Annotated in this window: 101 protein-coding genes (2 of these 101 only partly in view); 56 read left to right on the plus strand and 45 right to left on the minus strand. The window is 71.8% G+C overall.

What is annotated here, in order from left to right; genetic code table 11:
* The 9 genes from ASC58_RS05850 to deoC form a co-directional block, all read right to left on the minus strand.
* Positions 1-75, minus strand: partial view of a DUF58 domain-containing protein gene (locus ASC58_RS05850; protein WP_056918651.1) — the 5' end (the start) only. 1,218 nt of this gene lie to the left of the window's left edge; the window shows 75 of its 1,293 coding nt (coding positions 1-75); its start codon is at positions 73-75; its stop codon lies beyond the left edge, outside the window.
* A 10-nt stretch (positions 76-85) separates the two neighbouring features.
* Positions 86-1,138 (minus strand): MoxR family ATPase, encoded by a 1,053-nt coding sequence (locus tag ASC58_RS05855; RefSeq protein WP_056918652.1) that lies wholly within the window; start codon positions 1,136-1,138, stop codon positions 86-88.
* Positions 1,135-2,313, minus strand: a complete 1,179-nt coding sequence (locus ASC58_RS05860; protein ID WP_056918653.1) for a DUF4350 domain-containing protein — start codon at positions 2,311-2,313, stop codon at positions 1,135-1,137. The genes ASC58_RS05855 and ASC58_RS05860 overlap by 4 nt, the downstream gene beginning before the upstream one ends.
* A complete protein-coding gene (locus tag ASC58_RS05865) occupies positions 2,310-3,047 on the minus strand; it encodes a DUF4129 domain-containing protein (protein ID WP_056918654.1) in 738 nt (245 codons plus the stop codon). Before ASC58_RS05865 ends, ASC58_RS05860 begins: the two co-directional genes overlap by 4 nt.
* Entirely contained in the window at positions 3,044-4,276 is a 1,233-nt protein-coding gene (locus ASC58_RS05870) for a glycerophosphoryl diester phosphodiesterase membrane domain-containing protein (RefSeq protein WP_157598379.1), read from the minus strand. Before ASC58_RS05870 ends, ASC58_RS05865 begins: the two co-directional genes overlap by 4 nt.
* A 94-nt stretch (positions 4,277-4,370) precedes the next feature.
* The gene (locus ASC58_RS05875) at positions 4,371-4,997 is read right to left on the minus strand and encodes a uridine kinase (RefSeq protein WP_056918656.1); all 627 of its coding nucleotides are present in this window, start codon (positions 4,995-4,997) and stop codon (positions 4,371-4,373) included.
* Between the two features lie 2 nt (positions 4,998-4,999).
* Positions 5,000-5,914 carry an aldehyde dehydrogenase family protein gene (locus ASC58_RS05880; protein ID WP_056918854.1) on the minus strand — a complete coding sequence of 305 codons (915 nt, stop codon included), beginning with the start codon at positions 5,912-5,914 and terminating at the stop codon, positions 5,000-5,002.
* Positions 5,915-5,922: 8 nt separating this feature from the next.
* Positions 5,923-7,371 (minus strand): aldehyde dehydrogenase family protein, encoded by a 1,449-nt coding sequence (locus ASC58_RS05885; protein ID WP_056918657.1) that lies wholly within the window; start codon positions 7,369-7,371, stop codon positions 5,923-5,925.
* Positions 7,372-7,400: 29 nt separating this feature from the next.
* Positions 7,401-8,402: a deoxyribose-phosphate aldolase gene (deoC, locus tag ASC58_RS05890; protein WP_056918658.1), complete on the minus strand. Its 1,002-nt coding sequence runs from the start codon at positions 8,400-8,402 to the stop codon at positions 7,401-7,403.
* Positions 8,403-8,618: 216 nt separating this feature from the next.
* Here deoC and ASC58_RS05895 point away from each other — a divergent pair, with 216 nt between their 5' ends.
* Positions 8,619-10,019, plus strand: a complete 1,401-nt coding sequence (locus ASC58_RS05895; RefSeq protein ID WP_056918659.1) for an HNH endonuclease signature motif containing protein — start codon at positions 8,619-8,621, stop codon at positions 10,017-10,019.
* 116 nt (positions 10,020-10,135) lie between these two features.
* On the plus strand, positions 10,136-10,435 hold the full coding sequence (locus ASC58_RS05900) for a hypothetical protein (RefSeq protein WP_157598380.1): 300 nt from the start codon (positions 10,136-10,138) through the stop codon (positions 10,433-10,435).
* Positions 10,436-10,630: 195 nt separating this feature from the next.
* Here ASC58_RS05900 and ASC58_RS05905 read toward each other — a convergent pair whose 3' ends face one another.
* The 11 genes from ASC58_RS05905 to ASC58_RS05950 all read right to left on the minus strand — a co-directional run bounded on the left by ASC58_RS05905 (position 10,631) and on the right by ASC58_RS05950 (position 20,722).
* A complete protein-coding gene (locus ASC58_RS05905; protein WP_369796209.1) occupies positions 10,631-11,125 on the minus strand; it encodes an SRPBCC family protein in 495 nt (164 codons plus the stop codon).
* 110 nt (positions 11,126-11,235) lie between these two features.
* Positions 11,236-11,781 (minus strand): sigma-70 family RNA polymerase sigma factor, encoded by a 546-nt coding sequence (locus tag ASC58_RS05910; RefSeq protein WP_056918857.1) that lies wholly within the window; start codon positions 11,779-11,781, stop codon positions 11,236-11,238.
* A 56-nt stretch (positions 11,782-11,837) separates the two neighbouring features.
* Positions 11,838-12,281: a MarR family winged helix-turn-helix transcriptional regulator gene (locus ASC58_RS05915; protein WP_056918660.1), complete on the minus strand. Its 444-nt coding sequence runs from the start codon at positions 12,279-12,281 to the stop codon at positions 11,838-11,840.
* Between the two features lie 432 nt (positions 12,282-12,713).
* Positions 12,714-13,028: a hypothetical protein gene (locus ASC58_RS05920; protein ID WP_056918661.1), complete on the minus strand. Its 315-nt coding sequence runs from the start codon at positions 13,026-13,028 to the stop codon at positions 12,714-12,716.
* Positions 13,029-13,236: 208 nt separating this feature from the next.
* A complete protein-coding gene (locus ASC58_RS20905) occupies positions 13,237-13,533 on the minus strand; it encodes a hypothetical protein (RefSeq protein ID WP_157598381.1) in 297 nt (98 codons plus the stop codon).
* 541 nt (positions 13,534-14,074) lie between these two features.
* Positions 14,075-15,802, minus strand: coding sequence for a phospho-sugar mutase (locus ASC58_RS05925; protein ID WP_056918662.1), 1,728 nt, complete (start codon positions 15,800-15,802; stop codon positions 14,075-14,077).
* A 13-nt stretch (positions 15,803-15,815) separates the two neighbouring features.
* Positions 15,816-16,667 (minus strand): purine-nucleoside phosphorylase, encoded by an 852-nt coding sequence (locus ASC58_RS05930; protein ID WP_056918663.1) that lies wholly within the window; start codon positions 16,665-16,667, stop codon positions 15,816-15,818.
* Between the two features lie 96 nt (positions 16,668-16,763).
* Positions 16,764-17,867, minus strand: coding sequence for an ABC transporter ATP-binding protein (locus tag ASC58_RS05935; RefSeq protein ID WP_056916773.1), 1,104 nt, complete (start codon positions 17,865-17,867; stop codon positions 16,764-16,766).
* On the minus strand, positions 17,864-18,706 hold the full coding sequence (locus tag ASC58_RS05940) for an ABC transporter permease (protein WP_056917459.1): 843 nt from the start codon (positions 18,704-18,706) through the stop codon (positions 17,864-17,866). Before ASC58_RS05940 ends, ASC58_RS05935 begins: the two co-directional genes overlap by 4 nt.
* Before the next feature lie 17 nt (positions 18,707-18,723).
* Positions 18,724-19,593, minus strand: coding sequence for an ABC transporter permease subunit (locus tag ASC58_RS05945; RefSeq protein ID WP_056916774.1), 870 nt, complete (start codon positions 19,591-19,593; stop codon positions 18,724-18,726).
* Positions 19,586-20,722 carry an ABC transporter substrate-binding protein gene (locus tag ASC58_RS05950; protein WP_056918664.1) on the minus strand — a complete coding sequence of 379 codons (1,137 nt, stop codon included), beginning with the start codon at positions 20,720-20,722 and terminating at the stop codon, positions 19,586-19,588. Before ASC58_RS05950 ends, ASC58_RS05945 begins: the two co-directional genes overlap by 8 nt.
* A gap of 114 nt (positions 20,723-20,836) precedes the next feature.
* Between ASC58_RS05950 and ASC58_RS05955 the strand changes: the two genes are divergently transcribed.
* Together ASC58_RS05955 and ASC58_RS05960 are read left to right on the plus strand one after the other, a co-directional pair.
* Positions 20,837-22,297: an NAD(P)H-quinone dehydrogenase gene (locus ASC58_RS05955; RefSeq protein ID WP_082553002.1), complete on the plus strand. Its 1,461-nt coding sequence runs from the start codon at positions 20,837-20,839 to the stop codon at positions 22,295-22,297.
* Positions 22,298-22,440: 143 nt separating this feature from the next.
* Positions 22,441-23,304: an antitoxin gene (locus ASC58_RS05960; protein WP_162246822.1), complete on the plus strand. Its 864-nt coding sequence runs from the start codon at positions 22,441-22,443 to the stop codon at positions 23,302-23,304.
* A gap of 94 nt (positions 23,305-23,398) precedes the next feature.
* On the opposite strand, the gene ASC58_RS05965 is transcribed toward ASC58_RS05960, so the two are convergent.
* Positions 23,399-25,201, minus strand: a complete 1,803-nt coding sequence (locus ASC58_RS05965) for a biotin carboxylase N-terminal domain-containing protein (RefSeq protein ID WP_056918666.1) — start codon at positions 25,199-25,201, stop codon at positions 23,399-23,401.
* 81 nt (positions 25,202-25,282) lie between these two features.
* Between ASC58_RS05965 and ASC58_RS05970 the strand changes: the two genes are divergently transcribed.
* Entirely contained in the window at positions 25,283-26,119 is an 837-nt protein-coding gene (locus ASC58_RS05970; RefSeq protein ID WP_056918667.1) for an aldo/keto reductase, read from the plus strand.
* A gap of 166 nt (positions 26,120-26,285) precedes the next feature.
* Complete coding sequence (locus ASC58_RS05975; protein ID WP_056917461.1) at positions 26,286-27,071, plus strand: tryptophan 2,3-dioxygenase; 786 nt, start codon at positions 26,286-26,288, stop codon at positions 27,069-27,071.
* Here the strand turns inward: ASC58_RS05975 and ASC58_RS05980 are convergent, their stop codons facing one another.
* Positions 27,072-28,445, minus strand: a complete 1,374-nt coding sequence (locus ASC58_RS05980; RefSeq protein WP_056918668.1) for a glucose-6-phosphate dehydrogenase — start codon at positions 28,443-28,445, stop codon at positions 27,072-27,074. It lies immediately after the preceding gene.
* A gap of 101 nt (positions 28,446-28,546) precedes the next feature.
* Here ASC58_RS05980 and ASC58_RS05985 point away from each other — a divergent pair, with 101 nt between their 5' ends.
* A complete protein-coding gene (locus ASC58_RS05985) occupies positions 28,547-29,539 on the plus strand; it encodes a PfkB family carbohydrate kinase (RefSeq protein WP_056917462.1) in 993 nt (330 codons plus the stop codon).
* Here ASC58_RS05985 and ASC58_RS05990 read toward each other — a convergent pair.
* Together ASC58_RS05990 and ASC58_RS05995 are read right to left on the minus strand one after the other, a co-directional pair.
* Positions 29,536-30,546, minus strand: a complete 1,011-nt coding sequence (locus ASC58_RS05990; RefSeq protein WP_056916780.1) for an NAD-dependent epimerase/dehydratase family protein — start codon at positions 30,544-30,546, stop codon at positions 29,536-29,538. The two genes, ASC58_RS05985 and ASC58_RS05990, sit on opposite strands and share 4 nt — an antisense overlap.
* Before the next feature lie 164 nt (positions 30,547-30,710).
* Entirely contained in the window at positions 30,711-31,112 is a 402-nt protein-coding gene (locus tag ASC58_RS05995) for a MerR family DNA-binding transcriptional regulator (RefSeq protein WP_056916781.1), read from the minus strand.
* Positions 31,113-31,216: 104 nt separating this feature from the next.
* Between ASC58_RS05995 and ASC58_RS06000 the strand changes: the two genes are divergently transcribed.
* Both ASC58_RS06000 and ASC58_RS06005 read left to right on the plus strand, forming a co-directional pair.
* Positions 31,217-32,398: an acyl-CoA dehydrogenase family protein gene (locus tag ASC58_RS06000; RefSeq protein ID WP_056918669.1), complete on the plus strand. Its 1,182-nt coding sequence runs from the start codon at positions 31,217-31,219 to the stop codon at positions 32,396-32,398.
* 20 nt (positions 32,399-32,418) lie between these two features.
* A complete protein-coding gene (locus ASC58_RS06005; RefSeq protein ID WP_056918670.1) occupies positions 32,419-34,017 on the plus strand; it encodes an acyl-CoA carboxylase subunit beta in 1,599 nt (532 codons plus the stop codon).
* An 83-nt stretch (positions 34,018-34,100) separates the two neighbouring features.
* On the opposite strand, the gene ASC58_RS06010 is transcribed toward ASC58_RS06005, so the two are convergent.
* The 3 genes from ASC58_RS06010 to ASC58_RS06020 form a co-directional block, all read right to left on the minus strand.
* A complete protein-coding gene (locus ASC58_RS06010) occupies positions 34,101-34,763 on the minus strand; it encodes a nucleoside triphosphate pyrophosphatase (RefSeq protein WP_056916784.1) in 663 nt (220 codons plus the stop codon).
* Between the two features lie 38 nt (positions 34,764-34,801).
* On the minus strand, positions 34,802-36,700 hold the full coding sequence (locus tag ASC58_RS06015) for a Na+/H+ antiporter (protein ID WP_056918671.1): 1,899 nt from the start codon (positions 36,698-36,700) through the stop codon (positions 34,802-34,804).
* Positions 36,701-36,769: 69 nt separating this feature from the next.
* Positions 36,770-38,467, minus strand: coding sequence for a DUF885 domain-containing protein (locus tag ASC58_RS06020; RefSeq protein WP_056918672.1), 1,698 nt, complete (start codon positions 38,465-38,467; stop codon positions 36,770-36,772).
* A gap of 73 nt (positions 38,468-38,540) precedes the next feature.
* Between ASC58_RS06020 and ASC58_RS06025 the strand changes: the two genes are divergently transcribed.
* Positions 38,541-39,206 (plus strand): MOSC domain-containing protein, encoded by a 666-nt coding sequence (locus tag ASC58_RS06025; RefSeq protein WP_056916787.1) that lies wholly within the window; start codon positions 38,541-38,543, stop codon positions 39,204-39,206.
* 150 nt (positions 39,207-39,356) lie between these two features.
* Here the strand turns inward: ASC58_RS06025 and ASC58_RS06030 are convergent, their stop codons facing one another.
* Together ASC58_RS06030 and ASC58_RS06035 are read right to left on the minus strand one after the other, a co-directional pair.
* Positions 39,357-39,587: an acyl-CoA carboxylase subunit epsilon gene (locus ASC58_RS06030; RefSeq protein ID WP_056916788.1), complete on the minus strand. Its 231-nt coding sequence runs from the start codon at positions 39,585-39,587 to the stop codon at positions 39,357-39,359.
* A gap of 164 nt (positions 39,588-39,751) precedes the next feature.
* The gene (locus ASC58_RS06035; protein WP_056918673.1) at positions 39,752-41,404 is read right to left on the minus strand and encodes an acyl-CoA carboxylase subunit beta; all 1,653 of its coding nucleotides are present in this window, start codon (positions 41,402-41,404) and stop codon (positions 39,752-39,754) included.
* A 24-nt stretch (positions 41,405-41,428) separates the two neighbouring features.
* Here ASC58_RS06035 and ASC58_RS06040 point away from each other — a divergent pair, with 24 nt between their 5' ends.
* The 5 genes from ASC58_RS06040 to ASC58_RS06060 all read left to right on the plus strand — a co-directional run bounded on the left by ASC58_RS06040 (position 41,429) and on the right by ASC58_RS06060 (position 46,015).
* The gene (locus ASC58_RS06040) at positions 41,429-42,208 is read left to right on the plus strand and encodes a biotin--[acetyl-CoA-carboxylase] ligase (RefSeq protein ID WP_082553006.1); all 780 of its coding nucleotides are present in this window, start codon (positions 41,429-41,431) and stop codon (positions 42,206-42,208) included.
* A gap of 161 nt (positions 42,209-42,369) precedes the next feature.
* A complete protein-coding gene (locus ASC58_RS06045) occupies positions 42,370-43,485 on the plus strand; it encodes an adenylate/guanylate cyclase domain-containing protein (protein ID WP_235529117.1) in 1,116 nt (371 codons plus the stop codon).
* Positions 43,482-44,273 (plus strand): enoyl-CoA hydratase/isomerase family protein, encoded by a 792-nt coding sequence (locus ASC58_RS06050; RefSeq protein WP_056916792.1) that lies wholly within the window; start codon positions 43,482-43,484, stop codon positions 44,271-44,273. The genes ASC58_RS06045 and ASC58_RS06050 overlap by 4 nt, the downstream gene beginning before the upstream one ends.
* A gap of 29 nt (positions 44,274-44,302) precedes the next feature.
* The gene (locus ASC58_RS06055) at positions 44,303-44,980 is read left to right on the plus strand and encodes a response regulator transcription factor (RefSeq protein WP_056917463.1); all 678 of its coding nucleotides are present in this window, start codon (positions 44,303-44,305) and stop codon (positions 44,978-44,980) included.
* Between the two features lie 9 nt (positions 44,981-44,989).
* Positions 44,990-46,015, plus strand: coding sequence for a sensor histidine kinase KdpD (locus tag ASC58_RS06060; protein WP_056916793.1), 1,026 nt, complete (start codon positions 44,990-44,992; stop codon positions 46,013-46,015).
* Between the two features lie 24 nt (positions 46,016-46,039).
* Here ASC58_RS06060 and ASC58_RS06065 read toward each other — a convergent pair whose 3' ends face one another.
* The gene (locus ASC58_RS06065; protein WP_235529118.1) at positions 46,040-46,540 is read right to left on the minus strand and encodes a GtrA family protein; all 501 of its coding nucleotides are present in this window, start codon (positions 46,538-46,540) and stop codon (positions 46,040-46,042) included.
* Positions 46,541-46,626: 86 nt separating this feature from the next.
* Between ASC58_RS06065 and ASC58_RS06070 the strand changes: the two genes are divergently transcribed.
* From ASC58_RS06070 to ASC58_RS06080, 3 genes are all read left to right on the plus strand, one after another.
* Positions 46,627-47,823 (plus strand): 5-(carboxyamino)imidazole ribonucleotide synthase, encoded by a 1,197-nt coding sequence (locus ASC58_RS06070; protein ID WP_056916795.1) that lies wholly within the window; start codon positions 46,627-46,629, stop codon positions 47,821-47,823.
* Positions 47,820-48,362, plus strand: coding sequence for a 5-(carboxyamino)imidazole ribonucleotide mutase (purE, locus tag ASC58_RS06075; RefSeq protein WP_056918675.1), 543 nt, complete (start codon positions 47,820-47,822; stop codon positions 48,360-48,362). The genes ASC58_RS06070 and purE overlap by 4 nt, the downstream gene beginning before the upstream one ends.
* Positions 48,363-48,471: 109 nt before the next feature.
* Positions 48,472-49,527 carry a cell wall-binding repeat-containing protein gene (locus ASC58_RS06080; protein WP_056918676.1) on the plus strand — a complete coding sequence of 352 codons (1,056 nt, stop codon included), beginning with the start codon at positions 48,472-48,474 and terminating at the stop codon, positions 49,525-49,527.
* 27 nt (positions 49,528-49,554) lie between these two features.
* Here ASC58_RS06080 and ASC58_RS06085 read toward each other — a convergent pair whose 3' ends face one another.
* Positions 49,555-50,010 carry a CoA-binding protein gene (locus tag ASC58_RS06085; protein ID WP_056918859.1) on the minus strand — a complete coding sequence of 152 codons (456 nt, stop codon included), beginning with the start codon at positions 50,008-50,010 and terminating at the stop codon, positions 49,555-49,557.
* Between the two features lie 176 nt (positions 50,011-50,186).
* On the opposite strand from ASC58_RS06085, the gene ASC58_RS06090 reads away from it, so the two are divergent.
* From ASC58_RS06090 to ASC58_RS06115, 6 genes are read left to right on the plus strand one after another with little or no spacing between them, the layout of a single operon-like run.
* Positions 50,187-51,491: a nucleotide sugar dehydrogenase gene (locus ASC58_RS06090; protein WP_056916798.1), complete on the plus strand. Its 1,305-nt coding sequence runs from the start codon at positions 50,187-50,189 to the stop codon at positions 51,489-51,491.
* A 2-nt stretch (positions 51,492-51,493) separates the two neighbouring features.
* Positions 51,494-52,093, plus strand: a complete 600-nt coding sequence (locus ASC58_RS06095) for an acyltransferase (RefSeq protein ID WP_056918677.1) — start codon at positions 51,494-51,496, stop codon at positions 52,091-52,093.
* A complete protein-coding gene (locus ASC58_RS06100; protein ID WP_056918678.1) occupies positions 52,090-53,184 on the plus strand; it encodes a DegT/DnrJ/EryC1/StrS aminotransferase family protein in 1,095 nt (364 codons plus the stop codon). The genes ASC58_RS06095 and ASC58_RS06100 overlap by 4 nt, the downstream gene beginning before the upstream one ends.
* A complete protein-coding gene (locus tag ASC58_RS06105; RefSeq protein ID WP_056918679.1) occupies positions 53,184-54,191 on the plus strand; it encodes a Gfo/Idh/MocA family protein in 1,008 nt (335 codons plus the stop codon). Before ASC58_RS06100 ends, ASC58_RS06105 begins: the two co-directional genes overlap by 1 nt.
* A 6-nt stretch (positions 54,192-54,197) precedes the next feature.
* Positions 54,198-54,878, plus strand: a complete 681-nt coding sequence (locus ASC58_RS06110) for a class I SAM-dependent methyltransferase (protein ID WP_056918680.1) — start codon at positions 54,198-54,200, stop codon at positions 54,876-54,878.
* Between the two features lie 43 nt (positions 54,879-54,921).
* Complete coding sequence (locus ASC58_RS06115; protein WP_056918681.1) at positions 54,922-56,100, plus strand: glycosyltransferase family 4 protein; 1,179 nt, start codon at positions 54,922-54,924, stop codon at positions 56,098-56,100.
* 37 nt (positions 56,101-56,137) lie between these two features.
* Here ASC58_RS06115 and wecB read toward each other — a convergent pair whose 3' ends face one another.
* Together wecB and ASC58_RS06125 are read right to left on the minus strand one after the other, a co-directional pair.
* Positions 56,138-57,205: a non-hydrolyzing UDP-N-acetylglucosamine 2-epimerase gene (wecB, locus tag ASC58_RS06120; protein WP_056918682.1), complete on the minus strand. Its 1,068-nt coding sequence runs from the start codon at positions 57,203-57,205 to the stop codon at positions 56,138-56,140.
* A gap of 105 nt (positions 57,206-57,310) precedes the next feature.
* A complete protein-coding gene (locus ASC58_RS06125) occupies positions 57,311-58,813 on the minus strand; it encodes a lipopolysaccharide biosynthesis protein (protein ID WP_056916805.1) in 1,503 nt (500 codons plus the stop codon).
* 38 nt (positions 58,814-58,851) lie between these two features.
* Here ASC58_RS06125 and ASC58_RS06130 point away from each other — a divergent pair, with 38 nt between their 5' ends.
* Positions 58,852-60,048, plus strand: a complete 1,197-nt coding sequence (locus ASC58_RS06130) for a glycosyltransferase (protein ID WP_056918683.1) — start codon at positions 58,852-58,854, stop codon at positions 60,046-60,048.
* A 16-nt stretch (positions 60,049-60,064) separates the two neighbouring features.
* Here the strand turns inward: ASC58_RS06130 and ASC58_RS06135 are convergent, their stop codons facing one another.
* Positions 60,065-61,225, minus strand: coding sequence for a glycosyltransferase (locus ASC58_RS06135; RefSeq protein ID WP_056916807.1), 1,161 nt, complete (start codon positions 61,223-61,225; stop codon positions 60,065-60,067).
* 83 nt (positions 61,226-61,308) lie between these two features.
* On the opposite strand from ASC58_RS06135, the gene ASC58_RS06140 reads away from it, so the two are divergent.
* The 3 genes from ASC58_RS06140 to ASC58_RS06150 all read left to right on the plus strand — a co-directional run bounded on the left by ASC58_RS06140 (position 61,309) and on the right by ASC58_RS06150 (position 65,688).
* A complete protein-coding gene (locus ASC58_RS06140) occupies positions 61,309-62,367 on the plus strand; it encodes an LLM class F420-dependent oxidoreductase (protein ID WP_056916808.1) in 1,059 nt (352 codons plus the stop codon).
* A 98-nt stretch (positions 62,368-62,465) separates the two neighbouring features.
* On the plus strand, positions 62,466-63,632 hold the full coding sequence (locus tag ASC58_RS06145) for an acyl-CoA dehydrogenase family protein (RefSeq protein WP_056918684.1): 1,167 nt from the start codon (positions 62,466-62,468) through the stop codon (positions 63,630-63,632).
* Positions 63,633-63,720: 88 nt separating this feature from the next.
* Positions 63,721-65,688: a cell wall-binding repeat-containing protein gene (locus ASC58_RS06150; RefSeq protein WP_157598382.1), complete on the plus strand. Its 1,968-nt coding sequence runs from the start codon at positions 63,721-63,723 to the stop codon at positions 65,686-65,688.
* Between the two features lie 47 nt (positions 65,689-65,735).
* Here the strand turns inward: ASC58_RS06150 and ASC58_RS06155 are convergent, their stop codons facing one another.
* Both ASC58_RS06155 and ASC58_RS06160 read right to left on the minus strand, forming a co-directional pair.
* Complete coding sequence (locus ASC58_RS06155; protein ID WP_056918686.1) at positions 65,736-67,190, minus strand: NAD-dependent succinate-semialdehyde dehydrogenase; 1,455 nt, start codon at positions 67,188-67,190, stop codon at positions 65,736-65,738.
* Positions 67,191-67,227: 37 nt separating this feature from the next.
* The gene (locus ASC58_RS06160; protein ID WP_056918687.1) at positions 67,228-68,295 is read right to left on the minus strand and encodes an SDR family oxidoreductase; all 1,068 of its coding nucleotides are present in this window, start codon (positions 68,293-68,295) and stop codon (positions 67,228-67,230) included.
* A 275-nt stretch (positions 68,296-68,570) separates the two neighbouring features.
* Here ASC58_RS06160 and ASC58_RS06165 point away from each other — a divergent pair, with 275 nt between their 5' ends.
* The 14 genes from ASC58_RS06165 to eboE all read left to right on the plus strand — a co-directional run bounded on the left by ASC58_RS06165 (position 68,571) and on the right by eboE (position 84,868).
* On the plus strand, positions 68,571-69,284 hold the full coding sequence (locus ASC58_RS06165; RefSeq protein ID WP_235529120.1) for a helix-turn-helix domain-containing protein: 714 nt from the start codon (positions 68,571-68,573) through the stop codon (positions 69,282-69,284).
* A gap of 111 nt (positions 69,285-69,395) precedes the next feature.
* Positions 69,396-70,376: a zinc-binding dehydrogenase gene (locus tag ASC58_RS06170; protein ID WP_056918688.1), complete on the plus strand. Its 981-nt coding sequence runs from the start codon at positions 69,396-69,398 to the stop codon at positions 70,374-70,376.
* Positions 70,377-70,408: 32 nt separating this feature from the next.
* On the plus strand, positions 70,409-71,461 hold the full coding sequence (locus tag ASC58_RS06175; protein ID WP_056918689.1) for a zinc-binding dehydrogenase: 1,053 nt from the start codon (positions 70,409-70,411) through the stop codon (positions 71,459-71,461).
* Positions 71,454-72,311 carry an NAD(P)-dependent oxidoreductase gene (locus ASC58_RS06180; protein WP_162246823.1) on the plus strand — a complete coding sequence of 286 codons (858 nt, stop codon included), beginning with the start codon at positions 71,454-71,456 and terminating at the stop codon, positions 72,309-72,311. Before ASC58_RS06175 ends, ASC58_RS06180 begins: the two co-directional genes overlap by 8 nt.
* Before the next feature lie 136 nt (positions 72,312-72,447).
* Positions 72,448-73,467 (plus strand): ABC transporter permease, encoded by a 1,020-nt coding sequence (locus tag ASC58_RS06185; protein ID WP_056918691.1) that lies wholly within the window; start codon positions 72,448-72,450, stop codon positions 73,465-73,467.
* Positions 73,468-73,571: 104 nt separating this feature from the next.
* Positions 73,572-74,690 carry a substrate-binding domain-containing protein gene (locus ASC58_RS06190; protein ID WP_056916824.1) on the plus strand — a complete coding sequence of 373 codons (1,119 nt, stop codon included), beginning with the start codon at positions 73,572-73,574 and terminating at the stop codon, positions 74,688-74,690.
* Between the two features lie 56 nt (positions 74,691-74,746).
* On the plus strand, positions 74,747-77,275 hold the full coding sequence (locus ASC58_RS06195) for an ATP-binding cassette domain-containing protein (RefSeq protein ID WP_056918692.1): 2,529 nt from the start codon (positions 74,747-74,749) through the stop codon (positions 77,273-77,275).
* Positions 77,276-77,292: 17 nt separating this feature from the next.
* A complete protein-coding gene (locus ASC58_RS06200; protein WP_056916826.1) occupies positions 77,293-78,363 on the plus strand; it encodes a 2,3-butanediol dehydrogenase in 1,071 nt (356 codons plus the stop codon).
* A 10-nt stretch (positions 78,364-78,373) separates the two neighbouring features.
* Positions 78,374-78,916 (plus strand): VOC family protein, encoded by a 543-nt coding sequence (locus tag ASC58_RS06205; protein ID WP_200947746.1) that lies wholly within the window; start codon positions 78,374-78,376, stop codon positions 78,914-78,916.
* Between the two features lie 93 nt (positions 78,917-79,009).
* Positions 79,010-80,374 carry a Xaa-Pro peptidase family protein gene (locus ASC58_RS06210; RefSeq protein WP_056916827.1) on the plus strand — a complete coding sequence of 455 codons (1,365 nt, stop codon included), beginning with the start codon at positions 79,010-79,012 and terminating at the stop codon, positions 80,372-80,374.
* Positions 80,371-81,435 carry a thiamine pyrophosphate-dependent dehydrogenase E1 component subunit alpha gene (locus ASC58_RS06215; protein WP_056918693.1) on the plus strand — a complete coding sequence of 355 codons (1,065 nt, stop codon included), beginning with the start codon at positions 80,371-80,373 and terminating at the stop codon, positions 81,433-81,435. The genes ASC58_RS06210 and ASC58_RS06215 overlap by 4 nt, the downstream gene beginning before the upstream one ends.
* Positions 81,423-82,400, plus strand: coding sequence for an alpha-ketoacid dehydrogenase subunit beta (locus tag ASC58_RS06220; protein ID WP_056916829.1), 978 nt, complete (start codon positions 81,423-81,425; stop codon positions 82,398-82,400). Before ASC58_RS06215 ends, ASC58_RS06220 begins: the two co-directional genes overlap by 13 nt.
* Positions 82,397-83,602, plus strand: a complete 1,206-nt coding sequence (locus ASC58_RS06225; protein ID WP_056918694.1) for a biotin/lipoyl-containing protein — start codon at positions 82,397-82,399, stop codon at positions 83,600-83,602. Before ASC58_RS06220 ends, ASC58_RS06225 begins: the two co-directional genes overlap by 4 nt.
* A 33-nt stretch (positions 83,603-83,635) precedes the next feature.
* Positions 83,636-84,868: a metabolite traffic protein EboE gene (gene eboE / locus ASC58_RS06230; RefSeq protein ID WP_056918695.1), complete on the plus strand. Its 1,233-nt coding sequence runs from the start codon at positions 83,636-83,638 to the stop codon at positions 84,866-84,868.
* 57 nt (positions 84,869-84,925) lie between these two features.
* Here the strand turns inward: eboE and ASC58_RS06235 are convergent, their stop codons facing one another.
* The gene (locus tag ASC58_RS06235) at positions 84,926-86,263 is read right to left on the minus strand and encodes an LCP family protein (RefSeq protein ID WP_082553010.1); all 1,338 of its coding nucleotides are present in this window, start codon (positions 86,261-86,263) and stop codon (positions 84,926-84,928) included.
* Between the two features lie 232 nt (positions 86,264-86,495).
* On the opposite strand from ASC58_RS06235, the gene ASC58_RS06240 reads away from it, so the two are divergent.
* Together ASC58_RS06240 and ASC58_RS06245 are read left to right on the plus strand one after the other, a co-directional pair.
* Positions 86,496-88,037 (plus strand): LCP family protein, encoded by a 1,542-nt coding sequence (locus ASC58_RS06240; protein WP_082553011.1) that lies wholly within the window; start codon positions 86,496-86,498, stop codon positions 88,035-88,037.
* Positions 88,034-89,131, plus strand: a complete 1,098-nt coding sequence (locus ASC58_RS06245) for a glycosyltransferase family 2 protein (RefSeq protein ID WP_162246824.1) — start codon at positions 88,034-88,036, stop codon at positions 89,129-89,131. The genes ASC58_RS06240 and ASC58_RS06245 overlap by 4 nt, the downstream gene beginning before the upstream one ends.
* Positions 89,132-89,147: 16 nt before the next feature.
* Here ASC58_RS06245 and ASC58_RS06250 read toward each other — a convergent pair whose 3' ends face one another.
* The gene (locus ASC58_RS06250; protein ID WP_056918696.1) at positions 89,148-91,172 is read right to left on the minus strand and encodes a DUF6541 family protein; all 2,025 of its coding nucleotides are present in this window, start codon (positions 91,170-91,172) and stop codon (positions 89,148-89,150) included.
* A gap of 271 nt (positions 91,173-91,443) precedes the next feature.
* Here ASC58_RS06250 and ASC58_RS06255 point away from each other — a divergent pair, with 271 nt between their 5' ends.
* Genes ASC58_RS06255 through ASC58_RS06265 form a run of 3 tightly spaced genes read left to right on the plus strand, consistent with a single transcriptional unit; the run spans position 91,444 to position 96,411 of the window.
* Positions 91,444-92,967, plus strand: coding sequence for a CDP-glycerol glycerophosphotransferase (locus ASC58_RS06255; RefSeq protein ID WP_157598383.1), 1,524 nt, complete (start codon positions 91,444-91,446; stop codon positions 92,965-92,967).
* Positions 92,968-92,977: 10 nt separating this feature from the next.
* Complete coding sequence (locus ASC58_RS06260; protein ID WP_082553012.1) at positions 92,978-94,477, plus strand: bifunctional cytidylyltransferase/SDR family oxidoreductase; 1,500 nt, start codon at positions 92,978-92,980, stop codon at positions 94,475-94,477.
* 32 nt (positions 94,478-94,509) lie between these two features.
* Complete coding sequence (locus tag ASC58_RS06265) at positions 94,510-96,411, plus strand: glycosyltransferase family 2 protein (RefSeq protein ID WP_056918698.1); 1,902 nt, start codon at positions 94,510-94,512, stop codon at positions 96,409-96,411.
* Here the strand turns inward: ASC58_RS06265 and ASC58_RS06270 are convergent.
* Together ASC58_RS06270 and ASC58_RS06275 are read right to left on the minus strand one after the other, a co-directional pair.
* Positions 96,401-98,170: a CDP-glycerol glycerophosphotransferase family protein gene (locus ASC58_RS06270; RefSeq protein WP_056918699.1), complete on the minus strand. Its 1,770-nt coding sequence runs from the start codon at positions 98,168-98,170 to the stop codon at positions 96,401-96,403. The two genes, ASC58_RS06265 and ASC58_RS06270, sit on opposite strands and share 11 nt — an antisense overlap.
* Complete coding sequence (locus ASC58_RS06275) at positions 98,167-100,047, minus strand: CDP-glycerol glycerophosphotransferase family protein (protein WP_056918700.1); 1,881 nt, start codon at positions 100,045-100,047, stop codon at positions 98,167-98,169. Before ASC58_RS06275 ends, ASC58_RS06270 begins: the two co-directional genes overlap by 4 nt.
* 152 nt (positions 100,048-100,199) lie before the next feature.
* Between ASC58_RS06275 and ASC58_RS06280 the strand changes: the two genes are divergently transcribed.
* From ASC58_RS06280 to ASC58_RS06305, 6 genes are read left to right on the plus strand one after another with little or no spacing between them, the layout of a single operon-like run.
* Positions 100,200-101,009 carry an ABC transporter permease gene (locus tag ASC58_RS06280; RefSeq protein WP_056916837.1) on the plus strand — a complete coding sequence of 270 codons (810 nt, stop codon included), beginning with the start codon at positions 100,200-100,202 and terminating at the stop codon, positions 101,007-101,009.
* The gene (locus ASC58_RS06285) at positions 101,009-101,800 is read left to right on the plus strand and encodes an ABC transporter ATP-binding protein (protein WP_056916838.1); all 792 of its coding nucleotides are present in this window, start codon (positions 101,009-101,011) and stop codon (positions 101,798-101,800) included. The genes ASC58_RS06280 and ASC58_RS06285 overlap by 1 nt, the downstream gene beginning before the upstream one ends.
* The gene (locus tag ASC58_RS06290) at positions 101,797-103,845 is read left to right on the plus strand and encodes a DUF5941 domain-containing protein (protein ID WP_056918701.1); all 2,049 of its coding nucleotides are present in this window, start codon (positions 101,797-101,799) and stop codon (positions 103,843-103,845) included. The genes ASC58_RS06285 and ASC58_RS06290 overlap by 4 nt, the downstream gene beginning before the upstream one ends.
* Positions 103,842-104,657: a CDP-alcohol phosphatidyltransferase family protein gene (locus ASC58_RS06295; RefSeq protein ID WP_056918702.1), complete on the plus strand. Its 816-nt coding sequence runs from the start codon at positions 103,842-103,844 to the stop codon at positions 104,655-104,657. Before ASC58_RS06290 ends, ASC58_RS06295 begins: the two co-directional genes overlap by 4 nt.
* A gap of 2 nt (positions 104,658-104,659) precedes the next feature.
* Positions 104,660-105,640, plus strand: coding sequence for a glycosyltransferase (locus ASC58_RS06300; protein WP_056918703.1), 981 nt, complete (start codon positions 104,660-104,662; stop codon positions 105,638-105,640).
* A 58-nt stretch (positions 105,641-105,698) separates the two neighbouring features.
* Positions 105,699-106,103 (plus strand): adenylyltransferase/cytidyltransferase family protein, encoded by a 405-nt coding sequence (locus ASC58_RS06305; protein WP_056917470.1) that lies wholly within the window; start codon positions 105,699-105,701, stop codon positions 106,101-106,103.
* 63 nt (positions 106,104-106,166) lie between these two features.
* On the opposite strand, the gene ASC58_RS06310 is transcribed toward ASC58_RS06305, so the two are convergent.
* Positions 106,167-106,571 carry a DUF2304 domain-containing protein gene (locus ASC58_RS06310; RefSeq protein WP_056916842.1) on the minus strand — a complete coding sequence of 135 codons (405 nt, stop codon included), beginning with the start codon at positions 106,569-106,571 and terminating at the stop codon, positions 106,167-106,169.
* The gene (locus tag ASC58_RS06315; protein WP_056916843.1) at positions 106,568-107,236 is read right to left on the minus strand and encodes a glycosyltransferase family 2 protein; all 669 of its coding nucleotides are present in this window, start codon (positions 107,234-107,236) and stop codon (positions 106,568-106,570) included. Before ASC58_RS06315 ends, ASC58_RS06310 begins: the two co-directional genes overlap by 4 nt.
* Before the next feature lie 224 nt (positions 107,237-107,460).
* Between ASC58_RS06315 and ASC58_RS06320 the strand changes: the two genes are divergently transcribed.
* Positions 107,461-109,845: a SpoIID/LytB domain-containing protein gene (locus tag ASC58_RS06320; protein ID WP_056918704.1), complete on the plus strand. Its 2,385-nt coding sequence runs from the start codon at positions 107,461-107,463 to the stop codon at positions 109,843-109,845.
* Between the two features lie 110 nt (positions 109,846-109,955).
* Here the strand turns inward: ASC58_RS06320 and ASC58_RS06325 are convergent, their stop codons facing one another.
* Positions 109,956-110,594 carry a CoA transferase subunit B gene (locus ASC58_RS06325; protein WP_056918705.1) on the minus strand — a complete coding sequence of 213 codons (639 nt, stop codon included), beginning with the start codon at positions 110,592-110,594 and terminating at the stop codon, positions 109,956-109,958.
* Between the two features lies 1 nt (position 110,595).
* On the minus strand, positions 110,596-111,408 hold the full coding sequence (locus ASC58_RS06330; RefSeq protein ID WP_056916846.1) for a CoA transferase subunit A: 813 nt from the start codon (positions 111,406-111,408) through the stop codon (positions 110,596-110,598).
* A gap of 510 nt (positions 111,409-111,918) precedes the next feature.
* On the opposite strand from ASC58_RS06330, the gene ASC58_RS06335 reads away from it, so the two are divergent.
* Positions 111,919-113,508 carry a peptidoglycan-binding protein gene (locus tag ASC58_RS06335; protein ID WP_056916847.1) on the plus strand — a complete coding sequence of 530 codons (1,590 nt, stop codon included), beginning with the start codon at positions 111,919-111,921 and terminating at the stop codon, positions 113,506-113,508.
* A gap of 33 nt (positions 113,509-113,541) precedes the next feature.
* On the opposite strand, the gene ASC58_RS06340 is transcribed toward ASC58_RS06335, so the two are convergent.
* Positions 113,542-114,261, minus strand: a complete 720-nt coding sequence (locus ASC58_RS06340; protein WP_056918706.1) for a TIGR03089 family protein — start codon at positions 114,259-114,261, stop codon at positions 113,542-113,544.
* 46 nt (positions 114,262-114,307) lie between these two features.
* On the opposite strand from ASC58_RS06340, the gene ASC58_RS06345 reads away from it, so the two are divergent.
* A protein-coding gene (locus ASC58_RS06345; protein WP_056918707.1) for an acyltransferase crosses the window boundary here: on the plus strand, positions 114,308-114,900 show its 5' portion. It continues 550 nt past the right edge of the window; only the first 593 of its 1,143 coding nucleotides appear in the window; the start codon lies at positions 114,308-114,310; its stop codon lies beyond the right edge, outside the window.

Raw genomic sequence — 114,900 nt, forward strand, 5'->3', positions numbered from 1 at the left:
GCCCGTCTCGGGGCGCACGAGCACGGGCACGGCTCCGGCGAGCACGAGCCCGAACAGGCGACCACTGACGATCACGGGAGCGACCTCAGCGGGGGACCGGGACGGAACCGATCGCGGCGTCCAGCACCGACGACACGGCGACGCCCTCGAGCTCGGCCTCGGGACGAAGCGACAGGCGGTGGGCGAGCGTCGCCTGCGCGAGCGACTTGACGTCGTCCGGGGTGACGAAGGACCGCCCGTTGAGCCACGCCCAGGCGCGGCTGGTGGCCAGCAGGGCGGTGGCACCACGGGGGCTCACGCCGAGCGCGAGGGACGGTGAGTGACGCGTCGCCCGGGCGATGTCCACGATGTATGCCGTGACCTCGGGCGAGATCTGCACGTGGCGGACCTGCTCGGCCCCGGCCTCGATGTCGGCGGCGCTGGCGACCGGCCGGAGGCCCGCCGCGGCGAGGTCGCGCGGGTCGAAGCCGGAGGCGTGGCGGGTGATCACGGCGATCTCGTCCTCGCGCGGCGGCAGCGGCATCGTCGCCTTGAGGAGGAAGCGGTCGAGCTGGGCCTCGGGCAGGGGGTACGTGCCCTCGTACTCCACGGGGTTCTGCGTCGCGGCGACGAGGAACGGCCTCGGGAGCGGCCGGGGCGTGCCCTCGACGGAGACCTGCCGCTCCTCCATGGCTTCCAGCAACGACGCCTGGGTCTTCGGGGGCGTGCGGTTGATCTCGTCCGCGAGCAGCAGGTTGGTGAAGACGGGTCCTTCGCGGAACGAGAACTCCGACGTCGAGTTGTCGTAGACCAGCGAACCGGTCACGTCGCCGGGCATGAGGTCCGGCGTGAACTGCACGCGCTTGGTCTGCACGTCGAGGACAGCGGCCACGCTGCGCACCAGCAGCGTCTTGGCCACCCCCGGAACCCCCTCGAGGAGGATGTGGCCGCGGCACAGCAGCGCGATGAGGATGCCGGCGACGGCGGCATCCTGGCCCACGACGGCCTTCCCGACCTCCGTCCGGACGGCCATGAGGGATGCGCGGGCCCGGTCGTCCGCCGTGGCGGACGGGCCGGCGACGGAGGCCGGGTCCGCATACGGGGAGTGGCTCGTCGGCTGTGCCGACGGGGGCTCGGTGGGCTGGGGCTGCTCGGTCATGCGCGGCGCACTTCCTTCTCGAGGTCGGTCAGGTCGTTGGCGAGGGCGACCAGGGCCGCCTCGGTGGTGGGTGGTGCAGCGGTGAACAGGTCGGTGACGGACTGCGGGTCGCGTCCGGTCGCCGTGGCGGCGGCCCGCGCGACCGCGTCCGGCGCGGCCCCGGTCGGCAGGCCGAGGTAGGCGGCGAGCCGCTTGGTCGTGCGCGCCCGGAGCACCCCGCCGGCCCGTTGCGTGTCGCGAGCCTTGCGGTACAACCGGCCGCGGCTCTGGGTCGTCTCGATCGCCTTGACCACGGCGGGGAGCGGTTCGGTGACCAGCGGCCCGAACCGGCGCCCGCGCCACAGCATCAACGCCAGCAGGCCGAACACCGAGAGGAAGACCAACGGGCCCAGGGCGCGCGGGATCTCGGAGGTCGCCGTCGTGTCATCGTCGCTGATGTCGAGCGAGGTGGGGAGGTACCACACGACCCGGTCGCCCCGGCCGAGCAGGCGCAGCGCCACCCCGGCGTGGTCCTCCTGCGTGATCTGGCTGTTGGCGAGGAGGTCGGCGTTGCCGAGCAGCACGACCTCGGGCTGATCGCCGTTCGCGGGGATCGCGACGAGCTCGAAGGACCCGTCGTGCGCGAAGCAGCCCACCGTTCCCGAACCCGTCGCGACATAGGTCTGCGGGGCCGGCACGACCCGGTCACCCGGCGACAGGCCGTCGACCGTGCACCCCGCGGTCGTGGTCGACGGGATCCCGGCGTCACCTGCGGCATTGACGGGGAGCTCGAGCGCCGAGAGGAGGAACTGGCCGGGGGCGACGAGCAGCAGGCGGCCGGCGCCGGGCACGTGCTCGACCATGGTCGCGGCCGTCTGGTCGGAGAGCTCTCCGGTGCCGGTCACCAGCACGGTCGTCCCGGCGTCGACGGGGGCGTCGAGGAGCTCCTGCTGGCCGCGAACGACCTGGACGTCGACGCCGCGGTCACGCAGGACCGAGGCCAGCGCCTGGGCGCCTTCGCGACCGGGGTTCTGCGGGTCGAGCGACTCGCCTTTGTGGGCGTTGCGCCGGATGCCCACGACGACCGCCGTCACGACGAGGACGGCGACGACGACGAGCACACCGGCCCACAGCAGGCGGCGACGAGTTGCCGAACCGGCTGCGGTGTCCGCGCGGTCCCAGACGTGGAGGGTCACGACGGTGACCCCACGACGGACTTCGCCGAGGCCACCACCTGGGCGCGGTGCGGCCGGGCCGCCGCGATGACCCGGTCGAGGGACAGCAGGTCCTCGGCGTCGGCGCGCGAGGCCGGCTCGTCACCGTAGGCCACGGCGTCGAACCGGTTCGCAGCTGCGCGCAGGTCCTGGGCCTGCTCGGGGAAGGTGGAGCCCAGGCGTCCCGCGATCTCGTGCGCGGTGAGACTCGGCGCGTCCTCGAGGAGGGTTCGTTCGACGGCACCGCTCGCGAGCGCTCGCAGCGCGTCGAGGACGCAGTCGCCGTACCGCTGCTCGGCCAGCGCCTGTTCGGCGCGCGCACGGTACTGGGCGGCGGTGAGCCGCTCGTCACCGAGCACCGTCCCGGGCCCGTCGGCGGCTCGGCGCTCGGTGCGTCGGACGAAGCGCAGCGAGTAGGCAACCAGGGCGACCAGCGCGAGGGCCACGAGGACGGCGACGATCGTCGGCAGCGGGTTGGACGGGGTGTGGGCCCGGCTGAGGAGGTCGGTCAGCCATTGCTCGAAGGCGTCCACGGCGCGCTGCAGCGGGTCGCGGGTGTCGCGGTAGGCGGGCTTGGCCAGCTCGTCCCGCAGCCAGGTCCGCGCCTCGTCGTTGCCGGGGTCGATCCGCGACGGCACGATCCCGAGGCGGGACGGCAGCGCCCCCAGCTGCGCAGGGAGGGCGACGACGTGGGACGGCACGACGGAACCGGTCACCCGGACACCCTGGCGCCGGTCGCCGCCCGGACCAGGGCCAGGTCGAAGCCTTCCTTGCGGATGCGGGCATCGGTGTAGAGGAGCGTGCCGACCGCGGCCTGGAACGGCTGGGACAGCAGGGTCGCCAGCAGGGAACCGAGGAGGGTGAACGCGAGGACGACCACGGTCCCCGCGATCTCCCCGGCCTGGCCGCTCATCGTCGAACCGAGTCCGAACCCGACGGCGCCACCCACGACCTGGAACCCGACTCCGAGGACCTGCTGCACCACCCCGACGATGAGTCCCGAGACGAGGAGCACCCCGAGCGTCCGCCAGAAGCGTCCTCGGGTCAGGGCCCACGAGCGCCGCAACGAGGCGATGGCGCCCAGGTCCTCGAGCACCAGGGCGGGTGTCGACAGGGCGAGGCGGACGCCGAGGAACGCCATCGCGACGGCGGTGCCGAGGATGGCGAAGATCCCGAGGGTGCCCAGGACGTTGGAGCCCCGGTCGAAGGCGAGGATCACCACCGCGACGAGGCCCGCGATGACGACGAGCACCGGGATGAACAGGACGAGCGTCAGCCCGGCGAGCCGCAGGAGCATCCCGCGGGTGCGGCGCCACGTCTCCCCGATGGACGGCTTGCGCCCCAGGACGGCCTCGGCGACGGGGTAGGACAACATCCCGGTGAGCGCCACGGAGGTCACGCTGCTCGCGACGAACAGGAGGGTGAAGCCGCCGATGGTCCCCACCGCCAGCAGGACGTCGTTGGCCTGCGAGGAGCCGATCTGGGTGACGGCGAGGTACCCCAGCGCTCCGACCGCGGCCAGGATGAGCAGGATCACCAGCGAGGTGAGCAGGGCGAGGCCGAAGAACGTCCGCGGGTTGCGGCGCATCGCCGCGAAGGAGCCCTCGAGGATGTCGCCGAAACCCGACGGGCGCAGTGCCACGATCCCCGGCTTGTGGGCCGTCAGGGCGGTGCTCCAGTGCGGGGCGGGCGCACCGGCCGTCCCGGTCGGCGTCCCTGCAGGGGGCCCGTATGCCGGTTGGCCGGCACCCGCGCCGAAGGCAGGTCCGCCTGCGCCGTACCCGGGGCTCGCGCCATACGTCGGTCCGCCCGGGGGCGGCACGGGAGGGGCTGGCGCCCCGCTGCCTCCAGGGGAAGGGGGCTGGGACGAACCGGGGGCCGACCACGACGGCGGGACGGGCGTCGAGGGGTCCGGCGGGACGGCTCCGCCGTCGGTGTCGCTCATGCTGGCCGTGCCCCTCCCCGCGCTCGACAGGTCCCACCCCTGCGTGCCCCGAAACCTACCAAGTCGGACCCGGCGCCGTGCGGAGTTGGACCGGTCAGCGGGCCAGCGCCGAGAGCAGGGGTTCGAGGTCCTTGGCACGGGCCGGGGTCGCGCCGAGCGACTCCTGGCGCGCCACGACGGCTGGTTCGACCCGCATCAGGGCCAGGCCGCGGCGGACCAGCGTCCACGGCGGCTTCCGGCGCTCGCGCAGGTCGCGCGCCAGCCGCCGGACGAACGTCACGCAGGGCCGGTGGTGCACGCAGTACGCACCCGCGAGCAGGCCTCGCTCGCGCAGGTCACCGATGATCTCTGCAGCGAAGATGCCCTCGGCGAGCACGAGGTCGTGGGCGCCGGCCTCGACGGTCGTCGAGTCGACGGCCCGGCTGGTCGAGATGTCGTAGACGGGGGTGCGGACCGACCCCGTCGTCACCAGGGTGGCCAGGGCGTCGACGGCGGCCGCACGGTTCCACGAGTCGGGGTGGTCCCAGTCGACGATGCCGAGCTCGGCGCTGCGCGGCATGGCCGGGTCGTCCTCGTCGCGGTAGAAGTCGTCGAGGCGGACGATCGGCCACCCGTGCGCGGCGTGCAGGCGCTGGGCGAGGCGGGACTTGCCCGCCCCGCTGGGTCCCGCGAGGACGACCACCCGGGCGGCGGTGTGGTCGCCGGGGTGGTCGGCCGTCAAGGTCAGCGACCCTTGGGGTGCCAGACGGTCTTGGTCTCGAGGAACGCCGTCATCCGCGCCATGTCCGGGGTGCGGGTCCAGTCGGGCTCGACCGCGTCGGTGCCTTCGCCCGCAGGGCGGACCACGCGCTTGAGGTTCTCGGCGGCGGCGAGCTCCAGGTCGCCCCAGACGACACCCTCGGCCTTGGCCGCGCCGGCCAGGTCGATGGCGTTGACGTCGCGGTGCGAGGCGATCCACGGTGCGACCTCGGCGGTCCGCCCGGTGATCAGGTTGACCACACCACCGGGGACGTCGGAGGTGGCCAGCGCCTCCGAGAGCGTGATCGCCGGCAGCGGACGCAGCTCGCTGGTGAGGACCACAGCGGTGTTGCCCGAGGCGATGACCGGCGCGACGACCGAGACGAGGCCGAGCAGCGAAGAACGTTGCGGCGCAAGGACACCCACGACACCGGTCGGCTCGGGGGCCGAGATGTCGAAGTAGGGTCCGGCGACGGGGTTGAGCCCGCCGAGCACCTGTGCGAGCTTGTCGGTCCACCCGGCGTACCAGACCCAGCGGTCGATCGCGGCGTTGACCACGGTCTCGGCGCGACGCTCGGTGAGGCCCTCGCTCGCGCGCACCTCGGCGACGAACTGGGCGCGGCGGCCCTCCATCACCTCGGCGACGCGGTAGAGCACCTGGCCACGGTTGTAGGCGGTGGCGCCGGCCCACTTGGGGAAGGCCGCGCGGGCCGCGACGACGGCGTCACGGGCGTCCTTGCGCGAGCCCTGCGAGGCGTTGGCGAGGAAGCGGCCACGGCCGTCGAGGACCTCGTAGGAGCGGCCGGACTCGGAGCGGGGGAACTTCCCGCCGATGTAGAGCTTGTAGGTCTTACGCACGTCGACGCGTGCGTCGGCGGCAGTCCGCTGGTTGGTCGGCATCGCGGAGATCACCCGTTGCTTTCAGTCGTGACGTAGGCGGACAGGCCGTGGCGGCCACCCTCGCGGCCGTAGCCCGACTCCTTGTACCCACCGAACGGGCTGGTCGGGTCGAACTTGTTGAAGGTGTTGGCCCAGACGACGCCGGCGCGGAGCTGGTCGGCCATCCAGAGGATGCGCGACCCCTTCTCGGTCCAGACGCCCGCCGACAGACCGTAGGGAGTGTTGTTGGCCTTGGCGACCGCCTCCTGCGGCGTGCGGAAGGTCAGCACCGACAGGACCGGGCCGAAGATCTCCTCCTGGGCGATCCGGTGGCCCTGGCTGACACCGGTGAACACGGTGGGGCGGAACCAGAAGCCCTTGGCCGGCAGCTCGCAGCCGTTGTCCCAGCGCTCGGCGCCCTCGGCCTCGCCGGCGTCGGTGAGCTCGGTGATGCGGGTCAGCTGGGCCTTGGAGTTGATGGCGCCGACGTCGGTGTTCTTGTCGAGCGGGTCGCCCACGCGCAGCGTCTGCAGGCGGCGCTTGAGGCGGCGCTCGACGTCCTCGGCGATGTTCTCCTGCACGAGCAGGCGCGAACCGGCGCAGCAGACGTGGCCCTGGTTGAAGAAGATGCCGTTGACGATGCCCTCGACCGCCTGGTGGATGGCGGCGTCCTCGAAGATGATGTTGGCGGCCTTGCCCCCGAGCTCGAGGGTGGCCTTCTTGCGGGTGCCGGCGATGGAGCGGGCGATCATCTTGCCCACCCCGGTCGAACCCGTGAAGGCGAGCTTGTCGATGTCGGGGTGGTCGACGATGGCCTGGCCGGTGGCACCCGCGCCGGTGACGATGTTGACGACACCAGGCGGGAGGTCGGCCTGCTGCACGACGTCGGCGAACAGCAGCGCGGTCAGCGGCGTGGTCTCGGCGGGCTTGAGCACGACGGTGTTGCCGGTCGCGAGGGCCGGGGCGATCTTCCACGCGAGCATGAGCAGCGGGAAGTTCCACGGGATGACCTGGCCGACGACGCCGTGCGCGCGGGGGTTCGTGCCGAGGCCGGCGTACTCGAGCTTGTCGGCCCAGCCTGCGTGGTAGAAGAAGTGCGCCGCGGCGAGCGGGATGTCGACGTCCCTGCTCTCCTTGATCGGCTTGCCGTTGTCGAGGGTCTCGAGGACCGCGAACTCGCGGGCGCGCTCCTGCAGGATGCGCGCGATGCGGAAGAGGTACTTGCCGCGGTCGGCGCCGGACATCCGGCCCCATACCCCGTTGTAGGCGCGGCGGGCGGCGGCGACGGCACGGTCGACGTCGGCGGCGCTGGCGTCGGTGACCTCGGAGAGGACCTCCTCCGTCGCCGGGTTGACGGTCTTGAAGGCGGAGCCGCCCTGGGACTCGGTGAACTCGCCGTTGATGAACAGTCCGTAGGAGGGGGCGAGGTCGACGACCGCCCTGCTCTCCGGGGCGGGTGCGTACTCGAACTTGGCCATGGTCTTCAGGTTCCTCGAATTCGCAGGTGTCAGTAGAGGCTGGGGGAGTCGTCGGTGACGTAGTCGGCGCCGGAGTAGGCACCGATCCGCATCCGCTGACGCTGCAGCAGCAGGTCGTTGAGCAGGCTGGACGCACCGAACCGGAACCAGAACGGGTCCAGCCAGTCGTCGCCCGCGATCTCGCTCACGGTGACGAGGAACTTGATGGCGTCCTTGCTCGTGCGGATGCCACCGGCCGGCTTCACGCCCACCATCTCACCGGTGAGGTCGCGCCAGTCGCGGACGGCCTCGAGCATGATCAGGGTGACGGGCAGGGTCGCCGCGGGCGACACCTTGCCGGTCGAGGTCTTGATGAAGTCGCCACCGGCGAGCATCGACAGCCACGAGGCGCGGCGGACGTTGTCGTAGGTCACGAGCTCGCCGGTCTCCATGATGACCTTGAGGCGCGCGCGGGTGCCGTCCTCGCGGACGCAGGCCTCGGACACCTGGGCGATCTCACGGAACACCCCGAGGTAGTCACCGGAGAGGAACGCGCCACGGTCGATGACCATGTCGATCTCGTCGGCACCAGCGGCGATCGCGTCACGGGTGTCGGCGAGCTTGACCGGCATGGACGCGCGACCGGAGGGGAAGGCGGTCGCGACGGCCGCGACGTTGATGGGCGCGTCGCCGAGGGCTTCGCGTGCGGTGGCCACCATGTCGCCGTAGACGCAGACTGCGGCCGGGCTCGGGGTGGACGGGTCGGTGGGGTCCGGGTGCAGCGACTTGGCGGCGAGGCCGCGGACCTTGCCCTTGGTGTCGGCGCCCTCGAGCGTCGTCAGGTCGATCATGGAGATCGCCGTGTCGATGGCCCAGGCCTTCGACGTGGTCTTGATCGAGCGGGTGCCGAGACCGGCCGCGCGTCCCTCGCAGCCCACCTGGTCGACTCCGGGCAGGCCGTGCAGCCAGCTCGTGAGGGCCGCGTTGGTGAGGCGGGAGACACCGAGGAGGTCACGCGCCCGGGCGGTCGGGTCGACCGAGGGGGCGGACATTGTGGGGGTACTCACCGCACGAGTCTATCGGTGTCTACAGGGTGGTCGGTTCGCGCGGATTCGGTGGGGTTGGGGGTGTGCGTGGCCGGTGTCCCGAGGTGTGCCCCCGTTGGTCCTGCGGTGACTCGCGAGGCTCTTGGTTCGGGAGCGAAAGATGTTGCGTATCAAGGACTTTCGCGGGGAGGGACTGTCAGACCCCGTTGGTAGTTTTGTCCCATGGGCGGGGGAGCGTCGTTCTCGGAGCGTGAGTCAGCGGTGGCGCAGGCGTGCGCTGTCCTGACCCGCACCGAGGACGTCCTATGGGCCGCGAGCGGTGCCGACCTGGGCCGGTTCATGTCCGAGCTCGACGAGCTGGCCGCCCGCGTCGACGCAGCCCGCGTGGAGGTGCTCAGTGAGGCGGTCGACCGTGGTGAGGCCGGCGCGGGGCGCTCCGGGGCGAGTGCCTGGCTGCTCGACCACTCTCCGTCGTTGCGCGCCGGTGGCTCGGCCCGCGTCGTGCGGCTCGCCGAGGCCGCCCACGACGACCGGTATGGCGCGTTGCTGGCGGCCGTCCGCGAGGCGCGAGTGCCGCTGGTCACCGCGACCGTCGTCGTCGACGAGTTCGAGCGGCTCGCGTCCAGGCTCGCTCCCGGTGCTGCTGGGCCGGTGCTCGACGGGCTCATCGAGGTCGCGTCGTGGGGCAGGCCCAAGGACGTGCGTGGCCTCCGCGACCGGCTGGTCGCGAAGTACGGCGCGCTCGGCGAGCTCCAATTGGAGCAGGACCGGGCCTGCGAGCGACGGTCGTTGTCCCAGCCGTTCGCCGACGGCACCGGGTTGTTCGAGTACACGATGGTCGTCGATGCCGAGGCCAAGACGGTCATCGAGGCTGCCGTGCAGGGGCTGTCCGCGCCGCGACCGGCTGAGGGCGAGCCCGACCGCCGCCCGTCGGGTCAGCGGCGCATGGACGCCCTGCTCGAGGTCGTGCGACGAGGTGTCGCCTCGGCCGACGGCGTGAGCACCACCCCCAAGGCCGAGGTGTTCGTGACCGTCTCCCTCGACGACCTCGTGGCCCGGTCGAACGCCGCCACGGTGTTCGGCTCGGGGGAGGCAGGCGCGCTGATCGGCCCGGAGACCGCCCGTCGCATCGCCTGTGACGCCGGGATCGTGCCGGTCGTCCTCGGCAAGGACGGGGAGGTCCTCGATCTGGGGCGCCGGTTCCGGCTGTTCACCAGCGCCCAGCTGCGAGCCCTGTGGCTCCGCGACGACGGGTGCACCTTCCCCGACTGCACGGTGCCCGCGTCCTGGTGCGACGGCCACCACCTGAGGCACTGGGTCGACGGAGGCGCCACCGATCTGGGTAACGCTGCGTTGCTGTGCGGGCGGCACCACACGGTCGTGCACCGCAAGGGCTACCTCGGGGAGCTCGTCGAGGGCGGGGTTCGGTGGACGCTCGTCCCCGGTTCGTACGACCACTGGCTGGCTGGACAGGCGGCCGCAGGGTCCTCGCTGGGGCGAGGCGAACGTGCGGTGCACGGTGCCGGAGTGGGTGCGGGGCCGGGGGTTCGCACCTACACCGTGTGGGGCGAGCTGGCGACGACCGCCGTCGCGCCACCCCCGGCACCACCCTGGCGACCATGACCGCGCCCCACAGCCCGCCCCCTCTGGCGGGCGCCGCGGCATGCCCGTGGATCGACGCGTGGGCTGATGCGCCCGGGGTCGTGGAGGGCGTGGGAACGCATCGCTAGGGTCTGGCCGTGACCGCGCGACCTGAGATCGTCTGCCTCTGCGGATCGGCGCGGTTCGTGAACGAGATGCGCGCGGTGAACCGTGAGCTGACCTTGGCCGGGGTGATCGTCGTGGCGCCGAGCGAGGCGGACCAGTCACCCACTCCAGAACAGAAGGCTGTTCTCGACGCCCTCCACCGGCGCAAGATCGACCTGGCCGATCGTGTCCTTGTCGTCAACCCTGGCGGGTACGTCGGGGAGTCGACCCGCGGGGAGATCGACTACGCCCGTGCGGCCGGCAAACCGGTCTCGTTCACCCATCCCCTCTGACGGCCAAACGCCAACGCGGGCAAGGAACGCGCTCATCGCGGCACGAGCGGACGTTCGGCTCTCAATTGACCAACGCTTGGGCCAGATGATGTTTATGTCTTGGTTCACGGTCACCGTCAGCAACCACGGCGGGGGCCGCCGATTCGTCGTCCGACTTCCCGCCTGAACGAGGCGGTCCGGCGGAGGTTCGGGTTCTTAGCCGGATGCTTCGAGGATGCCCTTGAGCCTGGCCAGGTCCTTGGTCGTGGCGCGCGTCATGGCGCGCTTCACCATCGGCTCGCTGATCTTGGCAAAGCCTGACGGGGAGCCCTGGTTGCGCAGCGTCATCCGCGTCGCTCCCTCGTGCACCGGCTCCCACTCGTACGTGGTCTCCATCGGGAACGGGCCATCAGCAGTGCGCATCACCAGCCTGCGCCCAGGCACGAGCTCGACGACCTCGTAGGTGTAGGCGAGTCGCCGCCCGAGGAAGTGGGCGACGAAGTCCATCCTCGACCCCACGGACAGGGGCACTGGTGTCAGCCAGCGCACAGACACGATGTTGGCGTACCACTCCGGAGCCCTACCCGGGTCACCGGCGAAGGCCGCTACTTCCGCGGAGGGTCGCTCGATCGTGCATTCCACGCTCACATCAACGCTCACCAGCGCATCATCTCCCAACGGCAACGCCTCCATGGGACAGAGAGTCTGCATGTGCCGGACGCTGGTGGCTCGAGATCACGAGGTGCAGGTCTGACATCCAGCGCACTCGGTCGGCGCCTGTAGGACCAGCCACCGAACCGCGCGCCCGACGTGGGCTCCCTCTAGGCGCTGGCAACCCCTGGGTCGAGAGCGTGCGCCAGTGAGCGCAACCCGTCCCTGATGCGGGTCTTCGCGGTGCTGTGCGGAATGCCCAGGTGCGAAGCAACTTCGGTGTACGTCAGGCCGTGGAAGTACGCGAGCTGGACGGCCGTGCGCTGCTTCATCGTGAGCGCTGCCAGGGCACCTCGGACTCTGGCGGCTTCGAAGGAGGAGTGTGCCGACTCGGCGGTTGAGTCGAATGGTGCCGCCGTCACCTTCCGTGTCCACACGTCGTCACGGGTGCGGCTCGCGCTGACACTGCGGACCCTGTCCACCGCACGCCGGTGCGCAATGGTGAGGATCCAGCCGGCTGCGCTGCCCCGCGACGGTTCGTACCGGCCGGCCTCGGCCCACACGTAAGCGAAGACGTCCTGGGTGATCTCCTCGGCGAGTGCGTGCTGGACCACGACGCGCAGCACGAGCCCGAACACGCGCGGCGCCGTCGCGGCGTAGATCTGCTCGAACGCGGCCTCGTCCCCGGATGCGCAGCGGACCAGCAGGTCGCCCAACGACTGCGCGTCGTCGCCCTCGCCGTTCCAGTCATCGAGTGGTGCGCTGTGCGCGGTCACGACGTTCGCACCGACATCCGCATCACTAGGTCGTGCAGGTCGTCGCGCAGCCCGGTCAGCTCATCGCCGCACAATCCGGTCTGCTCGACGACGTTCAGTTGCGCCCGCGACGCGCCCAGCTCGACGGCAGCGCCCTTGGGTGTGAGGCGAACTCGACGGGTTCGCGCATCGTCCGGGTCCTGGTCGCGCACGACGAGCCCAGCTTCCTCGAGGCGCCCCAGGATGGGGCTGACCGCGGCCGGCGACAGCTGCAACCGGTCGGCAATCTCATGGGCCGGCTGGTCATCGGACTCCCACAGCACGAGCATCACCAGATACTGCGGATACGTCAGCCCGACGGCTTCCAGCAGAGGTCGGTACGCGCGGGTCACCTGGTTCGTCGCGGCGTACAACGCGAAGCACAGCTGGTCGTTCAGTCGCAGATTGCTGGACGTGGTCATTGGTACTCCCTTGTCGGCCATCGGCAACGTAGTTCACGCGTGAACTATCCGCACGGTGGGCAGCACCCGGTGACAACACTCTGACCGAACAGGTGACACGACAAGCGCTGCCGCTCCCCGTTCGAAGACCGCCTAATCCGCTCGCTCACGCAAGGACGACCCGACCACTGCGGGCCTGTGCACCGCCGGGTTGACCCTCGCAAGACCCTTCGATTCCCGCCTGGGCCTTGCATCAACTACTGGCAAAGGACCCCCATCCCGCTGCAACGGCCACAGAGGTCCCTAGGACCACACGGGTCCACACCTTCATCGACCGGTTTTCGGAACCACCCCAAGCAGGTACCCCACCACCCACGGGCATCACCGCTTGCCTGTGGATCAGCAGTCGTACTCATCTCGGCATGGTCGAGCGGATCGCGGCATGAGCGGACGTTAGCGAAGAGCGTAGAACCAACTTCCCTCGTAGTCTCGAGCCACCGTTTCCTCTGACTGAACGGTGACACCGCTGACGCTTTCCCCTGGGAAGCCATGGCGCTCTGCGATCAATCGCACATCGGCGAGCAGCTGAGGCTCAGTCCCCGCCAACGCGTCCCGTTGGGCGTCCGTCAATGTCCCAAGCCACACCCATGCGTCGTCCTGGAACGAAAACGCGGCTACGTATTCGACCCTTGTGACGCCTGACTCACGAAACCCCTCCAGCAGGGCAGGTTCCATCGCCTTCAGCAGCGTCCATCGGGGATCGGTCACGAAGCAACCATAGGTCGCAGATACATCGAAAAGTCCGTCACCGGCGCGAGTGGATCGCGGCATGTGCGGACGCGCCCTCTCTCGGATTGCGGTGTGACTACGGAGCGCCTGACCTCGACCTCCTCGGCTTGACGCGCCGAGGTGTCCCCGGCCCGGGCACACCTCGAAGCAATGGTTCAGAGAGTGAACGGGAGATGGGTTCGACGGGCTACGGCCCTGACCCTCCGCCGACCAGTTTCCAGGCACCGCCTTGGCGCTCTAGTTCGTAGAACCAAGTGACGTCTCCTCGCGGGATGCTGCCATCGCCGCTGCCGTCGGTGACGAGAACGGATCCGTACTCAACGTCATCGGGACCCGCAGTAGCAGGCTCGCCCCGCAGCGAGAACGACGAGACCTTCACGTCACCACAGAGTTCACCGTTGCCGCTCGTGAAGGTCGCCGCGGCGAGCGAATGGGCAGTGTCGCAATCACCAGCCACTAAGGCCCGAAGGTAGGTGTCCAGCACGACCGACGCCGACGCCCTCGGCGGGGGCGCTGAGATGCTGGTCGACGACCCTGCACACCCAGCCAATGCGAGTAAGACCAGTCCGTCTACCACGCGCAGCGCACCTCGCCTCATGTTCTGAGTATGCCGAAGAACGTGGCCCCATGTGGTCCGCTTCAGAATGAGCGGGGGTCCGACGGCTAAGGGCCTGGTCCACCACAATCAAGGGGGGCGGGCGCGGACGTGGGGTGGGCACTGAGCCATGCCCATTTGGTCCTTCATACGGAGATGCGGCGGCGTCCCGGTCCTCACTGGTCCCTGGCTCCAGCTGCGGCCATGACAAGTAAGATCACCCATGGCCTGGACGTGCGGACCTCACTCGCTGCGCTGTGTGCATCTGAGAGGAGGGCACGGGCCAGCGAGAGGTGGACGACATGTGCGCAGAGTGGTGCGCCCGGTCTGGTTCTCTTTGAAACCCAGGGCCGCCCCCCTTACTGACGTCCGCTCATCGGCAGATGCGGAAACTCGCTTGGCCCTCGCATGGCCGCGGAGAGGCGGGACGTCAGACCTGCGTGAGCTCCTCCATCGCGGTGCGGATCGCGGCCAGCCTCGCCGCAGCGGCCTTGCGGGCGGTGACCAGGTCGGTGGACACCGGCTCGATGACCTCGAGGTAGACCTTGAGCTTCGGCTCGGTGCCGGACGGGCGCACGATGATCCGCGAGTCGTCCTCGAGGAGGTAACGGAGGCCGTCGGTGGGCGGCAGCGTGTCGCTGCCGAGGGCCAGGTCGTCGGTGCGGGACACCGCGAGCCCGGCCACCTCGGTGGGTGACTGCTCGCGCAGGCGGGTCATCACGGTGCCGATGAGCGACAGGTCGGCGACCCGCACCGAGAACGAGTCCGTGGCATGCACGCCGTGCTCCACCGCGAGGTCGTCGAGGACGTCCTGCAGGGTGCGGCCCTGCGCCTTGACCGTCGCAGCCAGCTCGGCCATGAGGAGCGCGGCGCTGACGCCGTCCTTGTCGCGGACGACTCCGGGGTCGACGCAGTAGCCGAGGGCCTCCTCGTAGCCGTACCGCAGGCCCTCGACGCGGGCGATCCACTTGAAACCGGTGAGCGTCTCCTCGTGGCGGATCCCGGCCTTCGCAGCCATGGCGGCGAGCAGCCGCGAGGACACGATCGAGTTGGCGAACACGGCATCGGCGTCCACGCCGCGGGCGAGGACGTGGGCGCCCAGCAGCGCTCCGACCTCGTCGCCGCGCAGCATCCGCCAGTCGGTGCCGCCGTCGTTCTCGCCACCCTGGACCGTGAAAGGGACGGCGACCGCGCAGCGGTCGGCGTCCGGGTCGTTGGCCAGCACGATGTCGGGTCCGATCTCGCGCGCCAGGGCCAGCGCGGCGTCGATGGCGCCCGGCTCCTCGGGGTTCGGGAAGGACACGGTGGGGAACGCGGCGTCCGGGTGCTGCTGGCTCTCGACCGGCACGGGTGAGGGGAACCCGGCGCGCTCGAACACGCGCAGCAGGGTGTCGCTGCCGACGCCGTGCAACGCGGTGTGGACGATGTCGATGTCGCGGGGGCTGCCCGGAGCGACGACACCGGCCGTCGCGTCGACGTAGTCCTCGAGGACGTCGTTGCCGAGGGTCTCCCAGCCGTCGTCGGCCAGGGGCACGTCGGCCACCGCCGCGACGCGGGCGATCTGACCGGCGATGCGGGCGTCGGCGGGCGGGACGATCTGCGAACCATCGCCGAGGTAGACCTTGTACCCGTTGTCCTGGGGCGGGTTGTGGCTCGCCGTCACCATGACACCAGCGTCGGCACCGAGATGACGGATCGCGTACGCCAGCACCGGTGTCGGCAGCGTGTGGGGGAGCACCGCGGCCCGACCACCCGCGCCGACGGTGACGGCCGCGGTGTCGCGGGCGAACACGTCGGAGTTGGTGCGGGCGTCGTACCCGACGACGACGAAGGGCTCCGGCTCCGACTGCTTGAGGTATGCCACGAGGCCGGCTGCCGCACGGATGACCACCGAGCGGTTCATCCGGTTGGGGCCGGCACCGATGGCGCCGCGCAGGCCGGCGGTCCCGAACTCGAGCATCCCGGAGAACCGGTCCTCGAGGTCCGCGACGGCGGACTCGTCACCGTTCTTGGCCCGGGCGAGGACCTGGCCGAGCTCGACCCGGGTCTCGTGGTCGGGGTCGTCGTCCACCCACTCCTGGGCGGCGTCGATGAGCTCCTGCGCGTGGCCGTCGAGGGGAGGGGCGCCTTCGGAGCCGTGCCGGGCGGCATACGTCATGACGCTGGTCCTTTCAGAGGGAGGCGACGACGGCCGCGAGGAGTCGGCCACAGCGCTCGGCAGCGGCCTGGCCGGCCTCGAGGACCTCGTCGTGCGACAGCGGCTGGTCGCTGATCCCGGCGGCGAGGTTCGTCACCAACGAGATCCCGAGGACCTCGAGGCCGGCCTGCCGGGCCGCGATCGCCTCGAGGGTGGTGGACATGCCGACGAGGTCACCCCCGAGCACCTTGGCCATCTGCACCTCGGCCGGGGTCTCGTAGTGGGGACCGCGGAACTGGACGTACACGCCCTCGTCGAGGGCGGCGTCGACGCTGCGGGCGATGTCGCGCAGGCGGGGGGAGTAGAGGTCGGTGAGGTCGACGAAGTTGGCGCCCTCGATGGGGGAGTGCGCGGTGAGGTTGATGTGGTCGCGGATGAGGACCGGGGTGCCGGGGGCCCACGCGGGGTTGAGGCCACCGCAGCCGTTGGTCAGCACGATGGTCGAGCAGCCGGCGGCGGCGGCGGTGCGCACGGCGTGCACGACGGCGCGGACGCCCTTGCCCTCGTAGAAGTGGGTGCGCGTGCCGTAGACGAGGGCGCGGCGGCCGGTGTCACCGATGGCGACCGAGCGCATCGTGCCGCTGTGGCCGGCGACGGCGGCCTTGCCGAACCCGGGGACGTCGGCGTTGTCGATGGTCGCGAGGGTCTCGCCGATGAGGTCGCCGGTCTGGCCCCAGCCGGAGCCGAGGACGAGCGCGACGTCGTGGCGCTCGGCCCCCGTGCGCTCGGCGATCACCGCGGCAGCCGCACGGGCCACCTCGAACGGGTCGGTCGCCGGATCGGTCAGGTCGGGGGCGCCCGTGGCGGGGCGGCTCTGCTCAGTCACCGGGGAAGACTACCGAGGTCTGCGCAGGCGCGGTCCAGTGCCGTCCCTATGGTCCGGAAGGTGGTGCTCCTGCTGGTCAGCGGGGGTATGCGGTGTTCAGCCGTCGGTGCCCGCGACCGCGAGGGCGGGGTCGCCGGTGGGACGCAGGGTCACCGTGGCACCCGGGGCGAAGTCGGCGACGGACCCGCTGGGCACCTGCACGATGACCTGCTGCCCGGCTCCGCCCGGGTCGACGACGACGCGACCGTGGGCGCCGAGGAAGCTGGCGCTGAGCACCGTGCCCGGTCCGGCAGGGTCGAGGGCCACCGTGAGGTGCTCGGGGCGGACCAGCACGGTCGCGGCACCCTCGGGGGCGGACCCCGGCAGGAGGGGGATGCTCGCTCCGAGCACGGTCGCGGTCGTCCCGTGCGACTGCCCGTGCAGCCGGTTGGTCACCCCCACGAAGTCGGCCACGAAGTCGTTGACCGGCCGCGAGTAGAGCTCCTCGGGGCTGGCGATCTGCTCGAGCCGGCCGCCACGCATCACGCCCACCCGGTCGGCCACGGCGAGGGCCTCCTCCTGGTCGTGGGTGACGAACAGGGTGGTGGTCCCGACCTCGAGCTGGATGCGACGGATCTCGTCGCGGAGCTGGACCCGGACCTTGGCGTCAAGGGCGGACAGCGGCTCGTCCAGGAGGAGCACCTGCGGCTCGATGGCCAGGGCGCGTGCGAGCGCCACGCGTTGCTGCTGACCGCCGGACATCTGGTGGGCGTACCGGTCGGCCTGGGTCGACAGGCCGACGAGCTCCAGCATCTCGGCGGCCCGGCTGCGACGCTGCTGGCCGGGCTGGCGCCGCAGCTGGAGCCCGAACTCGACGTTCTGGCGGGCGGTCATGTGGGGGAACAGGCTGTACGCCTGGAACACCATCCCGAGGTCGCGCTTGTTGGTCGGCACCCGCGTCAGGTCCCTGCCATCGACCTCGATCCGGCCCTCGTCGGGGTCCTCGAGGCCGGCTAGGCACCGCAGCGCGGTCGTCTTCCCGCAGCCCGACGGTCCCAGCAGGGCGACGAGCTCGCCGGGGGCGAGGCGCAGGGTGAGGTCGTCGAGCGCGTGGACGTCGCCGTAGCTGCGCCGCAGCCCGGTCAGCTCGACAGCCACTCCCCGCGCACCGCCGTCCGCAGACCTCCCTGGCTGGGTCGGGTGGGTGCTGGTGGAGGTCATGCGGTCTCCTTGCGGCGGCCCGAGCGGGTCAGGCGGTTCAGGCGGGTCAGGGGCGAGGCGCTGGAGCGCTGGCCACCGACGAAGGACATGGCGAACAGGATGACGAACGCGAACACGAGCGAGGCGAGGCCGACGGCGACGGAGATCTGGGCGTCGGACTTGCCGATGAGGTACATCGCGACCTGGAGGTTGGTGCGGCTGAACAGGTTGGCGATGGTGAACTCGCCCAGCGTCAGCGCCACCGCGAGGAACGATGCCGACAGCACTGCGGTCCGCAGGTTGGGCAGGATCACGCGCAGCATCACGGTGCCCCAGCCGGCTCCGAGCGAGCGGGCCGCCTCGGACAGGGTCCGGACGTCGATCGCCCGCAGGCCTGCGTCGAGCGCGCGGTAGGCGTAGGGCAGAACGAGGACGACGTAGGCGAACGAGAGCCAGATCGCGTTGCCCCCGAGGAAGTAGGTGACCCACGCGTAGACCGGCGTCAGCCCGACGACGAGCACGATCGCCGGGACGGTGAGGGGCAGCAGGCAGATGAACTCGACCGTGCGGCCCAGTCCGGGCAGCCGCAGCCGCACCCAGGTCATGGTCGGGACGAGGAGGACGAGCATGACCACGACGGTGAGGACGGCCAGCCCGATGGAGGCGATGAACCCGGCCCGCAGGTCCGGGTAGCGCGTGGAGATGGCCCCGAAGTCGGCCAGCGCAGACCACGTCGCCCCGGTGCGGTGGCCCTGGGCGTCGCGCGTCGTGAACTCGAGCATGCTGAACAACGGCAACCCGAAGAAGACCAGGCTGAGGCTGACGACGACCCACCGGAAGAGGTCCTGGCGACGCCTCATGGACGCCCGCTGGCCGCTCACCGGACCAACCACTTCGAGGCGCGGCGGTCGAGCACGGCATACGCGGTCATCACCACGGCGACCACGACCACCATCTCCAACGCCATCGCCTTGCCGACGTTCTCCTGGCCGAGGATCACCTCGGAGGTGAACGTGCCGCCGATCTGCAGGGGCAGCAGTGGCGAGCCCTGCGAGACCAGCGCGGCGGCGGTGGCGTACGCGGAGAAGGCGTTGGTGAAGAGCAGGAGCAGGGCGCCGATGAACGACGGCATCAGGATGGGCCCGGCGACCTTGCGCCAGTAGAGGAAGGTGCTCCCGCCGAGGGTCTCGGTGGCCTCGCGCCACTGGGGGCGCAGGCCCTCCACGGCGGGCAGGAACACGATGAGCATGAGTGGCACCTGGAAGTACAGGTAGACGAGCATCAGGCCCTTGTCCCACTCGTAGAGCCACAGCCCGCCACCGCCGGTGCCGAGGAGCCGGGTGAGGAACCCCTGGGCCGAGAAGGTCGCGAGGAACGCGAAGGCCAGGATGACGCCGCCGAACTGGGCGAGGACGCCGCACAGGGAGGTGACGAACCGCTTGAGCACACCGTTGGGGGGAGCGGTGGACACGGCATACGCGAGGACCGCGCCGAGCACCGCGCCGACGACCGCAGTGACGACGGAGAGCACCACCGAGTGCCACAGGGCCGCGGTGACCGCCGGACCCCCGAGCGCGCGGATGTTGCCCAGGGTCGGGCGCCCACCGCTGACGAACGCCCCGATGACGACGACGAGCGCGGGGATGATGAGGAAGACGGTGACGTACGCGAAGAAGGGGACGACACCGAGGAGGGCGCCCGGTGGCCGGAAGCCACCGGACGCCCTGCGCGTCCGGACCTCAGCCAACCGCGTTGGCCCATTCCTTGGCGAGGTAGGCCTTGGCGGTGTCGGAGTCGGCAGCCGTGGGCACGACCGGGGTGCCGGTGACGGGCGGGAGGGCGGCAGCCGCGGTGGCGTCGAGCGTGCCGGCCTTCTTCATGTCATCGAACCGGACCGGGCGGGCACCACCCTTGAGCCAGAGGTTCTGGCCCTCGTCGGAGTAGAGGAACTCCTGCCACAGCCGGGCTGCGGCGGGGTGGGGCGCGTCCTTGCTGACGGCCTGGACGTAGTAGCCGGCGACCACGGCGTTGTCCGGGACGTAGACCTTCCAGGTCGGGACCTTGGCCGTCTGGGCGGCGTTGAGGTAGTCCCAGTCGATGACGACCGGCGTCTGGCCCGAGACGATCGTCGCGGGCGTCGGGTCGACCGGGATGAAGTTGCCGGCCTTCTTGAGCTGCTTGAAGAAGTCGACGCCCTTGGTGACGTCGCCGGCGCTGCCGCCACTGGCGATCGAGGCCATCTGCACGCCGGCGAAGGCGGCACCGGCCTTGGTCGGGTCACCGTTGAGGGCGACCTTGCCCTTGTACGCAGGCTTGAGGAGGTCGGCGAAGGACGTCGGGGCTGGGACCTTGGAGGAGTCGTAACCGACGGACATGTAGCCGCCGTAGTCGTTGACCCAGAGGCCGTTGGCGTCCTTGAGGTCGGTCGGGACGCTGTCGAAGGTGGTGGTCTTGTACGGCGCGAACATCGTGGTGTTGGCCGTGGCGACCGCAGCACCGAGGTCGAACACGTCGGGGGCGCTGTCCTGGCCCTTGAGGCGCGTGGCGGCCGAGATCTCGTCCGCGCTGCTCGCATCGGGCTGCGCGCTGTTGACCTTGATGCCGTACTTGGTGCCGAACGCCGTGATGATCGCACCGTAGTTGGCCCAGTCCGGGGGGAGCGCGATGACGTTGAGCGTCCCCTCCTTCTTCGCGGCGGCGACGAGGGCGTCCATGCCGCCCAGCGCCTGCGCGGAGGTCGCGGTGGCGGCCGAGCCGCCCGAGCTGCCGGAGGAGCCGGACGAGTCCTTCGCGGGGGGCGAGCACGCGGCGACCGCGATCGAGGTGGCGGCGGCAACGACGGCCAGCCAAGCCGTGCTGCGGGTACGAGCGGTCATGTTTCCATCCTGGAGTTGTAGCCCGGCCTGCGGGCGTGAAGTCTGCCGAGCGGAACCTAGTCCGCCTTTCCGGACCATACGGCCACGACGGCGTTGCGGGAAGGTGTCCGGCGCATGACGACCCGACGCGAGCACGGTCGCCAGGTGCGGGGATGGTTGGATGGGCGCGTGAACTCGCGTCAGTCCTCGGTCGTCATCCTCGGCGGCGGACCCGGCGGGTACGAGGCCGCCCTGGTCGCGGCCCACCTCGGTGCCGCCGTCACCGTCATCGACCGCGACGGCCTCGGTGGCGCCGCGGTCCTGACCGACTGCGTGCCCAGCAAGACCCTCATCTCGACGGCCGACTTCATGTCGCAGTTCGAGACGGCGTCCGACCTCGGGGTGCACCTCGAGGACCACGAGGGCGACGAGGTCGCGGACTCGGTCGCGGAGCTGAACGCCGTCAACCGGCGCGTCCTGGCCCTCGCCGCGGCCCAGTCCCGTGACATCGGTCGCCGGCTCGATGCCGACGGCATCACCGTTCTGCGCGGCACCGGGCGCCTGCTCTCGCCGTCGCAGGTGGAGGCGACCCTGGAGGACGGTTCGGTCCGCACCCTCGACGCCGAGGTGGTGCTGGTCTCCACCGGTGCGACGCCGCGGGTCATGGCCAGCGCCCAGCCCGACGGCGAGCGCATCCTCACCTGGCAGCAGATCTACTCCCTCCCCGAGCTCCCCGAGCACCTCGTCGTGGTCGGCTCCGGCGTGACCGGCGCCGAGCTCGCGCAGGCGTACCTCGGGCTGGGCTCGCGCGTCACCCTCGTCTCCTCCCGCGACCGGGTGCTCCCCGGCGAGGACGCGGATGCCGCCACCGTGATCGAGGACGTCTTCCGCAAGCGAGGCATGGAGGTCCTCGGGCGCTCGCGCATGGCCTCGGTCGAGCGCACCGACGACGGCGTCGTCGTCCGCCTCGAGGACGGCCGCGAGGTGACCGGTTCGCACGCGCTGCTGGCCGTGGGCTCCATCCCCCAGACCGCGGGCCTCGGGCTCGCGGAGGTCGGGGTCACGCTCACCGAGTCCGGTCACGTGAGCGTCGACCGGGTCTCCCGCACGTCCGTGCGCGGTGTGTATGCCGCGGGCGACTGCACCGGGGTACTCCCGCTCGCGTCCGTGGCCGCCATGCAGGGGCGCATCGCCATGGCCCACGCGCTCGGCGACGCCGTTGCGCCGCTCAACCTGCGCGCCGTGTCGGCGAACATCTTCACCGACCCCGAGATCGCGACCGTCGGCTTCTCCCAGAAGGACCTCGATGACGGGACGGTCGACGCGACCGGGGTCATGCTGCCCCTCGCCACGAACCCGCGCGCGAAGATGCAGGGCATCACCGACGGGTTCGTGAAGCTGTTCGCCCGCAAGGGGGTCGGCACCGTGGTCGGTGGGGTTGTCGTGGCCCCCAAGGCCTCCGAGCTCATCTACCCCGTGACCCTGGCGGTGCAGCACGGGCTGACCGTCGACCAGCTGGCCGGGACCTTCACGGTCTACCCGTCGCTCAGCGGCTCGGTGGCCGAGGCGGCCCGCCAGCTCCACCCGACCGACTGACCTGTCCCGGACGGTTCCGGGGGCGCCTCGTTTCCCGGAGTGCCTGCCCAGGGGGTTGTGGGTAGCGTCGTGAGCAGAAGAGCGTCGACCACACGTCGACCTCGAGAGCGATGACCCAGATCCCCACCGAGAGAGGCAGTGCGATGGCTGGATGGATGGACAAGGCGAAGGACTACATCAAGGGGAACCCCGAGCAGGCGGGTTCGGCGATCGAGAAGGTGGAGGGCCTGATCGACCAGCGGACCGGCGGCAAGTACGCCGACAAGATCGACAAGGGCGGTGACGTCCTGCGCGAGAAGCTGGGTCTGCCCAGCGACGGCGACACCCGCACGGTCCCCGCGGGCCAGGGCCCGACCGAGCAGTCCGGTCAGGCGCCGTCGGTCGACACGCCGGTGGGCTCGCCCACCGAGCACCAGCCGGGCGGCACGCCGACGGGCCAGCTGTCCGAGGAGCAGACCATGCCCGCGCCACCGGCGCCGCCGGAGACCACGCCCGAGCCGGCTCCCGCACCGACACCGGAACCGCTGCCCACCCCCGAGCCGGCTCCCGCACCGGAGCCTGCGCCGAGCCCGGAGCCTGCGCCGAGCCCGGAGCCTGCGCCGAGCCCGGAGCCCGCGCCGGCCGGGCCGGTGTCCAGTGGCGACCGCGACGCCGGAGCCACCGAGTCCGTCCAGGGTTCGGTGCCCAACCCGGATCCCGGCACCAACGACCCGCAGCAGCCCGGCTCCCTGTCCGAGGGCTCGCTGGTCCCCGGGGACAACGAGCGGGTCGGGCAGCCCGGCGGCCCCATCGACCCGCAGCACCCGGCAGGGGACCACCCCACGTGGGGCACGCCCGGCGACACGACGCCTGACGGTGGGGGTGACACCTCAACGCTTCCGACCCAGCCGTCGCAGCACCCGGACGGTCTGCCGCAGGGCGGGTCGACGCAGCAGGGCGAGTGGCAGTCCGACGACGCCGTCCCCGGCGGCAAGCAGCCCGATGACGGCGGTCCCGGCCGCGGCTGAGGCTCGGCGCGGACCCGGCTCCGCGGCATGCCGAAGTGACGAAAGGCCCTGTCCCACCACGGGACAGGGCCTTTTCGGCCGGTATGGCGCGGGGTCAGTCCTTGATCTCGGCGATGACGGCGCCGTTGGTCACCGTCTGGCCGACCTCGGCCGAGAGGCCGGTGACGGTGCCCGCCTTGTGGGCGTTGATCGGCTGCTCCATCTTCATCGCCTCGAGGACCACGACGAGCTCACCCTCGGCGACCTGCTGGCCCTCCTCGACCGCGATCTTGACGATCGTGCCCTGCATCGGCGCGGTGAGGGAGTCGCCCGAGGCGGCTGCGCCCGCCTTGGCGCCACCCGAGCGACGGGGCGCCTTCTTCTTCGCGCCGCCACCGCCGCCGAGCGAGAGGCCACCGGGGAGGACGACCTCGAGGCGCTTCCCGCCGACCTCGACGACGACGCTCTGGCGCTCGCCGGACTCGTCGGGGGCTTCGGGCGTCGCGCCGGAGTAGGCCGGGATCTGGTTGTCGAACTCGGTCTCGATCCAGCGGGTGTGCACGGTGAACGCCGAGTCGTCCTCGGGCGCGAACGCCGGGTCGGACACCACGACGCGGTGGAACGGCAGCACCGTCGGCATCCCGTCGATGACGAACTCGGCCAGCGCCCGGCGTGAACGCTCCAGCGCCTGCCGACGGTCACGGCCGGTGACGATGAGCTTGGCGAGCATCGAGTCGAACGCACCACCGATGACGTCACCCTCGACGACCCCGGAGTCGAGCCGGACGCCGGGGCCCGACGGAGGCTGGAAGGTCGCGACCACGCCGGGGGCGGGCAGGAAGTTGCGCCCGGCGTCCTCGCCGTTGATGCGGAACTCGAACGAGTGGCCCACGGGCGTGGGGTCGTCGTAGCCGAGGACCTCGCCGTTGGCGATGCGGAACTGCTCGCGCACGAGGTCGATGCCGGTGACCTCCTCGCTCACGGGGTGCTCGACCTGGAGTCGGGTGTTGACCTCGAGGAAGGAGATCCGGCCGTCCTGGGCCACGAGGAACTCGCACGTCCCGGCGCCGGTGTAGCCGGCCTCGGACAGGATCGCCTTGGAGGCGCGGACGAGCTCGGCGTTCTGCTCGTCGGACAGGAACGGCGCGGGCGCCTCCTCGACGAGCTTCTGGTGCCGACGCTGCAGGGAGCAGTCGCGCGTGGAGACGACGACGACGTTGCCGTGCTGGTCGGCCAGGCACTGGGTCTCGACGTGGCGCGGCTTGTCGAGGTACTGCTCGACGAAGCACTCGCCGCGGCCGAAGGCGGCGACGGCCTCACGGGTCGCCGAGTCGAACAGCTCGGGGATCTCCTCCATGGTGCGGGCGACCTTGAGGCCGCGGCCGCCACCGCCGTACGCCGCCTTGATCGCGACGGGGAGGCCGTGCTCCTTCGCGAACGCCACGACCTCGTCGGCGCCCTCGACCGGGTCGGGGGTGCCCGCGACGAGCGGGGCGTCGGCCTTGGAGGCGATGTGGCGGGCCTTGACCTTGTCGCCGAGCGAGTCGATCGCCGACGGGGGAGGGCCGACCCAGGTCAGCCCGGCGTCGATGACGGCCTGGGCGAACGAGGCGTTCTCGGAGAGGAAGCCGTAGCCGGGGTGCACGGCGTCGGCCCCGGACTTGCGGGCCACCTCGAGGAGCTTCTCCTGCACGAGGTAGGAGTCGCCGGGGGTGGTCCCGCCCAAGGCCCACGCCTCGTCGGCGACCTTGACGTGCAGGGCGTCCCGGTCCGGGTCGGCGTACACGGCGACCGAGCCGAGTCCGCTGTCGGCACAGGCCCGGGCGATGCGCACGGCGATCTCACCACGGTTGGCGATGAGGACCTTCGAGATGGGGCGGGGGCTCGGCTTCGTCGTCGAGTCGGGAGAGGGCACCATGCGGCGGAGCCTAGCCCGTTTCCCCGGCGTCACTCCCACCCACGGGGTGTGGCCTGGGCGACACCTGCATACAGTCGAAGCATGACCTCAGTCCCGAACCTCCAGCTGTCCACCGGCGCCGACACCATCACGATCCCGCAGCTCGGGTTCGGGGTGTGGCAGGTCCCGGACGCCGACGTCGACGCGGCCATCGCCTCGGCCCTCGAGGTCGGCTACCGCAGCATCGACACGGCCAAGCTCTACGGCAACGAGGAGGGTGTCGGCCGGGCGCTGGCGGCCACCGACCTCGACCGCAGCGAGCTGTTCGTCACCACGAAGGTGTGGCAGGACGACCACGGCCACGACGCGACGCTCGCGTCGTTCGACGCCTCGATGAAGCGGCTGGGTCTCGACGTGCTGGACCTCTTCCTCATCCACTGGCCGGCACCCGCCCAGGACAGGTACGTCGAGACCTGGCGGGCGCTGCTCGAGCTGCGGGCCTCGGGCCGGGTGCGCGCCGTCGGTGTCTGCAACTTCGAGGTCGAGCACCTCCAGCGCCTCCTCGACGAGACCGGGGAGCTGCCGGCGATCAACCAGGTCGAGCTGCACCCCTACCTCCAGCAGTTCGAGCTGCGCGAGTTCCACGCCAACCACGGCATGCTCACCGAGGCCTGGAGCCCGCTGGCCTCCGGTGGTGGGGTCCTCACCGACGAGGTGGTGGTGAGGATCGCGGACAAGCACGGCGTCACCCCGGCCCAGGCGATCCTGCGGTGGCACACCCAGATCGGGAACGTCGTCATCCCCAAGTCGGTGACCCCGAGCCGGATCAGGGAGAACTTCGACCTCTTCGGCTTCGAGCTCGATCCGGACGACCTGTCCGACATGGCCCGCCTCGACCGCGGCGAGCGCACCGGGCCCGACCCGCGCGAGTTCGGCTGACGCCCGCGCCGCTGGCCCTAGGGTGGGCGCCATGAGCACGGACGAGCAGGCCGCTGGAGCCACGACGAACGACGGGGTGGGTGCCGAAGCGGCAGACCACGCGGCGCAGGACGCCAAGGCGATCCGGCCGATCGAGGAGGGCGTGCAGCGCGACTTCTCTCAGTCCATGTCCTACGGCGCCTACCTGGGGCTCGACCGGCTGCTGTCGTCGCAGCACCCGCGCAGCGAACCGCCCCAGCACGACGAGCTGCTGTTCATCATCCAGCACCAGACGTCCGAGCTCTGGTTGAAGCTGATGCTGCACGAGCTGCGTTCGGCCCGGGCACTGCTGTCGACCGACGAGCTCGCCCCGGCGCTCAAGCGGCTGGCGCGCGTCAAGCACATCCAGCACACCCTCACCGGCCAGTGGTCGGTGCTCGCGACGCTCACGCCGAGCGAGTACGCCGAGATCCGGCCGTTCCTCGCGACCAGCTCGGGGTTCCAGTCCTGGCAGTACCGCGCGGTCGAGTTCCTCCTGGGCAACAAGAACGCCGACATGGTGACCGTGTTCGAGCACGACCCCGCGGCACGGGACATGCTCGCCGAGCTGCTCGTCGAGCCGAGCCTGTACGACGAGTTCCTGCGCTATCTCGACCGACGGGGGTATGCCGTGCCCGCCGAGCTGCTCGAGCGCGACTTCACCCAGCCCTACCGGCTCGACGAGCGGCTGGTCGACACCTTCGCCGCCGTCTACGCGTCGCCGGCCGAGCACTGGGGCGTGTACGAGACCTGCGAGGAGCTGGTCGACCTCGAGGACAACTTCCAGCAGTGGCGGTTCCGGCACCTGCAGGTCGTCACGCGCACGATCGGCATGAAGCCGGGGACCGGTGGGTCGTCGGGTGTGAGCTTCCTGCGCCGTGCGCTGGACCTGACGTTCTTCCCCGAGCTCTACGCCGTCCGCGCCCGCGTCTGACTACAGCCAGCCCTCCGGGCCGTCCGACCCGGCGGCATACGACTCGAGCGGGACGACGTCGTCGGCCCACGCCTTGATGACCGGGGCCATGACCCGCCAGCACTCCTCGGCGGCGTCGCCGCGCACGGTGAGCAGCTGGTCGCCGTCGAGGACCTGGGCCAGCACCTCGCCGTAGGCCTGCATCCGTGGTGCGGCGAGGGGAGCCGTGAGGGTCTTCTGCTCGAGGTCGAGGGGGTCGCCCTCGGCGTTCATCGTCAGGGTGAGCGAGACCGCGCCGGGCTTGAGGTCGATGGTGAGCCGGTCGCCGGCGCTGGTGCCGACGAAACCGGTCGGCAGGTGCGGCACGTCCCTCAGGTGCGCGACGACCTGCTTGCGCGGCGAGCCCAGCGCCTTGCCGCTGCGCAGGACGAACGGCACCCCCGCCCAGCGGTTGTTCCTCACCTCGAGGGTGACCTGCGCGAGGGTCTCGGTGTGGCGGCGTGGGTCGACACCCTCCTCCCGCGCGTAGTCGGGAACGGCGCGGCGGCCGGTCTTCCCCGCGGTGTAGCGGGCCCGGCGGGAGGACCGCTTGGGCGACCCGCCCCACACCCGGGTGGCACGCAGCACCTGGACCTTCTGGTCGCGCATCTCCTGGGCGTCGAGGGTCGCGATGGACTCCATGGCGAACAGCGACATCACCTGCAGCAGGTGGCTCTGGAGCATGTCGCGCAGGGCTCCTGCGCCGTCGTAGTAGCCGGCCCGGCCCTCGAGCGCGAGGTCCTCGTCGTAGACGATCTCGACGCGCTCGATGTGCTCGGCGTTCCAGATCGGTGCGAGCACGCGGTTGGCGAACCGCAGCCCCACGAGGTTGAAGACCGTGGCGACGCCGAGGAAGTGGTCGATCCGGAAGATGGCGTCCTCGTCGACCACCTCGTGCAGCAGGGCGTTGAACTCCACGGCACTCTCGTGGTCGGTGCCGAACGGCTTCTCCAGCGCCAGCCGGGTGGTCTGCGGCAGGTCGACGTGCCGCAGCAGCGCGCAGACCTTCATGGTCACCTGCGGCGGCAGCGCGAAGAAGATGACCAGGGGACCGTCGCCGCAGTGCGCGACGAGGTCACGCAGCGCGGCCTCGTCGAGCAGGTCCGTCTGCAGGTATGCCGTGTGCCGGGTCACGGGCGTGGTCACCTTCGTCGGCGCATCGACGGTCGAGAACGAGTCCTTGACCCGCGCCTTCCACTGGGCCGGAGAGAGATCCACGCGGTCGGCCCCCAGCACCCGGACCCGCCGGTCTGGTTCGACGACCAGGAGGCTGGCCAGACCGGGGAGCAGGAGCCGGTGGGTCAGGTCACCGCCCGCGCCGAGGATGAGCAGGGTCGTCTCGGGGGTGGTTGCCACCCTGTCACCCTGCCACGCGGTCCTGTGCCGCGCTCGGGCGCAGCCCGCATCGCGCCCCTGTGCGGCCGCACCCGGAGGCCGACACGGCATACTCCGTCGGCATGGCCACCCACGACGCCGAAGAGGCACGCCGTCCGCGGTCCGTTCGGCCGCGGGTGATCCACAGTGCCCAGGCGCTCGTGGACGAGGTGGTCGAGGTCGCGTCCCTGCCCGAACGCGGCGGCAACGCCGTGGCCACCTCCTACAGCCGGTATGCCGGCGGGGCGGTCAACATCCTCGTCGCCGCGGCGCGGTCGGGAGCCGTCGCCGTGCACGCCGGCTCGGTGGGGACGGGGGCGAACGGCGACCTCGTCCGTGCCGCCCTGGCCGCCGACGGGGTGGCGCTCAGCAGCCCGGTCGTGCCCGACTCCGACACCGGCATCTGCGTCGTCATGGTGGAGCCGTCGGCCGAGCGGACGTTCGTGACGACCCAGGGTGCCGAGCGCGACATCTCGGTCGCCAGCCTCGACACGTCTGCGCCGGTCGCCGGGGACCTCGTCTGCGTGAGCGGGTTCTCGTTGGTCGGTCGGACGCGGGATCCGTTGCGGCAGTGGCTCTCCGGGCTCGCTGACGACGTCGTGGTCGTGCTCGACCCGGGTGACGCGTTCGGCAGTCTGGACGACTCGCTGCGGGAGGAGGTCCTGGCCCGGACGAACGTCTGGACGAGCAACGCGGACGAGGCGCTCACCCTGACCGGGGTGCAGGTCGAGGACGACTCCGCCGCAGCCGTGGCCCTCCGCCTGCCCGATGGCGCCGTCGCGATCGTCCGCGACGGGTCCAAGGGCTGCCACGTCCACGAAGCCGGCCACACCGCATACCTCGCCGGTCACCCGCAGGAGGCGGTCGACACCAACGGTGCAGGCGACACCCACACCGGCGTGCTCCTCGCCGAGCGGGCACGGGGCGCCGACTGGCTGACGGCCGCGCGGCGGGCCAACGCCGCCGGTGCGATCAAGGTGACCCGGCGCGGACCGGCGACGGCCCCCACGGCCGCCGAGATCGACGCCTTCCTGGCAGCGACGGGGGTCGCGCCGGTCCGGGTCGACCGGGGCTAGAGCGCCCGCGGGCGGTAGGCCTCGAGCAGGCGGTCGTAGAGGGCGTCGAGCTCGTGGTCGATGCGCTGCCGGGTGGGGTCGGCGAGGTGCCAGGCGACCATCTCGGCCGCGCCGCGGCGGAACGGGACCCGGGCGTTCCACCCGGCGGCGAGCGTCCGGATCTTGGTGTTGTCGAAGACCATCGAGTTCGACTTGTCGCCGACGAGGGACGCGCCGAGCTCGGCGTCGTTGGCGGCGATCGCGTCGGAGGCGACGTGCACGATCCGGGCCTCGACCCCGGCCGCGGCAGCCACTTCCTGGTGGATCTGGTCCCACGTCAGTGCCTCGTCGGAGGTGATGTGGAAGGCCTCGCCGATGGCCTGCGGCCGGTCGAGCAGGCGCACGAACGCGCGCGCGAAGTCCTCGTGGTGGGTCAGCGTCCACCACGACGTCCCGTCGCCCGGGACGACCACCTCCTTGCCGTCGAGCATCCGCTGGACGACCGTCCAGCCACCGCTGAACGGGAGCAGGGTGTGGTCGTAGGTGTGCGACGGGCGCACGATCGTCACCGGGAGCCCGGCGTCCCGGTAGGCGGCGACGAGCAGGTCCTCGCAGGCGATCTTGTCTCGGGAGTACTGCCAGAACGGGTTGCGCAGCGGAGTGGACTCGGTGACCGGGCCGTGGGTGGGTGGGGTCTGGTACGCCGAGGCCGAGCTGATGAAGACGTACTGGCCGAAGCGTCCCTCGAGCAGGTCCAGGTTGGCGGTGAGCTGGTCGGTCGTGAACGTCAGGAAGTCGACGACGACGTCGAACCCGCGACCGTCCAGGGTGGTGGCGACGGCCCCACGGTCGCGGATGTCGGCGGTCAGCACCTCGGCACCCGGCGCCGGCTCGTGGGTGCTGCTCGCGCCGCGGTTGAGCAGGGTGACGGCGAACCCGTCGGCGACCGCGGCCCGGGCGCACGCGGTGCTGATCACCCCCGTCCCGCCGATGAACAGGACGGTGGGGGACGCGCTCGAGGAGGCCATGCCCCAACCCTAGGTCGCACCGCCGCGAGCTGCCCCGGTCGGCAACCAGGTGGCCGAAGGGTGGGAAACGGCCCACCCCGGACGTGGGGAGGGGGCGTTCTGCCCCCCTTCGTGCGCGCTGGAGCAGCAGTCGGGTGAGCCGGGTGCGAAGGGGCCCGGCAGGGTCAGGCGAGGTGGTCGAGGTCGGCGCGGCAGCGGCGCTCGAACTCGCCGAGCTCGGCCAGCGCGTCCTCGAGGTCCCGGCGGCGCTGCTCGAGGTCGCGGCGGCGCTCGTCGATCTGGGAGAGCACGTACTCGAGCTGGCTGGCCTTGCCGCGGGGCCGGTCGTAGAGGTCGATGATCGTGCGGATCTCCTCGAGCGGGAACCCGAGCCGCTTGCCCCGCAGGATCAGGGCCAGGCGGGTGCGGTCGCGGCGACGGTAGACCCGGGTCGTGCCACGGCGTTCGGGGGAGATGAGCCCGAGGTCCTCGTAGTGGCGCACGGTGCGGTGCGTGACGTCGAACTCGTCCGCGATCTCCCGGATGGACCACGACTGGTCGAGATCGGTCACGTCGGCGGCTGGCATACCCGTGAGTATTGCTTTACGTTTACGTCAACGTCAAGAACTGGCGGCCACACACCTCACGCCGTGGCACCCCCGCACCACCCCCGATCCCACGAGGAGCGCGCATGTTCGAGCTGTCCAAGGAGCACGAGGACTTCCGCAAGGTCGTCCGGGAGTTCGCCCAAGACGAGGTCGAGCCGAACATCGCGAAGTGGGACAAGGAGCACCACTTCCCCACGGACCTCGTCCCGAAGATGGGCGAGCTCGGGCTCTTCGGGCTGGTCGTGCCGGAAGAGTTCGGGGGGATGGGCGACGACGGCGACTTCACCAGCCTCTGCGTCGCGATCGAGGAGCTCGGCCGGGTCGACCAGTCGATCGGCATCACGCTGTCCGCCGGGGTCGGCCTGGGCATCAACCCGATCCTCACCTACGGCACGCAGGAGCAGAAGGAGCGCTTCCTGCCCGACTTGGTCGCCGGGCGCGCGCTCGCCGGTTTCGGCCTCACCGAGCCCGACGCGGGTTCGGACGCCGGTGCCACCCGCACTAAGGCGGTCCGCGACGGCGACGAGTGGGTCGTCAACGGCTCCAAGGCGTTCATCACCAACTCCGGGACCGACATCACCTCCGTCGTGACGGTCACCGCCCGCACCGGCACGAACGACGACGGTTCGGCCGTCCTCAGCGCGATCATGATCCCGTCGGGCACCCCCGGGTTCACCGTCGAGCCGGCCTACGACAAGCTCGGCTGGCACGCCTCGGACACCCACGGCCTGACCTTCGGGGACTGCCGCGTCCCGGCGGGCAACCTGCTCGGCAACGAGGGCGAGGGCTTCAAGCAGTTCCTCAAGACCCTCGACGACGGCCGCATCGCCATCTCCGCGCTCGCCATCGGCATGAGCCAGCGGATGCTCGAGGAGACCACGGCCTACGCGAAGACCCGCAAGGCGTTCGGCAAGCCGATCGGCGTCAACCAGGGCATCTCGTTCCAGATCGCCGACCTCGCCGTCATGGTCGAGGCCTCGCGACAGCTCACCTACAAGGCCGCCTGGCTCAAGGACGAGCTCGAGCGTGGCCGCCGTTCGGTCAAGGAGGTCAAGCAGGCCGCCGCCATCTGCAAGCTGTACTCGACCGAGGCCGCCGTCACCGCGACCCGCATCGCCACCCAGGTCTTCGGTGGCAACGGCTTCATGGAGGAGTACCCCGTGGCGCGCTTCTACCGCGACGCCAAGATCCTCGAGATCGGCGAGGGCACCTCCGAGGTCCAGCGCATGGTCATCGCCCGCCACCTCGGCCTCCCGACCGCGTGAGCGCCGGAGTGCGAGAGGGTATGCCGGTGAGCCGAGTCGACGACGCAAGTCCCGCCTTCGCCGTGGCCGGGGACTCCGGCGCCGACCCCAAGGTGGGGGACGTGCGCCGGCGGCTCGCCGCGGCATACGAGGCCTCGGGCTCCGCACCCGAGAAGGCGAAGGCGAAGCTCGACGCGCAGGGCAAGCTCTACGTCCGCGACCGGATCGCCCTGCTGTTCGACGAGGGCAGCTTCGTCGAGGACGGCCGGTTCGCCAACGCGACGGCCGAGGGCCTGCCCGCCGACGGTGTCGTCACCGGGCGCGGGATGGTCGACGGGCGGCCGGCGATCGTCATCGCGAACGACCCGACCGTCAAGGCCGGCTCGTGGGGCGCGCGCACCGTGGAGAAGATCGTGCGCGCCACCGAGATGGCGCTGCGCGAGGAGCTGCCGGTCTTCTGGTTCGTCGACTCGGCAGGCGCCCGCATCACCGACCAGGTCGAGATGTTCCCGGGACGTCGTGGCGCCGGGAAGATCTTCCACAACCAGGTCGCGCTGTCCGGCAAGGTCCCGCAGATCTGCTGCCTCTTCGGCCCGAGCGCCGCGGGCGGAGCCTACATCCCGTCGTTCACCGACCTCATCATCATGGTCGAGGGCAACGCGTCGATGTACCTCGGCAGCCCACGCATGGCGGAAATGGTTGTGGGAGAGAAGGTTTCGCTCGAGGACATGGGCGGTGCGCGCATGCACTGCACCGTCTCCGGGGTCGGCGACCTGCTCGTCTCCGACGACACCGAGGCGATCGAGCTCGCCAAGCTCTACTTCTCCTACGTCCCCTCCAGCTGGCGCGCCGACAAGCCGAGCTATGCCCCCGAGGAGCCGTCGCGCCCGCTCACGCGGCACACGGTGCCCGAGCGCGAGAGCCAGCCGTTCGACATCCACGAGGTGATCGACGGGCTGCTCGACGACGAGTCGTTCTTCGAGATCAAGCCGCTGTTCGCCCCCGAGCTCGTCATCGGGTTCGGCCGGATGGACGGCGAGACCGTGGGCATCGTCGCCAACAACTCGATGGTCAAGGGTGGCGTGCTGTTCACCGACAGCGCCGACAAGGCCGCACGGTTCATCTGGCTGTGCGACGCGTTCTCGATCCCGCTGCTCTACCTCGCCGACGTCCCGGGGTTCATGATCGGCTCCGAGGTCGAGCGCGGTGGCATCATCCGCCACGGCGCGAAGATGGTGCACGCCGTGTCGTCCGCGACCGTCCCGCAGTTCTGCATCGTCGTCCGCAAGGCGTACGGCGCCGGCCTCTACGCGATGGGTGGACCGGGTTTCGCTCCCGACGCGACGATCGCGCTGCCGACCGCGCGGATCGCCGTCATGGGTCCCGAGGCCGCGGTGAATGCGGTGTACGCCAACAAGATCGCCGCCATCGAGGACCCCGACGAGCGCGAGGCGTTCGTCCAGGAGATGCGCCGCGAGTACGAGGAGGACGTCGACCTCGAGCGCCTCGCCGCGGACCTCGTCCTCGACCAGGTCATCGAGGCCGACGCCCTGCGCGCCGAGCTCCTCCTGCGGCTGCGGTACGCCGCGAACCGTGAACGCCACTTCGCCACCAAGCGCCGGGACGTCCCCCCGGTCTGACCGGACGTCTCGCTGGCGGCGGCGTAGGCCGTGCGTCCCTGCGCGTCAACGAGAGCCAGGTGCGCGGTCGCTGGCGTCTTGCGTCAGTTGCCGCGGGCGGAGCTCGGGCTGCGCAGGGTGCGCCAGGCGATGCCGATCTCCCCGAGCAGCTCGCGCAGCAGCGGCAGGCTGAGTCCGACGACGTTGCTCGGGTCGCCCTCGATGCCCGCGACGTAGGGGGAACCGAGCCCGTCGAGCGTGAACGACCCGGCCACGCGCAGGGGCTCACCCGTCGCGACGTACGCCTCGATCTCCGCGGGGTCCAGGCTGGCGAAGTGGACAGTGGTCGAGGCCGTCGCCCCCAGGGTCGCGCCGGTGCCGCCGGCGTCGCTCTCGCGGGTGTCGACGAGCCAGTGCCCGGTGTGCAGGACGCCGGAGCGCCCGCTCATCCGGGACCAGCGCTCGATCGCCTCCGCGGCGTCGACGGGCTTGCCGTGCACCTCGCCGTCGAGCTCGAGCACCGAGTCGCAGCCGAGCACCAGGGCGTGCTCGATCTGGGCGGCGACGTCCTCGGCCTTGGCGCGGGCGAGGACGAGAGCGACGTCCTCCGGGGCCAGCTCGCCGTACGTCTCGCGTGCCGCTGCCGTCACGGCGTCCTCGTCCACGGAGCTGACGACGATGCTCGGCTCCACCCCCGCGGCGAGCAGGAGCTTCTTGCGGGCGGGCGAGGCGGAGGCGAGGACGAGCGAGGCGGTCGGGTTGGTCATGCCCGGACCCTATCCGCCGCCGGACGCCCCCCGAACCCTCAGCCGAGCTGGTTGTCGACGAAGCACCAGCGCCAGGACTCGCCGGGCTCGAAGCTGCGCATCACCGGGTGCCCGGACTCGTGGAAGTGCGCGTCCGCGTGCTTCTGCGGCGAGGAGTCGCAGCACCCGACGTGGCCGCAGTCCAGGCACAGCCGCAGGTGGACCCACTGCGTCCCGTCGCGCAGGCACTCCTCGCAACCGTGCGGGCTGGTCGGGGCGACGAACCGGTCGTGGTGGTCAGCGAGGTGCTGGCACTGTCCCTCGGTGCGCTCGACCGGCAGCATCGGCTCGTCACGCAGCGCGGAGGTGCGGTCCTCGATCCGGTCGAGCATCGACTCCTCAATGTCGAGCTGCGCCATGACGTGGGCGAGGACCTCTTGGTCGGCGTTGCCCTCGCCTCGGATCCGCAGCAGCTCGCGCCGCTCGGCCTCGAGCATCGTCATCCGCATCCGCCGGTACGTCTCGCTCGGGGTCTCGGCGCCCTCACGCCCCTGGCCGAGGCGTTCCCAGACGATGTTCGTACGGTTCTCCGCCCGGGCCCGGAGGGTCTCGACCACCTCGGGGTCCGAGCCGTCGCAGTTCTCCAGGGCGGTCAGCCCTGCGGAGACCGAGGCCTGGAGGATGGTCGCCTCCTGCAGCGCGTCCTCGCGCGGGTCGGGCCCGCGGACCCGCAGCCAGCGGGCGAGCAGCGGCAGGGTGGTGCCCTGCACCAGCAGGGTGCCCACGGTGACGACCATGGCGATCCAGACCAGGACGCCCCGGTACGGCGTCTCCTGGGGGAGCGTGAACGCGGCGGCGAGCGTGACCACGCCACGCATGCCCGCCCACGAGATGATCGCGCTGTGCGCGTACGGCCGCGACGTGGGGCTGATGCCCTTGTCGAAGCGGCTGAACAGCAGTCGGGTGGGGAAGACGTACAGGGGGCGCAGGAGGACGACCGTGGCGAGGACGGCCAGGGTGACGACCACGACCCGTCCCCACGACAGGCCGGAGTCGGAGATGTCGGCGACGATGCGCCGCATCTGCAGGCCGATCATGAGGAAGACGGCGTTCTCGAGGAGGAACTGCACCGATGCCCAGTTGATCCGCTCGCTGAGGCGCGAGGCCGCCGTCTGCACGACCGGTGACTTGTGGCCCAGCAGCAGCCCGGCGACGACCACGGCCAGGACGCCGGAGGACTCGAAGTGCTCGGCCGGCAGGAATGCCACGAACGGCACGATGAAGGACAGGGAGGTGTCGATGGCCGGGTCGGTGAAGTTGCGGCGGATCAGGCCGATGACGAGGGCCACGACCACCCCGAACCCGATCCCGCCGACGACCGCCCAGGCGAAGTCGAGCGCGACCGACCCGAAGGTCACCTGGTCGGCCGCGGCGTGCGCGCCCACACCGGCGACGCTGAAGGCGGCGATGGCGGTCCGCAGGGACACCAGGGCCGTCGCGTCGTTGACCAGCGACTCGCCCTCGAGGATGGTCACCACCCGGCGCGGGAGACCGATCCGGCGGGCCACGGCGGTGGCCGCGACGGCGTCCGGTGGGGCGACGACGGCGCCCAGGGCGAAGGCCACGGCGAACGGGACGGGGATCAGCCACCACGTCACGAGGCCGACACCGGCAGCGGTGAACAGCACCAGCCCGACGGACAGCGCCAGGATCGACGTGGTGTTGGCCCGGAAGTCCACGAGCGAGGTCCGGACCGCCGCGGCATACAACAGGGGTGGGAGCAGGCCGTAGAGGACGACGTCCGGAGTGAGGACCGGCTCCTTGATGAAGGAGATGTAGGAGATGCCGATGCCCACGACGATCAGCGAGAGGGGCGCCGGGACGTTGATGCGTTCGGAGAGCCCCGCGACGACGATCACCGCAGCGACGATGGCGACCAGGGTCAGGGCGAGTGTCACGCGGGCATCTTCCCACCCGCAGGGGATGAACGCGTCGGCCGACCACCGCTGGTGGCCGGCCGACGAAGGTCAGTCGAGCTCGCCGAGGACCGCCTGGCGCAGGGTGTCGAGGCCGACGCTGCCGATGTCGAGCGCGCGACGGTGGAAGTCCTTGAGGCTGAAGGCGTCGCCCTCCTTCTCGCGCACCTGCTCGCGCAGCTGCAGCCAGAGGCGCTCGCCGATCTTGTAGGAGGGAGCCTGACCCGGCCAGCCGAGGTAGCGGTCGAGCTCGAAGCGCAGCCAGGCCTCGCCCTGGTTGGCGTGGGCGGTGAGGTACTGCCAGGCCTTGTCGTAGTCCCATGCACCGCCGCCGACCTCCTCGGGCGCCTCGAACCCGCAGTGCACGCCGATGTCGATGACGACGCGGGCTGCTCGCAGGGACTGGCTGTCGAGCAGGCCGAGCCGGTTGCCCGGGTCGTCCATGTGCCCGAGCTCGGCCATGAGCAGCTCCGCGTACAGCGCCCAGCCCTCGCCGTGGCCGGAGGTCCAGATGCCGATGCGGCGCCAGCGGTTGAGCAGCTCGGAGCGGAACACCGTCTGGGCGACCTGGAGGTGGTGACCGGGAACGCCCTCGTGGTAGACGGTGGTCAGCTCCTTCCACGTGCCGAACGCCGTGACGCCCTTGGGGACGGACCACCACATCCGGCCCGGGCGGGTGAAGTCCTCGCTGGGGCCGGTGTAGTAGATCCCACCGGTCTGGGTCGGCGCGATGAGGCACTCGATGGTGCGCACCGGGTCGGGGATGTCGAAGTGCGTGTCGGCGAGCTCGGCGATGGCGGCGTCGGCCTTCTTCTGCATCCAGGCCTTGAGCTCGTCGGTGCCGTGGAGCTGGTACGCCGGGTCGGCGTCCAGGGCCGCGATGGCCCCGGCCACGGTGGCGCCGGGCTTGATCTGGTCGGCGACCGCGGCCATCTCGGCCGTGATCCGCCGGACCTCCTCCTGGCCCCACGCGTAGGTCTCCTCGAGGTCGACCTCGGCCCCGATGAAGGCCCGCGACAGCAGCGCGTAGGCCTCGCGCCCGCAGGCATCCGCCTCCGGGGCCCGGTCCAGCAGGTTCTCGGCCAGCCAGGGGCCGAGCTCCGCATATGCCGCGCGGGCGCCGCCCACGGCGGCCTCCAGCTGGGTGCGGGTGCCGTCGGAGAGGTCGGCCGTGCCGGCCGTGGTTCCGTCGAGCAGTCCGGCGAAGTAGCCGTCGTCGGCGGTGAGGTCCTCGCACTGGGCGATGCAGGCCTTGACCTGGCGGCGCGGGGCGATGTTGCCCTTGTCGGCCGCGGCGGTGAGGCTCTGCTTCCACTGGTCGAGGGCGGTCGGCACCTTCTCCAGCCGCCGGGCGAAGACCCCCCAGTCCTCGTCGGTGTCCGTGGCCATGAGGTCGAAGCAGCCCCGGATCTCCTGCAGCGGGGAGGCGAGGACGTTGAGGGCCATCTCGTCCAGCCCCGCGGCGTACGTCTCCTCGGCGAGGCCGATGCGCTCGCGCAGGGCCGCGATGGTGACGCGGTCGATGTCGTCGACGGGCGGCACACCCTCGAGGCGGGACAGGATCTCGCGACGCAGCTCCGAGGCGGCGGCATGGCCGGCGGGGGAGAAGTCGTCCAGCTCCTCCTCGTACCCGGCGATGCCGTAGTAGGTCGCGCTGATCGGGCTGAGGGCTGCGGTGCGCGCGAGGTAGTCGTCGGCGATGGCGTCGACTGCGGTGGCGGGCCGGGTCGTGGAGGTCTGGGTGCTCACAGCCGCGAACGTACCCCAGCGGCCTGACGTCGTCACCGCCTTATCGGCTTGCCGCACTGCCTAGGCTGGCCGCATGACTGCCCGCCTGCTCTCGCTCAACATCGGCGCCTCCGAGCCCAACCCGGCCAAGTCGGTCGGTGTCACCGGCATCGGCAAGAAGCCGGTCGGGTCCGCGACCCTGCGCGCCCCCGGGCCCAAGCACGGTGGGCTCGGCAGCGGGGTCGTCGGCGACTTCATCGCGGACGTGAAGCACCACGGCGGGGACCAGCAGGCGGTCTACGCGTACGCCCGCGAGGAGCTCGACGCCTGGCAGGAGCGGCTGGGACGCGAGCTGGCCGACGGGGTCTTCGGGGAGAACCTCACGACCACGGGGCTCGAGGTCGACGGTGCCCTCCTCGGCGAGCGGTGGGCGGTCGGGGACGAGGTCGTCCTCGAGGTCTGCGGCCCTCGCGTCCCGTGCGCGACGTTCCAGGCCCGGATGGGCGAGCGCGGGTGGGTCAAGCGGTTCACCGAGGTCGGCAACACGGGTGCCTACCTCTCGGTCGTCACCGGTGGGGAGGTCCGTCCCGGCGACGCGATCGAGGTGGTGTCGCGGCCCGGGCACGGTGTCGACGTGCGGATGGCCTTCCGGGCGTTCATGGGCGACCTCGAGGCGGCCCGTCAGGTCCTGGCGGCCGACGCCCTCGCCGGGGCCGACGCCGAGGAGCTGCGCGAGATGGTCGAGAGCCGCACCCGCTGACCGACCACCACCCCACGCAGAACGCTGGCTGCGCGGTGAAGCTCGCCGAATCAACCCTCGGTCTGCCGCGCAACCAGCGTCTTGCCTGCGCTCCGTCGGGGACGTGAGGTATGCCGCGGAGCCGGGTGCGCGGCACACCTCCCCTGGGGCTCAGCGCCAGGCGGAGGCGCGCCACGCGCCCGGACCCGGGGTGAGGGGGCGGCGCACGAGGCGTTCACGGGACGTCCACGCCGAGGTGGACCGCGGTGCCGGCGCCTCGTCGCCACCGGACGCGGCCGACAGCACGGCGAACAGCGCCGCGATCTCCTCCGGGCTCGCGTCGCCGCGGACCAGCCGCAGCGGCGGCTCCGTCGCTGCGGACTCGCTCTGCTCGGGGGTCATGGGGCCGGGTCCCCCTGAGCTCGGACTCTGCTCGGGGGTCATAGGGCCGGGTCCCCCTGAGCTCGGAGCCTGCGACGAGGTCATAGGGCCGGGTCCCCCTGAGCTCGGAGCCTGCGACGAGGTCATAGGGCCGGGTCCCCCTGAGCTCGGAGCCTGCGACGAGGTCATAGGGGAATGTTCCCGTGCTTCTTGGGCGGCAGCGTCTCCCGCTTGGTGCGCAGGGCGCGCAGGGCCCGGGTGACGTTCATGCGCGTGTTGCTGGGGGTGATCACCGTGTCGATGTAGCCGCGCTCGGCCGCGATGTAGGGGTTGGCGAGGGTGTCCTCGTACTCGGTGATGAACCGCTGGCGGGCCTCCTCGACGTTCTCGCCATCGGCCTCGGCGGCCGCGAGCTGCTTGCGGTAGAGGATGTTCACCGCGCCGTGGGCACCCATGACCGCGATCTGCGCCGTCGGCCAGGCGAGGTTGATGTCGGCGCCGAGGTGCTTGGAACCCATGACGTCGTACGCGCCGCCGTAGGCCTTGCGGGTGATGACGGTGACGAGGGGGACGGTGGCCTCGGCGTAGGCGTAGATGAGCTTGGCGCCACGGCGGATGATGCCGTCCCACTCCTGGTCGGTGCCCGGGAGGAAGCCGGGGACGTCGACGAAGGTCAGCACCGGCACGTTGAACGCGTCGCAGGTCCGCACGAACCGGGCGGCCTTCTCCGAGGCGTCGATGTCGAGGGTGCCGGCGAACTGCATCGGCTGGTTGGCGACGACCCCGACCGAGCGGCCCTCGACCCGCCCGAAGCCGCAGATGATGTTGGGCGCGAACAACGGGTGCACCTCGAGGAACTCGCCGTCGTCGACGACCGAGCCGATGACGGTATGCATGTCGTAGGGCTGGTTGGGGCTGTCGGGGATGAGCGTGTCGAGGACCCGGTCGTCGTCGGTGACCTCAAGGGACGGCAGGTCGGCGTCGTCGGCGAAGGACGGCGGCTCCTCGAGGTTGTTGCTCGGGAGGTAGGACAGGAGCGCCTTGACGTACTCGATCGCGTCGGCCTCGTCGTCACCCATGTAGTGCGCGACACCGGACTTGGTGTTGTGGGCGCGGGCGCCACCGAGGTCCTCGAACGAGACGACCTCTCCGGTGACGGTCTTGATGACGTCGGGACCGGTGATGAACATGTGCGACGTCTGGTCGACCATCACGGTGAAGTCCGTGACGGCGGGGGAGTAGACCGCCCCGCCGGCACAGGGGCCCATGACGAGGGAGATCTGCGGGATCACGCCGCTGGCGTGGACGTTGCGGCGGAAGATCTCGCCGTAGAGGCCGAGCGAGACCACGCCCTCCTGGATCCGCGCGCCGCCGGAGTCGTTGAGGCCGACGACCGGGCAGCCGACCTTCATCGCGAAGTCCATGACCTTGCAGATCTTCTCGCCGAAGACCTCGCCGAGCGACCCGCCGAACACGGTGAAGTCCTGGGCGAAGACGGCGACGGTGCGGCCGTCGACCGTGCCGTACCCGGTGACGACGCCGTCGCCGTAGGGGCGGTTCTGCTCCTGCCCGAAGGCGGTGCTGCGGTGGCGGGCGTACTTGTCCATCTCGACGAAGGACCCCTCGTCGAGCAGCATCTCGAGGCGCTCGCGGGCGGTCTTCTTGCCCCTGGCGTGCTGCTTCTCGACGGCCCGCTCCGAGCCGGCGTGGGCGACCTCGGCCACGCGCCGCTTGAGGTCGGCGAGCTTGCCTGCCGTCGAGTGGAGGTCGACACCGGAGTCGGGGCTGGGGACGTCGGTGCCGCCGGTGGAGACCGCGTCGGTGGTGGTCTGGGCCATGCCGGGGAGCCTAGCCTTGCCCCCATGCGCCAACCTCTCCAGCGTGAGGCATTGCACGAGGCGTTGGTCACGTCGGGCTCACCGTGGTTGGACGTCGACGTCCACCGCGAGCTCGGCTCGACCAACGCCGAGGCCGCTCGCCTCGCCCGGCCCTTCCACGTCGTCGTCACCGACCACCAGCAGGCGGGGCGCGGACGGCTCGGCCGCGTCTGGGAGACGCCACCGGACACCTCCGTGACCCTGTCGGTCCTGCTGCCCGCACCGGACGCGGGGCGTGGGTGGATGCCCCTGGCTGCGGGACTCGCGGTCCGCGACGCCATCGGGGACGTCACCGGCCTGGAGGCCGGGCTGAAGTGGCCCAACGACGTCCTCCTCCCCGCCGACGAGGAGCGCAAGGTCTGCGGCATCCTCTGCGAGCTGCAGCCGGGCGGCATCGTGGTGGGCCTCGGGATCAACGTCGACCAGGAGCGCGACGAGCTGCCCGTCGACACGGCCACGTCGCTGCGCCTCGCCGGCGCCCCCGACACCAGGCGGGAGGACCTCGTGGTCGCCCTGCTCGGCCACCTGGCGCGGTGGCACGGTGAGCTGTGCGGCGGCCCGGCGGCGCGCGCGGGTCTCCACGCCGCCTACCGGTCGGCGTGCCTGACCATCGGGCGCGACGTGGAGCTGCACGTCGCCGGCGGGGACGTGCGGCGCGCCCGGGCCACAGGGGTCGACGAGGAGGGGCGGCTCGTGGTCGCCTCGGGGGGCACGGAGTACCCGGTCGCCGCCGGGGACGTCGTGCACGTGCGGCCGGCGAGCTGACCGACTCCTGCGGCGGGGGCCTCCCCGGCACGGCATGATGCGGGGTGAGGGACGCACCGCCGCGCCCCGTGCAGTCCTGCCGCGTGCGGGGCTGCTCCCGTGTTGCCCAGCAGGCGCAGCGACGTGTGCGCCGTCCGTGAGATCCCGAGGAGGTGTCGGCCGTGTCCGAGGTCGGACGCCACCGCATCGTGCGCCCCGAGGACTTCGCCGCCCTGAGCCCGGACAACCTCGAGGCCCGACTGCTCGGCAAGCCGGCCACCATGGCCCGCCGCGACGTCAGCCGCGGCGCCGAGGTCTCGCTGCTGTCGGCCCGCAAGTTCTGGCACGCCCTGGGGTTCCCGATCGTCGAGGACGACGACGCGATGTTCACCGAGGCCGACCAGATGGCCCTCATGGCCGTGGCGCGGCTCGTGCGCGAGGAGGAGCTCGACGAGGCGACCGCCCTCGCGATGACCCGGGCCTTCGCGCGCACCACCGACCGGCTCGCGGTCTGGCAGACCCAGCTCATGGCCGAGGCGCTCGCCGACCCGGCGCTCGAGGCGGCCCTCGACGAGGCCGACGCCCGCGGCGCCCCCGACCTCGACGCCGCCAAGGCGGCGGCCCGCAAGCTCGCCGACATGGCCGACTCGCTCGAGCCCCTGCTCATCTACGCCTGGCGCCGGCACCTCACCGCCGCCATCTCCCGCATGCTCGCCGACGCCGACCCCCAGCAGTCGGCCCAGGGCGTGCGCCGCGTGGTCGGGTTCGCCGACCTCGTCAACTTCACCTCGCTGGTGCGCCGGATGACCGAGCGCCAGCTCGCGGTCATGGTGCAGCGGTTCGAGGCGCTCGCGACCGACATCGTCACCGCCCACGGCGGCCGGGTGATCAAGACCGTGGGGGACGAGATTCTCTTCGTCACCATCGACGCCGCGCCCGCCGCCGCGGTCGCCCTCGACCTCGTCGAGACGATGGCCGAGGACGACCTGCTCCCGGACGTGCGGGTCGGTATGGCGGTCGGCCCGGTCCTCTCGCGCCTCGGGGACGTCTTCGGCACCACCGTCAACCGCGCCTCCCGGATCACCAGCGTCGCGCCGGGTGGCGGCGTGCTCGTCGACGACGCCCTCGCCACGGCGCTCGCGTCGCTGTCGGGGTTCGAGACCACCGCGCTGCGCACCCGCACGCTGCGTGGCATCGGTCGGGTGACCCCGAGCGAGCTGCGCCGCGCCACCGGCGGCCGCCTGGCCGGCCGCACCCCCACGCCGCCCCCTGCACCCCCACGAGAGGACACCCCATGACGACGACCATGGTCCGCATCGAGCGGCACGGAGACGGCGGCCACGTCGCCGAGCTGGTCCTCGACCGCCCCGAGGCGATGAACGCGGTGTCCACCGAGATGGCGCACGCCCTCGGACGCGCGGCCCGCGAGCTGGCCGAGGACCGCACCGTGCGCGCGGTCGTCGTCAGCTCGACCCACCCGAAGGCCTTCTGCGTCGGTGCCGACCTGAAGGAGCGCAACTCCTTCACCGACGAGGACCTGCGCGCCCAGCGCCCGCTCGCGCGGGCGGCATACCGCGGCGTGCTCGACCTGCCCGTGCCCGTCGTGGCGGCCGTGGACGGGTACGCGCTGGGAGGTGGCTTCGAGATCGCGCTGTCCTGCGACCTCGTCATCTGCGGCGAGGGCGCAGTGGTCGGCCTGCCCGAGGTGTCCGTCGGGGTCATCCCCGGAGGGGGCGGCACCCAGCTGCTCACCCGCCGCATCGGCTGGTCCCGCTCGGCGCGGATGATCTTCACCGCCGAGCGCTTCTCCGCGGCCGACGCCTGCGCCCTGGGCGCGGTCGACGAGGTGGTGCCGGCCGGCTCGGCCCGCGAGCGGGCCCTCGAGCTCGCGACGACGATCGCGGCCAACTCGCCGGTCGGCGTGCGCAACGCCAAGGCCGCGATGCGCCGCGGCTTCGACACCGACCTGGCCGCCGGGCTGGAGCTCGAGGACGAGCACTGGGCCGCGACGGCGTTCTCTGCGGACCGTGCCGAAGGTGTGTCCGCTTTCAACGAAAAACGCCGTCCGGAGTGGCCTGGTCGCTGATCTGGCCCGTCGTTCCCTACGATCACCCCATGACCCGTGTGCTGTTGGCCGAGGACGACCCCGCCATCTCCGAACCGCTGGCCCGTGCGCTGCGACGAGAGGGCTACGACGTCGACGTCCGCGCAGACGGCCGTGCGGCCCTCGAGGCCTCGGCGGAGAACCCGGACCTGGTCGTCCTCGACCTCGGCCTGCCCTACGTCGACGGGCTCGAGGTGTGCCGCCGCATCCGTGCGGAGGGCCGTACCGTCCCCGTCCTGATCCTCACGGCCCGCGCCGACGAGGTCGACACGGTCGTCGGGCTCGACGCCGGCGCAGACGACTACGTCACCAAGCCGTTCCGCCTCGCCGAGCTCCTGGCCCGGGTCCGGGCCCTGCTGCGGCGCAACCCCACCGACGCGCCGTCGGCCAACGAGCTCGTCCGCATCGACCCCGAGGGTCGGCGCGCGTGGTTCCAGGAGGAGGAGCTGCAGCTCACCGCCAAGGAGTTCGACCTGCTGCGCGTGCTGGTCCGCGAGCAGGGCAAGGTCGTCTCCCGCGAGCAGCTCATGCGCGAGATCTGGGAGACCGCATGGTTCGGCTCGACCAAGACGCTCGACATGCACATCTCCGTCCTGCGCCGAAAGCTCGGCGACGACGCCGCCCAGCCCCGCTACATCGCCACCGTGCGTGGTGTCGGGTTCCGCTTCGAGCGCGGCGACGAGGTCTGAGCGCCTGACATGCGTCAACAGCTGATCCGCTCCACGGTCCTGGCCGTGGGACTCGCGATCGTCATCACGATGGTGCCGGTGGCCGTGGCGATCTGGCGCGCCACCGTCGCCGGCCGTGGGGTGGTCGCGACCTGGCTCAGCGCCGGGACCCCGACCGAGACGTCCCTGCGCCTCGTCGGCATCGCCATCGCCCTGTCGGTGCTCGCCCTCGGCGTGGGCGTGTTCGTCGCGATCCAGCAGGCGCGTCGCCTCTCCCGTCCGATGACGCAGCTCGCCGACCGGGCCGAGCGGCTCGGTGCCGGTGAGTCGCGGATCCAGCCGCTGCACTCGGGCATCGCCGAGCTCGACCAGGTCTCCCAGGTCCTCTCGCGCAGCGCGCAGACCCTGACGAAGTCGCTGGCGTCCGAACGCGACTTCGCCGCCGATGCCTCGCACCAGCTGCGCACGCCGCTCACCGCGCTCCTCATGCGCCTCGAGGAGATCGCCGCCACGGACGACCTCGAGGTCGTGCAGGAGGAGGCCAACATCGCCATCGCCCAGGTCGAGCGGCTCACCCGGGTCGTCGACGACCTCATGTCGCGGACCCGCCGCGGTGGCGACGAGCCCAAGGCGACGGTCTCCCTCGACTCGGTCATCGCCGCGCTCCAGCGCGAGTGGCAGCCGGCCTTCGAGCAGGCCCGGCGCAGCGTCCGGGTGCACGGGGAGCGGGGCCTGGTCGTCCAGGCCACCCCGGTGGCGCTCTCGCAGGTGCTGTCCACGCTGCTCGAGAACTCCCTGGCCCACGGTCGCGGCACCGTGGACGTCGCCGCCCGGCGCTCCGGCCCGTCCGTCGTCGTCGAGGTGACCGACCAGGGCGAGGGGGTGCCCGCCACCATCGCCCCGCACATCTTCGAGCGCTCGGTCACGACCAGCGGCACCGGCCTCGGCCTGGCCCTGGCCCGCGACCTCGCCGAGTCCAACGGTGGCCGGCTCGAGCTGATCCAGGCCCAGCCCGCGATCTTCGCGCTCTTCCTCAGCGAGTCCGACGCCGCCTGAGGTGGATCCGCTGCGGCGGGGGCGTCACTCGGACAGGGGCGAGGTGTCCGCGAGGGGTTCGTGGCTGAACACGAACCGGCGGTAGGCGTAGAACCGGAACAACGTGCCGAGCGCGATGCCGATCATCTTGGCGAGGTTCTCCGCGACCCAGCCGGTCTCGCCGGCGACGACCTGGTTGGTGACCCCGACGCAGAACGCCTGGATGAGCAGGGCCACCCCGTTGGTCAGCGCGAACAGTAGCGCCTCGTGGTGCACCGGACGGTTGCGGCGGTGCCGGAACGTCCACATCCGGTTGCCGACCCACGCGACCACGGTGGCCACGGCGGCCGAGATGATCGTCGCCACCACGGCGTGCGACAGCACCCAGTCGCCGGTGCCCTGCAGGACGGTGCGGCGAAGGAGGTTGAACCCGCCGATGTCGATGACGAAGGCGACGGCCCCCACGACGCCGAACTTGATCATCTCGCGGTAGAGGACGTCGACGGTCCCACGCAGGCGCGTGAGGACGGAGGGGGTCGCAGACACCAGCGGAGCCTATCGACCGATGCCGTGCGGCGCGTGCCCAGCACCGCGCCCTCGGCCCAACGGGGGAGGCCGATATCCTCGCCGTCGTGACGTCACCGCAACGCGCCCCCGGAGGGTTCCCCGTCGTCGGCATCATCGGTGGCGGCCAGCTCGCCCGGATGTGTGCCGGACCCGCTGCCGAGCTGTCCCTGACCCTGAGCGTCCTGGCCGAGGCACCGGATGCCGCCGCGGCACAGGTGATCCCGTCGGCGCCCGTCGGGGACCACACCGACGTCGAAGCCGTCCTCGCCTTCGCGGCCGAGTGCGACGTGGTGACCTTCGACCACGAACACGTCCCGCCGGCGGTCCTGGACGCCCTCGTGGCTGCGGGGGTGCCGTTGCACCCGAGCCCGGACGCCCTGCACTTCGCGCAGGACAAGCTGGCCATGCGCGAACGCCTCACCGAGATCGGCGTTGCCTGCCCGCCGTGGGCCAGGGCCCTCACCGCGGACGAGGTGACGGAGTTCGGCGACCGCACCGGGTGGCCGGTCGTAGCGAAGACCCCCCGCGGCGGCTACGACGGCAAGGGCGTGCGGGTCATCGGCTCGGCCGACGACGTCGCCGACTGGCTCGAGCAGGTCGGGCAGCCCGGTGCCCTCGCCGACGGCGTGCTGCTCGAGGAGAAGGTCGACTTCGTCCGGGAGCTCGCGGTCCTCATCGCCCGCAGCCCCTCCAACCAGGCTGCGGCCTGGCCGGTGGTCGAGACGGTGCAGACCGACGGCATCTGCACCGAGGTGCTGGCCCCGGCGCCCGGACTCGACGCGGACCTCGCGGCCGTGGCCACCGAGGCCGGCCTGCGGATCGCCGAGGAGCTCGGCGTCACCGGGGTCTTCGCGGTGGAGATGTTCGAGGTGCGCGACCCCGCGACGGGCGCCGCGGCATACGTCGTCAACGAGCTGGCCATGCGCCCGCACAACAGCGGGCACTGGTCCATGGACGGGGCGGTGACGGGCCAGTTCGAGCAGCACCTGCGCGCGGTCCTCGACCTCCCGCTCGGCGCGCCCACGCCGCGCGAACCGCACACGGTCATGGCCAACGTGCTCGGTGGCGACTTCCCGGAGCTGTACCCCGCCTACCGTCACATCATGGCCAGGGACCCCGGTCTCAAGGTGCACCTCTACGGCAAGTCGGTCCGTCCGGGCCGCAAGATCGGCCACGTCACCGTGAGCGGAGCCGACCTCACCGACCTGCGCGCGCGGGCCGGCCACGCCGCCGACTACCTCGCAGGAGTGATCACCGAATGAGCGACGCCGCCACCACCCCCCGCTCCGAGCCCCTCGTCGGCCTCGTCATGGGCAGCGACAGCGACTGGCCGGTCATGGAGCTGGCGGCCACGGCGCTGGAGGAGTTCGGGATCGCGTACGAGGCGGACGTCGTCTCGGCGCACCGGATGCCCGACGAGATGATCGCCTACGGCCAGCAGGCGGCCGACCGGGGCTTGCGCGTCATCATCGCCGGAGCCGGGGGAGCCGCCCACCTGCCCGGCATGCTCGCCGCCGTCACGCCGCTTCCCGTCATCGGGGTGCCGGTCCCGCTCAAGCACCTCGACGGCATGGACTCCCTGCTGTCGATCGTGCAGATGCCGGCCGGAGTGCCGGTGGCCACCGTCTCCATCGGGGGCGCCCGGAACGCAGGGCTCCTCGCGGCTCGCATCCTCGCAGCAGGGGAGGGTGAGCTCGCGGCCGGACTGCGTGAGGCGATGGTGCGGTTCCAGTCCGCGCTGCGCGACCAGGCCCACGCCAAGGGAGCGGCCCTGCGCGAGCGCCGCGGCACCGGCGGCTGAGCGGGGTCGTCCGTCTGGTCAGACCTTCGCGGAGTGGGTGATTTGTCCCGCATCGTGGGGTTACGGTGCCTCGCGCCCTTCCCCCGCACCCGTCCGAGAGGGTCCCCCCATGCGCCCTGCCCGCCTCACCGTCCCCGCGCTGGTCACCAGCGCCCTGCTCGCCCTCGGCACCACCGCCGCCACCGCCGCCCCGTCCCCCGAGGCGAAGGGCACCCGCGTCGCCTCGACCGCCGCGGTCGCCGCCGTCACCACCTCACGCCTGTCCGGCGCCAACCGGTACGCGACCTCGGTCGCGATCTCGAAGGCCAACTTCGCCCCTCCGCAGGACACGGTCGTCGTCTCCTCGGGGCAGAACTTCCCGGACGCGCTCGGCGCCGGTCCGTTCGCGGCCCTCGTCCAGGCCCCCCTGCTGCTCGTCCCGACCTCGGGCAAGCTTCCGGCCGAGATCGCCGCCGAGCTGGACCGTCTGAAGACCAGGGACGTCATCGTCGTCGGTGGCCCCGGGTCGGTCAGCGACTCGATGCTCACCCAGCTGGAGAAGCACGCCGGCAACGCGATGGCCTACCGGTTCGCCGGCAGCAACCGGTACGCGACCGCCGCCTCCCTCACCGATGCCTTCGAGACGCCGCTGACCGGGGTCCCCGTCTACCTCGCCTCAGGGACCACCTTCCCCGACGCACTCGGCGGTGGGGCCGCGGCCAGCGTCGCAGGGGGGTACCTGCTGCTCACCGGTGCCACCAAGCTCCCGCCCGAGACAGCGGCCGCCCTCAAGCGGATCAAGCCCTCCGAGATGGTCGTCCTCGGTGGGACGGGGGCGATCTCCACCAGCGTCCTCGGTGCCGCGAGGTCCGCGGCCGGGCTGGCCAACGATGCCGTGCGCCGCATCGGCGGCAAGGACCGCTTCGCGACAGCGGCGCTGGTCTCGCAGGGCACCCTCCGCTCGGCCACCGAGGTGCTGCTCGCCGACGGGATGTCCTACCCCGACGCCCTCTCCGGGTCGGCGGTCGCGCCCTACTTCGGCGGCCGACCGGTGTTGCTGACCCTCAAGGACTGCGTCCCGGCGGCCACGCTGGCAGAGATCACTCGGCTCGGTGCCACCAAGGTCACCGCCCTGGGGGGGACGGCCGTGGTCTCCGACCGCGCCCTCGCGCTCACGCCCTGCTGACGGGCTCGGCCGTCGTGGGCCGTGTGGTCAGCGGGCCATCCCGGAGGAGCGGACGGTGCGCCACTCGATGCGGGGGCAGGTGTCCATGACCACGCCGAGGCCGGCCTCGCGGGCGCGCGCGGCCGCCGCCTCGTCGGCCACCCCGAGCTGCATCCAGATCGCGTCGATCTGGAGCCGGTCCTTCTGGGCGATGACCTCGTCGACGAGCGCCCCGACGTGCTCGGAGTTGACGAAGCAGTCGACGACCTTGATGTCCGTGCCGTCCGGGATGTCGGCCAGGGTGGCGTAGCCCTGCTCGCCGTGGACCGTCTCGGCTCGGGGGTGCACGGGGATGAGCCCCTTGCCGAGCTCGACCTTGAGCCACCGGGAGACCCCGAACGCCTCGCGGTCCTGGTTGTTCGACAGTCCGACGACCACCCAGATGCCGGGATCGACCAGCAGCTCGCGGACCAGCTCGGGGTCGTTCTGGTGCTTCAGGCTCATGAAGGCCAGCATCACACGTTCCCCCGGAGGCGCAAGGCTCCCGGCCGCCACGGTGCTGGCACTTCGCTCTCACCGGGCGGCCACGGGAGCGGCTGTGGGGGCGGCCACGGGGCGTGCCGGCGCGTCGCCGGGGAAGCCCTAAGATCGTTCGCGGACCCCAACCGTGAAGGAACACCGTGAAGATCACCGTAGTCGGCCTCGGCAAGATCGGCCTTCCCCTGGCCGTGCAGTTCGCCAAGTCCGGGCACGACGTCCTCGGCGCGGACGTCAGCCAGCCCGTCGTGGACCTCGTCAACGCAGGGACCGAGCCGTTCCCCGGTGAGGCGCACCTGGCGGAGTACCTCGCCGAGGTCGTGCCGGCCGGGCGCCTCGTGGCCACCACCGACACCGCCGACGCCGTCTCCCAGAGCGACGCGGTCGTCGTGGTCGTGCCGCTGTTCGTCGACGCGGAGGCCCGTCCCGACTTCGGCTGGATGGACTCCGCCACCGACGACATCGCGCGCGGCCTCAAGCCCGGCACCCTGGTCATCTACGAGACCACCCTCCCCGTCGGGACCACGCGGACCCGCTGGAAGCCCCGCCTCGAGGAGGGCAGCGGCCTGACCGAGGGCAGCGACTTCCACCTCGTCTTCTCGCCCGAGCGCGTCCTCACCGGCCGCGTCTTCGAGGACCTGCGCAAGTACCCCAAGCTCCTCGGCGGGCTCTCCGAGGCCGGGGCCGCCAAGGCCGTCGAGTTCTACGAGCAGGTGCTGCAGTTCGACGAGCGCCCCGACCTCGAGCGTGGCAACGGCGTCTGGGACCTCGGGACCGCCGAGGCGGCCGAGATGGCCAAGCTCGCCGAGACGACGTACCGCGACGTGAACATCGGGCTGGCCAACCAGTTCGGTGCGTTCGCCGCGAAGAACGGCATCGACGTCTTCCAGGTCATCGAGGCCAGCAACTCCCAGCCGTACAGCCACATCCACCGTCCCGGCATCGCCGTCGGCGGGCACTGCATCCCGGTCTACCCGCGGCTGTACCTGTGGAACGACCCCGACGCCACGGTCGTGCGTGCGGCGCGTGAGGCGAATGCCGCGATGCCCGCCTACACGGTCGGCCTGACCGTCGGCGCCGCCGGTGGCAGCCTCGCCGGCAAAAGAGTGGCCGTGCTCGGTGCGTCCTACCGCGGCGGCGTCAAGGAGACGGCGTTCTCCGGCGTCTTCGGCACCGTCGACGCCCTGCGCGAGGCCGGCGCGGACGTCGTCGTCCACGACCCGATGTACACGGCCGAGGAGCTCGCGAAGTACGGCTGGGACGCCTACACGCTCGGTGACCCGGTCGAGGTCGTCGTCATCCAGGCCGACCACGCGGCATACCGCGAGCTGTCCGCCAAGGACTTCCCGGACGTGCAGGTCGTCGTCGACGGCCGGCGCATCCTCGACCCGGCCAGGTTCGAGGACGTCCGCTTCCTCGTCGTCGGCCAGGCCGAGAAGGTGGGCTGACCGTGGCGGTCCGGATCGTCGACTCGGCCGACGTCGCCGACGGCGCGACGATCGGTGACGGTTCGTCCATCTGGCACCTCGCGCAGGTCCGTGAGGGCGCTGTCCTCGGCGAGAACTGCGTCGTCGGGCGTGGGGCGTACGTCGGCACCGGGGTGCAGATGGGTGACAACTGCAAGCTGCAGAACTACGCCCTCGTCTACGAGCCCGCCGTCCTCGAGGACGGTGTGTTCGTGGGTCCGGCGGTCGTGTTCACCAACGACCACTTCCCCCGTGCCGTCAGTCCCGACGGCACCCTGAAGACCGGCGACGACTGGGAGGCGGTCGGGGTCACCTGCCGCACCGGCGCGTCGATCGGCGCCCGCAGCGTCTGCGTGGCACCGGTGACGATCGGACGGTGGGCGCTCGTCGCCGCAGGCTCCGTCGTCACCAAGGACGTCCCCGACTTCGCCCTCGTGGCCGGGGTCCCGGCGAGGCGGATCCGCTGGGTCGGCAAGGCGGGCGTCCCCCTCGAGCAGAACGACTCCGGCACGTGGGTCTGCCCCCAGACCGGAGACCAGTACACCGAGCACGACAACACCCTGACGGAGGCCGTCGCACCATGACCGAGTTCATCCCCCCTGCCAAGCCGCTCATCGGCGACGAGGAGCGCGAGGCGGTCGACCGCGTCCTGCGCAGCGGCATGCTCGCCCAGGGCCCGGAGGTGAAGGCCTTCGAGGAGGAGTTCTCCGCGCACTTCGGCCTCGGCCGCGCCTGCGTCGCCGTCAACTCCGGCACCTCGGGCCAGCACCTCGGCCTGCTCTCCTCCGGCGTGAAGGCGGGGGACGAGGTCATCGTCCCGTCCTTCACGTTCGCCGCGACGGCCAACTCCGTCGCGCTGACCGGTGCCACCCCGGTCTTCGCCGACATCTCGGCCGACGACTTCTGCCTCGACCCGGCGGCCGTCGAGGCGGCGATCACCGACAAGACCGTCGGGATCATGCCGGTCCACCTCTACGGCCACCCGGCCAAGATGGACCAGCTCATGGCCATCGCCGACAAGCACGGCCTGCAGGTCTACGAGGACGCGGCCCAGGCCCACGGCGCCTCGCTGAACGGGACCCCGGTCGGAGCCTTCGGCACGTTCGCGATGTTCTCGCTCTACCCCACGAAGAACATGACGTCCGGTGAGGGCGGCATGGTCTCGGTCGCGAACGACGAGGTCGAGCGCCTCATGCGGCTCTACCGCAACCAGGGCATGGAGAAGCAGTACCACAACGAGGTCGTCGGGTTTAACACCCGCATGACCGACATCCACGCCGCCATCGGTCGCGTCCAGCTGACCAAGGTCGGTGCCTGGACCAAGCAGCGCCAGGAGAACGCGGCGTTCCTCACGGCCAACCTCGAGGGCGTCACCACGCCCCCGGTCGCGGACGGCGCGGTGCACGTCTACCACCAGTACACCGTCCGGGTCCCGCAGGACCGCGACGGCCTCGCCGCCGCCCTGCGCGAGGAGCACAACATCGGCTCGGGCATGTTCTACCCGGTGCCCAACCACCGCCTCGCCCCGTTCGTGGGTGACGGGACCGTCGACCTCCCGGAGACGGAGAAGGCCGCGGCCGAGTGCCTGTCGCTGCCGGTCCACCCGTCGCTGAGCCAGGACGACCTCGAGCGGATCGTCGCCGGCGTCAACGCCCTCGCCAAGGCCGGTGCCTGATGGCGAACCTGCGCGCCGGCCTCATCGGCCTGGGCATGATGGGCCGCCACCACGCCCGGGTCCTGGGCTCCCTGCCGGGCGTCGACCTCGTCGCCGTGGCCGACCCGGGTGGTGACGCCCACGGCGTCGCCGGCAACCGCCCGCTCGAGGACTCGATCGAGGGCCTGATCGCGCACGGCCTCGACTACTGCATGGTCGCCGTCCCGACGATCTACCACGAGCCGGTCGGCCTGGCCCTGGCGGCTGCCGGGGTGCACGCGATCATCGAGAAGCCGCTGGCGCAGGACACCCCGTCCGCCGTCCGCCTGGCCAAGGCGTTCAAGGACGCCGGTCTCGTCGGCGCCGTCGGCCACATCGAGCGCTACAACCCGGCACTCCAGAGCGCGCGGGCGCGCCTCGAGGCCGGCGAGCTCGGCGACGTCTACCAGGTCACCACCCGCCGGCAGGGCCCGTTCCCGGCCCGCATCGCCGACGTGGGCGTGGTCAAGGACCTCGGCACCCACGACATCGACCTGACGGCCTGGGTCACCCAGCAGACGTACACGTCGGTGTCGGCGCGCACGGCATACAAGTCCGGTCGCGAGCACGAGGACCTCGTCGCCATCGTCGGCCAGCTCAGCGGGGGCACGGTCACGAGCCACCTGGTGAACTGGCTGTCGCCGCTCAAGGAGCGTGTCACGATCATCACCGGTGAGCGCGGGACGTTCGTCGCCGACACCCTCACGGCCGACCTCACCTTCCACGCGAACGGCGAGATCGCGACCACGTGGGACGCGATCTCCAAGTTCCGTGGGGTCTCCGAGGGGGATGTCGTCCGGTACGCCATCGCCAAGCCGGAGCCGCTGCGGGTCGAGCACGAGAACTTCCGCGACGCGGTGCTCGGCAAGGACGCGGACATCGTCACCATGGAGCAGGGGTTGACCACCGTCCGCGTGGCCGAGGCCTGCATCGAGTCGGCGAAGACCAGCCGGACCATCGACCTGACCGACGCCGTCCCGGCCCTCTAGGACGACGTGACCACGGCCCTGCGGCGCGCGGTGAGTCGTCTCGCCCGCACCCCGGTGCTCGAGCCGGCCGCCCTGTGGCTGCGCCGGCGCACCTTCCCGGGCACCGCTGCCTACTGGGAGCGGCGGTATGCCGCGGGCGGCACCTCGGGGGCCGGTTCGTCCGGCCCCCGGGCCGCGTGGAAGGCCGAGGTCGTCAACGGCTGGGTGCGCGAGCTGGGGGCCACCTCGGTCGTCGACCTCGGGTGCGGTGACGGGCAGCAGCTCGCGCTCGCGGAGTACCCGCGCTACCTCGGCATCGACGCGTCCGCCACTGCGGTGCGGCTCTGCATGGAGCGCTTCGCCGGTGACCGCGACAAGAGCTTCCTGCACCTGCCGCCGGGGGAGTTCAGCGACCCGGCCGGCTGGCTGCGCGGAGACCTGGCGCTGTCGATGGAGGTCCTGTTCCACCTCGTGGAGCAGGAGGTCTTCGAGGACTACCTGCGGACGTTGTTCGCCAGCGCGGAACGCTGGGTGGTCATCTGCGGCATCGACCGGACCGGCGTCCGGAAGGCCGCGACGGAGCAGCACCGTTCGTTCTCCGAGTGGATCGCCGTGCACGAGCCCGGCTGGCGGCTCCGCGACCGCCGTGACCCCCCGGAGGGGGTCGACCTGATGTCCTCGCTGTACTGCTACGAAAGGGTGTCATGACCCCCGTCCGCCGCCTGCCCCTCCGCGTGGTCGGGGCCCGCCGGTGACCCGTCCGGTCCGCGTCGCGTCGCGCTTGTTCTCGCCGGAGGTGGCCGCTGCGGCGTTCCGGCTGCGCGTGCTGTCCGACGCCTTCGACTCCCTGGGCCACCCCGTCGAGGTGCTCACGACCACCCCGCCCGGGGGCCTCGTCCCCGACGACGGTCCGCTGCGGGTGAGCCGGTGGCCGGCGCTGCGCGACGAGCAGGGCAACATCCGGGGCTACCTGCACTACCTGTCGTTCGACCTGCCGCTGGCGATCCGGTTGCTGGTGCGACGCCGCCCGGCGCTGCTCGTCTGCGAACCGCCACCCACCACCGGCCTGGTCGTGCGCGTGGCGGCCGCGATCCAGCGGGTGCCCTACGCCTACTACGCCGGCGACGTCTGGTCGGACGGCGCCGCGTCGATGGGCGCCCCCGCTGCGATCGTCAAGGTGCTCCGGGCGGTCGAGTCCTGGGTCATGCGTGGGGCGAGCAGCGTGCTGTGCATCAGCGACGGCGTCGCCGAACGCGTCGCGCACCTCGGCGTCGAGGACTCCCGGATCGTCGTGGTGGGCAACGGAGTCGACACCGACGTCTTCACCCCCGAGGGGCCGGCACCCGAGGCCCTGGCCGAGGGGGGTGCCGGGCCGCTGTTCGTCTACACCGGCACGATGTCGGAGTGGCAGGGAGCCGAGGTGCTCGTGCGGGCCCTCGTAGCCTTCCGTGCCGCCGAGCCCACGGCACGACTGGTCTTCCTCGGACAGGGCAGTGACGTGCCCCACCTGCGCCGGCTCTCGGACCAGCTCGCCCCGGGTGCCGTGGACTTCCGTGGCGTCGTGCCCCCGGCTCAGGCGGCGGCCTGGTTGCGCTCCGCGACGGCCGCGCTGGTGTCGATCAAGCCCGGCCAGGGCTACGACTTCGCCAAGCCCACCAAGGTGTATGCCGCGACGGCCTGCGGCACGCCCGTGATCTTCGCCGGCGCCGGCGCCGGCCACGAGCTCGTGCAGTCCCAGCGGCTCGGCTGGGCACCCGGGTACGACGCCGACGGGGTCGCGCGCGCGATGTCGAGCGCGTGGGCCCTCACCGAGGAGGAGCGGGCCCGCACCAGCGAGCACGTCGTCGCCTGGACGCACGGCCACGCCTCGCTGAGGACGATGGGTCGCCAGGCAGCTGAGGCCGCGTTGCGCGGCGCTGGCCTGTCCTGACGAGCTCAGCCCGCGCGGTGCGGGAGCCGAACCCGGGTCAGCGGCGCTGGGCGGTGTGGATCGCCTCGACCACGCGGGTGGCGGCGTCGCCGTCGCCGTAGGGGGTCTCGTCGGTGGCGGCCGGGGTCGGGCGCTGGACGAGGTCCCTGAGGTCGTTCGGGTCCTGGACGAGCACGTTCCAGCCGAGGTCGACCGTCTCGGTCCACTCGGTCTCGGTGCGCACCGTGGTGCACGGCACGCGCAGGATGAAGGCCTCCTTCTGGAGCCCGCCGGAGTCGGTGATGACGCCGGCGCTGGTCATGACGTTGCGCACCAGTGCGGGGTAGGGGATCGGGTCGGCCACGGTGACCGAGCCGCGGTCGAGGTCGATGCCGAAGTCGGCGGCGCGCTGGCGCAGCCGGGGGTGCGCGAACAGCAGGACCGGCGCCTGCACGCCGGCGAGCCCGTCGATGATCGTCCGCAGGCGGTCCGCGTCGTCGGTGTTCTCGGCCCGGTGCAGGGTGGTGACGTAGTAGGGCTGCTCGGGGTCGACGCCCGCGGGCAGCTCGGCCGGCCGGTCGGCGACGGCGTCGCGCACCCGCAGGAGCACGTCGGTCATCACGTCGCCCACCATGACGCTGGAGCCGGCCAGTCCCTCGGTGCGCAGGTGGCCCATCGCCACCTCGGTCGGTGCCAGGCACAGGTCGGCGGCGTGGTCGGTGAGGACGCGGTTGTGCTCCTCGGGCATGCGGCGGTTGAACGACCGCAGGCCGGCCTCGAGGTGGGCCAGCGGGATCCCCATCTTCACCGCGCTGAGCGTGCCGGCGAGGGTGGAGTTGGTGTCACCGTAGACGAGCACCCAGTCGGGGCGGGTCTCCTCGAGCACCTCGTCCATCGCGGCGAGCATGGCCCCGGTCTGGCGTCCGTGCGAGCCGGAGCCGACCGCGAGGTGGCGGTCCGGTGCGGGGATGCCGAGGTCGCGGAAGAACACGTCGGACATGTTGATGTCGTAGTGCTGGCCGGTGTGCACGATCACGTGCTCGTCGCCCCGGGCCGCCATGGCGGTCGCGACGGGGGCGAGCTTGACGAACTGGGGCCGGGCGCCGACCACGCTGAGGATCTTCACGGCCGGTCACTCTAGCGGCCCGCGATCCCGGGTCCGTGGGCGACCGATCCCGCCGGGACCTGGCCTGGACCTGGCCGGGGCACCGGAGGCAGGGGGTCGCTCTGCTCAGCGGAACCCGGGCAGCCGGTCCTTGACGGCGGCGGGCAGCGGCAGCAGCCGCAGGTCCTTGCGCGACAGCGTCCACCACGCCAGGCAGAACGCCGCGGCCACGACCGGCTCGAGGTAGACGGGCAGCTCGAGGGTGCGCTCGGCCACGAGCAGGCCCACGATCGTCACCGCCCCGGTCAGGCCACGCGCCGCCAACCCGAGCCACGCGTGCCGTCCCTTGCGCCACTCGGCGAGCAACGGCACGCTCGCCGACACCGCGGAGCCGAGGAGGAACCCGACCGCCACGCCGTCGACCCCCATGCCGGGGGTGAGCAGCCACCACGACAGGCCGCCGACGCACAACCCGGCGAAGGCGGCGCCACTGGTCAGCTGCATCGCCCGGCGGGAGCGGGTGGCGAGGGCGTTGATGCTGGCGACGGCGACGTTGGTCAGCATGAGGGCGAACACGAGGACGGGGAGGATCAGCGACTCGGGGTCGAAGTTCTTGCCCCACAGGACGGTCATGACCAGCCGCGAGCACAGGATCAGCGAGCCGAACATCGTCACCATGACGAGGACGAGGACCCTCGTCGCCTGGTTGGTCTGGGCCTTGAAGTTCACCAGGTCCCCGCGGCCCCAGGCCTCGGCGAGCGACGGGAAGAGCACGAGGCTGAGCGACGCGGCGAGCATGGACGCGGGGGTCGCGGTGGCCATCGCCGCGGCGAACTGGCCGGCACCGGCCTGGTCGAGACCCTTGGCCACGACCATGGCGAGCTGGAGGAAGCCTGCGCTCGCGAGCGTCCCGGCGACGCCGACCAGGACGACCTGGTCCATCTCGCGCTTGAGCGCGGGCTCGAGCCGGGCCGTGCGGTCCACGCCCCGCGGCCACCCCGAGAGCGTGTACACGCCATACGAGAGGGAGAGGGCGAGCAGCAGCGCGGGGCCGCGCACCCCGGCGAGCAGGAAGGCCGCCAGGGCCACGAGCCCGGAGCCGGCGCTGAGCAGGTCCCACGTCGTGGCGCGGGCGACCTGCCCCGTGCCGAACTGGACCCCGCGGATGAAGCTGTAGCCGGAGTAGGAGGCGGTGAACACCGCCACCCACAGGCCGTCGATCCAGCGGCCGTCGTCGTAGTAGACCCAGAACGGGGCCGCGACCCCGGCCAGCAGCAGGCTGGACTGCAGGGCACGGCGACGGAAGTGGGTGGCGACCGCGTGCAGCTCCTCGAGGTTGCCGGAGCCGCGGGCCCGGGCGAGGTACTTGGACGCGACGCTGCCCGTCGTCGTGGGCCACATCAGGGTCAGCAGCGAGGCGGTGGAGATCGCGGCCTGCACGGTGCCGAGGACGAGCTTGCCGGCGATGCGCCCGATGAGCCAGCTGGTCGCGAACCGCAGCACCCCCTGGGCGAGGAGGCCGACCGTGCTCAGCGCCCCGCGCTGGGCGAGGCTGTGGGCGGTCGGGGTGTCGAGCCGGAGGGGGCGGAGGTTCTCCACGATGGAGGTGCCCAGGGCCCGTGTTCTCACGCGACGACCCTACCTGCGTCGGCCCTAGACTCCGTCCGGTGACTGCCGACCTGCCGATCGCCAGCGCGGACGCGTCGTCCGCAGCCGACCGACCCCGGGTCGCCGTCGTCCACGGCACCCTGCGCGTCCCGCCGACGTACTTCACCATCCAGCACGCGGTGCCTCTGGCCGACCGCTTCGACTTCACCTTCTTCGCGCTCGCCACCGACGTCGCCGAGGGGGCCTCGCCGTTCCCCGTCGTCGACGCCCTCGGCCTGCACGGGAGGCCGTTCCGCGAGCGCGAGTTCCTCCTGCCGCTCGTGCTCGGTCGACTGGCGTCGGCCGTCGAACACTTCGACCCCGCCCTCGTCCACCAGCACTTCGGCACGTGGTCGCTGCCGGCGCGGCGATCCGTCCGACGGCTGCGCGTGCCCCTGGTGGCGACGCTCCACGGCTCCGACGTGTTCACGTCGAGCTACACCGGCCGTGACCCTCGGTACCGCTGGCATCGCGCCAACCTCGCCGGTGTCTATGCGGAGGCCGACCGGATCCTGTGCGTGAGCCGCTTCCTCGCCGACGCGGCGGTGGCGGCAGGGGCGCCCCCGGAGCGGGTCGAGGTGCACCACCAGGGGATCGACACCGACTTCCTGACGCCGGCGGACCCGGGTGCTTCGGCGGATGGTGGGCCCGGACCGTCCGCGACGTCGGCAGGCGGTCCTCCGCGGGTGGTCTTCGTCGGGAGGCTCGCGGCATACAAGGGGGTGCCGGACCTCGTGGAGGCGTCGACCGCGCTGCGGGCCCGCGGCGTCGAGCACGAGCTGGTCCTCGTCGGTGACGGCCCACTGCGGGCGGAGCTCGACGCGCTGGCCGAGCGCGAGCAGCACGTCGGTGTGACCGGCTCGTTGGACCGGGTCGGTGTGCGCGAGCAGCTGCGCGCAGCGCACGTCGTCGCCCTGCCCAGCACGCCGCGCGAGGCCGCCGGGCTGGTCCTGCTGGAGGCTCAGGCCTGCGGGGTCCCCGTCGTGGCCTACGACGGGGGTGGCAAGCCCGAGATGCTGCGGCCGGGGGCGACCGGCCTGCTCGCCACCCAGGGCGACGCGGCCGACCTGGCCGTGCGCCTGGAGGAGCTGCTCACCCTTCCGGCGGCGGACCACGAGACCATGGGCCGGGCCGCGCGGGAGTTCGTCGTCGCTGAACGCAGCCTGGCCGTCAGCGCCGAACGCCTCGGGGAGCAGTACCGCTCGCTGCTCGGGTGACCCGTCGGCGGTGCGCTCAGGCCGTGCGTCCGGCGAGGAGCCTGGTGACGATCGCGTGCGAGGTCGCGACGTCGGTGTCGCTGCTCAGGGCCTGCGCGTGGGCGTGGGCCGACTGCTTGGCGGCCACGATCCGCTCGGGCGTCAGGGTCCGCAGCGCGGCGACCAGACCCTCCTTGGAGTAGTCCGCGGCGACGACCCCGAGGTCGTTCTCCGTCACGAACCGGGCCATCTCCGGCGACGGGCTCACCGCGAACGCGAGCCGGGCCTGGAGGAAGTCGAACAGCTTGTTCGGCAGGCAGTTCTCCATGTTGAAGTTGTCCGGTGGCAGCGAGAACACCCCGACGTCGTACTGGTTGAGGGTCTTCGGGAGGTCGGCCGGCGGCACCGGGTCGTGGATGGTGATCCGGGGGCTCTGGGCGGCTTGCTCTCGCAGGGACCTCAGGAACTTGCCACCGTCGCCCGCGGCGACGAGGTACAGGTCCAGGGTGACGTGCTCGAGCTCGAGGGCCGCGTCCACGAGCATGCCGAGGTTGCGGTTGGGCTCGGCGCCACCACTGTGGGCCAGCCGTATGGTGCCGTCGGCCGGCAGCGGGGTGGGCGTGAGCTCGGTGAACGGCCGGGCGTTGCGGACCAGCTCGGGTCGGACGCCGTACACACGGGCATACTCGTCGACGAGGCTCGCGGCCACCGTCGTGACCGCCGCGCAGCGCGGCAGGTAGGTGCGGCACATGTAGTCCATGAGCGGGGCGACCATGGTCCGCCAGACGAAGTACTGGTCGCGCTGGCCGGGGGCCCACTCGTGCATGTCGCCCCACACCGGCGGGGACCCGCCTGCGTCGGCGATCGCGAACGCCAGCGCGAGCGCCCGGGCGTCGTTCGCGACGACCAGGTCGAAGGACTGCCCCCGGAGCCGGGACAGCGCGAACTGCACCGCGGGGGCGTCGAGCTCGGCGCTGCGCAGCCGGTGCAGGCCGAGCTTGACGACGCCCTTCGGGGTCTGCGGCAGCGTGAGGGCGGCGTCGGGGACCTGCACGTGCTCGGCCGCTCCCTGCGGCTTCGGGCCGTAGCCCACCGTGACCACGTCGCCGTGCTCGGCGAGCACCGCGAGCTGGCGCAGGACGCGCGCGTCGCGGGAGATGGGGGACAGCGAGATGCACAGGATGCGGGGGGTGGCCACGGCCCCGATCCTAGGTGGTGGGCGCGGTGGCTCCGGTGTGTAGTGTCGGGTCGCCGCAACACCCACGAACCAGGAGTGGTCGCATGAAGTTCGGACTCTTCGTCCCGCAGGGCTGGCGGATGGACCTCGTCGGCATCGACCCCTCGCAGCACTGGGGGGTGATGGCTGGATTGGCCCGTCGAGCCGACGCGAACGAGGACTGGACCTCGATCTGGGTCTACGACCACTTCCACACCGTGCCGATCCCGAGCGAGGAGGCGACGCACGAGGCGTGGACCCTCATGGCCGCCTTCGCCGCTGTCACCGGGCGGGTGCGGCTCGGACAGATGTGCACCTGCATGGCCTACCGCAACCCGGCCTACCTGGCGAAGGTCGCGGCCACGATCGACATCATCTCCGAGGGACGAGTCGAGATGGGTATCGGCGCCGGCTGGTACGAGCACGAGTGGCGCGCCTACGGCTACGGCTTCCCGCGCGCGGGCGAGCGTCTCGCCGCCCTCGACGAGGGCGTCCAGATCTTCCGCCAGATGTGGACCACCGGCTCGGCGACCTTCGAGGGCAAGCACTTCCAGGTCGACGGCGCCCGCTGCTACCCGCAGCCGCTGCAGGGCACCGCCGTCCCCGGGTCCAAGGGCAACGGCATCCCGATGTGGATCGCGGGCGGCGGCGAGAAGAAGACGCTGAGGATCGCGGCGCAGTACGCCGACTACACGAACTTCGACCCCAGCCCCGAGGGCTTTGCGGCCAAGAGCGCGATCCTCAAGGGACACTGCGACGACGTGGGTCGTGACTTCGGCGAGATCGTCCGCAGCGGCAACCTCAACGTCTTCATCGGGAGCAACGAGCGCGAGGTCGACGACCGGTTCGCCTCGATCCGTGACCGCCTGCTGTCGGTGGGGACCCCGGAGGCGCGGGTCGACGGACTGCTCGCCGAGTACCGCGACTCCGCGACCGTCGGGACGCCCGAGCAGATCGTGGAGAAGCTCGGCGCGCTGCAGCAGCTCGGCATGACCTACGCGATCCTCAACTTCCCCGAGGCCGCCTACGACACGACCGGCATCGCCATGTTCGAACGCGACGTGATGCCCGAGCTGCTCGACCGCGAGGAGCACGGCCACCTCTGGCACCTCGGCCGCCGCTGAGGCGGCCCCGGGGCGTGGTCCTGCTCGGTGACCCCGGCGTGGCGCAACGCACGCCGGGGCACTGCCCCAGGCGGCATACCAGCGGGTAACCTGACCTCGTGAGCACAGGGAACCCCGACTTCGACCTCTTCCGGATCTCCGAGGACCACGAGGCGCTGCGCGACGCGGTGCGCGCGGTCGCCGAGGACAAGATCGCGCCCTACGCGGCCGCCGTCGACGAGGAGGCGCGCTACCCGCAGGAGGCGCACGACGCCCTCGTGGCGTCGGACTTCTTCGCGCCCCACATCGCCGAGGAGTACGGCGGCGTCGGCGCCGACGCGCTCGCGACGTGCATCGTCATCGAGGAGGTGGCCCGTGTCGACGCGTCCGCCTCGCTCATCCCGGCGGTCAACAAGCTCGGCACGATGCCGCTGATCCTCGCGGCGAACGACGACGTCAAGAAGCGCTACCTCACGCCGGTCGCCGCGGGGGAGTCGACGTTCTCGTACGGCCTGTCGGAGCGCGAGGCCGGCTCGGACACCGCCGCGATGAAGTGCCGCGCCAGGCGCGACGGTGACGACTGGGTCCTCAACGGCCAGAAGTCGTGGATCACCAACGCCGGTGTGTCCGAGTACTACACCGTCCTGGCCGTGACCGACCCCGAGGGCCGCCGCGGCGCCAACGTCAGCGCGTTCGTCGTCGAGAAGTCCGACGCGGGGTTCACGTTCGGCGAGAAGGAGCGCAAGCTCGGCATCAAGGGCAGCCCCACCCGCGAGCTGCACTTCGACAACGTCCGCATCCCCGGTGACCGCATCGTCGGCACCGAGGGCGAGGGGCTCAAGATCGCCCTGCGCACCCTCGACCACACCCGCGTCACCATCGGTGCGCAGGCCGTCGGCATCGCCCAGGGCGCGCTCGACTTCGCCATCGGGTACGTCAAGGAGCGCAAGCAGTTCGGCAAGCACATCGCCGAGTTCCAGGGCATCCAGTTCATGCTCGCCGACATGGCGATGGCCGTGGAGGCCGCTCGCCAGATGGTCTACGTCGCGGCCGCCAAGTCCGAGCGCGGTGACAAGGACCTGCCGTTCTTCGGGGCTGCCGCCAAGTGCTACGCCTCCGACGTCGCCATGCAGGTGACCACGGACGCGGTGCAGCTGCTCGGTGGCGCGGGGTACGTGCGCGACTTCCCGCTCGAGCGGATGATGCGCGACGCGAAGATCACGCAGATCTACGAGGGCACCAACCAGGTCCAGCGCGTCGTGATGGCCCGCCAGCTGCTGGGCTGACCCGTCGGACCGGCCGAACCTGGCCCGTTCGGTTCGTTTTGTCCGCATTCACTCGGTCGCCGGCCCGGCGGCCGTTACGGTGTCCCGTGTGTCACGAGTGAGAGCCATGTCCGGTGCGTTGCTGGCCGCCGCCGTCACGGTCGGCGTCATGGCTGCGTCGGCCACCCCGGCCAGCGCCGATGACCGCAACGTCGAGCCCGGACAGCTCGCGGCTGCGGCGGCGGGCGGTGGGCTGGTCGCTGGGATCACCCGCCCCACCATCCAGGTGACCCTGCTCGGTGGCGCGAGCGTCCTCCCGGACACCTTCCGCGACCGTGCCGACGTCGTCGCCGGCGACTCGCGTCGCATCGCCGGCTCGGACCGGTTCCGGACGGCCGTGTCGGTGTCCCGCGCGATCGCCCCGAACGGCGCCGGCGAGGTCGTCCTCGCCTCCGGTGTCGACTTCCCCGACGCGCTGTCGGCCGCCCCGCTCGCCTCACGGCTGAGGGGGCCGCTGCTCCTCGTGCCGCGCGATGCCCTCCCGTCGTCCGTCGCGGCCGAGCTCGCCCGGCTGTCGCCGACGCGGGTCACCGTGGTGGGTGGTCCCGGCGTGGTCTCGGCCCGGGTCGCCGATGCAGCCCGCGCCGCTGCAGGCGGCGCCTCGGTGGCACTGCGCCGGATCTACGGCTCCGACCGGTACTCCACTTCCGCGAAGGTGGCGGGGTACTTCGCCGCCGGCGGGGCCGGAGCCGTGCTGGCCTCCGGGGCCGCCTTCCCCGACGGTGTCTCGGCGGGTCCGGTTGCGGCGGCCCTGCGCGGACCGCTCCTGCTCACGCCGCCGACATCGCTTCCCCCTTCGGTGGGCGAGCAGCTCGTGCGGCTCGCGCCCGGCCGCCTGGTCGTCGCGGGTGGCACCTCGGCCGTCTCCGCACGCACCGTCGCTGCCGCCGAGTCGGCCACGGGCGCCACGGCCGAGCGCGCCTCCGGCGCCGACCGGTATGCCACGTCGTCCGCCCTTGCGGCCATCGTCGCCCAGCTCCGCAAGGCGACGGGGGCGTACCTCGCAACGGGTCAGGGATTCGCCGACGCCCTCGTCGGTGGTGTGGGTGCCGCCACGCAGGGCGGCCCCGTGCTGCTCACCGCCCCGGGCAAGGGGGCGCTCGCGTCCGTCGCGGCAGACCTCGCTCGCTCCCGCAGGGTGGGCACCTGGCTCCAGCTCTCGCTCGACCTGCTGGCCCGCCAGCAGAAGCAGCCGCCGACTGCCTACGTCGCCTACGACGCGGCATACCAGGCTGCCTCGATCGCCACGCTCTACGGCTGGGGCTCGTCCGAGGCGCTGGCCCAGCTCTCGCGGCTGCGCAGCGTGAAGAAGCCTGACGGCGGCTACGGCATGGAACGGGCCTGGGACGCGTTCAGCGACGGCTCGGTGAACCCGCCCGACACGAGCTACCTCGTGTCGGTCACGGACCACGCGGGAGTGGGCCTGCTCGTCGGGCTCCGCGCCGGGGAGGTGCAGGCCGCCGAGGTGGGTGACCTCGTCGACCTGGTCATGGCGTGGCCCCGCGTGACGGGGGACGAGGACTGCCTCGCGTACTCCACGGCTGTCTCGGATCGGCGGTTCTGCGTCTACAACGTCAACTCGTCGGCGTCGTGGTTCCTCCAGTCGGCGTGGGACGCCGGGGTGCGGCGACCCGGTCAACAGGAGCTGGCCCAGCGCCTCTACGCGCACGACGTCTCCAAGGCCTCCGGCGGCTGGTGGCCCTACAGCTCCAACCACCTCACCACCCGCCAGGACTGGAACCACAACGCGGCGATGATCGACTTCCAGTTCCAGCTCGACGTCGAGGCCGGCCGGGCCTCCCTGGCGTCGGTGATGCCCGGCGGCTGGGTGCACCCCGACCGGTCGACGGTCAACGACGTGCAGGGCTACATGCGTCTGCTCCCCTACGCCTGCTCCTACCGCGACGGCGTGCCCGAGGCAGCCCGGATCCTGGCGGCCAAGCAGAAGGACGCCAGCGAGTCGGGGCAGCTCGCGCTGTGGTCGATCCGCACCACCGCCTCGTGCGGCCCGAACTGACGGCCCTTCCGGCGACGAGCCGGACCTAGACCCGGCTCAGGCAGGTGTCAGAGGGCGATGCCGACGTACTTCGTCTCGAGGTACTCCTCGATGCCCTCGAACCCGCCCTCACGACCGAACCCCGAGTGCTTGACCCCTCCGAACGGCGCCGCCGGGTTGGAGACGATGCCCTGGTTCACGCCGACCATGCCGAACTCGAGGGCCTCACCGACGCGCAGGGCACGCGAGAGGTCGCGGGTGAAGACGTACCCGACCAGCCCGTACTCCGTGGAGTTGGCAGCAGCGACGGCTTCGGCCTCGGTGGCGAAGGTGGTGACGGGGGCCACCGGTCCGAAGATCTCCTCGGTGAGGCATCGCGCCCCCGGTGGGACGTCGGTCAGGACCGTGGGGCCGTAGAACCAGCCGTCACCCGAAACGGGTGAGCCCCCGGTGAGGACCTTCGCCCCCCGGCCCACGGCGTCCTGGACGAGCGCATCCACCCCGTCGCGCGCCTTGGCCGTCACCAGCGGTCCGACGTCCACCCCGGCCCGGGTACCCGGACCCAGCGTCAGCGCGCCCATCCGTGCCGCGAGCTTGCCGGAGAACTCCTCCGAGACCGACTCGTGGACGAGGAAGCGGTTGGCCGCGGTGCAGGCCTCGCCCATGTTGCGCATCTTGGCGAGCATGGCGCCGTCGACTGCGGCGTCGACGTCGGCGTCCTCGAAGACGAGGAACGGGGCGTTGCCGCCGAGCTCCATGGACACCCGCAGGAGCTGCGCGGCGGACTGCTCCACGAGGGCCTTGCCCACCGGGGTGGAGCCGGTGAACGTGAGCTTGCGCAGGCGTGGGTCGCGGATCAGCGGTGCGCACACCGCCCCCGACTGCGACGTGGTGACGACGTTGACCACACCGTCCGGTACGCCGACCTCCTGCAGCAGCCGCGCGAGCGCCAGCATGGACAGTGGTGTCTCGTGCGCCGGCTTCACCACCATGGTGCAGCCCGCCGCGATGGCGGGTCCGATCTTGCGCGTGCCCATCGCGAGCGGAAAGTTCCACGGCGTGATCATCAGGGTGGGGCCGACAGGAGCCTTCATCGTGACGAGCCGTGTCGCTCCGTTGGGGGCGACGGAGAAGCGCCCGTGGACGCGGACCGCCTCCTCGCTGAACCAGCGGAAGAACTCTGCGCCGTAGGCCACCTCGGCCCGCGACTCGGCGAGCGGCTTGCCCATCTCGAGGGTCATGAGGAGGGCGAGGTCCTCGGTGCGTTCGACGAGCAGCTCGTATGCCGCGCGCAACAGCTCGGCGCGCTCGCGCGGTGGGGTCCGCGCCCACCCGGCCTGCGCCGCTGCGGCCGCATCCAGCGCGGCAGCGCCGTCCTCGACGGTGGCGTCGGCGACGTGGGCGAGGACGGCACCCGTCGCCGGGTCGTGGACCTCGAAGGTCGAACCCGAGCTCGAGTCCTGCCACGTGCCGCCGATGTACAGCTGTTTCGGCACGTCGGCGAGCAGGTCCTGACGGTTCACGCTGGTCTCCAGGGGGCTTGAGGTCGGAGGTGGCCGGTCAGACGCGGGGCACGATGCCGTTCTCGCGCAGCTGCTCGAACAGGTCGCGGAACGACTGGGCCGTGCCCTGGTAGTCCAGGAACCCGGCAGCGCGGCTCTTGCCCATGTCGGCGAAGGTCTCCACGGTGCGCCCGAGGTCGGCGTCGGTGTGCCACCAGGACGCCAGCTCGGACGCGGCATACGGCTTGAGGTCGTTGGCCTCGACGATGCCGGCCCACACCTCGTCCGCGTGGTCCATCCGACCCTCCAGCGGGGTGGGGGAGCCCGGGTACTCCGCAGGCTCGACACCGAGCGCCGCGGCGACGTCCTTCCACAGCTGCCGCCAGCGGAAGACCTCGCCGTTGACGGTGTTGAAGGCCTCGTTCTCGCCGGCCGGTTCGCTGGTGGACCAGGCCACGTGGCGTCCGAGCAGGCGGGCGTCGGTGAGGTCGGTGACGCCGTTCCACTGCTCCGGGCTGCCCGGGAACACGAAGGGCTCGCCGGTCGCGCGGCAGATCGCACCGTAGACGGCCAGCGTCACCCCCATGTTCATCGCGTTGCCCAGGGCGTAGCCGATGAGCGTGTGGGGTCGGTGCACCGACCACGTGAACGAGTGCTCCTCCGCCGCCGCGAAGAGGATGTCCTCCTGGACGTAGTAGAAGTTCTGGTGCGGCAGTCGTCCCTGCTCCTCACGGAACGGGGTGTCGGCCGGGGCGCTGGCGTAGGCCTCGAACGGCCCGAGGTAGTGCTTCAGCCCGGTGATGAGGGTCGCGTGCGTCAGCTGGTTCGTGGCGCACACGATGTCCAGGGTGTTCTGCAGCATTTCACCATTGACCCTGCAGTTCTCCGCCTCGGTGTCCTGCCGCTGCCAGGTCGCGAACACCACGTCCGTGATGGTGAGCCCGGCGATGGCTGCCCGGATCGACTCCCGGTCGAGCACGTCGGCGTACACGTGGGTGACGCCGGGGAGCTCGTACTTGGGTGACCGCGACATGCCGATCACCTCGAATCCCTTGTCCTGCAGGGCGATCGCTGAACTGTAGCCAGCCATGCCGGTAACGCCGACAACGAGGGCAGAGCGCTTCATCTGACAGGTCTCCTGAGGTGTGACGGGACAGCCAGGCGGGGGACGGGCCTGGTCCGACGGTGTGCGGCATCGTGGCGCGCATAGACCGAGGGGTCAAGTATAGGTTAACATTTTGATCACTGTCGCGAACCACTGAACGGAGAAGGGCATGCCTGAGCGCCGTCCCGGCCCGAGAGCCGTTCCGGTCGGACGCATCGACACGGTGTGGCACTGATGCGGCACGGGACCGACTGGTCCTCGCGGATCCGGGGTACCTTCGGCGGGAAGTGGATCCGATGAGCGAGGGATTGGTCACCATGCCAGTGGGACGGTTGGGCGCACGCCTGCGCGAGGAACGGACGCGGGCCGGCCTGTCCCTGCGGGGTGCGGCGCGCGAGCTCGGCGTCTCGCCGTCCTTCGTGTCGCAGATCGAGAACGGCAAGTCCCAGCCATCGGTGGCCACCTTGTACTCCCTGGCCCGCTTGCTCAACGTCTCCATCGACGAGCTCTTCGCCGTGGAGTCGGAGACGCCGGATCCTGCTGCGACACCGGTGCGTTCGCTTGGGTCCACGCCGAAGAAGCGCAAGGCCGTAGGGGTGGTGGGCAAGCTCCCCGCCCGCTCCGACATCAGCTCGCCGGCGGAGGCCTTCCCCCAGGAGTCGAGCCACAGCCGGGTCGCCGTGACGCGGCCGGGGGAGCGCTCGCGGCTCGAGATGGACACCGGCGTGGTGTGGGAGCGACTGGCCACGAACACGGGGCCGGACTTCGACTTCATGGAGATCATCTACCCGGCGCACAGCAGCTCGACGAGCGACGGGCGGATGCTGCAGCACGCCGGCTTCGAGTTCGGGTACCTCGTCGAGGGGGAGCTCGAGATCACCGCGGGTTTCGACGTGTTCACCCTGCGCGCCGGGGACTCGATGAGCCTGGACTCCTCCCTGCCCCACCTCCTCACGAACCGCGGCGACGAGCCGGCGCGGGGCATCTGGCTCGTCGCGCACCAGCACTGAGGCGACGATCGTTCGGTAGTTCTTGACACCGAACGCCGCAGCGTTAACCATGTATGAACACATAGTGTCCCTCGCGGATGCTGCGACAACGACGTCGACCGAGAGGTGCGCATGAAGGCGCTGCAGTTCGAAGCCCCCTCCACCTACGCGGTGAACGAGCTGGATCTCCCGCGCATCGGCGATGACGAGGTCCTCGTCGCCAGCCGCGCGGTGGGCGTCTGCCACTCGGACATCGAGCTGCTCGAAGGCCGCTACATCATCCCCTTCGAGTACCCGGTGATCCCGGGGCACGAGTGGGCCGGCGAGGTCGTCCAGGTGGGGCGGGGCGTGACCGGCTACGGGCCCGGCGACCGGGTCGTGGGGGAGTGCGTCATCGGCAGCGACCACTTCGGCTTCAGCATCAGCGGCGCGGCCGCCGAGTTCTTCGTCGCGAAGGAGTCGTGGCTGCACCGCCTCCCGGACGCGCTGTCGTGGACCCAGGGCGCCCTGGTCGAACCCTTCAGCTGCGGCTACTACGCCACCGTGCAGGCCGACAACCTCGACGCCAGCGACACCGTGCTGGTCTACGGAGCCGGCCCCATCGGGCTCGGCGTGGTCGCCGCATCCGCGGGCAAGCGGGCCAAGGTCATCGTCGCCGAGCCGTCGGCCGCCCGGTCCGGCCTGGCGCAGACGCTCGGGGCGGAGATCGCCCTCGACCCGACGTCGGCCGACTTCGAGGACGCGGTCAAGGAGCACACCGACGGCCAGGGGCCGAGCGTCGTGATCGAGGCGAGTGGTCGCCCGGAGGCGATGGCCTCTGCGCTGGAGGTCGCGGGTTTCCGCGCCCGACTGGTCTACGTCGGCATCGACGTGGGCTCCTCGGTGCCGGCGAAGCTCGGTCTCTTCCAGTCCAAGGAGCTCCAGGCGCGGGGGATCATCGGCTCACCCGGCGTGTGGCCCCAGACCCTGCGCTTCCTGGCTCGCAGCGGTGTCGACCTCTCCCCCCTGGTCACGTGCCAGGTCCCCCTCCTCGAGGGTGACCGAGGCATCCGGACCGTCCTCGAGGACAAGGCGCAGGTCAAGGTCCACCTGACGTCCGACGCGACGCTGTAGGTCCACCGAGCCCTGAAGAGAAGGACATTCGCATGCTTGCAGGAGTTCTCCACGCACCGGGTGACCTCAGGGTCGAGGAGGTGGCCGACCCCACGCCGAAGACGGGCGAGGTCGTCATCGAGGTGTTCCACAACGGCCTCTGCGGTACCGATGCCACGGAGTACAGCAAGGGACCGATGATGGTCCCGCTGCAGACCCGCCACCCCGGCAGCGGACACGTGGGCCCGACCATCCTCGGCCACGAGTTCATCGGTCGCGTCGTGGGATCGGCTCCGGACGCCAGCGAATGGGTCGGGAAGACCGTGGCCTCCGGGGCGGGTGTCTCCTGCGGAGCCTGCGCGTGGTGCCGCCGTGGGCGGACGAACCTCTGCGCCTCGTACTACACGCTGGGTCTGTCGACGCACGGGGGACTGGCCCAGTTCGTGGCTGCCCCCGCCTCGACCCTGGTGGAGGTCCCCGCGGGCATGCGCACCGTCGATGCCGCGCTGGCGCAGCCGCTCGCGGTGGGGCTGCACGCCGTCGACCGCGCCGGCATCCGCCCGGGTGACACGGTCCTCGTCCTCGGGGCGGGCGCCATCGGCTCCTTCATCCTCGCAGGGCTGACCGGTCACGACGGTGAGGTCGTGGTGGCCGACATCGACGACGCGAGGTTGGCGGCGGCCACCACCCTGGGTGCGAGCCGCACCATCAAGCTGACCGCGGACACCTCGACGGAGGCCGTCGCCGACCTCGTCGGCGGCCAGGTCGACGTCGTCATCGAGAGCTCCGGTGCCCCCGGGGCGGCTGCGAGGGCCCTGGACCTCGCCGTCCGCGGTGGGCGGGTCCTGCTGGTCGGCCTGTCGAAGGCGCCCCAGCCGATCGCCCTCGCGGGGGTTGTCCTGAGGGAGGTGGACGTCGCGACGACGGTGGCCCACGTGTGCGGAACCGACCTCCCCCGGGCCCTCGCGCTGCTCGACCGGACGCGTCTGAGCGATGCCGTCGGCGTCAGGACGATCGCGCTGGCAGACGTCGTCCCGCAGGGGCTGGACCCCCTGGCCGCCGGCACCGCCGGACAGAAGATCCTCGTGGACCCCCGTCGTGGCTAGGGTCGCCGTCCTCGGGGCGGGGCGCATGGGTGGGGCCGTCGCCCGCAAGGTGGCCGGTGCCGGGCACGACGTCCCACTGTGGAACCGCACGCGCGCCACGGCCGAGGCCGTCGCCGAGGGGCACGAGCGCCTGGTCGTCGCGGACACGGCCGCGGAAGCGGTCGCGGGCGCCGACGTGGTGCTCACCATGATGGCGACCGGTGCTGCCACGTGCGAGGTGCTGCTGGCCGATGACGTGCAGGGCGCGTACGCCGACGACGTCGTCGTCGTCGACCTGGGCACCAGTGGCGTCGAGGCCGCGCACCGCCTTGCCGAAGGCCTGTCGCAGCGAGGGGTGTCCTTCGTCGACGCCCCCGTCTCGGGGAGCGTCCCGGCTGTCGAGGGCGGCACCCTGCTCGTCATGGCCGGGGGCCCGGAGGATGCCATCGCGCGGGCCGAGGGGGTGCTCGGTGCCATCGCCCGCAGGGTGATCCGCGTCGGGGATCCCGGGGCCGGCCAGGTCATGAAGCTCGCCGTCAACCTCGTCCTGCACGACCTGAACGCTGCGCTCGCCGAGTCGCTGCGGCTCGCCGAGGGAGCGGGTCTCTCGCGTGAGGACGCGTATGCCGTGCTCCAGGAGAGCGTGGTCGGCGCACCGTACGTGCAGTACAAGCGGGGCGCCTTCCTGGACACCGCGACACCGGTGGCCATGACGCTGGCGCTGGTGGCCAAGGACCTCCAGCTCATCACCGAGCAGGCCCGTCGCACGGGTGCGCCGGCCGTGGTGACCGAGCAGGTGCTGCGCACCGTGCAGCTCGCCGTGGAGTCGGGCTTCGGCGACCGGGACATGGCCGATCTCAGCCGCGTCTGAGCGCGACGGTCCGCCGGTGGGACGAACCCATAGGCGTAAACCCCTTGTGAACACCTCAGCACAGTTGTACAGTCACACCTAACGAACTGCAGTCGTTCTGTGAACACTGCGGAGGACCTCGACGAGGAGGCACGGGATGGCATCGACCGACGGCGCCCACGGCAGCAGCCCGCGGCGAACCCTGCCCGTGCTCTCGCGCGGACTGTGGACCGTCCTGGCCGCCCTGGCCCTCCTGGCCGTCGTCTCGATCGTCTTCGCCCCGAGCAGCATGAGCTCCGGAGCGCTCCAGGGAATGCTGCCGTTCGCTGCGGTCCTGGCGATCGTGGCCATCGGCCAGACCCTGGTCGTCATGCAGGGTGGCTTCGACCTGTCCGTCCCGGGATCGGTGTCCATCGTCGTCGTGATCGTCACCCACCAGGCCTACGGGAACGACGCGAAGGTCCTCCCTGCGGCGCTGATGGCGCTGGGCGTGGTGCTCGTCGCCGGACTGGTCAACGGGTTCCTGATCGGTCGGATGGGTCTGAACCCCATCGTCGCGACGCTCGGGGTGAACGCCCTGCTGTATGCAGGTGTCCTCGGCATCTCAGGAGGCACCCCCCGCCAGACCACCGACCTGCTGGCCAGCGTGGCCGGCGGAACCCTCCTGTGGGTCCCGAACTCGCTGCTCGTCGCGGTCGTCACGGTCGCCGTCACGACCCTGGTGGTCAAGCGCACCGTGGCAGGTCGCAGGTTCGAGGCCGTGGGGGCGAACGGCAGGGCGGCATGGGCGACCGGCCTACGGGTGCAACGACATCGCGCCGGCGGGTACGTGGCCGCCCAGGTGCACTACTGGCTGGGAGGTCTGCTGCTCGCGGGCATCCTCAACAAGCCCACCGCCTACCAGGGCGACCGCTACCTGCTGCCCTCGGTGGCCGCCGTCGTCCTCGGCGGGACCTCGCTGCTGGGCGGCCGCGGCAACATCGCCGCCACGGCGATCGCCGCGTTGTTCCTCACGCAGCTCGACCAGCTGGTGCTCGCGCTGGGCGTCAACTTCGCCGTCGAGACGCTCGTGCAGGCGGCAGCCTTCGCCATCGGCGTGGCCCTCTACTCCATCGAGTGGCGCCGTCTGCGCGAACGGTTCGCCCGCAGCCCCGGGCCGGTCGCGTCCCCCTCCTGACCACCACGCAGCACCCCTGCTCCGCCCCACGCCGTCGCCCCGTCGCCTCCCCTGACGCGGCTCTACCCAACGCTGTCCCGTGCACCACAGAAAGGTCCAGAACCATGAAGGAATCCACGAGCAAGATCCGGCTGATGGCCTCCTGCGGCGCCGTCGCCCTCTCGCTGGCAGCGTGCAGCAGCACCGGAACCACAGCGGGCGGTGACACGAGTGGATCGGCCAGTGGTGCGACCGTGGCCGGCGCCCCGTCCTGGTGCGGCACCAAGAAGATCTCCCTCGGCCTGACCGACGGGTTCGGCGGCAACAGCTGGCGCCTGGTCACGACGGCCGCGGCCAAGGAGGAGATCGCCAAGTGCCCGAGCGTCACGAACTTCACCTACGCCGACGGGCAGGGTGACACCCAGAAGGCCATCTCCGACATCCAGGGACTGGTCGCCAAGGGCGTCAACGCGATGGTGGTCTTCCCCGACGCCGGCAACGCGATGCTCCCCGCCCTGCGCAGCGCCTTCAAGGCGGGCGTGGTCACCGTGCCCTACCGCGTGAACCCGGGCGGGACGGCCAAGGCCGACTACAACGTGTGGATCGGGGCCGACTTCACCACCGACGGCAAGAACTGGGGCGACTGGATCGTCAAGAACCTCCCCGACGGCGGCAACGTCCTCTTCCTCTCCGGACCTGCGGGCAACAGCCAGGGCGTCGACGAGCTGAAGGGCATGAAGTCCGTGCTCGACCCCACGGGCAAGTACAAGTTCATCGGTCAGTCGCCGTTCGAGGTGACCAACTGGGACCCGTCCAAGACCCAGCAGGTGCTCAGCGCGGCCATCGCCAAGTACCCGAAGATCGACGTCATCGTCTCGGACTTCGGCCCGTCCCTCGTGGGCGCCCTGCCCGAGTTCGAGAAGTCCGGCCGGTCGATCCCGATGATCGCCACGTCCGACGGCAACGTGCTCTCCTGCTTCTACGAGGCGCACAAGGCCAAGAACCCGGACTTCAAGCTCATGACGGTCGCCACCGGCAACGACAACGCCCGCCTCGCCGTCCAGTGGGCCGTGGCGCTCGCCACCGGCGGCAAGACGCCGAGCGACGACGTGTTCAAGGCGCCGATGTTCGAGGACTCGGTCAGCTCCACGCCGCACCCCGTCACCTGCGAGAAGGCCCTGCCCGGGGACATCTACCTCTCCGCCCAGATGGCCGGCGACGCCCAGGCGAAGCTGCTGAAGTAAGTCCCACGTGAGGCGATCCCATGTCGAAGATGCACGTTGATGTCCAGGACGGATCCATGAGCGACCAGACGCAGGACCGGACTCCGGCCGACCTCGCCACCGACCTCAGGTCGGCGATGAGGCTGACCGAGATCAGCAAGCACTACGACGGCGTGGCCGCCCTCACCGACGTCTCCCTGACCATCCGGCCGGGAGAGGTGCACGCGCTGCTCGGGGAGAACGGTGCCGGCAAGTCGACGCTCATGGGCGTCGCCACCGGCTCCGTCCTCCCCGACGGCGGGACGATCGAGGTCGACGGGGAGCCCATCGACTCGCTGACGCCGGCCCGGGCGACGCAGCTGGGGATCGCGATCGTCCACCAGCACCCTGCGGTGCTGCCGGACATGACCGTGGCGGAGAACATCCGGGTGGCGGTCCAGGCCGACCGGCTCGGTGGGCGCAGGGCCGCCGAGTCGACCATGCGCCAGGTCCTGGACGACGTGGGCTCGACCGCCCACCTCGAGGACCGCGTCGACTCGTTGAGCGTCGCACAGCGGCACCTGCTCGAGCTGGCCAAGGCGATGCTGGTCAAGCCGACCATCCTCATCCTCGACGAGCCGACCGCCCCCCTCGGCCCGGAGTCGGTAGACCGCCTCTTCGCCTGGGTCAGGCGGGCCGCCGAGCGCGGCACCGCGGTCGTCTACATCACCCACCGCCTCGCCGAGGTCCGCGAGCTGGCGCAGCGGGTGACCGTGCTGCGCGACGGTCGCGTGCGCGGCACGGCCGAGGTGGACACGATCACCGACGACGAGCTGCTGGCCCTGATCGTCGGACGCCAGCTCGAGTACACGTTCCCGCCCAAGCGCCCGGACGTGGTCGACGCAGAGGAGTTCCTCACCGTCGAGGGCCTCTCCGGCAAGGGCTTCAACGACGTCTCCTTCACCGCCAGTCGAGGAGAGGTCCTGGGGATCTCGGGCATCGTCGGGAACGGCCAGAGCGACCTGCTGCGCGCCCTCAACGGGCTCGAGCCGTTCACGGGGACCGTCAGGATCGGCGCCAAGGACCACACGGCGAAGCAGCTGGCGCACGCGACGGCATACCTCCCTGCGGACCGGCACGTCGAGGGACTGATGATGACCCTCTCGGTCCGGGAGAACGCGGCGCTCGCCGCACTGGGCCGGTTCCGCAAGGGATGGCTGCTTGACCGCGGCGCCGAGGTCGAGACGGTCGGCGCGGAGCTCAAGGACCTGGCCGTGAAGACCGCCTCGCAGGAGACCGAGGTCTCGGCGCTGTCGGGCGGCAACCAGCAGAAGGTGGTGCTCGCGCGCGCACTGCTGTCGCGACCCAAGCTGCTCGTCGCCGACGAACCCACCCAGGGCGTGGACGTGGGAGCGCGCGCGGAGATCTACCGCATCCTGCGAGAGGTCTCCGACAGCGGCGTACCCGTGGTCGTCGCGTCCTCGGACGCCAAGGAGCTCGAGGGGCTCTGCGACCGCGTCATCGTGATGTCGAGGGGCTCGGTGGTCAACACCTTCGCCGGCGCGGACGTCACCGAGAGCAACCTCATCGACGCGGCCGTGCGAGCCACCAGCCGGACGAAGTCCAAGGACCGGGCGGTCGCGTCGACCAGCGCGACCGGTTCCACCCGGGTCGGGCGCTTCCTGCAGGGTGACTACGCCCCGGTCCTGATCCTCGCCCTGGTCATGATCGCGCTGGGCGGCTACATCTACGCGCAGAACCCCCGTTTCCTCTCTGCGTTCAACATCACCAGCGTCACGATGTCCTGCGCCGCACTGGGATTCATCGCCCTGGGCCAGACCGTCGCACTCCTCTCCGGAGGCATCGACCTGTCCGTCGGCCCACTGGCAGGCTTCGTCGTCGTCATCGGTTCGTTCTTCCTCGTCAACGGGAAGTCACCGGCCTTCATGGCCCTCGGGATCGTCCTCATGGTGCTGGCCTCGGCCGGTGTCGGGGCGGTCAACGGCTCGCTGATCCGGTACGCCAAGTTCACCCCGGTCGCCGCGACCCTCGCGGCCTACATCGCCCTGCAGGGGCTGAGCCTCCTGCTGCGCAGCGCGCCGGGCGGCAACATCGCGGACGGTGTCACCGCGTTCCTCCAGCTCGGGGTCGGCCCGGTCCCCAACGTGTTCATCCTGCTCGTCATCGCCGCGGTGGTGATGGAGTGCCTGCTGCGCTACAGCGGGTGGGGGAGGCGGCTGCGCGCCGTCGGGTCCGACGAGGGCTCGGCCCGACGGGTCGGGGTCAAGGTCGACCGCACGGTGGTGCTCGGCTACGTCGTGGCCTCGCTGTTCGTCTTCCTGGGCTCCGTCGTCCTGCTCGTGCAGCTCGGGATCGGCGACCCCACCCAGGGCGTCGGCTACACCCTGAGCAGCATCACGGCCGTCGTGCTCGGTGGCACCAGCCTCCTGGGTGGTCGGGGGACGTTCATCGGCACGCTCCTCGGTGCCGGACTGATCATCGAGCTGCTGAACGCGACGGTCTTCCTCGACCTCTCGCAGACGTGGCAGTACCTGTTCCAGGGCGGGCTCATCGTGGCCGCCGCCGTCATCTACGGGCGCGTCCGCGGCGCGCGCGCCAGCGTCTAGACCAGGAGGACACCCCCATGCGGGCAGCACGGTTCCACGGCAAGTCCGACATCCGCGTCGAGGACGTCGACGTCCCCCAGATCCACGAGCACGACGAGGTGCTCGTCGAGGTCCTGTGGTGCGGCATCTGCGGCACCGACCTCCACGAGTACATGGTCGGTCCCATCGTCACGCCGGTGACGCCACATCCGCTCACCGGCGTGACGCTTCCACAGGTGCTGGGTCACGAGTTCTCCGCGCGGGTGGTGGAGGTCGGTCGGAGCGTCAGTGACGTGGCGGTCGGTGACCGGGTCGCCATCATGCCCGCCATCGTCTGCGGACGGTGCCGCTTCTGCCGGGAGGGCCTGGGCCACCTCTGCGAGAAGTTCGCCTGCACCGGACTGTCCGCGGAGACCGGTGGCCTCGCGCAGTATGCGGTGCTGAAGGAGTACCAGGTCAGCCGCCTGCCGGACTCGGTGTCGGACGTCGAGGGTGCGGTCGTCGAACCCGCCAGCGTCGCGGCATACGGCATCGACCGCGTCGGGGTCCGCGGCGGTGACATCGTCCTCGTCACCGGTGCCGGCCCGATCGGTGTCCTGTCGGCGATGTACGCGAGCGCCCTGGGCGCCACCACCGTCGTGATCGCCGAACCCAACCCCAACCGTGCGGCGTTGGCCCGGGCGATGGACATCGGGCCGGTGGTCGACCCCACCCAGGACGGTTTCGCCGACTTCATCGCCGAGACGACCGAGGGGCGGGGCGTCGACATCGTGGCCGAGTGCTCCGGCTCGACGCCAGGGCTCACCACGGCGATGGACAGCGTGCGCACCCGCGGCAGCATCGTCCAGACCGGGCTGCACACCCGGCCCGCGACGATCGACGCGATGCGCTTGTCGGAGAAGGACATCAGCTACATCGGGAGCTGGTGCTACCTCATCACGGACTGGCCCCGCATCATCCGGCTGATCGCGTCGGGCAAGTACCCCGTCGCCAAGGCGGTCACGACCCGGATCGGGCTCGAGGACGTCGTGTCCCGAGGCTTCGACGTCCTCGTCAACCCGACCGGTGACCAGCTCAAGGTCCTCGTGTCGCCGACGACGTCGGGCTGAGGCGACGGTCATGGCGATCACCATCCAGGCCATCCACCACGTGGGCCTCGTCGTCCGGGACCTCGACCGGTCGATCTGGTTCTACCACGACCTGCTCGGGCTGCCCTTCGTCAACGAGCCGACGCCCTGGTTCGAGGGACCGGAGCTGTCCGTCGGTGTGGGGGTTCCCGGAGCCAGGCTCCGCCAGGTCTCCCTGCTCGCCGGCGAGACCATCATGGAGCTCATCGAGTACGCCGAGCGGCCCGACGGCGGGCCGCAGCCGCCGCCCAACAACAACCTCGGCGCGGCCCACGTGTGCTTCAAGGTGGCCGACGTCGCGGCGACCAAGGCAGAGCTCGAGAGCCACGGGGTGGCGTTCTACTCCGAGGTGAACGTCGTGGACGACGGGCCGCTCGCCGGCTGGCGCTGGGTCTACTTCAGCGACCCCGACGGCCTGGCGCTCGAGCTCGTCGAGATCGCCTACTACGACCAGGAGGCGCGCCGGCTCGCGGCCGCGGAGTACCTGCGTTCCAGACCGTCGAAGGAGCAGGCCGAGAGTCGCGTGCCCGCCTGAGGCGACCCGCAGGCTCGCCCCCGCCGACCCCGCTCGGCACCCCACCCGTGCCACCCGCCCCCGACTTTTCTTGCACAGACCCGAGGAGAACTCATGGTTTCGCCGACATACGGCACGAACGCCGTCGACTGGGAGAACCGCCTGGACATGGACCGACTGCGGTCCGAGCGGTTGGCGCGCCTCAAGGAGGAGCTCGACCGTTCCGACCTCGGTGCCCTGCTGACGTTCGACTTCCACAACATCCGGTACATGACCAGCACCCACATCGGCACCTGGGCCATGGACAAGATGATCCGCTTCGCACTGCTGCCACGCGGTGGTGACCCGGTGCTGTGGGACTTCGGCTCCGCCGCCAGCCACCACACCCTGCAGGCACAGTGGCTCGACGAGCCGCACCGCGCCGCCGGGCGCGGTGACCGCTACGGCTCCAGGGCCGGAATCTCCACGCTGCGCGGGGCGATCTCGCCGGCGGCAGGTCGCGCCGAGGACGTCGCCCGCAAGGTGGCCGAGGTGATGCGCGACTTCGGGCTCGAGGGCCAGGCCGTCGGTGTCGACATCGTCGAACCCCCTGTCGCCGCAGCGCTCAAGGCCGCAGGGCACGAGGTCGTCGACGGGCAGCAGGTCTTCCTCGAGGCGCGTCGGATCAAGACCCGCGACGAGATCGGGCTGCTGACCCAAGCCGCGTCGATGGTCGACGGAGCCTACGAGCAGCTGTACGACTTCCTGCGCCCCGGGATCAAGGAGAACGAGTGCGTCGGCCTCGTGAGCAAGGTGCTCTACGACCTCGGGTCGGAGCACGTCGAGGGGGTCAACGCGATCTCCGGCGAGCGCTGCGCACCCCACCCGCACGTCTTCAGCGACCGGATCATCAGGCCCGGCGACCCGGCCTTCTTCGACATCCTGCACAGCTTCATGGGTTACCGGACCTGCTACTACCGCACCTTCGCCGTCGGCAGCGCGTCGCGCGGCCTGCGTGACGCCTACACGATCTGCCGCGAGTACATGGACCGCGCGATCGACCTCGTGAAGCCCGGCGCCACCACCGCAGACATCGTCTCGGTGTGGCCGACGGCGCAGGAGTTCGGGTTCGCCAACGAGGAGGCGGCCTTCGCCCTCCAGTACGGCCACGGCATCGGGCTGTCGATCTGGGAGCGGCCGATCTTCAGCCGCATGACGTCGCTCGAGCACCCCGAGACCCTCGAGGAGGGCATGGTCTTCGCACTCGAGACGTACTGGCCGTCCGCGGACGGGTGGGGCGCCGCGCGCATCGAGGAGGAGCTGGTCGTGACCAAGGACGGGTGCGAGGTCATCACGAAGTTCCCCGCCGAGGACCTGCTGGTCGCGGGCAAGCGCTACTACACGACCGGCGGCTACCTGCCGACGGTGCGGGACAGCCAGTCCCACCTCAACCGCACCAGGTCGACGTCGGTCGTCGGCGTGGGGGAGGAGAGCCGATGAGGTCACCACTGACCGACCACGTCTACGGACAGCACGCGTCCGTCCTGCCACCGCAGGACCAGACCCGGCACGACGGGGACGACATCGACCTGGCCGTGCGCACGGGCCTGTACCGGAGCATGCGCGAGATGCGTGTCTTCGAGAAGCGCGCCTACGACCTGTTCATGAAGCAGCTGGTCAAGGGCACCAGCCACCTCTCGCTCGGCATGGAGGCCATTGCTGCCGGCTTCGGGCAGGCGATGCGCCGCGACGACTACACCTTCGCGACCTACCGCGGGCACGCCCACACGCTCGCCCGTGGCGTCCCCATGACCCCCGTCCTGGCCGAGCTCCTGGGCCGCGCCAACGGGCTACTCGGTGGCAAGGGTGGATCGATGCACCTCACCAGCGTCGAGCACGGGATGATGGGCTCTTACGCGATCATCGGTGCCCACCTCACGATCGCCAACGGTGCGGCGTGGTCGGCCCAGTACCGCGGTTCCGGCCAGGTCGCCGTGTGCTTCTTCGGTGACGGCACCACCAACATCGGCGCCTTCCACGAGGCCCTCAACTACGCCGCCGTGTACAAGCTGCCGGTCGTCTTCGTGTGCGAGAACAACATGTACATGGAGTACACCTCGATCTTCGACATCACTGCTGTCGAGCGGCCGGCCGCCGACCGTGCGTCGGCCTACGGCCTCGAGCCGGTGCTGATCGACGGGAACGACGCCGACGAGGTCTACCTGGCCGCCGGGCGGGCGCTGGACCGGGCTCGCGCCGGGGACGGCCCCAGCCTGATCGAGGCGGTGACCTACCGCCACGGCGGCCACTCCCGCGCCGATCCGGGCAAGTACCGGCCCAGCGAGGAGGTCGAGGCGTGGAAGGCGTACGACCCACTCGACGTCTACCGCGACCGGCTCATCAGGCTCGGTGTGTCCGCCGACGAGCTCCTCGCGATCGACGCGGAGGTGCTGGCCGCGGTCGACACCGCCACCCAGGAAGCGATCGCCGGTGACCTGCCCGCACCGGAAAGCGCCTTCACGGATCTCTGGGCGGATGGAGGCTGGTCATGGCGCAACTGACGTACCGCGACGCCGTCGCACGAGGGATCGCCCAGGAGATGCGACGCGACGAGCGCGTCCTGCTCGTCGGCGAGGACGTGGCCGGCGCGGGCGGGGTGTTCAAGACGACCGTGGGCCTGCTCGACGAGTTCGGCCCCACCCGGGTCGTCGACACCCCCATCTCGGAGCAGGCCATCCTCGGAGCGGCCATGGGCGCCGCCATGACCGGCCTGCGCCCCGTCGCCGAGATCATGTTCTCCGACTTCTTCGCCGTCTGCTGGGACATCGTCGTCAACCAGATCGCCAAGACGCGGTACATGACCGGCGGCCAGGTCAGCCTGCCGCTGGTCATCAAGACCGGCAACGGTGGTGGCCTGCGGTTCGGTGCGCAGCACTCCCAGTCGATCGAGAACTGGGCCATGGCGATCCCCGGCCTCAAGGTCGTCACGCCCTCGACCCCCGAGGACGTCGTCGGCCTCATGGCCGCGGCCATCCGTGACGACGACCCGGTGATCTTCTGCGAGCACAAGGGCCTGTACGCGTCCAAGGGCGAAGTCCCCGACGGCGACATCATCGACTCCCTGGGTACCGCGAAGGTCCGTCGCCCGGGCAGGGACGCGACGATCCTGTCGCTCGGCATGATGGTGCCGCGGGCCCTGGCCGCGGCCGAGGCGCTGGCCGCGCGGGGCATGGACGTCGAGGTGATCGACGTGCGCTCCCTCGTCCCGCTGGACACGCAGACGATCCTCGGGTCCGTGTCGCGGACCGGTCGGCTGTTCACGGTGGAGGAGAACCCGCAGCTGCTGGGATGGGGAGCGGAGATCGCGTCCCTCGCCAGCGACGAGTGCTTCTGGGACCTCGACGGCCCGATCCAGCGGATCACCACCCCCCACATCCCGCTCCCCTCGGCCGACTCGCTCGAGGACCTCGTCATGCCCTCCGAGGAGAGCATCGCGACCACCATCGAGAAGGCGCTGCAGTCGTGACCGGAGGACGGGAGGGGCGGGTCGCCGTCACGATGCCCCAGCTCGGCGAGACCGTCGCCGAGGGAACCGTCCTGCGGTGGCTCAAGCAGGTGGGCGAAGCGGTGGCCGACCAGGAGCCGCTGCTCGAGATCTCGACGGACAAGGTCGACGCCGAGGTGCCCTCGCCGGCCGCCGGCGTGCTGGCAGAGATCGTCGTCGGCGAGGACGAGACCGTCGACGTCGGAACGGTCCTCGCCCATGTCGCGCCCGGTGCTCCATCGCCCGGGCAGCGGGCCGAGGCCACGGGTGCACCGCCCGTCGAGCCGGCGGCCGAGGAGCGCTCGCCGTCACCCCCCAGCGGCGAGCGCTCCTCCCCGCCCGCCGGCGGGCCGCGCCACCGGCACTCACCGCGGGTGCGGCGGCTCGCACACGACAGCGGCGTCGACCTCGCCTCCCTCACCGGGACGGGGCCTGCAGGCCGGGTCACCCCCGACGACGTGGAGCGTGCCGCCCGGCACGCCGCCCCCGAACCCGTTCCCTCTCCGGAGGCGCCGGTGTCCGTACCGACCCGGGCCGCGCCCCAGCGCGTGTCGACTGCGGCGGCCACCGAGCCGTTGCCGAGCCTGGCGAGGAGCTCCGCCCCGGCTGCGAACCGTGCGTTCCGCACCCTGGTCGCCGAGGTGGACGTCCCTGCGGCGCAGTGGGTCGGCTCCTCCGACCAGGCGTCCGTCCCGGTGCCCGGCTCGGCAGCGGCGGCAGTCGTCGCAGCAGTCGCTGGTGCCCTGCGCAGTCACCCCTCGCTCCTGGCCCCCGGGGCCGGCGCCGACGCGGGCGACCTGGCCGTCTCGTGGTCGACCGGGTCCGGCACCACCTCCTGCCTGCTGTCGCAGGCCGGTGAGCTGAACGTCGGGGGAGTCGCCCAGCGGCTCCTCGCCGGGGCCACCGCTGGCGAGCCCCCGCCCGGGGCCGGCTTCACGGTGAGCCTCCTCCAGGACACCGACGTGCTCTTCGAGGTCGCCGAACCCCCGCCGGGTCAGGTCGCGACCATCGTCTTCGGCACCCCGACCCGACGCGTGGTCGTGGTCGATGCCGACGGCTCACCCGGCATCGCCATCCGCCAGCGGTCCTCCGTGGCCCTCAGCCACGACCCGGGGACCGTCTCGAGGGAGGCCGCCCTCGCCTTCCTCCGGGACGTGGTCCGCCGGGCACACTCCCGCGCCTAGCCGTCCGTCCACCAGCAGAAGCTCGGAGACCCCATGCCCAGTCCCACCCGGACCCACCACCTCGCCTACTCGACGCTGGTCCACCCCGGCGACACCTGGGAGGAGATGCGCGAGAGCCTCGAGACCTATGCGCCGCAGGTGAAGGCGCGAGTCTCCCCGGACGAGCCGTATGCCGTGTCCCTGCGGATCTCGGGTGCCTCCGCCCGGACCCTGACGAGCGATCCCGTGGAACGGAAGCGGCTGCGTGACTGGCTCGACGAGCACGACATGTACGTCTACACCGTCAACGCGTTCCCCCACGGTCCGTTCAAGGGCCGCAGCGTCATGGAGGACGTCTACGAGCCCGACTGGAGCACGCAGGAGCGGGTCGACTACACCTGCCAGGTGGCCGACATCCTGGCCGAGATCACCCCCGAGTCGGTGTCGCCCTCGATCCAGACGGCCCCGCTGGCGTTCCGCCCCAAGGTGACCTCCGAGGCCGATGTCGTGCTCCTGACCGAGAACCTCCTTCGGGTCGTGGCCCACCTTGTCGACCTCGAGCAGCGCACCGGCCGGCGGGTGAAGCTCGCCCTCGAGCCGGAGCCCTACTGCTACCTCGAGACCACGGCAGAAACGATCACGTACTTCCAGGAGCGGATCTGGTCACGCGCTGGTCTGGTCACGTTCGCGAGGCTGAGCGGACTCCCCGTCAGCGAGGCGATCGGCGCGCTGCGTCGCCACCTCGGTGTCGTGTTCGACATCTGCCACCAGTCGGTGGAGTTCGAGGACATCGCGGTGTCGCTGGACTCGCTGGTCGACGCCGGGGTGCCGATCTTCAAGCTCCAGGCGGCTGCCGCGCTGTGGGTCCCGACGGTGGACGCGGAGACGGTCGAGGCGCTGGAGGCGTTCACCGACACGATCTACCTCAGCCAGACGACGGAGTCCCGCGGGGGAGAGCTGACGCGGATGCTCAACCTCTCCGACGCGATCGCGGCGTGGCGCAAGGACCCGGGCGGTGACCGGGAGTGGCGCACGCACTTCCACGTGCCGGTGTTCCTGGACGACCTGGGTCCGTTCCGGACGACCCGCCCCGGCATCGAGGCAGCGTTGCGGGTGCACGCCGAGCTCGACCTCTCGGACCACCTCGAGATCGAGACCTACACGTGGGACGTGCTCCCCGGGCACCTCAAGACCGGCGACATCGTCGAGTACGTCTCGCGCGAGCTCGAGTGGATGCGCGACACCTCGGCCGCACTGGCGACGGCCGACCGGACGGAGTCGCGGTAGGGCGTCACCGTGAACGGTCGGCGCCGCACGCGCTGAGCCGGCCGCGCGCCATACCGGTCAGCCGCCGGAGGGCTTGCCGTCGGTGCCCTCGGGCGGGGACTCGAGCGGGGTGTCGTTGCGCAGCAGCGTGAACAGCGCCTTGGCCCGCGGGGTGTCCCACTTGACCGAGCTGCCGGCGCTGGTCTGGTAGTTCAGGCTCTGCAGCGGGACCACGAGGCTCAGGCCCTGGTCGTTGGAGACCGCGCGCATCGCCAGCAGCACGCGGCTCGCGTCGCGCATCGAGGTGTCCTGACCGACGATGAGGCCCCGGGCCGCGGCGTGGGAGAACCCCCAGTAGCGGGTCGGCACGAGGACCGTCGACGGTGTGAGCGCCTTCTTCATGATCGCCGCGAGGAACTGGCGCTGGCGCTCGGCCCGGCCGATGTCGCCGCGCGGGTCGGAGTAGCGGGCGCGGACGTAGCCGAGGGCGTTGCGGCCGTCGAGCAGCTGGCAGCCCTTCTTGAGGTTGATGCCGGCCTTCTTGTCGTTCATGGCGAACTTCACGCAGATGTTCACCCCGCCGACGCTGTCGACGACGGAGGCGAACCCGGCGAACCCGATCTCGACGTACCCGTCGATGTGCAGGTCGGTGACCTGCTCGACGGTCTGGACGAGCAGGTTCGGGCCGCCGAACGCGAAGGCCGCGTTGATCTTGTTGCTGTTGTGGCCCGGGATCGGCACGAAGCTGTCGCGCGGCAGGGAGATGAGCGCGGGCTTGCCGCCCCCGGCCGGGACGTGGACGAGGATGATCGAGTCGGTGCGGCGGCCCACGGCGTTGCCGGTGGCCAGCTCCTTCTTCTGGGCCTTGGTCAGGCCCTCGCGGCTGTCGGACCCGACGAGGAGGTAGTTGTACCCCTTGCTCTGGGCCGGGCGGGTGCCGGCGGGGGTGGTGTCGACCTTGCTGACGGAGTTCCACGCGTGCAGCGGGGTGAAGGCCATGAACGCCAGCCAGGCCACGACGACCAGGCCCACGAGCAGGGCGACCGGCCGTCGGCGGCGCCGGCGGGGCTCGCGGGGTCCGCGCGGCTCCTGCGGCGCGCGGGGACCGGCCGGGGGAGCGGACGGCGGGGGAGCGGCGGACTGGCGCGGTGTCCGGGGGGCCCGGTCGGCAGGGGCCGTGGCGGCTGCGCCGAACTGGGCGCGCGCACCGGTGTCCCGAGCCTGGTTCCGCGCCTGGTTGCGAGCCTGGTTGCGGGCCTGGCCGCCGCCCGAGCCGGGGCCACGGCCCTGCTTGCGGCCGCGCACGTCGACGACGTACACGTCGTCGGGGTCGTCCTCCCACCCGGCCGTGGGGTCGGCGTCGCCGCGCTGCGGGATCGGGCGGGCGTCGTCCGGCCCGGTGTGGCGTCCACTCATCCCGCCAGTGTCCGCTGCGGGGAGCGGGCGTGGCAAAACGGCGCGGCGGCACGGGCGGGATTTCGTCCGACTTCGACCCGAGATGGTGCGCCCGGCCCAGCCGGTCGCGCGACGCACCGAAACCCTGACCGGGACCTGACCAGGCCCTGACCGATCCCAGACCTCGCCACGACACTCGCACGATCACACGCGTCACAGGAATCACGCTGGCCCCACTTCATACTGGTCCACCATGAGCCGCAGCCCAGCCCCGTCCCCCGTGGACGACGAGGCCGGCGTGTACGTCTCTGGCCGTGCGCACCGCACCCTCGCCGACGCCGACGTGCTGAACGCAGGCATGCGCCGCCGTCGCGCGTTCACCCTCGTGCTGCTCACCCTCGTCGTGCCGGGCAGCGCCCAGCTCGTCGCGGGGAACCGCCGCCTGGGCCGGTTCGCCGTGCGCGTGTGGCTGGCCCTCATCGGCCTCGTGGCCGTCCTGGGAGTCGTGTTCCTCGCCAGCCACTCGTTCGTCATCGGCCTGCTGGGCCGGTCCTGGGTGCTCGGCGCGCTGGAGTGGCTGATCCTGGGGTTCGCCGGCCTGTGGGCCCTGCTCTTCGTCGACGCGTGGCGGCTCGGCCGCCCCAGCAGCCTGGTCATCCGGGCCCGCCGGATGCTCACCGCGGTCACGGCCGTGATGCTCGTCGTCACCTCCGGAGGCCTCGTGTATGCCGCGAGCAGCGTGGGTGCCGGGAAGGACGCCCTGGGGGCCCTGTTCGGCGACGGCGAGGCCGTCGGTGCCGTGGACGGTCGCTACAACGTGCTCCTGCTCGGCGCCGACACGGGCAAGGACCGCGTCGGCACCCGCCCGGACAGCATCCAGCTCGTCAGCATCGACGCGCAGACCGGCGCCCCCGTCACGTTCGGCTTCGCCCGCGACACCGAGAACATCGACTTCCGCCCCGGTTCGACGATGGCCCGGCTGATGCCGGACGGCTGGAACTGCGGCGACAAGTGCCTGCTCAACGGCCTCTACACCTGGGCCCAGGACCACGCCTCGCAGTTCCCGGCGGGCACCGCGAACCCCGGCGTGCTCGCCACCCGCGAGGCCGTCGAGGCCCTCAGTGGCCTGACGATCCAGTACTACGTCATGGTCGACCTCAAGGGCTTCCGCAAGATGGTCGACGCAGTCGGCGGCCTCGACGTCACGGTGAAGTACCGCACGCCCATCGGCGGCGGCACCTCGCCGATCATGGGATGGATCGAGCCCGGCCGCCAGCACCTCGACGGGTACCACGCCCTCTGGTACGCCCGCTCGCGCCAGGGCTCGACCAACTACGAGCGGATGGCCCGCCAGCGCTGCGTCCTCACCGCCATGTCCGCCCAGCTCGACCCCGAGACGGTCCTGCTGCGCTTCCAGAAGATCGCCTCGGCCAGCTCCGGCCTCATCCAGACCGACCTCCCGCAGGCCGAGCTCGGCCGGTTCGCCGACCTGGCGATGAAGGCGCGTTCGCAGAAGATCCGCGGCGTGAACTTCGTCCCGCCCCTGATCAAGCCGTGGGACTACGACCCGGGCGTCATCACCCGCACCGTCGCCTCGACCATCAAGGCGTCGGAGAAGGGCGCGGGGAAGCCCGCGAAGGCGAAGAAGCCGGCGGCCACCGCGAAGGCCACGGCCGCGACCCCGGCGCCCAGCAGGCCCGTCGCCCAGCCGGGGACCGCGGTGCAGGACCCGGCCAAGGCGGCCGGCAACGCGGCGGAGAGCGATCTCTCCTCCGTATGCTCTGCAACCTCATGACCAGCACGCCCCCTGCCTCCGAGTCCCCTTACTCCGAGTCCCCGGCCTCCGAGTCCCCGGCCCCCGGGCCCGGTGACCCCCTCGAGCGCGACGACGCCCTCGAACCCGACGTCCCGGGCGCCCTGCCCCGTCCTGCCCGGGTGGGGGTGGTCATGCCGATCCTCAACGAGGAGCGCCACCTCGGCGAGGCCGTCGACTCCGTGCTCGGCCAGGACTACGACGGACCCGTGCACCTGGTCCTCGCCCTCGGGCCCAGCCAGGACCGGACGGATGCCATCGCGCGGGAGATCGCCGCGCGCGAACCCCGCGTGCGCACCGTAACCAACCCGTCGGGCCGCACCCCGGAGGCGCTCAACGCGGCCATCGCCGCGCTCGACGACGTGGACGTCGTCGTCCGGGTCGACGGCCACGGGGTGCTCGACCGCGACTACGTCCGCACGGCCGTCGAGCTGCTCGAGGAGACCGGCGCGGCGAACGTCGGCGGACTCATGGACGCCGAGGGCGTCACGTCGTTCGAGCGGGCGGTCGCCGCGGCGATGACCTCGCGGCTCGGGGTCGGCTCGGCACGCTTCCACACGGGAGGCGAGTCCGGCCCGGCCGACACGGTCTACCTGGGGGTGTTCCGGCGGGAGTGGCTGGACCGCACCGGTGGCTACGACCCGCGCTTCGTCCGAGCGCAGGACTGGGAGCTCAACCACCGCCTGCGCGAGGCCGGTGGGCTCATCTGGTTCTCACCACGGCTGCGGGTCGCGTACCGGCCGCGCCCCACCCTCGGCGCCCTGTCGCGGCAGTACCGCGACTACGGCCGGTGGCGCCGGGTCGTGGCCCGCACCCACGCCGGCACCATCAACGCCCGCTACCTCGCCCCGCCCACTGCCCTGCTCGGGGTGGTCGTCGGACTCGTCGGCGGCTTCCTGTGGTGGCCCCTGTGGCTGGTGCCCGCGGCATACCTGGTGGCGACGACGGTCGGGGGCCTCACCGTGGGTGACCGCAGGCTGGAGCCGGCGGACCGCCTGTGGCTCCCGCTGGTGCTGCCCACCATGCACCTGAGCTGGGGCTGGGGGTTCCTGACCAGCCGGGTCCGGATCGACTGACGCCCTCGGCAAGGGGTCAGCGGCAGGCGTCGATCCGGTAGAGGGTGTAGTCGCCGGCTCGGCCGACGACGGAGAAGCCGGCCGCGTCTGCGACCCCGTCGATCCCGGCGTAGCGCCGCTCCTGCCCACGGCTGTCGGTCATCGACGAACCGCCGGTGAGGACGTACCCCACCCGGTGGCGCGCGGCGGCCTGGCAGACGGCCGGGTCCTCGGCGGCACGGTCGAGGTCGGCGCCGAGCAGTTCGAGGTCCCCGCCCTCGGACCAGACCTTCTCCGTGGGGAACAGCACGCGCCGGTCGCTGGTGAGGTAGAGGTAGCTGCCGCCCTGCCACGGGTTCGCGGCGACGACGGCTCCGGCGGGCACCTTGGCGCCGAGGGTGCGCAGCGCCTCGAGGTCGGCCTCGCTGGCCCACGACTCGTCGGCCGGCGCGGAGAAGTACCCCGTGAGCGAGTGGCGGCTTGCGCCGACGTCGGCCCCGGCGGTCGCAGCGACGAAGGCGACCGCGACGAGCGCCGTCGCGGCCAGGGCCGACGTGGCCCGCCGCGACGACCCGGCGGACGCCTCGGGCGACGCGCCTCCACCGAACCGGGTGCCCATCCGGGTGCCCAGCCAGCCGGCGGCCGCGGTCAGGGCAGCCGTGGCGAGCAGGGCGGCCGGCAGGACCATGAGGGCCCCGAGTCGAGGGCTGTTGTTGTACCAGGGCCAGGTGAGGAGGCGGGTGGCACCGTCGTCGACCAGGGCGATCGCGAGGTAGAGCGCCGTCACGCCGAGGTGGGCGAGCACGACCCAGAGGTGCTGCCGTCGGACGACCAGGACGACCAGCCCCACGAGCACGACGAGCCCCGCGACCCACAGCGGTGAGAGCGCGCGCGGTGAGAGGAACAGGACGTCGACGACACCCTTGGCGTTGCTCATCTCCCTGCCCGGGGGGTTCGAGGAGCGCATGCCGACGGAGACGACGGTGGCGGCGACCCAGGCGGCCGACAGGCCGAGCAGGACGACGAGCGCCGCCCCGACCGAGAGGGCGCTCGCCCCGCGTCGCGTGGACCGGAGCAGCCAGGCACGGTGCAGCAGGGCGGCCACGACGACGAGGGCGCCGATGAGGACGAACGAGATCAGGGCGTTCGGGTGGGCGATGGCCAGTCCCGGCAGGCCGGCGAGGCCGAGAAGCAGCGAGCGAGAACGGACCGGGCCGTCGACCGCGGCGAGCAGCAGGGTGAGCGCCGCGGGCAGGAGGGCCTGGCCGAAGAGGTTGGGCCACAGCACGCCGTACCCCATGAGCCAGAAGGGGAAGGCGGCGAAGGCGACCGACGCCAGGGCGGCGCACACGGTCGTCGCCCACCCGGAGCCGAAGAGGCGACGGGCGAGCACGAGCAGGCCGATCGGCCACACGACCCCGGCCAGGGCGAGCGCGACGCAGGAGGCTGCGACGACGGGGGTGGCACCGGTGAGCTGGGCGACGGTCGCGGCGACCCCGTGGAAGGCGGCGGGGTAGAAGCCGGTGCCGCTGGGGGAGGCGTACCCGCCGGCGTGCAGGGCCGAGATGTCGTGGCCGGCCAGCATCCACTGGATCGTGCCGAGGTGGAAGATCGTGTCGGGGCTCTGCGGGAACGCGGTGGGACGGGCGGTCTCGGGGACCACGACGAGGACGGCGACGACCAGGGCGACGGCGACCCCGACGAGCAGCGACCACGGCGACCCGTCCGACGCCGCGGAGCGGCCGTCGTCGGGACCGTCGGTCGTCCCGGTTCCGTCGGGCTCGGGGCGGGACCGCAGCAGCAGGCCGACCACGGCGCAGCCGGCCAGCAGGACCAGCACGCTGACCGCCAGGGTGGCGACGCCCCAGTCCACGCCGACGATCCCGGCGACGATGCCGCCCCCGGCGACGGCCGTCGTCGTGAGCAGGGGACCGGTTCCCAGCGCCGTGGCCCAGCGGAGCCCGGCCAGGCGGGCGCCCACCGCTCCGGGGAGCACGAGCAGGAGCGCGGCGACGGCCACGACCGGCGCGGCCTCGAGCCACGTGGTGGAACCGAGGGCCATCAGCGCCGCGCCATCGTCACGGGGGGCCCCGGTACGGCACCGTGGACGGGCCGACGCGTCGCTGGGGTCATGGGCGACAGCATACGAGCGGCGCGACGCAGTGCCGGGCACCCGACCCCGGCGCCGCGGGATCCGGGGCCGGCCGGGTCGCTGGCGATATGCTGCGCGGGCCCTGCCGCCGCACCGAAGAGGACCGCATGCCCACCACCGCGCGAGGCCTGCCGTGCTGGCGGTGCCCGCTGTGAGGTCGTGGTCCGACACCCTCCGTGCGGTGCTGCGCCAGTCCGCCGCCGACGGCCCGGCCACCCCGGGGTGGCTCACCGTGCCCCGGCTGCTGGCCCTCACGGCCCTCACCGCGGCCTGGGTCGCGCAGCGCCCCGACGACGCCCTCGTCTGGCTGGTGGGCGGCGTGCTGCTGGTGGCCACCGCCGTCGAGCCGGTCCTGCGCCGGCTGCTCCCCGTCCCCGCCGCCGTCCAGCTCCCCGGCTGGACGCCGCCCACCGTCGCCGTGGCGCGGTTCGTCGTCCCGGCGGCCCTCGTCGCCCTCCTGCTCGTCCTCGTCGCGGCGGCCGGGGCGCTGACGCCGTGGGTCTTCGGCGTGGCCGCCGTCGTCCAGGGGGTGCCCCTCCTGCTCGCCACGGCCCAGGCGCTGCGCGCGTATGCCGCGCGGCCGGCCGCCGCAGCCGCCCTCGGTCGCGCGGTGGCACAGGTGGCGCCGGAGTTCGTCCTCTACACCGCCCGCCGTGGTGGCGCCTACCAGCTGCAGATGTGGCTGCCCCACCTCGAGGCGCTCGGCCGACCGTTCCTCGTGGTGACGCGCGACCCGGCGGCCCTCGCACCGCTCGCGGAGGTGACGACGGCTCCCGTGGTCGCGTGCCCCACGTGGCGAGACCTCGACCGGGTGGTCGTCCCGAGCCTGCGCGCGGCGTTCTACGTCAACAGCGTCGCGGCCAACGCCGACTTCGTGACCTACCGGCAGCTGACCCACGTCTACCTCGGCCACGGCGAGTCGGACAAGGCGCTCTCGCACCACCCCGCGCACGCCATGTACGACCTCGTCTTCGTCGCGGGGCAGGCCGCGGTCGAACGGTACGCGCGGCACGGAGTGCAGGTGCCCGCCGACAAGTTCGTCGTCGTCGGCAACCCGCAGTCTGCCGCGGTGGAGCCCGTCGACACCGTCGCGGGCTCCTCGGACGGTCGCCCCGCCGGTGCCGTGCTCTACGCGCCCACGTGGCAGGGCTACAACGACGACTCGTCCTACTCCTCGCTGAGCCACGGGGTGCAGGTGGTGCGCGCCCTGCTCGAGCTGCCGGGTCCCGTCGTGTTCCGCCCGCACCCGTTCTCGCGCACCCGCGCCACCGAACGCGGCCACGTCGCCGCGGTGGAGGAGCTGCTCGCCGCGGACGCCCGGGCCACGGGACGTGCCCACGTGTACGGCGTGGACGAGCCGTTCGCGGGCAGCGCCAACCGCGTGGTCGCGATGGTGGGCGACCTGTCCAGCGTCGTGACCGAGTTCCTGGCCTCGGGCAAGCCCCTGGCGCTGGTCACCGACGGTGAGCCGGACTTCGCCACGCGCAACCCGGTCGCACGGGCGGCATACCTCGTCGCACCGGACCTGGCGGAGCTGCCGGCAGTGCTGGCCCGCATGCTCGGCGACGACCCGTTGCGCGAGGAGCGGGTGGCGGTGCGCCGCCACTACGTCGGGGCCGAGGGGGACCAGGCGTTCGCCCGGGCGGTCCTCTCGCTGCTCGACGCACCGCGCGGGGCTGACAGCCGCTCGCGCCACAGCCGGTAGGGTCTGGCGCGTGACAGCGTTGCGCACGGTTGCCGTGGTCCTTGCCGGTGGAGTCGGGAGCCGGGTGGGACTCAGCATCCCCAAGCAGCTCATCAAGATCGCCGGACGGCCGATCATCGAGCACACGATCGAGGTGCTCAACAGCAGCCCGCTCGTGGACGAGATCATCGTCATGATGACCCCCGGGTACCTCGACCCGGTGCGCGCCATCGTCGCCAACGGCGACTACACCAAGGTCACCCAGATCCTCGAGGGCGCCGACACCCGCAACGGCACCACCGGTCGCGCGCTGCAGGCGCTCGGCGCCGAGGAGTGCAACGTCCTCTTCCACGACGCCGTGCGACCTCTGCTCAGCGAGCGCATCGTCCGCGACTGCGTGGCCGCGCTCGAGACGTACGAGGCCGTCGACACCGCTATCCCGTCCGCCGACACGATCATCTCGGTCACCGACCAGAGCGAGATCAGCGACGTCCTCAAGCGGTCCGAGCTGCGCCGTGGCCAGACGCCCCAGGGCTTCCGCAAGTCCGTCATCTCGCGCGCGTACGAGCTCGCGTCCCAGGACCCGAACTTCACCGCCACCGACGACTGCACCGTCGTCCTGCGCTACCTGCCCGACGTGCCGATCGCGGTCGTCGCGGGCGACGAGCGCAACATGAAGGTCACCGAGCCCATCGACGTCTACCTCGCCGACAAGCTCTTCCAGCTCACCAGCCACGACCTCCCGCAGGACCACACCGACGACGAGTTCGGCGAGGTGCTGCGCGGCAAGACCGTCGTGGTCTTCGGCGGCAGCTACGGCATCGGCGCCGACATCGTCTCGCTCGCGGAGCGGTTCGGTGCCACCGTGCGCGCGTTCAGCCGGTCCGGCACCCGCACCCACGTCGAGCGCCGCGCCGACATCGTCGCCGCGCGCCAGCAGGTGCTCGCGGAGACCGGCCGCGTCGACTTCGTCGTCAACACCGCCGGGGTGCTGCCCCGCGGGACGCTCGAGGAGACGACCGAGGAGACCATCTACGCGGCGACCGAGGTCAACTACATCGCGCCGATCCTCATCGCCCAGGAGTTCTACCCCTACCTGCGCGAGTCCGGTGGAGCCCTGCTGCTGTTCACGTCGAGCTCGTACACCCGTGGCCGTTCGGGCTACAGCCTCTACTCCTCGGCCAAGGCCGCCACGGTCAACCTCACGCAGGCGCTGTCCGACGAGTGGGCCGTCTCCGGGGTGCGCGTCAACTGCGTCAACCCCGAGCGCACCGGAACCCCCATGCGCACCAAGGCCTTCGGCCAGGAACCGGCTGACAGCCTGCTCGAGTCCGAGACCGTCGCCCGGGCCGCCCTGCGGGTGCTGGTGTCCGAGCTGACCGGTCACGTCATCGACATCCGGCGCGCCGACCCGTTCACCTCGCACGAGCTCACGGCCGCGCTCGCCGACGACATGCACCAGACCGAACCGCACGACGAGATGCCCGAGGACGCGGAGGCCGCCGCCAGCGGTTCCGCGCCGGGGCAGTAGCCGGCGACGCGTCGGAGCGAGAGGAGTACACGGTGTCCGTCAAGGTGAGCGTCGTGGTCCCGGTCTACAACCCGGGCCCGTACATCGACCCCTGCATCGAGTCCCTCCTGGGCCAGACCATGGCGGCGGAGGACCTCGAGCTGATCTTCGTCGACGACGGGTCGACCGACGACTCGCTCGCCAAGCTCCAGGCCGTGGCGGCCCAGCACCCGCAGGTCACCGTCATCCCGATCCCCAACTCCGGCTGGCCGGGCAAGCCCCGCAACACCGGGGCCGACCAGGCCAAGGGCGACTACGTCATGTTCGTCGACCAGGACGACACGATGGAGCCCGAGGCGCTCGAGCGGATGCACACCCTGGCCGCTGCCAACGGCGCCGACGTCGTGCTCGGCAAGGTCATCAGCGACTTCCGCGGCGTCAACCACGAGGTCTACCGCACGCACCGGCCGTCGTGCACCGTCTTCGACGCCCCGCTCATGGAGAGCCTCACGCCGCACAAGATGTTCCGCGCGGACTTCCTGCGGGAGAAGGGGATCCGCTACCCGGAGGGGCCGCGCCGCCTCGAGGACCAGCTCTACATGGCGAAGGCCTACTTCGCCGCCTCCGCCGCGACGATCGTCGGCGACTACGTCTGCTACCGCTACCTGCGCCGTCCCGACGGGGGCAACGCCGGGTCCAAGCGGTTCGACCCGGCCGTCTACTACGGCAACCTCCGCGAGGTGCTCGACGTCGTCGACGCGCACACCCAGCCGGGCGAGGAGCGTGACCACTTCTACCGCCGCTTCCTGCGGGTCGAGCTGCTCGGGCGCCTCGGCGGGGGCAAGGTGCTCAAGCACCCGGAGGAGTACTTCGACGCCCTGCTGCGCGAGGTCCGCGCGCTCCTCGAGGAGCGGTTCCCCGCCTCCGTCGACGCCGGTATGGGTGCGGCCATGCGGGTGCGGGCCGGCATCGTCCGCGCCGGTGACCGCGAGCAGATCATGGACCTGGCCCGCGAGTACAACGCGGTCAAGGCCGCTGCGGTCCTCACCGGGATGCGCTGGGCCGGCTCGTCCTTCGAGCTCGACGTCGAGGTGCGGCTGACCCACCGTGGCAAGCCGCTGGTGCTCGAGGCCCGTGACGGCCGGCTGTTCCTGCCCCGCGCCGTCGTCGGCACCGCGTGCACCGACGACGAGCGGCGCGTCGACGACCAGCTCGACGCGGCGTACGGCGACGTCGTGCTGCGCCACCGGGAGCTGCGCGACGAGTGGTACCTGCCGCAGCCGCTCGAGGTGACGCTGGAGCAGTCCGGCGCCGGGCAGGAGGTGGTCTGGCGGGGCACCGCGACCGTCGACCCGGCCAGGGCAGCCGCTGGCCGGGCGCTGCGCGAGGGCAAGCAGGACTTCTACCTGCGGCTCGGTGTCTTCGGCTGGGCCCGCCAGCAGCGACTGGGCGCCGACCGGCGCGACGGCATCGTCGTCCCCGACCTCTTCGCGGAGCCGGGCGGACGCCTCGTCGAGCGGTTCGACACCGACCCGCACGGCAACCTCAGCCTCAACGTGGACATCCCCAAGGACCGCGCCCGGGTCCTCATCGCGCGCACCTCGGTGCGCTCCGCATCGCGGACGCGGGTGGAGCTGGCGCCGAACGTGCACCTCGCGCAGGACGGTGGCAAGGGCACGCTGGGCCTGCGCCGGGCGGACGGCCACCGCACGTCGTGGCCGGTGGTGACCGGCGGCCAGACCTGGGTGGCCTCCGCCCCCGAGGGCGAGTCGTTGCGTCCTGGCACCTACGAGCTGACGCTGTCGGCGCCCGGGCCCTGGGGGGCCGTGCGGCTGCTCGAGGTCGTCGTCGTGTCACCCTTCGGCGTCTCGTCCCGTCGGGCCACGGCCGGGCCGACCACGACGGAGCGGCTGACCGGTCTCGCCGCGCGGGTGCGCCGTTCCCTCAAGGGCTGACGACGGGGCGCCCCCACGTGCTGACGGCCTCGTCGAAGGCGCGGTCGAACCGGGCGACCGGGTCCTCCGACTGGTCGCCGAGCAGGTAGGCCCGCGTGCGGGTCCGGTCCTCGCTCAGCGAGTCCGACTCGCGGGCGTCCTGCACGAACCCGGCGATGTCGCTGCCGTCACCCATGAGCACGTACGCGCCTGCGGCCGAAGGGAACTCGAGGCGGAACTGTTCGGCGCTGGTGGTCCCGAAGTGCGTGACGACATACGGCTTGCCGGAGGCCAGGAAGTCCGTGATGACGCTGGAGATGTCGCTCACGAGCAGGTCGGCGCGGTTGAAGGCGCTGTACAGCCCCTCGGAACCGGTGACGACCTCGTGCGGATGGCCGGCCGCGGCGACCAGGTCCTTGAGCGAGTCCACCTCGTCCCCGAACGCCGGGTCGTCGGTCCCGGTGCCCGGGTGTGGCTTGAACAGCACCCTGACGCCCGGCACGGCCAGCAGCGTCTCGAGCAGGACCCGCCCCTGGCTGAGGATGGAGGAGTACTCCCACTCGGCGAAGAAGCCCTCACGCGTGGGGGCGTAGAGAACGGTGTAGTCCCACTCGCTCTGCCCGTCGTCGCCGTGGTGGTCCTCGGCGAGCGGGGCGGCGACCCGGTGGATCTCGGCCAGCTGGGGTCGGCCGATCTCGCGCACCTGCTCGTCGCGGACGCCGACGTCGGCGATGCGGTAGCGGTCGCGAGCGGCGGGGCCGCTGACCCACGCCTCGTCGAAGATGCGGGTGAGGACCGTGGCGCTGCCGCCCTTGTCGCTGTCACCGTGCCCGACGAACACGTCGACGATGCCGGGCAGGCGCAGGAGGTGGTTGTTCGTCGCGACGTTGGACGGGTAGAGCGCGATGCGGACCGAGGGCGGCACGACCCGCTCGATGTCGCCGGGTCGGCTCACCATGACGACCGGCAGGGTGTCGGTGGACACCAGGGGCTCGTTCCACGGCTCACGCACCAGCACGACGACCCTGCGGTCGACCAGCTCCAGGGTCGGCATCCACACGTTGGCGATGTAGCCGATGGCCTCGGGCCGGCTGTAGTAGAAGAGCGCCTCGGGGGAGAGGTCGCGCAGGGCGTCGGCGAGCAGGTCGACCGTCTTCTCGTGGGGGGTGTCGTTCCGCGCCCGCAGGGCGTCGACCAGGGCCAGCACGACGAACAGCACGCACACCACTCCTGCGACCGCCGAGGCGATCGCGATGGCGGCGCGGGGCCCGTCCGCGAGGGGGACCACCACGCCCACGACCATGGCGAGGGTGGCCGCCGAGATCCACCGCTGTCCCTCGCCCAGGAGCGCAGGTGCCAGGGGAGGGTTGCGGACCACACCGGGGACCTCGAGGTTGCGCCACGAGACCGGCGAGAGCCGGTGGGCCACCGCGTCGGTGACGAGGACCTGCAGGGCCAGGCGCGAGAGCCACACCAGGGCGAGGGTGACGGCGACGAGGACCACGGTGCCGTGGTCGTCACCGAACGCCGCGACGGCCAGGCCCCCCAGCAGCAGGCCGCGCACTCCGGTCCGGACGGTCAGGCCGGCCCCGAAACCCTCGAGCGCGCGGGCGACGGCCGCTCGCTGGCGCACCACGGCCTCGCCGAGGAGACCGACGAGCGTGCCGAGGACGAACACCACCGCCGCGAGCAGCGGGTGGGAACCGGCGAGGGGCAGGGCGGCGGCGAGCAGGGCGAACCCGGCACCGAGCACCCCGATGACGGGCAGGTAGGTCTTCACGCGTCCTCCTGGACGGCCTGGGTCCGAACGGCCTCGGTCTCCACGGCCTGGGACTCCACGGCCTGGGACTCCACGGCCTCGGCCTCGATCGCCTGGACCTGGGCTGCCTCGACCGCCCGGTCGAGGGCCCGGTCGCTGCGGCCGATGGCCCGGGTGACCTCGTCGGTGAACCGGGCGATGGGGTCGGCGACGGGTTCGCCGAGGAAGTACGTCGCGAGCTCGAGCCGGCGGGGTCGCAGGGTGTCGGGTCCGGCGGCGTCCTCGATCGCCGCGAGGAGGCCGGAGACGTCTCGACCGATGACCCCGCCCCCGGCGGTGCTGGGGAACTCCGCGTGGAACCGGGCCAGCGGGACGTCCTCGGGGTTGGTCACGAGGTAGGGCTTGCGGGAGGCGAGGAAGTCGGCGACGACGCTGGAGATGTCGGCGACGAGGACGTCGGCCTCGTTGAACGCACGGTAGAGCGCGTCCGGTTCGGTGCCGACGACCTGGTGGGGGCCGGAGGACAGGCGGCGCTCGATCGCGGCCCGCGCGGTGGCGGCCTTCTCCAGCCGGGTGCCGGTGGCGGGGTGCGCCTTGAACAGCACGCGGATGTCGCGGTCGGACGCGAGCAGCGCGTCGACGATCCGCTCGCCCATGGGCGCCACCGAGGAGTAGTTGACCCCTTCGAAGTTTCCCTCCCAGGTCGGGGCGTACAGCACCGTCAGGGGAGAGGCCTGCTGCGCGCCGTCGGGGACGGCCTCGATGTGCGCGAGCTGCGGGCGGCCGACGGTGACGAGCTGGTCGGGCCGCACGCCCTCGCCGCGCTGCAGGTAGCGGTCGCGGGCGGCCTCGCCGGCCACCCAGATCTCGTCGAACACCCGGTGCAGCGGGCTGTAGGTCACCGACTTGTCGCCGTCACCGTGGTTGATGAAGACGTGGCGCAGGCCGCGCAGCCGGATCATGTGGTTGTTCTTGATGACCGTCGTCGGGTAGAGCGCCACCCGCATCGACGGCAGCTGGAAGGCCTCGATGTCCTGCGCGCGGGGCAGCACCAGCACCGGGGTGCTCGTGGGCAGCAGGTCCTCGAGGTGGCGGCTCTCGCGGATGAAGATCACCGTGGGCTGCTCGATGCGGTCGATCGTCTCGAGCCAGACGTTGAGCTGGTAGGTGGTGTCGGGGCCGCCGCTGAAGTACACGACGACCTCGGGGGCGAGCTCCTGCAGGGCTGCGAGGACCCTGGCCTTCTCGTGGGCGGGGGTGGCCAGCCGGCCGACCAGGCGACGCCGGGCGAGCCCGCGCTGGATGACGAACACCGCGCCGGCCACGACGAGGAGCAGGGCCACCCACACCGGCCACGTCGCGTCGAGGGTCCACGACAGCCACAGCCCGACGACGAGCGGCACGTCCACGTGGAGGGCGAACCGCGCACCCGAGACGGTCCAGAGGCGAGGGAGCGTGGTGGGCAGGATCTGCGGGCCGCTGTCGGCCCCGTCGACGTCCAGGCCGCGCCACCAGACCCGGCCGCGCCGCATACGCCTGTTGCGGGCCCCCACCACCCGGTATGCCGCGTGGCCGGCGTGGACGACGACCACCGCGGTGAGCGCCGCGGTCACCGCGAGCGGGGAGGGGTGGGTGATCAGGGCCCAGCCCAGGAAGGCGACGGCCTCGCGGAAGAGGTGCCGGTGCGGCGGGGCCATCTCGCGCTCGTTGAACCAGATGACGGCCCGCGGGTCGACCCGGTAGAACGAGGCGTCCGTGACGTAGTTGACGACCAGGGCCGCCCCCAGGAGCCAACCCTGCTCGGCCAGCGCCGCCAGCAGCATCACCGCCGAGCTGAGCACCCACAGGAGGCTGACCAGGACCTCGCTCCTGCGCAGGGCCGATGCCAGTCGAGTCATGGTGTCCGTTCGTCGGTCGCGGGGGTCGTCCCGGCTCTCCACCGGGCTGCGCCGAGGATACCGGGGTGGCGTACCCTCGGTCGTCGGGCCGACGCGAGATGATGCCCACCGGCAGGCGAGGCGGGCAGGCACCCCACGACAGGCAAGGACCCATGAAGCTGATCACGCGAACCCAGGCGATCCTGGCCCGGCGCAGCGTGCTGTGGACGCTCGTGATCCGCGACCTGCGGGTCCGCTACTCCCGCAGCGTCCTCGGGTACCTCTGGACGATCCTCGACCCGCTCCTGATGTCGTCGGTCTACTTCGTCGTCTTCGTCTTCATCCTCAAGCGCAACAACCTCGGGCACGAGCCGTACTTCATGTTCCTCGTCATCGGCCTGCTGTCCTGGCAGTGGTTCTCGGGCTGCCTGACCGACACGTCGCGCGCGCTGATCCAGGAGTCCAAGCTCGTGCGCTCCACCAACCTCCCGCGCGAGATGTGGGTGCTGCGGGTGGTGCTGTCCAAGGGGATCGAGTACCTGCTGTCGCTGCCGGTCCTGGTGTTCTTCAGCATCGTCTACCTCGTCAAGGGCCAGCTGCACGTCAACTGGTGGGTGCTGCTGTTCCCGCTCGCGATCGTCCTGCAGGCCGTCGCCCTGACCGGCATCGGCCTGATCCTCGCGCCGGTGACCGCCCTGGTGACCGACACCCAGCGGGTCGTGCGCATCGCCACCCGGGTGATGTTCTACGCGACCCCGGTGGTCTACGCCGGACACCTCGTGCCCGCGCCCTACGACAAGGTCACCTGGCTCAACCCCCTCGCCGGGATCCTCGAGATCATGCGGGCCGGGCTGTTCCGGCACGACCGGTTCCCCATCCTCTGGGGGGCGATCGGGACGTCGGTCGTGGTGTCGTTCGCCCTGCTGGTCGCGGGGTTCGCCGTCTTCTCGCGCCTCGAGCGCGCCGTGCTGAAGGAGATCTGATGGCTGCCCACGACGCCCAGCCCCTCAGCTCCGGGTCCGCCGGCTCCGAGCCCGTCATCTCCGTGCGCGACCTCGGGATCGAGTTCTACCGCTCCCGGCGTCGGCGCATGCAGCTTCGCGAGATGCTTTTCCACGGTCGCAGCGGTGCCACGAAGCAGACGTTCTGGGCGCTGCGGAACATCAGCTTCGACATCCACGCCGGTGACGCCGTCGGCCTCGTCGGCGGCAACGGCGGTGGCAAGAGCACGCTGTTGAAGATGATCGCCGGCGTGCTGTTGCCCGACGAGGGCTCGGTGGAGGTGCGTGGCGGGGTCGCGCCGCTCATCGAGCTGACCGGTGGCTTCCTCGGCGAGCTGTCGGCCCGCGACAACATCCACCTCACGGCGGGTCTGCACGGGCTGGGCAAGGCCGAGATCGAGGAGCGCTTCGACGACATCGTCGACTTCGCCGGTCCCGAGGTGCGTGCCGGCCTCGACACCCCCTACCGCCACTTCTCCTCGGGCATGAAGGTCCGGCTCGGGTTCGCGGTGGTCACCACGCTCGACGAGCCGATCATCCTCGTGGACGAGGTGCTGGCCGTCGGCGACCGGGCGTTCCGCGAGAAGTGCTACCAGCGGATGGAGTCCCTGCTGGGTGACGGCAAGACGTTGTTCCTCGTGTCGCACTCCGAGCGCGACCTGCGCCGGTTCTCCACCCGCGGGATCTACCTCAAGCGCGGTCAGCTGGCGATGGACGGTCCCATGGAGGACGTCCTCGACCGCTACAACCACGACCTGGACGCCGGGGCGTGACCTCCGGCACCGAGCGCGTTCAGCCCGCCGAGCCCACCGTCGGCAACGCGACGGCCCGGGCGGTCCACGGCCTGAGCGCCGGTGCGAACGTGGTCGTCCTCGGCGGCGACGGTGGGTCGGCCATCACGCAGACCCTCGCCCTGCTCGGCATCTCGAACCCCCCGGTGGTCCTCGGCGGCCCCTTGTCGGCCCAGCTCACCGGCCTGGCCGACGCGCTCGCCCGCACCGGTGACGCACCGGCCGTCGTCGCGGCCCACGACCTCGCCATCTCCCCGGTGGCCCTCCTCGACCTGCTGGACCGCCCCGGGGTCCGCACCGCCGCCCTCGTGGCCGACCCGTACGCACTCGCGGAGGGTGCGGGCCTCGCGACCCCGGCCCGCATCGGGAACGACGGGAAGCTCGTCGAGTCCGTGGGCACGTCGGCGCACGAGGTGACCGCGCCCAACCGCGCGCTCCCCGGTGTCCTGCGGGTCAGCGGCCCCGACCGCGCCGATGCCGCTCGGCTCCTTCGCGCCGCAGCCTCGTCGGCCGACGGGTGGGGGTCCGACGCGGTGGCCGTCGCCACCCTCGTCCTCGTCCGGGGCGGGCTCACCGTGCAGGCCGGCCCGCTCGGGCCGTTCGACTGGTCGCGCCCGGGGGTGCGCGCCGTCGGGGCGGCGGGGGAGCCGTGGCGGCAACGCCTCCGCGGCGCCTCCCGCGGTGGTGACGGCTTCTTCTCCACGTATGCCGTGCGCCCCCTCTCGAGGCGGCTCACCGGGGTGGGCCTGGCCCACGGGTGGACCCCGAACGTCGTCACGGTCGTCTCGCTCGCCTTCGGCCTGGTCGCCGCGCTGCTCGTGGCGACCGGAGCCTGGTGGGCCTGGGTCGTCGCCGCGGTGCTGCTCCTCGTGGCGCTCGTCGTCGACTGCGTGGACGGCGAGATCGCGCGCTTCACCCGCCGGTTCAGCCCGCTCGGGGCCTTCCTCGACGCAGTCGGCGACCGCGTCAAGGAGTACGCCGTCCTGGCCGCCGTCGCAGCGGTCGCGGTCCGCCAGGGCTCGGACGGCTGGCCGGTGGCGCTCGCGGCGATGGCCGTGGTGACGCTGCGCCACCTCGAGGACTACGCGTACGAGCACCGGCTGAGGGGTTCGCGACGCAGCCGGCCCGACCTGCTGCCGGTCGACGTGCCCCGCGACCTCGGTCCGCAGGGGGCGCGCACGACCTTCGCTCCACCCCCGAGCACCCGGACGCAGGTGGTGCACTGGACCAAGAAGGTGGTCCACATGCCCATCGCGGAGCGCTACCTCCTGATCTCCCTGACCCTGCTGACGCACCGGCCGATGCTCGTCCTGTGGGTCCTGACCGTCGCCGTCGCGGTGGCCGTGGCGTGGACCCAGGGCGGTCGGGTGGCCGCGGTCCTCGCGGGCCGCGACCGGACCTGGGCCTCCGTGGAGCAGGCGACCGGACGCGGTGACCTCGACGAGCAGCTGGACCTCGGACCGCTGGCGGTGGCCGTCTCGCGCGCACTGCGGGCGCCGTTCCTCGTCGGCCTGCTGGGGGCGGTCGTGCTCGTCGTCGCCGTGCCGTGGGTCGTCTGGTCGGGGCACGTAGGCGTCGGCCTCTTCGTCGCCGTGGCCGGGTTCGTGGCGGTCGCCGCGGCCTGGCAGCCGCCGGTGCACCACCGCCTCGCCTGGCAGGCCCCGGCCGCCCTGTGGGTGGCGGAGGCCCTCACCGTCGGCGTCCTCGTCCACCACACCCTCGACTCCTGGTCGGCCGCCGCGTTCGCGTATGTCGCCGCCATCGCCTACCACCGCTACGACGTCGTCTACCGGCTCCGCGACACCGGCACACCACCCGCCTCGTGGGTGGCGGTGGCAGGCCTGGGCACCGACGGACGTCTCGTCGTCATGCTCCTCGTGGCCCTGCTCGCCCCCGGGGCGGTCGTCCCCCTCCTGTGGGTGTCGGCGGTCGCGCTCGCCGCCGTCTACCTCACCGAGTCCTTCCTCGGCTGGCGTCGGTGGATCGCCGCCCAGCCCGACCCCCTGCGAACAGGATCGCCGGCATGAGCCAGCTCGCCCACGACCCCTCCGACGACCGGCCCACGATCACCCAGCTCAAGGCCGTGGCGCAGCCCCCGGAGCACATCGCCCGCTACAACGCCGAGCACTGGGCCGGGGCCCTGTACATCCGGCACCTGTCCATCTACGCGACCCGGGTGCTGCTGCCGACCCGGATCTCCCCGAACGGCGTCACCTGGCTGATGATCGCCGTGGGCGTGCTCGGGGCTCTTGCCCTGCCGCTGCCGGGAGTCGTCGGCCCACTGGTGTGCGTCGTGGCGATGCAGCTGCAGATCCTTCTCGACTGCAGCGACGGCGAGGTGGCCCGGTGGCGCCAGCGGTTCTCGCCGGCCGGGATCTACCTCGACCGGATCGGCCACTACCTGACGGAGGCCGCGATCCCGGCCTTCCTCGGCCTGCGCGCCGACGGTTGGTCGCTCGCCCACCCGCTCGACGTCGGCGGCTGGACCGTCCTCGGGCTCCTCGTGTCGGTCGTCGTGCTGGTCAACAAGGCCTTCACCGACCTCGTGCACGTGGCGCGCGCCAAGACCGGTCGCCCCATGCTGGAGGACGTCGCGGCCACCACGCGGTCCAAGGTGTCCGGCCTCGCCGCCGTCCGCAGGGCGATGGGCTACCTGCCGATCTTCCGGGCCTTCGTCGCCGTCGAGGCCTCGCTCCTCGCGCTGGTCGCCGGGGTCGTCGACATCGCCCACGGCGACCTCCTCGGCACCCAGGTGCTCGTCGTCGTCATGGTGCCGCTGGCCTTGGTGACCGCGGGTGGCCACCTGCTCGGGGTCCTCACGAGCTCGAGGCTGGACTGACCGTGACGACCCGCGGACCGGTGCGGGTGCTGCAGTGGGCCCAGGAGCACGGTGAGGTCGGTGGCGTGCACGCCAGCCACCGGCAGCTCACGGCGACGCTGCGCTCCGAGGGGTCCGTCGTCCGCTACGTCGACACCGGCTCGCCCCGCCGCGCGCTGCGAGCGCTGCCATCGGTCTGGGCCCGCCGGTCCCTCCACCTGTTCCACATCACCAGGCTGTGGCGGGCCATGGTCCTCGCGCCGGTGTTCGCGGTGCTACCGGGTACGACCGTCCTCGTCCTGCACTCCGGCTCCACCCTGGGCCAGGTGCGCAGGCTCGGACCGGCAGGCGCTGCGGTGCTGCGCGTCGCCCTGCACGCCTACGACCAGATCTGGGCCGTCAACGACGAGATCCGCGAGGTCCTGCCCGCTGGGCTCCGCGGGCGGGTCCGCGTGGTCACGCCCTACGTCCCCTCTCCTCACGCTGTCCCAGCCGTCGCGCCCGCGCGTGACCCACACGCCGTCGTGGTCGCCACGAACGCCGGGCTCGAGCACTACCACGCCGACCTCGCCGTCGAGGCGGTCCGCCGGGTGCGCTCGGGCTCGTGGCCCGATGCCACCCTCCGCGTGCTCGCCTACGGGCACGACGGCGACCGGCTGGCCGAGCTGCGTCAGCTGGTCGCACGGGAGCCGTGGGTCACGCTCACCTTCGACGCCCCGGCACCCGAGGTGGCGCACGTGCTCGCCTCCAGCGGCGTCTTCCTGCGCCCCACCGCCTGGGACGGCGACTCGGTGATCGTCCGGGAGGCGCTCGCGGCCGGTGCCCGCGTGGTCGCCAGCGACACCTGCCCCCGCCCCCTCGGGGTCGAGCTCTCCCCCCTGGACGCGGCCTCGCTCGCGCAGTCCCTGGTCGAGGGGGGACCGGCCAGCACGGGTGAGGGCCTGTCCACGACCACCATGCTGGACGCCGCCCACGATGCCGCCGCCGCCGTGGCCGGACGGTAGCCTCGGCGCAGCGCACCACCACGACGGCCACGCCGCGACGCCATACGAGGAGCTTTTGTTGAGCAACCGCACCGTCATCACGTTCGGCACCTTCGACGTGCTGCACGTCGGGCACATCCGCGTCCTCAAGCGGGCGGCCGAGTTCGGTGACCGGCTCGTCGTCGGGGTGTCGGCGGACGCGCTCAACATGGCCAAGAAGGGCCGCAACCCGGTGTTCGACCAGGACGAGCGGGTCGAGATCATCAGCAGCCTGAAGGTGGTCGACGAGGTGTTCGTCGAGGAGTCGCTGGAGAAGAAGCGCGACTACATCCTCGAGCACGGGGCGTCGGTGCTGGTCATGGGCGACGACTGGGCCGGCAAGTTCGACTGGGTCAGCGACGTGTGCGAGGTCGTCTACCTGCCCCGCACGCCGTCGGTGTCGACGACCGGGCTGATCGAGCACATCGCCAAGATCGCGCCCTGAGACGGCGGCGGTCCTGCGCGGTCCGCCGCTGGGACCGTGGTGGGCCGCGAGTCGGGCCGCGAGTCAGGCCGTTGGGGCCCCGTCGGTCGGGGAGTCCGGCGCGCCGGTCGTGCGAACCTGCTCCTGCGGGAAGTCGCGCTCCGCCTCGTCCAGGGCGAGCCGTCGGGCCAGTCGCGTGTAGCGCGTCTCGAGGTCGCGGAAGCGCAGGTAGGTCGTCACGGTGAAGCTGAGGAACGCCACCACGAGCGCGTAGAGCACCATGTCGGTGCCACGGCCGACGCCGACGACGTGGGCGATGCGGTTCCAGACGTTCGGGATGAGGATCGACACGACGGCGAACGCGGCGAAGAGCAGGAGGCCGAGCCGGCGGATCGCCTGGGCGCGGGCGCCGTTGCTGCGGAACAGCCGGGCGACGAACGCCAGCACGGCGACCATCAGCACGACCTGGATCAGCACGAGGTTGGTCATCGGAGGATCAGCTCCACGAGGATGTTGACGGCGTTCCAGATCGACTGGCCCTTGGCCTTGGAGTAGTCGGTGTAGAGGATGTGCACCGGGCTCTCGCCGTAGCGGACGTCCAGGTCACCGATCTGCGCGACGAGCTCGGAGGCGTGCGCCATCCGGTTCTGCGTGATGTCGATCCGCTCGACCACGCCCCGGGACAGGAGCCGGAGGCCGTTGTGGGCGTCGGTGAGGCGGGTCTTGGTGGTGAGGTTGGTGTAGCCCACCGCTGCCCGCAGGACGATCTTCTTGAGCACGGACGCCTGGGTGCGGTCGTCGAGGAAGCGGGAGCCGAACACGACCTCGAGCGACTCGGCCCGGGCCTTCTCGAGCATGGCCACGACGTCCGAGACCTGGTGCTGGCCGTCGGCGTCGAAGGTGACGACCCACCGCATACCGGGGTCGCCCAGGGCGTAGGTGAAGCCGGTCTGGAGGGCCGCGCCCTGCCCGAGGTTGATGGGGTGGCGCACCACGACGGCACCGGCCGCCTCGGCGACCGCCGCGCTGGCGTCGGACGAACCGTCGTCGACGCAGACGACATGGGGGAAGACCGCCCTGGCGGTGGCCACCACGTCGCCGATGACCTGGGCCTCGTTGTAGAGCGGGATGACCAGCCAGACGTCGTCGTTCATCGTCGGCCAGCCTAGTGGGCCGCCCGGGCGGTGCTGGTCAGGCGCGGGCGGGTGGGAGGAGAATTGCCGTGGAGGCCGGCGCTGCGGGGTGCGTAACGAAACGGCCACGTGGTTCCCCTCAGACCGGGACGACGGCGACCGATGTGTGACTGTGGGGGCTGGTGCCCGATTCGTCGGGCTGCCCACCCCCCTTCGCAGACTCTGAGAGTGAGAGGACACCTCCCGTGTTCCGAACGACGCGACGGCGTGCCGTCCGCTTCCTCGCCACCACGGCCGTCGGTGCCGTGGCCCTCGGCCTGGCCGTGCCCACGGGCGCCGCTGCCGCGGGGAACGCCCCGGACCCGCAGTGGGGTGCCAACCAGCCGCGGCCGACGTTCACGGAGAGCCCGACCGACGGGAACCCCGACGGACCCGCGCCCGACGCGTCCGCGCCGACCGTCTCCGGTGCCGAGGCCTCGGCCGCCGTCGCCCAGGACGAGCGTCGCGCTGCGACGGCCAGGTCCTCCGCAGCGGCCGCCTCCTCATGGGTGCTGCGCGGCGCCGGCTGGGGCCACGGGATCGGCATGAGCCAGTACGGCGCGTTCGAGATGGCCAGGGCGGGCTACACGGCCCCCCAGATCCTCAAGCACTACTACACGGGCACCACGTACGACGCCGTCAGCGACAGCCAGACCCTGGACGTCAACATCCTCAACCAGGTGTCAGGGTCGAGCACCGTGACCGCTGTCCCGTCGCTCGTGGCGGCCGGCAACGGCGGCGGTGCGTTCACCGTCACGGTCGCAGGGGACTCCCGGACCATCACCGGTGCGCTGGGCGACGCCGTGTCGTTCAGTCGGGTCGGCGACACCATCAAGGCGAGCTGCTCGTCCTGCACCGGGGTGTCCTCCCTGGCCGGCACGACCGCCATCCTGCGGTGGGACAGCCTCCCCGGCATGAACGACAAGACGCTGATGAAGATCGGCGGCACGCTCTACCGCGACGGCACCGTCCGGATGAAGCCCTACGGCACCAGCAGCTGGAACGTCGTGAACCGGGTCCGGCTGCACGACGAGTACCTCGACTACATCGCCGAGAGCCCGTGGTCGTGGAACCTCGAGGCCCTCAAGGCCCAGGCCGCCGCGGCTCGCGGCTACGCCCTCAGCAAGTACCAGGCGCTGGGCGGCACCGTGCGCGCATCCTGCGACTGCCACCTCTACGACACGACGGCGGACCAGGTCTACGCCGGCTACTCGACCGTGCTCGGCAACGGCAACCAGCCGTACTGGGCCAACTGGCGCAACGCCGTCCGCGCCGCGGGCACGTCTGCGACCGGCTACGTGGCCCGCTCCAAGGGGACGATCATCCAGGCGTTCTTCTCCTCGTCCTCGGGCGGTCGCACCGAGAACAACGAGGACGTCTGGGGCGGCACGCCCCTGCCGTACCTGCGCGGCGTGTCCGACCCGTGGAGCCTCAAGGACAGCAACCCCGCACGGGCGTGGCGCCAGGTGGCCAGCGCCCCGTCGCTCGCCCGCGTGTTCGGCCTGTCCGACGTCGCGCGCCTCGACCTGTCCGACCGCACCGCCAACGGCGGGGTGCGCACGGCGACCGCCACGTCGACGGCCGGCACCGTGCGCACCGTCACCGGTGACCAGCTGCGTTCGGTGGTGGCCTCCGGTACCCCGTTCTCGGGCCAGGTCAACTCGACGATGATCCGCCACCTCACGACCCGCCTCTCGGGGGCGGACCGCTACGCCTCCGCTGCTGCCGTCGCGGCACGCACCACGTCGTCGGCCGGCGCCGTCGTCGTGGCGGCCGGTGACGGCCTGCTCGTCGACGCCTCGGTCTCCGGGCCGCTCGCGGCCACGGTCGGCGGACCGCTCCTGCTCACGCAGCAGTCCAAGCTCCCCGCCGCGACGATCGCGGAGCTGAACCGCCGCGGCAGCGCGGTGAAGACGGCCTACGTCGTCGGCGGTGCCGGCGTGGTGTCGGACGCGGTCGCCGCGCAGCTGAGGAGCCGCGGGCTGACCGTGACCCGGCTCGGTGGCTCGAACCGGTTCGAGACCTCCGCCGTCGTCGCCAAGGCCATCAAGGCCAGGCGGGCCACCCCGACCGTCGTCGTCGCCGGTGGCGAGGGACTGCCGGACGCGCTCGGCGTCTCCGGCCCGGCCTCCGCCCTGCGCGAGCCGATCCTGCTCACGCCGGCAGGCGGCCTGAGCTCGTACACGTGGTCGGCCCTCTCCGCCCTCAAGCCCACCTCGGCGCGCGTCGTCGGCGGCAGTGCCGTGGTGGCCACCGGGGTCGAGGACCAGCTGCGCCGTGCCGGCGTCACCACCGTCACACGCCTCGGCGGCACGGACCGGTATGCCGTCTCGGCTGCGGTCGCGTCCTTCTACCGTTCGCGGGTGCCGGTCCAGTCCGAGATCGTCCTCACGTCGGGGCGCAACGAGTCGCTCGTCGACTCGCTCGTCGCCGGAACGCTGCAGCGGGTCATCGCCCTCACCCCGGGGTCCTCCCTCGGTGACGACGCCCTCGCCACCCTGCAGACCAGCTCGCAGCTCGAGACCCTGACAGCGGTCGGCGGCACGGCCGTGGTCTCGGCCGCGACCCTCACGACGGCTGCCAACAGCTGACCCGACGACCCGACCCCTTCTCCCCGCGAGTTTGAAGCGGCACCGACGTCCTGACGTCGGTGCCGCTTCAAACTCGGCGCGCGGGAGGTCGCGGTCGCCCGGTTCCGGCCTCAGGTGAGGTCGGTGGTGAACTTCGGCTCGGTCTTCTCGCGGACCTCGTCCTCGGTCACGCCCTCGGCGAGCTCGCGCAGGACCAGGCCGTCGGCGGTGACGTCGAAGACGCACAGGTCGGTGATGATCCGCTGGACGACACCGCGACCGGTGTAGGGCAGGGAGCACTCCTCGACGATCTTGTAGGAGCCGTCCTTGGCGTTGTGCTCCATCAGGACGATGACCTTCTTGGCCCCGTGGACCAGGTCCATCGCGCCACCCATGCCCTTGACCATCTTGCCGGGGATCATCCAGTTGGCGATGTCTCCCTTGGCCGAGACCTGCATCGCGCCGAGGATCGCCGCGTCGACCTTGCCACCACGGATCATGCCGAAGCTCGTCGCCGAGTCGAAGAACGAGGCGCCGCGCCGCAGCGTGACGGTCTCCTTGCCGGCGTTGATGAGGTCGGCGTCCTCCTCACCCTCGAACGGGTACGCGCCGACGCCCAGGATGCCGTTCTCGGACTGCAGCACGATCTCGACGTCGTCGGGCACGTAGTTGGGGACCAGCGTCGGCAGCCCGATGCCGAGGTTGACGTACGAGCCGTCGGACAGCTCCTGGGCGGCGCGGGCCGCCATCTGCTCACGGGTCAGTGCCATCTCAGGCCTCCTGGCTCTCGGTGTGGCCGTCGGTCGGGCCCTCGGTGCGGGGCCGGGTCGTCCGGCGCTCGATCCTCTTCTCGGCGGCCTGCTCCGCGGTCAGCGGCAGCACGCGGTGGACGTAGATGCCGGGCAGGTGGACCTGGTCGGGGTCGAGCTCGCCGGGCTCGACCAGCTCCTCGACCTCGGCGACGGTGACGCGCCCGGCCATGGCGGCCAGCGGGTTGAAGTTGCGCGAGCTCTTGCGGAACACGAGGTTGCCGTGGCGGTCGCCCTTCCACGCCCGGACCAGGCCGAAGTCGGCCACGATCGCCCGCTCGAGGATGAACTCCTTGTCCTCACCGTCGACCTCGAAGACCTTGCTCTCCTTGGGAGGTGAGGCCTTGGCGACGGTGCCGTCCGCGGCATACAGCCAGGGGAGGCCACCCTCGGCGACCTGGGTGCCGGCACCGGTCACGGTGTAGAACGCCGGGATGCCGGAGCCGCCGGCGCGCAGCCGCTCGGCGAGCGTGCCCTGCGGCGTCAGCTCGACCTCGAGCTCGCCGCTCAGGTACTGGCGGGCGAACTCCTTGTTCTCCCCGACGTACGAGGAGACCATGCGGCGGATCCGCTTGTCCTTGAGCAGGATCCCGAGTCCCCACTCGTCCACGCCACAGTTGTTGGAGATGGCCTCGAGGTCGCTCACCCCCGTGTGGTGGATCGCGTCGATGAGCACGCTCGGGACCCCGCAGAGCCCGAAACCACCCACCGACAGGGAGGAGCCGTCGACGATTCCGTCGATGGCCTCGGCTGCGGAGGAGACGACTTTGTCCATGGCGGCGACTCTAGTCGGCGGCTCCCGCCGCCCGTGCGTGGTCCCTACCCACCGTTCCGCCCACCCTGCGTATGCCGCGCACATGCCCGGGGTGTGGGGCGGGGCAGCGGGTCGCTGGGGACCCGACGAGGGAGCGGGGCACGGGGGTGGTCCGTAGGGCCGTGGCGGGTATGGCTGCGGGTCCCACGGCCGCGTGGGCGCACCGGAGCGAAGCGGAGGTGCGGATGGTGGGCCCGAGGACCACCCCCGTGTGCCGCGACCGATCAGCCGAGCGCCGACCGGGCCGCGCCGAGCGGGCCACGTCGTGCGGGCCATGTCGGACCTGGCGCCATCGGCTGGACGGGGGAGGGGATCGAGAACTCCACGGTTGTAGTTCGGGGGAAGCGGTTGTGACGCGTGTGAACTGGTGGGACAAATGTCTCGCCTGCCCCGGGCGTGATGACCCGGGACCGGCACCGTCGACTCGTCCGCGCCCCGTGACCCGGGGTGCCATCCCCCCTGGAGCGTCCCGTGTCGCGTGCTGTCCGTGCCCTCGGTGTGCTGAGCATCCCCGTCCTCACCGTCCCCCTCGCCATGGCGGACGCGCAGGCGGCGAGCGTGCCCAAGCCGCCGAGCAAGGCGTTGCCGTCGGCGCTCGACCTGGCCTCGCCCTACCAGGCGCAGCGACTGTGCGACCCGGTGGCCAAGCCCGGGGTCGTGGCGTTCGCGACGCTGTTCTCGAGCCACTACGGGCTCGGCAGCGCGTCGTACGGGATCATCCGCAACTGCAACAGCGGCCTGACGGAGCACTCCGAGGGACGTGCGTGGGACTGGATGCTCAGCGTCAACAAGCCCAACGAGAAGGCCGTGGCCGACTCGGTGACCGCGTGGCTGTCGGCGCCGGACGCCCAGGGGCGACCGGGTGCCATGGCCCGGCGGTTCGGGATCATGTACATCATCTGGAACCACAAGATGTGGCGCGCCTACGACCCCGGCCGCGGCTGGGCGACCTACACCGGGCCCGTCCCGCACACCGACCACATCCATTTCTCGTTCTCGTGGGACGGCGCGTACGGCCACACGTCCTGGTGGACCGGCAAGGCCATCACCACGATCGACCCCGGTCCGGGGTCGGCGCCTGCGCCTGCTCCTGCTCCGGCGCCGACGTCGTACCCCGTGCTGGCCAAGGGGTCGACCGGACCCGACGTCGCCCTCGCGCAGAAGGTCGTCGGCGCGACGCCCGACGGTCAGTTCGGCCCGAAGACCGAGGCGGCGGTGCGGAGCTGGCAGGGCAGCCACGGCGTCGCCGTCACCGGGGTGATGGACGCGCCCACCTGGGCGAAGATGGTGGCCCTCAAGCTGGTCCCCGCCCGGGGCGCGGCACCGAGCACGCCGACGCCGACGCCGACCCCCGCGAAGCCAGCCCCGGCCGACCCGCTGGCGCAGTACGCCGCCACGACGATCAGCAAGGGCGCCACCGGACCGGCCGTCGTGGCGCTCCAGAAGGCCCTCCACGTCACCGCGGACGGCCAGTTCGGCCCGAAGACCGAGGCGGCGGTCAAGGCGTTCCAGACCCGCCGCAACCTCACGGCCAACGGCGTCGTCGGACCGCCCACCTGGAAGGCGCTCATGGGCGGGACCGCGACCACGTCGACGCCGTCGCGCTCGGCACCGGCGCGCACCGCCACGCCATACACGGCCCTGATGTCGACGGTGCTGCGCACCGGCTCGCGCGGGGACGCCGTCAAGGTCCTCCAGCGCGCGCTCGGCGGCCTCGCCGTGGACGGAGCATACGGTGCACGGACGGCCTCCGCGGTGTCGGCGTTCCAGAGGTCCCACCACCTCGGTGACACCGGTGTCACGGACTCGAAGGTCTGGAAGGCGCTGGAGGCGCGCGACTACCCGTTGCGCGGCTACTACTCGACCGTCGTGAAGAAGGGCTCGAAGGGTGCGGCCGTCGTCGCGCTGCAGAAGGCGCTGCACGTCGGCGCCGACGGCGACTTCGGTCCGCAGACCGAGGCCGCGGTCAAGGCCCTGCAGGGGCGCGCCAAGCTCGCGCGCACCGGCGTGGTCGCGACGGTGACGTGGAAGGCGGTCGAGGCGGAGCTCCGCAAGCGCTGAGCCGGACACCTCCGGGCTCGGGGTGCGAGCTCCCTACTCCTGCAGCGTGATTCCCTCTGTGGCGACCCGATGGGAGCGTGCCTCGTCGTCGAGCTCGCCGCGGGTCAGGACCACCGAGCCGTCCGCGGCCCACGCGGACAGCGCGGCCGTGAGGACGCGGCCGAGGTCACCCCCCGAGAGGTGGACGCGCACACCCCGCTCCCAGCCGCGGTCCTCCACGACCGCGCCGTATGCCGCCTCGGCACCTGCCGAGCGCAGCGCGGGGGCGTCCTCATCGGGCTCGTCCCACGCGGTGAACTGGTCGCCGTACGTGGACAGCTCGCGTGCCTCGTCCATCGCGGTCGCGTCGGGGGAGGCGTCCGGCGACCGGCGCGCGAGGGCGGCCAGGGTCACGAGCACCGCTGCACCCGGTGCATCCTCGGCAGCCGCGGGGTCGTCGGTGACCAGGAGGTCCGCGTCGTCGCCGTCGTCCCCGCCCACGACCACGGTGGCGCCGACCGACCACGCCGCCATCGCCCAGTAGATGGACCGCCAGTGCGGTGGCAGGTCCAGGCGCACGGTCGCCCCGGGGCCGAGGTCGAACTCGTCCTGCAAGGCGTTCGCCGCCTTGTTGACCCAGTTGGCCAGCACCTTGCCGCTGAGCTCGATGCGTTCGCCGCGGGTGGGGCCCGGGGTGTCCTCGTAGAAGGTGATGCGCGGTCTGGCGGGGTCGCTGCGCAGCACGGAGGCCAGGACGCTCGAGGGGGTGGGCATGCCCCCAACCTAGGGGCCGGGGCGCCCGCTGCGACATGCTGGTCCCATGGACGCGCCCCCGACGCCCAGCCCTGCCGGCACGCCCGTCGACGGCCTCTCGCTGCTCGCCTACACGAGCTGGCTGCGCGTCATCGCGATCGTCGGGGTGGTCTGCATCCACGTCGCCGGACTCACGTACGTCAACCCCGACCTCGAGGGTTCGGCAGCCTGGTGGCTGGCGGCCGCCCTCGACTTCGGCGCCAAGTGGGCGGTCCCGGTCTTCGTCATGGTCAGCGGTGCCGTCATCCTGCGACCGCCGGCGGACCCGTCGGCCCGACGGTTCTACCGCCGCCGCCTGGGGCGCCTCGGCATCCCGCTCGTCTTCTGGCACGTGGTCTACGTCGTCCTCGTCGTGACGGTGGTCGACCCGGAGGTCGAGGCCCCGGCGGTCGTCGCGAACGTCCTTGCAGGAGAGGCCTACACGGCCCTCTACTTCTTCTGGCTCATCCTCGGCCTGTATGCCGTCGTCCCCCTCCTCTGGCCGGTCGTCCGGGCCTGGAGCCCCCGACAGCTCACGGTCGCCGGTGCCGGCCTGGTCGCCGTCCCGGCGCTCGACGCAGCGCTGCGCGGAGTCATCGCCCTCCTCGAGGACCGACCCGT

The organism is Phycicoccus sp. Root101 (assembly GCF_001426245.1).
Classification (GTDB): Bacteria; Actinomycetota; Actinomycetes; order Actinomycetales; family Dermatophilaceae; genus Pedococcus.

Excerpts from the sequence above, each read along its gene's own strand:
- ASC58_RS06050 (WP_056916792.1), top strand. The coding sequence starts at position 43,482 with ATGACGACGACCATGGTCCGCATCGAGCGGCACGGAGACGGCGGCCAC.
- eboE (WP_056918695.1), top strand. The coding sequence starts at position 83,636 with ATGCCCAGTCCCACCCGGACCCACCACCTCGCCTACTCGACGCTGGTC.
- ASC58_RS06175 (WP_056918689.1), top strand. The coding sequence starts at position 70,409 with ATGCTTGCAGGAGTTCTCCACGCACCGGGTGACCTCAGGGTCGAGGAG.
- ASC58_RS05950 (WP_056918664.1), bottom strand. The coding sequence starts at position 20,722 with ATGACCGCTCGTACCCGCAGCACGGCTTGGCTGGCCGTCGTTGCCGCC.
- ASC58_RS05970 (WP_056918667.1), top strand. The coding sequence starts at position 25,283 with ATGACCTCAGTCCCGAACCTCCAGCTGTCCACCGGCGCCGACACCATC.
- ASC58_RS06055 (WP_056917463.1), top strand. The coding sequence starts at position 44,303 with ATGACCCGTGTGCTGTTGGCCGAGGACGACCCCGCCATCTCCGAACCG.
- ASC58_RS05870 (WP_157598379.1), bottom strand. The coding sequence starts at position 4,276 with ATGAGCGACACCGACGGCGGAGCCGTCCCGCCGGACCCCTCGACGCCC.
- ASC58_RS05940 (WP_056917459.1), bottom strand. The coding sequence starts at position 18,706 with ATGAGGCGTCGCCAGGACCTCTTCCGGTGGGTCGTCGTCAGCCTCAGC.
- ASC58_RS06285 (WP_056916838.1), top strand. The coding sequence starts at position 101,009 with ATGGCTGCCCACGACGCCCAGCCCCTCAGCTCCGGGTCCGCCGGCTCC.
- ASC58_RS06100 (WP_056918678.1), top strand. The coding sequence starts at position 52,090 with ATGACCGAGTTCATCCCCCCTGCCAAGCCGCTCATCGGCGACGAGGAG.
- ASC58_RS05895 (WP_056918659.1), top strand. The coding sequence starts at position 8,619 with ATGGGCGGGGGAGCGTCGTTCTCGGAGCGTGAGTCAGCGGTGGCGCAG.
- ASC58_RS06250 (WP_056918696.1), bottom strand. The coding sequence starts at position 91,172 with ATGGCCCTCGGTTCCACCACGTGGCTCGAGGCCGCGCCGGTCGTGGCC.
- ASC58_RS06205 (WP_200947746.1), top strand. The coding sequence starts at position 78,374 with ATGGCGATCACCATCCAGGCCATCCACCACGTGGGCCTCGTCGTCCGG.
- ASC58_RS05990 (WP_056916780.1), bottom strand. The coding sequence starts at position 30,546 with ATGGCCTCCTCGAGCGCGTCCCCCACCGTCCTGTTCATCGGCGGGACG.
- ASC58_RS06085 (WP_056918859.1), bottom strand. The coding sequence starts at position 50,010 with ATGAGCCTGAAGCACCAGAACGACCCCGAGCTGGTCCGCGAGCTGCTG.
- ASC58_RS06195 (WP_056918692.1), top strand. The coding sequence starts at position 74,747 with ATGAGCGACCAGACGCAGGACCGGACTCCGGCCGACCTCGCCACCGAC.
- ASC58_RS06170 (WP_056918688.1), top strand. The coding sequence starts at position 69,396 with ATGAAGGCGCTGCAGTTCGAAGCCCCCTCCACCTACGCGGTGAACGAG.
- ASC58_RS06030 (WP_056916788.1), bottom strand. The coding sequence starts at position 39,587 with ATGACCCCCGAGCAGAGCGAGTCCGCAGCGACGGAGCCGCCGCTGCGG.
- ASC58_RS06165 (WP_235529120.1), top strand. The coding sequence starts at position 68,571 with ATGAGCGAGGGATTGGTCACCATGCCAGTGGGACGGTTGGGCGCACGC.
- ASC58_RS05855 (WP_056918652.1), bottom strand. The coding sequence starts at position 1,138 with ATGACCGAGCAGCCCCAGCCCACCGAGCCCCCGTCGGCACAGCCGACG.
- ASC58_RS06325 (WP_056918705.1), bottom strand. The coding sequence starts at position 110,594 with ATGGCACTGACCCGTGAGCAGATGGCGGCCCGCGCCGCCCAGGAGCTG.
- ASC58_RS05880 (WP_056918854.1), bottom strand. The coding sequence starts at position 5,914 with ATGCCGACCAACCAGCGGACTGCCGCCGACGCACGCGTCGACGTGCGT.
- ASC58_RS06025 (WP_056916787.1), top strand. The coding sequence starts at position 38,541 with ATGACTGCCCGCCTGCTCTCGCTCAACATCGGCGCCTCCGAGCCCAAC.
- ASC58_RS05915 (WP_056918660.1), bottom strand. The coding sequence starts at position 12,281 with ATGACCACGTCCAGCAATCTGCGACTGAACGACCAGCTGTGCTTCGCG.
- ASC58_RS05965 (WP_056918666.1), bottom strand. The coding sequence starts at position 25,201 with ATGGTGCCCTCTCCCGACTCGACGACGAAGCCGAGCCCCCGCCCCATC.
- ASC58_RS05885 (WP_056918657.1), bottom strand. The coding sequence starts at position 7,371 with ATGGCCAAGTTCGAGTACGCACCCGCCCCGGAGAGCAGGGCGGTCGTC.
- ASC58_RS06035 (WP_056918673.1), bottom strand. The coding sequence starts at position 41,404 with ATGGCCCAGACCACCACCGACGCGGTCTCCACCGGCGGCACCGACGTC.
- ASC58_RS06295 (WP_056918702.1), top strand. The coding sequence starts at position 103,842 with ATGAGCCAGCTCGCCCACGACCCCTCCGACGACCGGCCCACGATCACC.
- ASC58_RS05975 (WP_056917461.1), top strand. The coding sequence starts at position 26,286 with ATGTCCTACGGCGCCTACCTGGGGCTCGACCGGCTGCTGTCGTCGCAG.
- ASC58_RS06005 (WP_056918670.1), top strand. The coding sequence starts at position 32,419 with ATGCCGGTGAGCCGAGTCGACGACGCAAGTCCCGCCTTCGCCGTGGCC.
- ASC58_RS05905 (WP_369796209.1), bottom strand. The coding sequence starts at position 11,125 with ATGCAGACTCTCTGTCCCATGGAGGCGTTGCCGTTGGGAGATGATGCG.
- ASC58_RS06340 (WP_056918706.1), bottom strand. The coding sequence starts at position 114,261 with ATGCCCACCCCCTCGAGCGTCCTGGCCTCCGTGCTGCGCAGCGACCCC.
- ASC58_RS06245 (WP_162246824.1), top strand. The coding sequence starts at position 88,034 with ATGACCAGCACGCCCCCTGCCTCCGAGTCCCCTTACTCCGAGTCCCCG.
- ASC58_RS05935 (WP_056916773.1), bottom strand. The coding sequence starts at position 17,867 with ATGACCTCCACCAGCACCCACCCGACCCAGCCAGGGAGGTCTGCGGAC.
- ASC58_RS06105 (WP_056918679.1), top strand. The coding sequence starts at position 53,184 with ATGGCGAACCTGCGCGCCGGCCTCATCGGCCTGGGCATGATGGGCCGC.
- ASC58_RS06200 (WP_056916826.1), top strand. The coding sequence starts at position 77,293 with ATGCGGGCAGCACGGTTCCACGGCAAGTCCGACATCCGCGTCGAGGAC.
- ASC58_RS06210 (WP_056916827.1), top strand. The coding sequence starts at position 79,010 with ATGGTTTCGCCGACATACGGCACGAACGCCGTCGACTGGGAGAACCGC.
- ASC58_RS06010 (WP_056916784.1), bottom strand. The coding sequence starts at position 34,763 with ATGACCAACCCGACCGCCTCGCTCGTCCTCGCCTCCGCCTCGCCCGCC.
- ASC58_RS06330 (WP_056916846.1), bottom strand. The coding sequence starts at position 111,408 with ATGGACAAAGTCGTCTCCTCCGCAGCCGAGGCCATCGACGGAATCGTC.
- ASC58_RS05925 (WP_056918662.1), bottom strand. The coding sequence starts at position 15,802 with ATGACGTATGCCGCCCGGCACGGCTCCGAAGGCGCCCCTCCCCTCGAC.
- ASC58_RS06215 (WP_056918693.1), top strand. The coding sequence starts at position 80,371 with ATGAGGTCACCACTGACCGACCACGTCTACGGACAGCACGCGTCCGTC.
- ASC58_RS06140 (WP_056916808.1), top strand. The coding sequence starts at position 61,309 with ATGAAGTTCGGACTCTTCGTCCCGCAGGGCTGGCGGATGGACCTCGTC.
- ASC58_RS06000 (WP_056918669.1), top strand. The coding sequence starts at position 31,217 with ATGTTCGAGCTGTCCAAGGAGCACGAGGACTTCCGCAAGGTCGTCCGG.
- ASC58_RS06315 (WP_056916843.1), bottom strand. The coding sequence starts at position 107,236 with ATGAACGACGACGTCTGGCTGGTCATCCCGCTCTACAACGAGGCCCAG.
- ASC58_RS06235 (WP_082553010.1), bottom strand. The coding sequence starts at position 86,263 with ATGAGTGGACGCCACACCGGGCCGGACGACGCCCGCCCGATCCCGCAG.
- ASC58_RS06220 (WP_056916829.1), top strand. The coding sequence starts at position 81,423 with ATGGCGCAACTGACGTACCGCGACGCCGTCGCACGAGGGATCGCCCAG.
- ASC58_RS05960 (WP_162246822.1), top strand. The coding sequence starts at position 22,441 with ATGGCTGGATGGATGGACAAGGCGAAGGACTACATCAAGGGGAACCCC.
- ASC58_RS06060 (WP_056916793.1), top strand. The coding sequence starts at position 44,990 with ATGCGTCAACAGCTGATCCGCTCCACGGTCCTGGCCGTGGGACTCGCG.
- ASC58_RS05955 (WP_082553002.1), top strand. The coding sequence starts at position 20,837 with ATGACGACCCGACGCGAGCACGGTCGCCAGGTGCGGGGATGGTTGGAT.
- ASC58_RS06080 (WP_056918676.1), top strand. The coding sequence starts at position 48,472 with ATGCGCCCTGCCCGCCTCACCGTCCCCGCGCTGGTCACCAGCGCCCTG.
- ASC58_RS06190 (WP_056916824.1), top strand. The coding sequence starts at position 73,572 with ATGAAGGAATCCACGAGCAAGATCCGGCTGATGGCCTCCTGCGGCGCC.
- ASC58_RS06310 (WP_056916842.1), bottom strand. The coding sequence starts at position 106,571 with ATGACCAACCTCGTGCTGATCCAGGTCGTGCTGATGGTCGCCGTGCTG.
- ASC58_RS05985 (WP_056917462.1), top strand. The coding sequence starts at position 28,547 with ATGGCCACCCACGACGCCGAAGAGGCACGCCGTCCGCGGTCCGTTCGG.
- ASC58_RS06280 (WP_056916837.1), top strand. The coding sequence starts at position 100,200 with ATGAAGCTGATCACGCGAACCCAGGCGATCCTGGCCCGGCGCAGCGTG.
- purE (WP_056918675.1), top strand. The coding sequence starts at position 47,820 with ATGAGCGACGCCGCCACCACCCCCCGCTCCGAGCCCCTCGTCGGCCTC.
- ASC58_RS06275 (WP_056918700.1), bottom strand. The coding sequence starts at position 100,047 with ATGACTCGACTGGCATCGGCCCTGCGCAGGAGCGAGGTCCTGGTCAGC.
- ASC58_RS06160 (WP_056918687.1), bottom strand. The coding sequence starts at position 68,295 with ATGAAGCGCTCTGCCCTCGTTGTCGGCGTTACCGGCATGGCTGGCTAC.
- ASC58_RS05995 (WP_056916781.1), bottom strand. The coding sequence starts at position 31,112 with ATGCCAGCCGCCGACGTGACCGATCTCGACCAGTCGTGGTCCATCCGG.
- ASC58_RS06185 (WP_056918691.1), top strand. The coding sequence starts at position 72,448 with ATGGCATCGACCGACGGCGCCCACGGCAGCAGCCCGCGGCGAACCCTG.
- ASC58_RS06240 (WP_082553011.1), top strand. The coding sequence starts at position 86,496 with ATGAGCCGCAGCCCAGCCCCGTCCCCCGTGGACGACGAGGCCGGCGTG.
- deoC (WP_056918658.1), bottom strand. The coding sequence starts at position 8,402 with ATGTCCGCCCCCTCGGTCGACCCGACCGCCCGGGCGCGTGACCTCCTC.
- ASC58_RS06040 (WP_082553006.1), top strand. The coding sequence starts at position 41,429 with ATGCGCCAACCTCTCCAGCGTGAGGCATTGCACGAGGCGTTGGTCACG.